General features: G+C 59.2%; 92 protein-coding genes (1 of these 92 running past the window's edge). 47 read left to right on the top strand and 45 right to left on the bottom strand.

Going from position 1 to position 115,343, the window contains the following annotated elements; all coding sequences use genetic code 11:
• A protein-coding gene (locus MUY35_RS14965; protein ID WP_248370004.1) for a NosR/NirI family protein crosses the window boundary here: on the bottom strand, window positions 1-1,996 show its 5' portion. 167 nt of this gene lie to the left of the window's left edge; 1,996 of the gene's 2,163 nt are visible here — the first part of the coding sequence; its start codon is at window positions 1,994-1,996; its stop codon lies beyond the left edge, outside the window.
• Window positions 1,997-2,010: 14 nt separating this feature from the next.
• Entirely contained in the window at window positions 2,011-2,463 is a 453-nt protein-coding gene (locus MUY35_RS14960; RefSeq protein WP_248369979.1) for a DUF2946 family protein, read from the bottom strand.
• Between the two features lie 329 nt (window positions 2,464-2,792).
• On the opposite strand from MUY35_RS14960, the gene MUY35_RS14955 reads away from it, so the two are divergent.
• Window positions 2,793-3,437, top strand: coding sequence for a rhomboid family intramembrane serine protease (locus MUY35_RS14955; RefSeq protein ID WP_248369978.1), 645 nt, complete (start codon window positions 2,793-2,795; stop codon window positions 3,435-3,437).
• Here MUY35_RS14955 and MUY35_RS14950 read toward each other — a convergent pair.
• The 4 genes from MUY35_RS14950 to MUY35_RS14935 form a co-directional block, all read right to left on the bottom strand.
• Entirely contained in the window at window positions 3,434-4,318 is an 885-nt protein-coding gene (locus MUY35_RS14950) for a glycosyltransferase (protein WP_248369977.1), read from the bottom strand. The two genes, MUY35_RS14955 and MUY35_RS14950, sit on opposite strands and share 4 nt — an antisense overlap.
• Complete coding sequence (locus MUY35_RS14945) at window positions 4,305-5,123, bottom strand: CpsD/CapB family tyrosine-protein kinase (protein WP_248369976.1); 819 nt, start codon at window positions 5,121-5,123, stop codon at window positions 4,305-4,307. The genes MUY35_RS14950 and MUY35_RS14945 overlap by 14 nt, the downstream gene beginning before the upstream one ends.
• Window positions 5,124-5,163: 40 nt before the next feature.
• Window positions 5,164-6,705, bottom strand: a complete 1,542-nt coding sequence (locus tag MUY35_RS14940) for a lipopolysaccharide biosynthesis (protein ID WP_248369975.1) — start codon at window positions 6,703-6,705, stop codon at window positions 5,164-5,166.
• Window positions 6,706-6,801: 96 nt separating this feature from the next.
• Window positions 6,802-7,737: an AAA family ATPase gene (locus MUY35_RS14935; protein ID WP_248369974.1), complete on the bottom strand. Its 936-nt coding sequence runs from the start codon at window positions 7,735-7,737 to the stop codon at window positions 6,802-6,804.
• A gap of 521 nt (window positions 7,738-8,258) precedes the next feature.
• Here MUY35_RS14935 and MUY35_RS14930 point away from each other — a divergent pair.
• The 3 genes from MUY35_RS14930 (at window position 8,259) to MUY35_RS14920 (ending at window position 11,276) form a co-directional block, all read left to right on the top strand.
• The gene (locus MUY35_RS14930; RefSeq protein WP_248369973.1) at window positions 8,259-8,948 is read left to right on the top strand and encodes a sugar transferase; all 690 of its coding nucleotides are present in this window, start codon (window positions 8,259-8,261) and stop codon (window positions 8,946-8,948) included.
• A gap of 309 nt (window positions 8,949-9,257) precedes the next feature.
• On the top strand, window positions 9,258-9,839 hold the full coding sequence (locus MUY35_RS14925) for a polysaccharide biosynthesis/export family protein (protein WP_248369972.1): 582 nt from the start codon (window positions 9,258-9,260) through the stop codon (window positions 9,837-9,839).
• A gap of 147 nt (window positions 9,840-9,986) precedes the next feature.
• Window positions 9,987-11,276 carry a hypothetical protein gene (locus tag MUY35_RS14920; RefSeq protein WP_248369971.1) on the top strand — a complete coding sequence of 430 codons (1,290 nt, stop codon included), beginning with the start codon at window positions 9,987-9,989 and terminating at the stop codon, window positions 11,274-11,276.
• A 123-nt stretch (window positions 11,277-11,399) separates the two neighbouring features.
• Here the strand turns inward: MUY35_RS14920 and MUY35_RS14915 are convergent, their stop codons facing one another.
• The 4 genes from MUY35_RS14915 to MUY35_RS14900 all read right to left on the bottom strand — a co-directional run bounded on the left by MUY35_RS14915 (window position 11,400) and on the right by MUY35_RS14900 (window position 16,488).
• Window positions 11,400-12,788 carry a TolC family protein gene (locus MUY35_RS14915; protein WP_248369970.1) on the bottom strand — a complete coding sequence of 463 codons (1,389 nt, stop codon included), beginning with the start codon at window positions 12,786-12,788 and terminating at the stop codon, window positions 11,400-11,402.
• A 213-nt stretch (window positions 12,789-13,001) separates the two neighbouring features.
• Window positions 13,002-14,318, bottom strand: coding sequence for an HlyD family type I secretion periplasmic adaptor subunit (locus tag MUY35_RS14910; protein ID WP_248369969.1), 1,317 nt, complete (start codon window positions 14,316-14,318; stop codon window positions 13,002-13,004).
• Window positions 14,319-14,321: 3 nt separating this feature from the next.
• Window positions 14,322-16,046, bottom strand: a complete 1,725-nt coding sequence (locus MUY35_RS14905; RefSeq protein ID WP_248369968.1) for a type I secretion system permease/ATPase — start codon at window positions 16,044-16,046, stop codon at window positions 14,322-14,324.
• Window positions 16,047-16,290: 244 nt separating this feature from the next.
• Complete coding sequence (locus MUY35_RS14900) at window positions 16,291-16,488, bottom strand: hypothetical protein (RefSeq protein ID WP_248369967.1); 198 nt, start codon at window positions 16,486-16,488, stop codon at window positions 16,291-16,293.
• A gap of 837 nt (window positions 16,489-17,325) precedes the next feature.
• Here MUY35_RS14900 and MUY35_RS14895 point away from each other — a divergent pair.
• The 4 genes from MUY35_RS14895 (at window position 17,326) to MUY35_RS14880 (ending at window position 22,253) form a co-directional block, all read left to right on the top strand.
• Entirely contained in the window at window positions 17,326-19,119 is a 1,794-nt protein-coding gene (locus MUY35_RS14895; protein WP_248369966.1) for an SARP family transcriptional regulator, read from the top strand.
• A gap of 35 nt (window positions 19,120-19,154) precedes the next feature.
• On the top strand, window positions 19,155-20,114 hold the full coding sequence (locus MUY35_RS14890) for a phosphatase PAP2 family protein (protein WP_248369965.1): 960 nt from the start codon (window positions 19,155-19,157) through the stop codon (window positions 20,112-20,114).
• Between the two features lie 14 nt (window positions 20,115-20,128).
• Window positions 20,129-21,685, top strand: coding sequence for a S8 family serine peptidase (locus MUY35_RS14885; RefSeq protein ID WP_248369964.1), 1,557 nt, complete (start codon window positions 20,129-20,131; stop codon window positions 21,683-21,685).
• 310 nt (window positions 21,686-21,995) lie between these two features.
• On the top strand, window positions 21,996-22,253 hold the full coding sequence (locus tag MUY35_RS14880; protein ID WP_248369963.1) for a hypothetical protein: 258 nt from the start codon (window positions 21,996-21,998) through the stop codon (window positions 22,251-22,253).
• A gap of 118 nt (window positions 22,254-22,371) precedes the next feature.
• Here MUY35_RS14880 and MUY35_RS14875 read toward each other — a convergent pair whose 3' ends face one another.
• Together MUY35_RS14875 and MUY35_RS14870 are read right to left on the bottom strand one after the other, a co-directional pair.
• On the bottom strand, window positions 22,372-23,136 hold the full coding sequence (locus MUY35_RS14875; protein ID WP_248369962.1) for an NAD(P)-binding domain-containing protein: 765 nt from the start codon (window positions 23,134-23,136) through the stop codon (window positions 22,372-22,374).
• Complete coding sequence (locus MUY35_RS14870) at window positions 23,133-24,149, bottom strand: glyceraldehyde 3-phosphate dehydrogenase NAD-binding domain-containing protein (RefSeq protein ID WP_248369961.1); 1,017 nt, start codon at window positions 24,147-24,149, stop codon at window positions 23,133-23,135. The genes MUY35_RS14875 and MUY35_RS14870 overlap by 4 nt, the downstream gene beginning before the upstream one ends.
• Window positions 24,150-24,170: 21 nt before the next feature.
• Here MUY35_RS14870 and MUY35_RS14865 point away from each other — a divergent pair, with 21 nt between their 5' ends.
• From MUY35_RS14865 to MUY35_RS14850, 4 genes are read left to right on the top strand one after another with little or no spacing between them, the layout of a single operon-like run.
• A complete protein-coding gene (locus MUY35_RS14865; RefSeq protein WP_348984516.1) occupies window positions 24,171-24,977 on the top strand; it encodes a CDP-alcohol phosphatidyltransferase family protein in 807 nt (268 codons plus the stop codon).
• Complete coding sequence (locus tag MUY35_RS14860) at window positions 24,974-26,179, top strand: ABC transporter substrate-binding protein (protein ID WP_248369960.1); 1,206 nt, start codon at window positions 24,974-24,976, stop codon at window positions 26,177-26,179. Before MUY35_RS14865 ends, MUY35_RS14860 begins: the two co-directional genes overlap by 4 nt.
• 8 nt (window positions 26,180-26,187) lie before the next feature.
• Window positions 26,188-27,891 carry an ABC transporter permease subunit gene (locus tag MUY35_RS14855; RefSeq protein ID WP_248369959.1) on the top strand — a complete coding sequence of 568 codons (1,704 nt, stop codon included), beginning with the start codon at window positions 26,188-26,190 and terminating at the stop codon, window positions 27,889-27,891.
• Window positions 27,884-28,516 (top strand): ATP-binding cassette domain-containing protein, encoded by a 633-nt coding sequence (locus MUY35_RS14850; protein WP_248369958.1) that lies wholly within the window; start codon window positions 27,884-27,886, stop codon window positions 28,514-28,516. Before MUY35_RS14855 ends, MUY35_RS14850 begins: the two co-directional genes overlap by 8 nt.
• On the opposite strand, the gene MUY35_RS14845 is transcribed toward MUY35_RS14850, so the two are convergent.
• From MUY35_RS14845 to MUY35_RS14835, 3 genes are read right to left on the bottom strand one after another with little or no spacing between them, the layout of a single operon-like run.
• Window positions 28,513-29,301: an aspartate dehydrogenase gene (locus MUY35_RS14845; RefSeq protein WP_248370002.1), complete on the bottom strand. Its 789-nt coding sequence runs from the start codon at window positions 29,299-29,301 to the stop codon at window positions 28,513-28,515. The genes MUY35_RS14850 and MUY35_RS14845 overlap by 4 nt on opposite strands.
• 32 nt (window positions 29,302-29,333) lie before the next feature.
• On the bottom strand, window positions 29,334-32,744 hold the full coding sequence (locus MUY35_RS14840) for a DUF481 domain-containing protein (protein WP_248369957.1): 3,411 nt from the start codon (window positions 32,742-32,744) through the stop codon (window positions 29,334-29,336).
• A gap of 29 nt (window positions 32,745-32,773) precedes the next feature.
• Window positions 32,774-44,329: a hypothetical protein gene (locus tag MUY35_RS14835; protein WP_248369956.1), complete on the bottom strand. Its 11,556-nt coding sequence runs from the start codon at window positions 44,327-44,329 to the stop codon at window positions 32,774-32,776.
• Between the two features lie 415 nt (window positions 44,330-44,744).
• On the opposite strand from MUY35_RS14835, the gene MUY35_RS14830 reads away from it, so the two are divergent.
• A complete protein-coding gene (locus tag MUY35_RS14830) occupies window positions 44,745-45,632 on the top strand; it encodes a cation diffusion facilitator family transporter (protein ID WP_248369955.1) in 888 nt (295 codons plus the stop codon).
• Window positions 45,633-45,706: 74 nt separating this feature from the next.
• Window positions 45,707-46,876 carry an MFS transporter gene (locus tag MUY35_RS14825; RefSeq protein ID WP_248369954.1) on the top strand — a complete coding sequence of 390 codons (1,170 nt, stop codon included), beginning with the start codon at window positions 45,707-45,709 and terminating at the stop codon, window positions 46,874-46,876.
• A gap of 115 nt (window positions 46,877-46,991) precedes the next feature.
• On the opposite strand, the gene MUY35_RS14820 is transcribed toward MUY35_RS14825, so the two are convergent.
• Window positions 46,992-48,062 carry a ParB N-terminal domain-containing protein gene (locus MUY35_RS14820; protein ID WP_248369953.1) on the bottom strand — a complete coding sequence of 357 codons (1,071 nt, stop codon included), beginning with the start codon at window positions 48,060-48,062 and terminating at the stop codon, window positions 46,992-46,994.
• Entirely contained in the window at window positions 48,059-49,363 is a 1,305-nt protein-coding gene (locus MUY35_RS14815) for an AAA family ATPase (protein WP_248369952.1), read from the bottom strand. Before MUY35_RS14815 ends, MUY35_RS14820 begins: the two co-directional genes overlap by 4 nt.
• A gap of 485 nt (window positions 49,364-49,848) precedes the next feature.
• Between MUY35_RS14815 and MUY35_RS14810 the strand changes: the two genes are divergently transcribed.
• Complete coding sequence (locus tag MUY35_RS14810; protein ID WP_248369951.1) at window positions 49,849-50,556, top strand: DnaA N-terminal domain-containing protein; 708 nt, start codon at window positions 49,849-49,851, stop codon at window positions 50,554-50,556.
• 30 nt (window positions 50,557-50,586) lie between these two features.
• Here MUY35_RS14810 and MUY35_RS14805 read toward each other — a convergent pair whose 3' ends face one another.
• Together MUY35_RS14805 and MUY35_RS14800 are read right to left on the bottom strand one after the other, a co-directional pair.
• On the bottom strand, window positions 50,587-51,171 hold the full coding sequence (locus MUY35_RS14805; protein ID WP_248369950.1) for an HD domain-containing protein: 585 nt from the start codon (window positions 51,169-51,171) through the stop codon (window positions 50,587-50,589).
• Complete coding sequence (locus MUY35_RS14800) at window positions 51,168-52,313, bottom strand: TauD/TfdA family dioxygenase (RefSeq protein WP_248369949.1); 1,146 nt, start codon at window positions 52,311-52,313, stop codon at window positions 51,168-51,170. The genes MUY35_RS14805 and MUY35_RS14800 overlap by 4 nt, the downstream gene beginning before the upstream one ends.
• Before the next feature lie 97 nt (window positions 52,314-52,410).
• Between MUY35_RS14800 and MUY35_RS14795 the strand changes: the two genes are divergently transcribed.
• The 5 genes from MUY35_RS14795 to MUY35_RS14775 all read left to right on the top strand — a co-directional run bounded on the left by MUY35_RS14795 (window position 52,411) and on the right by MUY35_RS14775 (window position 55,832).
• On the top strand, window positions 52,411-53,274 hold the full coding sequence (locus MUY35_RS14795; RefSeq protein ID WP_248369948.1) for a LysR family transcriptional regulator: 864 nt from the start codon (window positions 52,411-52,413) through the stop codon (window positions 53,272-53,274).
• Between the two features lie 100 nt (window positions 53,275-53,374).
• Window positions 53,375-54,100 (top strand): ABC transporter ATP-binding protein, encoded by a 726-nt coding sequence (locus tag MUY35_RS14790; RefSeq protein WP_248369947.1) that lies wholly within the window; start codon window positions 53,375-53,377, stop codon window positions 54,098-54,100.
• Entirely contained in the window at window positions 54,075-54,686 is a 612-nt protein-coding gene (locus MUY35_RS14785; RefSeq protein WP_248369946.1) for an energy-coupling factor transporter transmembrane component T, read from the top strand. The genes MUY35_RS14790 and MUY35_RS14785 overlap by 26 nt, the downstream gene beginning before the upstream one ends.
• Before the next feature lie 3 nt (window positions 54,687-54,689).
• Window positions 54,690-55,235 carry a biotin transporter BioY gene (locus MUY35_RS14780; RefSeq protein ID WP_248369945.1) on the top strand — a complete coding sequence of 182 codons (546 nt, stop codon included), beginning with the start codon at window positions 54,690-54,692 and terminating at the stop codon, window positions 55,233-55,235.
• A 75-nt stretch (window positions 55,236-55,310) separates the two neighbouring features.
• Window positions 55,311-55,832, top strand: coding sequence for a DUF2478 domain-containing protein (locus MUY35_RS14775; RefSeq protein WP_248369944.1), 522 nt, complete (start codon window positions 55,311-55,313; stop codon window positions 55,830-55,832).
• On the opposite strand, the gene MUY35_RS14770 is transcribed toward MUY35_RS14775, so the two are convergent.
• From MUY35_RS14770 to MUY35_RS14760, 3 genes are all read right to left on the bottom strand, one after another.
• Window positions 55,829-56,578 carry an Asp/Glu racemase gene (locus tag MUY35_RS14770; protein ID WP_248369943.1) on the bottom strand — a complete coding sequence of 250 codons (750 nt, stop codon included), beginning with the start codon at window positions 56,576-56,578 and terminating at the stop codon, window positions 55,829-55,831. The genes MUY35_RS14775 and MUY35_RS14770 overlap by 4 nt on opposite strands.
• 37 nt (window positions 56,579-56,615) lie before the next feature.
• Window positions 56,616-57,809 (bottom strand): diaminopropionate ammonia-lyase, encoded by a 1,194-nt coding sequence (locus MUY35_RS14765; RefSeq protein WP_248369942.1) that lies wholly within the window; start codon window positions 57,807-57,809, stop codon window positions 56,616-56,618.
• Window positions 57,810-57,891: 82 nt separating this feature from the next.
• Entirely contained in the window at window positions 57,892-59,574 is a 1,683-nt protein-coding gene (locus MUY35_RS14760; RefSeq protein WP_248369941.1) for a 6-pyruvoyl-tetrahydropterin synthase-related protein, read from the bottom strand.
• Window positions 59,575-59,817: 243 nt separating this feature from the next.
• Between MUY35_RS14760 and MUY35_RS14755 the strand changes: the two genes are divergently transcribed.
• From MUY35_RS14755 to hemA, 10 genes are all read left to right on the top strand, one after another.
• Window positions 59,818-60,270: a cytochrome c gene (locus MUY35_RS14755; protein WP_248369940.1), complete on the top strand. Its 453-nt coding sequence runs from the start codon at window positions 59,818-59,820 to the stop codon at window positions 60,268-60,270.
• 22 nt (window positions 60,271-60,292) lie between these two features.
• A complete protein-coding gene (locus MUY35_RS14750) occupies window positions 60,293-61,666 on the top strand; it encodes a cbb3-type cytochrome c oxidase subunit I (protein ID WP_248369939.1) in 1,374 nt (457 codons plus the stop codon).
• A 1-nt stretch (window position 61,667) separates the two neighbouring features.
• Window positions 61,668-62,474 (top strand): CbbQ/NirQ/NorQ/GpvN family protein, encoded by an 807-nt coding sequence (locus tag MUY35_RS14745; RefSeq protein ID WP_248369938.1) that lies wholly within the window; start codon window positions 61,668-61,670, stop codon window positions 62,472-62,474.
• Window positions 62,475-62,554: 80 nt separating this feature from the next.
• Window positions 62,555-64,501, top strand: coding sequence for a nitric oxide reductase D protein (locus tag MUY35_RS14740; protein WP_248369937.1), 1,947 nt, complete (start codon window positions 62,555-62,557; stop codon window positions 64,499-64,501).
• A complete protein-coding gene (locus tag MUY35_RS14735) occupies window positions 64,498-65,046 on the top strand; it encodes a cytochrome c oxidase subunit 3 (RefSeq protein WP_248369936.1) in 549 nt (182 codons plus the stop codon). The genes MUY35_RS14740 and MUY35_RS14735 overlap by 4 nt, the downstream gene beginning before the upstream one ends.
• Window positions 65,046-65,309 (top strand): hypothetical protein, encoded by a 264-nt coding sequence (locus MUY35_RS14730; protein WP_248369935.1) that lies wholly within the window; start codon window positions 65,046-65,048, stop codon window positions 65,307-65,309. Before MUY35_RS14735 ends, MUY35_RS14730 begins: the two co-directional genes overlap by 1 nt.
• 76 nt (window positions 65,310-65,385) lie before the next feature.
• Entirely contained in the window at window positions 65,386-65,589 is a 204-nt protein-coding gene (locus MUY35_RS14725; RefSeq protein ID WP_248369934.1) for a hypothetical protein, read from the top strand.
• Window positions 65,586-65,834, top strand: coding sequence for a hypothetical protein (locus MUY35_RS14720; RefSeq protein ID WP_248369933.1), 249 nt, complete (start codon window positions 65,586-65,588; stop codon window positions 65,832-65,834). The genes MUY35_RS14725 and MUY35_RS14720 overlap by 4 nt, the downstream gene beginning before the upstream one ends.
• A gap of 116 nt (window positions 65,835-65,950) precedes the next feature.
• Complete coding sequence (locus MUY35_RS14715; RefSeq protein ID WP_248369932.1) at window positions 65,951-67,171, top strand: NnrS family protein; 1,221 nt, start codon at window positions 65,951-65,953, stop codon at window positions 67,169-67,171.
• A 388-nt stretch (window positions 67,172-67,559) separates the two neighbouring features.
• Window positions 67,560-68,783 (top strand): 5-aminolevulinate synthase, encoded by a 1,224-nt coding sequence (hemA, locus tag MUY35_RS14710; protein WP_248369931.1) that lies wholly within the window; start codon window positions 67,560-67,562, stop codon window positions 68,781-68,783.
• 4 nt (window positions 68,784-68,787) lie between these two features.
• Here the strand turns inward: hemA and MUY35_RS14705 are convergent, their stop codons facing one another.
• Window positions 68,788-69,348: a UbiX family flavin prenyltransferase gene (locus MUY35_RS14705; RefSeq protein WP_248369930.1), complete on the bottom strand. Its 561-nt coding sequence runs from the start codon at window positions 69,346-69,348 to the stop codon at window positions 68,788-68,790.
• Complete coding sequence (locus MUY35_RS14700) at window positions 69,345-70,847, bottom strand: UbiD family decarboxylase (RefSeq protein WP_248370001.1); 1,503 nt, start codon at window positions 70,845-70,847, stop codon at window positions 69,345-69,347. Before MUY35_RS14700 ends, MUY35_RS14705 begins: the two co-directional genes overlap by 4 nt.
• 140 nt (window positions 70,848-70,987) lie before the next feature.
• On the opposite strand from MUY35_RS14700, the gene MUY35_RS14695 reads away from it, so the two are divergent.
• Genes MUY35_RS14695 through MUY35_RS14680 form a run of 4 tightly spaced genes read left to right on the top strand, consistent with a single transcriptional unit; the run spans window position 70,988 to window position 73,915 of the window.
• Window positions 70,988-71,530, top strand: a complete 543-nt coding sequence (locus tag MUY35_RS14695; protein ID WP_248369929.1) for an SCP2 sterol-binding domain-containing protein — start codon at window positions 70,988-70,990, stop codon at window positions 71,528-71,530.
• Window positions 71,530-72,507 (top strand): peptidase U32 family protein, encoded by a 978-nt coding sequence (locus MUY35_RS14690; protein ID WP_248369928.1) that lies wholly within the window; start codon window positions 71,530-71,532, stop codon window positions 72,505-72,507. Before MUY35_RS14695 ends, MUY35_RS14690 begins: the two co-directional genes overlap by 1 nt.
• A 2-nt stretch (window positions 72,508-72,509) precedes the next feature.
• Window positions 72,510-73,421 carry a U32 family peptidase gene (locus MUY35_RS14685; protein WP_248369927.1) on the top strand — a complete coding sequence of 304 codons (912 nt, stop codon included), beginning with the start codon at window positions 72,510-72,512 and terminating at the stop codon, window positions 73,419-73,421.
• Window positions 73,418-73,915 (top strand): DUF2478 domain-containing protein, encoded by a 498-nt coding sequence (locus tag MUY35_RS14680; protein WP_248369926.1) that lies wholly within the window; start codon window positions 73,418-73,420, stop codon window positions 73,913-73,915. Before MUY35_RS14685 ends, MUY35_RS14680 begins: the two co-directional genes overlap by 4 nt.
• A 4-nt stretch (window positions 73,916-73,919) precedes the next feature.
• On the opposite strand, the gene MUY35_RS14675 is transcribed toward MUY35_RS14680, so the two are convergent.
• From MUY35_RS14675 to MUY35_RS14620, 12 genes are all read right to left on the bottom strand, one after another.
• Window positions 73,920-74,630: a CbiX/SirB N-terminal domain-containing protein gene (locus MUY35_RS14675; protein WP_248369925.1), complete on the bottom strand. Its 711-nt coding sequence runs from the start codon at window positions 74,628-74,630 to the stop codon at window positions 73,920-73,922.
• A gap of 23 nt (window positions 74,631-74,653) precedes the next feature.
• A complete protein-coding gene (locus MUY35_RS14670; protein ID WP_248369924.1) occupies window positions 74,654-76,216 on the bottom strand; it encodes a nitrite reductase in 1,563 nt (520 codons plus the stop codon).
• Window positions 76,191-77,405, bottom strand: coding sequence for a heme d1 biosynthesis radical SAM protein NirJ (gene nirJ, locus MUY35_RS14665; protein WP_248369922.1), 1,215 nt, complete (start codon window positions 77,403-77,405; stop codon window positions 76,191-76,193). Before nirJ ends, MUY35_RS14670 begins: the two co-directional genes overlap by 26 nt.
• Window position 77,406: 1 nt before the next feature.
• A complete protein-coding gene (locus tag MUY35_RS14660; RefSeq protein WP_248369921.1) occupies window positions 77,407-77,895 on the bottom strand; it encodes an AsnC family transcriptional regulator in 489 nt (162 codons plus the stop codon).
• Window positions 77,892-78,344, bottom strand: a complete 453-nt coding sequence (locus MUY35_RS14655) for an AsnC family transcriptional regulator (RefSeq protein WP_248369919.1) — start codon at window positions 78,342-78,344, stop codon at window positions 77,892-77,894. The genes MUY35_RS14660 and MUY35_RS14655 overlap by 4 nt, the downstream gene beginning before the upstream one ends.
• Window positions 78,341-79,339, bottom strand: a complete 999-nt coding sequence (locus tag MUY35_RS14650; protein WP_248369917.1) for an Lrp/AsnC family transcriptional regulator — start codon at window positions 79,337-79,339, stop codon at window positions 78,341-78,343. The genes MUY35_RS14655 and MUY35_RS14650 overlap by 4 nt, the downstream gene beginning before the upstream one ends.
• A 3-nt stretch (window positions 79,340-79,342) precedes the next feature.
• Window positions 79,343-80,494, bottom strand: coding sequence for a cytochrome D1 domain-containing protein (locus MUY35_RS14645; protein ID WP_248369915.1), 1,152 nt, complete (start codon window positions 80,492-80,494; stop codon window positions 79,343-79,345).
• The gene (locus tag MUY35_RS14640; RefSeq protein WP_248369913.1) at window positions 80,491-80,796 is read right to left on the bottom strand and encodes a cytochrome c; all 306 of its coding nucleotides are present in this window, start codon (window positions 80,794-80,796) and stop codon (window positions 80,491-80,493) included. Before MUY35_RS14640 ends, MUY35_RS14645 begins: the two co-directional genes overlap by 4 nt.
• Window positions 80,789-81,553 carry a uroporphyrinogen-III C-methyltransferase gene (gene cobA / locus MUY35_RS14635; protein WP_248369911.1) on the bottom strand — a complete coding sequence of 255 codons (765 nt, stop codon included), beginning with the start codon at window positions 81,551-81,553 and terminating at the stop codon, window positions 80,789-80,791. Before cobA ends, MUY35_RS14640 begins: the two co-directional genes overlap by 8 nt.
• Before the next feature lie 225 nt (window positions 81,554-81,778).
• Window positions 81,779-82,198: a plastocyanin/azurin family copper-binding protein gene (locus MUY35_RS14630; protein ID WP_248369909.1), complete on the bottom strand. Its 420-nt coding sequence runs from the start codon at window positions 82,196-82,198 to the stop codon at window positions 81,779-81,781.
• Between the two features lie 67 nt (window positions 82,199-82,265).
• Window positions 82,266-84,095 carry a NapC/NirT family cytochrome c gene (locus tag MUY35_RS14625; RefSeq protein ID WP_248369907.1) on the bottom strand — a complete coding sequence of 610 codons (1,830 nt, stop codon included), beginning with the start codon at window positions 84,093-84,095 and terminating at the stop codon, window positions 82,266-82,268.
• Window positions 84,096-84,199: 104 nt separating this feature from the next.
• Window positions 84,200-85,876 (bottom strand): cytochrome D1 domain-containing protein, encoded by a 1,677-nt coding sequence (locus MUY35_RS14620; RefSeq protein WP_248369906.1) that lies wholly within the window; start codon window positions 85,874-85,876, stop codon window positions 84,200-84,202.
• Window positions 85,877-86,345: 469 nt separating this feature from the next.
• Between MUY35_RS14620 and rfbF the strand changes: the two genes are divergently transcribed.
• Together rfbF and MUY35_RS14610 are read left to right on the top strand one after the other, a co-directional pair.
• The gene (rfbF, locus tag MUY35_RS14615) at window positions 86,346-87,257 is read left to right on the top strand and encodes a glucose-1-phosphate cytidylyltransferase (protein ID WP_248369904.1); all 912 of its coding nucleotides are present in this window, start codon (window positions 86,346-86,348) and stop codon (window positions 87,255-87,257) included.
• Window positions 87,157-88,182, top strand: a complete 1,026-nt coding sequence (locus MUY35_RS14610) for an SDR family oxidoreductase (RefSeq protein ID WP_248370000.1) — start codon at window positions 87,157-87,159, stop codon at window positions 88,180-88,182. The genes rfbF and MUY35_RS14610 overlap by 101 nt, the downstream gene beginning before the upstream one ends.
• Before the next feature lie 48 nt (window positions 88,183-88,230).
• Here the strand turns inward: MUY35_RS14610 and MUY35_RS17200 are convergent, their stop codons facing one another.
• Both MUY35_RS17200 and MUY35_RS14600 read right to left on the bottom strand, forming a co-directional pair.
• Entirely contained in the window at window positions 88,231-89,295 is a 1,065-nt protein-coding gene (locus tag MUY35_RS17200) for a glycosyltransferase (protein ID WP_248369903.1), read from the bottom strand.
• Window positions 89,296-89,592: 297 nt separating this feature from the next.
• Window positions 89,593-90,723: an NAD(P)/FAD-dependent oxidoreductase gene (locus MUY35_RS14600; protein WP_248369901.1), complete on the bottom strand. Its 1,131-nt coding sequence runs from the start codon at window positions 90,721-90,723 to the stop codon at window positions 89,593-89,595.
• Window positions 90,724-90,908: 185 nt separating this feature from the next.
• On the opposite strand from MUY35_RS14600, the gene MUY35_RS14595 reads away from it, so the two are divergent.
• The 6 genes from MUY35_RS14595 (at window position 90,909) to MUY35_RS14570 (ending at window position 99,504) form a co-directional block, all read left to right on the top strand.
• The gene (locus tag MUY35_RS14595; RefSeq protein WP_248369899.1) at window positions 90,909-91,505 is read left to right on the top strand and encodes a hypothetical protein; all 597 of its coding nucleotides are present in this window, start codon (window positions 90,909-90,911) and stop codon (window positions 91,503-91,505) included.
• A gap of 15 nt (window positions 91,506-91,520) precedes the next feature.
• Window positions 91,521-93,173: a hypothetical protein gene (locus MUY35_RS14590; protein WP_248369897.1), complete on the top strand. Its 1,653-nt coding sequence runs from the start codon at window positions 91,521-91,523 to the stop codon at window positions 93,171-93,173.
• A 217-nt stretch (window positions 93,174-93,390) separates the two neighbouring features.
• On the top strand, window positions 93,391-93,960 hold the full coding sequence (locus MUY35_RS14585; protein ID WP_248369895.1) for a VPLPA-CTERM sorting domain-containing protein: 570 nt from the start codon (window positions 93,391-93,393) through the stop codon (window positions 93,958-93,960).
• Window positions 93,961-94,184: 224 nt separating this feature from the next.
• Entirely contained in the window at window positions 94,185-96,632 is a 2,448-nt protein-coding gene (locus MUY35_RS14580; RefSeq protein ID WP_248369893.1) for a tetratricopeptide repeat protein, read from the top strand.
• 235 nt (window positions 96,633-96,867) lie between these two features.
• Complete coding sequence (xrtD, locus tag MUY35_RS14575; RefSeq protein WP_248369891.1) at window positions 96,868-98,469, top strand: VPLPA-CTERM-specific exosortase XrtD; 1,602 nt, start codon at window positions 96,868-96,870, stop codon at window positions 98,467-98,469.
• Between the two features lie 105 nt (window positions 98,470-98,574).
• Window positions 98,575-99,504 (top strand): glycosyltransferase family 2 protein, encoded by a 930-nt coding sequence (locus tag MUY35_RS14570; RefSeq protein ID WP_248369889.1) that lies wholly within the window; start codon window positions 98,575-98,577, stop codon window positions 99,502-99,504.
• Between the two features lie 35 nt (window positions 99,505-99,539).
• On the opposite strand, the gene MUY35_RS14565 is transcribed toward MUY35_RS14570, so the two are convergent.
• The 6 genes from MUY35_RS14565 to MUY35_RS14540 form a co-directional block, all read right to left on the bottom strand.
• Window positions 99,540-100,970, bottom strand: a complete 1,431-nt coding sequence (locus MUY35_RS14565) for a GMC family oxidoreductase (protein ID WP_248369887.1) — start codon at window positions 100,968-100,970, stop codon at window positions 99,540-99,542.
• 179 nt (window positions 100,971-101,149) lie between these two features.
• On the bottom strand, window positions 101,150-102,463 hold the full coding sequence (locus tag MUY35_RS14560) for an FAD-dependent oxidoreductase (RefSeq protein WP_248369885.1): 1,314 nt from the start codon (window positions 102,461-102,463) through the stop codon (window positions 101,150-101,152).
• Entirely contained in the window at window positions 102,460-103,392 is a 933-nt protein-coding gene (locus tag MUY35_RS14555) for an NAD(P)-dependent oxidoreductase (protein WP_248369883.1), read from the bottom strand. The genes MUY35_RS14560 and MUY35_RS14555 overlap by 4 nt, the downstream gene beginning before the upstream one ends.
• Before the next feature lie 50 nt (window positions 103,393-103,442).
• Window positions 103,443-103,973 (bottom strand): dTDP-4-dehydrorhamnose 3,5-epimerase, encoded by a 531-nt coding sequence (gene rfbC, locus MUY35_RS14550; protein ID WP_248369881.1) that lies wholly within the window; start codon window positions 103,971-103,973, stop codon window positions 103,443-103,445.
• A 37-nt stretch (window positions 103,974-104,010) separates the two neighbouring features.
• On the bottom strand, window positions 104,011-104,997 hold the full coding sequence (locus tag MUY35_RS14545) for an acyltransferase (protein WP_248369879.1): 987 nt from the start codon (window positions 104,995-104,997) through the stop codon (window positions 104,011-104,013).
• 37 nt (window positions 104,998-105,034) lie between these two features.
• Window positions 105,035-106,402, bottom strand: coding sequence for a GMC oxidoreductase (locus MUY35_RS14540; protein ID WP_348984517.1), 1,368 nt, complete (start codon window positions 106,400-106,402; stop codon window positions 105,035-105,037).
• A gap of 910 nt (window positions 106,403-107,312) precedes the next feature.
• On the opposite strand from MUY35_RS14540, the gene MUY35_RS14535 reads away from it, so the two are divergent.
• Complete coding sequence (locus MUY35_RS14535; RefSeq protein WP_248369876.1) at window positions 107,313-109,286, top strand: right-handed parallel beta-helix repeat-containing protein; 1,974 nt, start codon at window positions 107,313-107,315, stop codon at window positions 109,284-109,286.
• A gap of 60 nt (window positions 109,287-109,346) precedes the next feature.
• Here the strand turns inward: MUY35_RS14535 and MUY35_RS14530 are convergent, their stop codons facing one another.
• Window positions 109,347-110,837: an O-antigen ligase domain-containing protein gene (locus tag MUY35_RS14530; protein ID WP_248369874.1), complete on the bottom strand. Its 1,491-nt coding sequence runs from the start codon at window positions 110,835-110,837 to the stop codon at window positions 109,347-109,349.
• A gap of 173 nt (window positions 110,838-111,010) precedes the next feature.
• Between MUY35_RS14530 and MUY35_RS14525 the strand changes: the two genes are divergently transcribed.
• The 4 genes from MUY35_RS14525 to MUY35_RS14510 form a co-directional block, all read left to right on the top strand.
• Complete coding sequence (locus MUY35_RS14525; protein ID WP_248369872.1) at window positions 111,011-112,420, top strand: oligosaccharide flippase family protein; 1,410 nt, start codon at window positions 111,011-111,013, stop codon at window positions 112,418-112,420.
• A 153-nt stretch (window positions 112,421-112,573) separates the two neighbouring features.
• Window positions 112,574-113,623, top strand: a complete 1,050-nt coding sequence (locus tag MUY35_RS14520; RefSeq protein ID WP_248369870.1) for a sulfotransferase — start codon at window positions 112,574-112,576, stop codon at window positions 113,621-113,623.
• A gap of 73 nt (window positions 113,624-113,696) precedes the next feature.
• Window positions 113,697-114,875 carry a polysaccharide pyruvyl transferase family protein gene (locus tag MUY35_RS14515; RefSeq protein WP_248369868.1) on the top strand — a complete coding sequence of 393 codons (1,179 nt, stop codon included), beginning with the start codon at window positions 113,697-113,699 and terminating at the stop codon, window positions 114,873-114,875.
• Between the two features lie 112 nt (window positions 114,876-114,987).
• Window positions 114,988-115,343 (top strand): helix-turn-helix domain-containing protein (locus MUY35_RS14510; RefSeq protein WP_248369866.1); only part of this gene is annotated, 356 nt, incomplete at its 3' end.

Genomic DNA, 115,343 nt, shown 5'->3' with positions numbered 1-115,343 from the left:
GATTGATCTCGCCTGTCGGGTGAATAGCCTGAACGGGGCATTCATGTGCACAGGTCTGACAGGGATTGCCGCATTCCTTATAGCGTCGCAGCCAATCGAACATGCGGATACGGGCCGGGATCGCCAGTGCACCGCCCAGCGGGCAGACATAGCGGCAATAGAACCGTTCTACGAACAGGTTCGCGACGATAATCGCGACCGCAAAGACCACAAATGGCCAGTCGCGGACGAATTTCAGGATGATCGCGGTCTTGAACGGCTCGATTTCGGCATAGGTTTCGGCCATCGAAAGCGACACCATACTGACGCCGAACAGGCCAAAGAAGATCATGTATTTCAGCGGCCACAGGCGTTCGTGCAGACCCCAGGGCAGCGTCCATTGCGGCACCTTGAAGGCGCGCGCGATGCGGTTCGTCAGCTCTTGCAGCGCGCCGAACGGACACAGCCAGCCGCAGTAAGCCCCACGGCCCCAGAAGACCAGCGCGGCGGCGACCGCGAACCACTGGATGAACACCAAGGGGTCCATCAAGAAGGCGTCCCACGTGAAACCACTGCGCAAGCTATTTGTCAGGGCCATCAGGTTCACCACCGACAGCTGCGCATTGGCATACCAGCCAAGGAAGAACAGCGTGAAGGTCAGATACCCCATGCGGAACCAGAAAAAGACCCGCGCGTTTGCCGTCGCTTGAAACTGGAAGAAGAACACGCCGGTCAGCACCAGAAGCATGGCGCCCAGAATGCCAATCTCGACCGTCTTGTCTTTCCAGATACGTTTCCACAGCATCGACTTGGCGGCGGCTTCGTCATCTGCGTCGTTCAGGACGGGGGCCGGTGCGGCTGCGGGAAGCAGGTATTTCTCGGGCAGTTTATAGCCCAGATCAAAGGTGATGAACGTCTTGTCAATCGCTCCGACCGAGCGCTGTGCAAGCAGTTGCAGGCGGAACGACTCGGCTGGGTTGAAGTCAATTTCGGCGGGGATCTTGAACAGATCCATCTCGGCAAAGCTGGGGCTGTCGGGGGATGCCAACTTGCCGACACGCTTGTGTTGCTTGTCAAAGAACCGCGCCGAGGTGTCGCCCTGAATCAGCTGGATTCGGTCGAAGATACCACCGCGCACATAGCCCGAACCTTTGAAACTGTATGTCCCGCGACCCATCACAAGGATCGCGTGTTCACCTTCCTCCAGCCAAGCCTGCATATTGCGGTATTCAGCGTCCCCCAGAAGCGATTTGCCAATGGAAGGCACCGATACCAGAGCCATGTGCATGTCGATGAATGTGTCGTCAGGCTGGCCTTTTTCCGGGCGTTTGATGGCCCGGGCATCGCCGGTTGCCTCGAACGCCGCGTTGATCTGACCGACATCAAGGGTCAGCCGGCGCACCGACCCGTCACCTGACAAGGTGGCCCAATCCGCCAACTCTTCTTTCGTCATGTCCACGTCACGCTTCGGCCCTGCGGCCAGCGCTGGCGACAGATCACCCAGCCCCAGACCGCGCGCGACCTTGATCCCGGCCCGCACAAGGCTGTCGTCGATCACCATGATCGTCACGGTCGCACCTGAAATGATGTCCAGATCATGCGCGGTGCCGCCGGCGGCGACCTCGGCTTTCAGATCAAGACCGGTATAACCTTCTGTCACCTTGACCATCTTGGATTCCGGAATGCCGATCAGCACGATCGGTTCCGAATGTTTGACCAGCTTCACGCCCGTCAAGATCGCATCCGCGTCAATCGCGGCGACAACATGGATAGGTTTGCCGGAATATCCCGTCGTGCCCACGAAATCCGAGGTCAGGAAGGCATAGGCAACCGTCTCGCCGCCCTTCAGGACGGGGGCAACCGGCACATCCTCGCGGATCGGACCGAACGCGTCAGCGCCTTCGGCCAGTTCAGACGGCGTAATGTCGGGAAGGAAATTTGCGAGGCTTTCGGCTTTTGCCTCGCCCGCCATGACCCCGGCAAGGATCACGACAATGGCTCTGAGCCAGTGGTTCATCGCGCGCTTAACGTTCACAGCGCACCTCCATTTTCTTGGATTGACGCTTGGAACGCGCGAAGGGCGCGGTCGGCTTTATTCTTGTTCGCGGCTGGAGGGCCACGGGTTTCAGGCCAAGCGCGTCTGAACACCGGACCAACCGTTTGGGTTTGCAATTGCGTGGCTTCAAGCACCGTGGAGCCAAACGCAAAGTGCGCCGGACTTGCAGGTGGCAGTCCGGTCAACGACACCGCGCATAACGCGCAATTCGCACAGTCAGGGCAGCCGTTTTGATCGCTTGTCGGGTCATCGCTCAGGTCAACCTGCACATATTCCGTTCCGAAATCCGAACAAATCTCGATCCACATGCCGTTTGATGCATAGCCCATGGATGACGTGAAAAGTTGCAGCGCCAGCGCCAACATCGCACAGACCAAAACACCACTGTTGGCGGCCCGACGAACGGACCCCACAATGATCTTTGACATCTGCCCCACGCAGCGCATCGCCGAATCCCTTTTCGCGTTTCACGTCCCGTTGTGCGGGATAGGACGCGCTACTTCCTTGATCTAAGTCATGCCATTTGACACCGAAGCTGGTTCAACCAATACGCCAAATGGTTGAACCAGCAGGGTGAATGAAGCATCTTAGACTATTGTTTTCAAGTGCAAAATCAGGACAAACGCCCGACAGACAAAGCGCGCCTTTATTGATGTTTTCAGCAATAAAGGCGCAACTGATCCATAGATAATATCGCCCATGCCATCGCCTCAATTGATCCTTGTGCATCAGTCGCCAAGCAGGCAAATCATGCAACATGATCGCGCATCCGCATCTTAACCTGTCCGCTCAAAGGGTGCTTTTTGGCCTCATCGCCTTGAATCTGGTGATTGAAGGCGTCTTGTTCGCCGCCGATCTGGGCTTTGTCGGCACCAAACAGTGGCGTTCGCTGACCTATCAAAACGGCGCATTCTGGGCGGGGCTTTTACACAACTGGCGGCCAAATTATCCGGCGCAGCCTTGGACGATGTTCGTCACCTATGCGTTCTTGCATGGCGGGTTGGCGCATTTGCTGGGCAACATGCTGACCCTGTGGCTGATTGGGCGAATGGTGATTGCGCGCTCGGGGTTGGCGGGGTTTGTGCTGATCTATCTGCTATCCGCCATCGGGGGCGGTGTGGGGTTCGGGGCGCTGACCTTGTCGCCGCAGCCCATGGTGGGCGCGTCCGGCGCGCTGTTCGGGCTGGTGGGTGCTGTGATCTATTGGCGATGGGCAGACCGGAGGCGACTGGGGCTGGACCAGTGGCCAGTGCTGAAAACAGTCCTGTCCCTGATGATGCTGAACCTGGTTTTGTGGGTTGTTCTAGACGGTCTTCTGGCTTGGGAAACCCATCTGGGCGGCTTTATCGCAGGCTGGACCGCCACCGCCGGGCTTGGCTGGGCGCAACGCCGCCAGCGCTAGATCGACTGCCCCATCGCCTGCCGCAGCATCCAGATCATCCGTTGAAAGCGCAGCCGGAACAACGTGCCCGCGGCCCGCAGTTTTTCGCCCCACCCGTCCAGCTTGTCGCTGCCCAGAACCTTGGGCAAATGCACCACAGCGCTGATCGGCATCGCCAGCGCACGCAAAGCCCATTTGGCACGGTCGCGCGGGGTGTTTCCGTTAACGCCAAACAGTTCTTGCGTCAGACGCAGCCACTTGTGGCGCAGTGCTGCCCAGTCAGATCGCGACGGGTGGCTGACCACCAGATCATCGCGGTATATCAGACGATAGCCCTTGGAAACGGCCCGCGTGCTCCAGTCCAGATCTTCGGACACGCCACCCCGAAAGCCGCCGACATCCTCAAACACTTTGCGCGTCGTGACCAGATTGCCGGACCCCGTAAAGCCTTGAACTTCAATATAATTCTGGAAATTAAAGGCAAAGACGGCCTCGAACGCCTCGGCCCCGCTGCGCGGCGGCGGGGTTTCGTCAAACACATCAACCCGACCCCCGATCAGGTCAGCCGTCGGCGCGACCTCATGCGCTTTGGTCACCCAGTCATCGGCGGCCACACAATCGGCATCAATGAAGAACAGAAGCGGCGCAATTGTCTCGGCCACGCCACGATTTCGGGCCGCAGCGGCACCTTTTTCGGTTTCGACAACAAAGCGGGTATCGGCGAAGCGAGCCTGAACGTCGGTCGGCGGTTGGGGCGAGTTGTTGTCCACCACCAAGACCTCGACCCCGGTCAGATCATTGCGCGACAGGGCTTCAAGACACCGGGTCAGTCGGTCCGGGTCATTATAATGCGGGATGATGATGGCCGCCTTAGGCTGAGGTTTAGGTTTAGGCGTAGCCATAACCGTATCCATAAGCCCCATCCGAAAAATGACTTTTGTTCAGAACGACACCCATCACAGTTGTTAATTCGGACAATTGGCGTTCGGCGATATCGACCTGTTCGACGGTGGTGCGTTCAGCCTCGGCCAATAAAATGGCGCAATCAACGTTTTGCAGGAACCCGAAATTGTCGTCCGTTCCAATCAGAGGCGGCATATCCAACAACATGATGTCTGGCGCATATTGCGCTTGGATGTCATCCAACGTCTGCTTGGTTTTGGTGCTTTGCAGGATCTCCGAGGCATTTTCGATTGTGCCGCTGTTCAGCCCGACCGCGACGTTATCGCCCCACCGACGCCCATGCTCGGCAAAGGATGTGGTGCCTTGCAGCACATCGCCCATATGGCCTTCGCGGTTCAGGCCCAGAACCTTTGCCAACCCCTGCCGGCGCAGGTCCAGATCCAGCACCATCGTGCGCAAATCTGCCTGTCGGCCAAAGCTAAAAATCAGATTGGCGGCGGTCGTGGTCTTTCCGCAGGCGCTGTGAGGTGACACCAGCGCGATGCGCTTCCAATCGTTGTTGGACGCCTGCTGCAATATCCGGGTGCGCAGCATGTCAAACGGCCCGGCCTCGATCCCGCCATCAAGCGACACCAACCGGTTCTGTTGCGCGTGCCGCGCCGACACCTCGAACGGTGCCAGCGCCGCCCATTCCTCGGACATCGCCACGGGCGATCCGGACCGACGGCCTGACATCTGGCGCGGTGACCCCTGCCCCGCGCGCTGCTTGCGCGCCTTTTCGATGGCGGCCTGAAGCTTTTCCATTGCGATCAGATCCTTTCTGAAAAGTTCTGTTTGCCCGCGATCACCAGCGCACGCCAATCTTATCCATGATCCGTTCGGCCAATAAATCAAGTGGCTGATAGAACATGTGCACGGCATAGACCGCAAGCGGCACACCCAGCAAAATGATCACCATACCCAGTATCCGAAACTTTTGCCGATGCGAGTTTTCGCCCGCCGTCGCGATAAAGGGTATCGTCGCCAGCGGCGTTATGCCCAGCTTGGCCACCAAATCCTCGGGCCGCCGGATCGAGCGGTTCATGAACTCCAGCAGCACGATCAGACCGATCCCCGCCATGATCCCGAACACGCTGCCACCCCCAGCGATCAGTGCCCGGTTGGGCTTGCTGGGTTGGTTCGGCACCGCTGGTGGTTCAATGACCGATATCCGCTGACCGCGCGACATTACCTCGATCCGTTCACCGGTGCTGGCGCGCGACAGGCGTTCAACGGCGGTATTATACTGCAACTGAACGTTTGCGTATTCCAACTGCAACTCGTCCAGCCGGATCGAGTTGGACGGTGTTCTTTCAATCGTATCGGCCAGCTTTTCCAACTGTTTCTGTGTACTTCTCTTCTGCTCGTTCAGCGAATTCTCACGCGCCGTGATTTCGGCCAGTTGGACATCCAGAAGCGAGTTTCCGGTCAACGGCTGATCGTTTTCTTCCGGCGGCATCGACTGAAGTGTTTTTTCAAGCGCCTCGATACGCGCGCGCAGTATCTTCACACGCGGGTTTGTTTCCGAATAAACAGCCAGCGCATTGTTCAACGCGGCGCGCATTTCTTCCAGCTGTTGCTGTTCTGGGGACAGGGCGGGGCCTGCCAGCCCGCCCACCTGGCCAGTGGTTTCAAAGATACGCACCAGCCGTCTGCGTTGTTCCTGCAAGCTGATGGATTCCCGTTCCAGCTGCGCCAAGCGTTCTTGCAGCAGAGATTGCTGGCCCAGCCGGTAATCCAAACTTTCCGGCAGCGCGTCACCATGTTCGGTCTTATAAGCCAGAATGCGCGCACTGCGTTCGGCCAATTCCTGGTTCAAACGCGACACTTCCTGTTCGAAAAACTCAAGCGTCTGGGTGGCGCGTCCGGTGCGTGACTGCACGTCCTCTTTCTGGATCAAGGTTAGGTATTCGTTCAGCACGCCCGCCGACTTCTGGCCACTCGGCGCCTCAAAGCTGATCGTCATCAACGCCGCCTGATCGCGCCCTGCGGTGCTTCGGATAACCGTGCGCGCCCGCATCGACTTCGCAATCTGGTCTGGCGTCATCTCGTTTTGCTTTTCCAGAACCTGAAGCTTGTTGGCAATTTCCAGCAGATTGGCGCGCGTCATCAGCCGTTGTTCGACGACCTGCAACTGTTCCTGTGCGGGCGTGCGCGCGGTCGAGGCCGCCAGCTCATCGGGGATCTGCGGGCTTTCCACAATCAACGTCATGCGCGACACAAAGGACGGCGGCAAAGTCATCGCCATGATGATCGATGCCGCCCCGATAACTGTCGCGACAAGCAGAAAATAGGGCAGCCGCCGCATGAAAATAGATCGGTAATATCTTAGGTTCGTTGAAGCCATTGGCGCTGTGTTCCTTTCCCCAAGACCGGCAAGTCCGCGATATACGCATCGATCATCTGGCCGGGGATCGTATCATAATGTCATATCAAGCCGTAGCTATCCGGTTTTCTTGTCGGGAATGTCAACCCGACGGCCTTGACGTAAAAATAGTGGTTTCGAAATATCTTTTTCAGGTTTGTCATCCGCCTCAACATCCGTTGGCAGGTTGCTCGCGAAAAAGACACCGTCGTCCAATACATCGCGAACGGCCTTGACAGAGACGCACGCATTGTTGCTGCTCCAGGCATAAAGAAGGCATAATTCACATAGTTGATTGACCAGCCGCGGGATGCCTTTGGTGGCTTTGAAAATCTCGCCACAGGCCGTTGGTGTGATTTCGCTGCCGGTTCCACCCGCCACCTTCATGCGATGCTTGATATAGGCACGGACCGTGGGCTCGTCCATAGCTTCCAAATGAAAGCTGGCAGCAACCCGTTGCGCCAACTGACGCATACCGGGGCTAAGCACGATGGTTTTGAGTTCAGGCTGCCCGACAAGGATCAACTGTATCAACTCGTCTTTGTTGGCGTTGATATTGGTCAGCATCCGCATCTCTTCCAACCCTTCGGTGGAAAGATTTTGTGCCTCGTCAATTATCAGAACGACGCGGCGCCCTTCGGCGTATTCGCTGATAATGCTTTCCTGAAAGCGCTGGAACAACGTGACATAGCTTTCCCCGGGATCGAAGGGAATGGACAGCGCGTTCATCACCCATTGCAACAGCTCGCCACGGTCGCCCTGCACATTTGACAGAAGCCCGACACGCACTGTTTCGTCCATCTGGCTAAGGAGTTTTTGCACCAGCGTCGTCTTGCCCGACCCGATCTCGCCTGTGATCAGGGTGATGGGGGCACGCGACAACACACCAAACTCCAATACCGCATAGGCACGCTTGTGCTGCGTAGACCAAAACAGAAAGCTCGGGTCCGGCACCAGTGTAAAGGGCCGTTCGTTCAATCCGAAATGCCCAGTATAAAGTTCGCTGGAATCCATGTTCCTATCTAACGCCCCGGTTCAATGCTCTTAAAGATAAAACGAAGTTATGGCTAAAAAATGTCAATACCAGCCCGCTTGTCGCATAATAAACGCCGCTCTACAAATTGGATGTCGAGCGCCAAGGTTGGCTCAGGTCGGACCGTCTTACCCCTCAATGCGAATCAAATCCCAAACGGGTCGATGCGGATTTAGCAAATGTCATAAATTAAAAATCAATAAAATTGAAAAGTGCCCATAATTAGGCGGCCAATCGAAACAGTTAGTGTGGTATTAATTTTGCATAAATACTTGTAAATTGCGCATTTTCATATACTTAGCAATCGAAACCGCATGATGGGCGGAAATGTGCTACAAATAGGGTAAAATTGTGTTAAAGTCTTAATCGGGGTAAGGAGAGTCGAAGGTTAATTTGAACTGAACGACTGGTTTGCAAGCTGCTGCACCTGCACGACATAGAGATCATTTCATCTCGTGGGATTCCCATGTCAGGCTGCCGCATTATTTGAGGGTATAAGGAAATGACGACGCATTTTAAGAACTTTTCTGATGTCGGCGCCGAGCTGGTCAAACGACAGAATTTCTCTGCTGCCAACACATCAAAACGTCCCTATCGTGATCGCTTCAAGCGTATGTTTGACATTGCCTTTGTCATCGCCGCCGCGCCGATCGCTATTCCGATGATCGGAATCATGCTGCTGCTGACAGCGTTGGATGGCGGCTTGCCGTTCTATCGTCAGCGCCGCATCGGCAAGGACGGCCGGCTTTATAATATGATGAAAATGCGGACGATGGTGGTTGATGCCGATCAGCGTCTGGAAGCGCATCTGGAAGCAAATCCCGAGGCCCGCGCCGAATGGGACAGCACACAGAAGCTGAAGGACGATCCGCGGATCACCAAGATCGGGAAATTCCTGCGTAAATCATCGATGGATGAACTTCCGCAGCTGTGGAACGTGCTGATGGGCGATATGTCGATTGTTGGACCGCGTCCGATGATGGAAGATCAGAAGTCGCTGTATCCAGGCACTGCATATTATGCCATGCGCCCCGGTATCACTGGACCTTGGCAGGTGTCGGACCGCAACGAATCGACCTTCGCCCAGCGTGCGACTTTCGACAACAAGTATTACCACGACCTGTCGTTGAAGACGGATTTGGGTATTCTTGGCAAGACCTTCGGTGTCGTCCTGCGCTGCACGGGGCACTAAAAACCTGACAAGCCTCCGGCTGATACGTCGGGGGCGGTTTGCAAACCCAAAACCTCAATCTAGCCCGCCACTGCGCGGGCTTTTTTGATTCTTTTTGGGCAACTTTCAGGGAATCACCCGGCGGCGATAAGACCGCGCGAATCGCACGAATCCTGCTTTTTTGACTCAAATCAGCAGAAATTCATGGGCGAAATCTGCATTAAACCGCGACAAATCTGCTGCAACGCAGATTTCAGCATTTTTTTTCGTGTAATAATAAGTCGCGCCAAGCTATCCTAAGGTAAGCTATTAGCAGCTAGGGGATTCTCCATGTTCAAACATTTTTTTACGCTTCTCACCGCAGTATTCGCTTTCGGTGTTCTTTCGACAACCGATGCAATGGCGCAAAATGGGTACAAGATCCGCACTGGCGACTCGCTGAATGTCGAAGTGGTTGAGGACGCGAACCTGAACCGCACTGTTCTGGTGCTTCCCGATGGCTCGATCAGCTTTCCCTTTGCTGATGGTGTGCGCGCCGCAGGCCGCACGACCAGCCAAGTCGCAGCAGCACTTGCCAGCAGCATGGCATCGAACTTTGCAACGACGCCTAATGTATATGTATCTGTGGGTCAGGTCGCGGAGCGTCCAGTCGGAGTCGCCACAGTCTCCACGTATGACATCTTCGTCACTGGCGAAGTCAACAATCCTGGCAAGCTGGATGGCCGCCGTAACATGACGGTTTTGCAGGCCATCGCCCAGGGCGGCGGATTGTCCCGTTTTGCTGCGCCCAAGCGTATTCAGGTACGCCGTGGCAGCCAGATCTTTAGCTATAACTACAACACCAATGCCGGCAACATCCGCCTTCAAAGGGGTGATGTCGTCATTGTGCCGCAACGAAAGCTTTTTGAATAAGCACAACGGCTAACGAGCAGAGGAAAACAGGTGGGACAGAAAAACAAAATTGCCGCCCTCCTGGCCGGAACCGCCCTATTTACGACTGGGTTGGTTCCCGCCACCGGACAAGATGCAGATATTGCCGAACCGGCTGGGGGTCTTTCCATGACCCTAGGCCTTTCGTCGACTTTGCGGGCGAATGACAATCTAAGCTTCAGCGATCCCTCGCCGGGGACCACAACCCTGTGGGACAACACCGTGACCTTCGGGCTTCTCAGCGATACCGGGGTCGCGCAGTTCAGCCTTGATCTGGGCGGCACCGTGCGAACAGCATCGGTGCCCGGACGATCGACCAAAACGTCGTTTGACGATCCGTCAGTGACATTGGGCTATCAACTGGAAAGCGCAGACACACTATTGGATGCGGAAGCCAGCTATCAACAGATCTCGCTTGATTTCGAAGATCCGCTGGCTGGCATTGACGATCTGATCGAAGATGGGTTGGAGCCAAGTGACCTTGACCCGACCGACGGCACACGCGGGCGCTATGGCGCAATGCTAAGCTTCGAGACCGGGCGCACCCGCCCCTTCGGCTTCGGCACCGTTTTGGAATACGACAAGGCCGAGTATTGGGACACCACAGACCCCGCCAATTTCGACGAAGAAACCAAGGCGGCCGAGGTATTTGCGCGCTTGCAGTTTTCGCCCGTCATGGAAGGCCGTGTGGCGCTGGATTGGGAACAATACGACGCCGAAGACGCCGTGCAAACCTCGCGCGAGACGTGGGGCGCAACCGCCAGCCTAACCTATGAGATCGACGCGATCACCCGGATGACCGCCAGCGTGGGCTATACCGAGATTGAGGAAACGAACCTGATCGGATCGTCCCTGCGCGATGGTGTGACCGGCGGCCTTTCCGTCACCCGCGACATGCCCACGGGCAGTCTGACGGCCGAATTAACAACTGACATCAGCACCACGGGTCGGCGCGATACCTTTGAAGTCCGGGGCGAGTTTGAGACGCCGAACGGGGCCATCAACGCCGGTCTTGGCGCCACGCGATCAAATGCAGGCGACGTGAATGTGATTGGCAGCCTTGGCTATACGCACGAGTTGACGATGGGCACCACCATCACCGCCACGCTGGATCGCAGCTTTGACACCTCGGATGCAGGGCTGGAAAACCGCGCAACCCGCGCGTCGCTTGGGCTGGACACGGATCTGACCGCAAGTTCGTCAATCGGGTTTGAACTGGACTATGCCGAAGTGACCGATGTCGCCACAGACACCAGCACAGCGGTCTCGGGCTTTCGCGCAACCTATACGCACGAGCTGACGCCTGATTGGGACGTGATGGCGGGTTATGAATACCGCAAACGCGAGGCGACCGGCAATACCGACCGCGAATCCAACGAGCTGTTCGTGACGCTGTCGCGGGAGTTCAGCATCCGCTGATCCCCCTGCCCTAATCTGACGGCGCACGATTGCACCAAAAGGAAAACCCACCCGGACATCTGTCAGGGTGGGTTTTTATTTGGCCTCTTGGATCGACCAGAGATCAGCGTATCAGCCAGATGTCTAGTTTGACACCGAGCTGGCTGATTTCACTTCGACTACAGCTTCTTTTTCCGGCTCGCCGACCTTGCTGCCAGCGCCAAGGGCGATGTTCAGCCGCACATAATTGCGGGCCAGTTGGCGCAAGTTGTCGGCAAGGGCGGAATCTGCATCTGCGATCCGTTCTTCTGCGTTGATCAGATCGCGGATGGTCGCGCCTTCCCGTGTCAAAAGCTCTTGGGTCAGTTCGCGCGCTTCTCGGTTCAGGCGCACGCGGCGTTGCGATTCAACAACGGCGCTGCGGCTGCCCTGATAGGCGGCCAGCGCGGCTTCGACTTCGTTGATCGACGTCAAAACCGTCGATTTCCAGCTTCCATAAGCCTGACGGGCGCGGGAATGGCGGGCGGCCACACGCGACTTGCTGCTTTTCAACGGCAAGGACGGCAGGTTCAGGGTTGGCCCGATGAAATACTCCAGACCATCGGCCCCGCTGGTCGCGCCATAACCAACCATGCCGCTAAGCGACAATGACGGATAAAGCTCGGCCCGCGCGATGCCGACATTGGTGACGGCCTCGTAATAGCTGCGTTCGGCGATCTGCATGTCGGGGCGATTGCGCAGAATATCTGCAGGCACACCAGTCTTAAGCGTCTTGGCCGGGCGCGGCTGTTTGGCGTTGCGGTCCAGATCAATGCCAAGGCGGCCGGGGCCGACACCTGACAGCACGGCGATTTCGTTCTTGCCCGCCCGAACGGCAGCGATCAAGGCCGGGATCTGCGTTTGGGTCTCGGCGACCAATGCTTCGGTCTGAACGACGTCCAGCTTGGTGGCGGCGCGCTGGTCAAACAGCTGCTTGGTCTGGGTGACCGCATCGCGGCGCGAAGCCAATTGCTGACGACGCAAGTTCAACAGCCGCTGGTTATAGCGCAGGTCCACATAGGCGTTGGACAGGTTCAACAAAACTGTCAGACGCGCAGCGTCTTCTTGTGCATCGGCGATATCAACGCGCGCGCTTGCCGCCTGTATTTGCTGACGACGCAGACCATAAGGGTCCAGCATCCAGTCCAGGTTAAGCCGGGCATTGCTGGTATGCGTAGCAGTGCCACCAAAATTTTGACCATATCGGTGAGACGCGGATGGCGTCACATTCAGCAAACCGGGCACCGCGTCGCGGTTGGCGTTTGCCTCGATCACCTTTTCGCGGGCGATCTCAAGGTCGATATTGCCTGCCAGCGAACGTGACACCAGTTTGTTGAATACTGGGTCCTTGAACCCCATCCACCATGTGTCATTCGCCAACGGCACAGGAACCGCTTGCGACGACACGCTGGAATAAGAGTTCGCGAATTTGAAGAATGGAAGGTTATAAGGTTCGTCCGTGGCACAACCGGAAAGCCCGATTGTGGCCGTCAAAACGAATCCTAAAACCGGCGCAGTGCGCCTGTGCGTATTTTTCATAGTGCTACCCGTCTGCCTCGCCAGCCGTCTATGCGACTGTTATTTTTCACGGTTATTATGGCGCAGACTGGCACAGAACCCGGTTTTCACCAAGAATTACTGCATATGCCCCAAAACTGCGACGTCAGGCTGACCAAAAAACCACAACCGAAACGCAAGGCCGTCGCGCTATCCTTCGCGGAACGCGCGTTTGAGCTGCTGCAACATGGGCTCGGTCAGATATGTCAGAACCGAGCGTTCGCCGGTTTGCAAGAACGCCTCCACCGGCATACCGGGGATCAGTTCCACATCGCCTAGCCTGGAAATTTCCTCGACCGGAAGGGTCAGGTCGATCCGGAAATAGCTTTCCCCAGTCTGCGCATCTTCAACAGAGGTGGGCGAAATTCCCGCCACCGTTCCGAATAATTCCGGCGTGGTGCGCTGGTTGAACGCTGGAAATATGACCTTCGCAACCTGCCCGACAAACACCTGGTCGATTGAACGTGGGTCCACCTGCAACTTGAACTCGACCCCATCCGACAGGGGCACGATCTGGGTGATGGTGGCTTCAGGCGCGACCACGCCGCCTTCGGTGGTGGCCTGCAATTCGTGCACGATGCCGTCGGTCGGGGAAAGGATATCAATCCGTTCCAACTGCTTTTCGACGGTGACGATCTGCAAAATCAGCTCTTCGCGTTCGGCGGTGGTGGTGCGCAGCTCTGTCACGACTTGTTCTTTAAACTCGCGATCAGCTTGCAGGATCTCAAGTTCGGTGTCGCGGATCGAGTTATGGATCCGCGCCAGTTCGGATTGATGTTCGGCGATCTGACCCAGAAGCGAAGATTCCCGCCCTTGCAGCTCTAACAACTCGCTTTCGCGCACCAGCCCTTTTTCGCTGAGCCCTTGCAGGTTTTCGCGTTCCTGACTGACATAAGCCAGCTGATCCTGTTTCGAGGTGATCAGCGCCTCGACCCCCGAAATCTGGTTGCCGAATTGCAAGATGCGTTCGGCCAACTGTTCCTTGCGCCCGCTCAACACTTCGCGGCGCGCGATGAAAATCTCGCGCTGGCCTTTAAAGTGTTGGGTCAGGTCAATCCCGCCCAGATAGGTGCCGTCGATGTCAAATTCGGGTTCTTCAAGCTTCTGATATTCGGCCTCCAGCCGCGCTTCGCGGGTGATAACTTCGGACAGGCGGTTGCGATAAATCTCGTGGTTGATCTGCAAAAGGCTGGGATCAAGACGCAGCAGCACGTCACCCTTTTGGACAACGTCGCCGTCTTTGACCAAAATTTCCGCGACCACACCGCCATCAAGGCTTTGCACCTGCTTGGGCAGGCCGCGCACAACGACCTTGCCCGGCGCAATCACTGCGCTGGTGATCAGCGTGCTGGACATCCAGATGAAGCCCGCAAGCAACAGCGCCAAACTGGCCAGCGCGCCCAGATAGACGGGGGCGGCCAAGCCGGTCTTGATCGTGCTGGCTTTGGGAAGGGTGTTATTTGCCATCGCCTATACCTCGAATACGGAACTGGGGGCGGCGGTGGCTTTCCCGGGCGAGGCATGCTGCAACACATCCTCTTTCATGCCAAACCGGCCCAACTTGCCTTCGTGCAGGATCAAAATCTTGTTCACGGCCTGAATGACGCTGGGGCGATGCGCCATCACCAAAACGGTGCAGCCCTTCTTGCGCATCCCGATAACCGCATTCGCCAACGCCTCGTCGCCCTTTGCATCAAGGTTTGAATTCGGCTCGTCCAACACCAGAAGTCGCGGGCTTCCATACAGCGCGCGCGCAAGGCCAAGCCGCTGCGTTTGACCACCGGACAAAGGCTGTTCCGTAATGCCCACATAGGTCGTATAGCCCTGAGGCATTTTCAGGATCATGTCATGCACACCGGCGATCTGCGCTGCTTCGATGACATCGTCGTCCCGTGCGTTCGGGTCAAAGCGCGCGATGTTTTCGGCGATGGTGCCCGGCAGCATCTCGACCCGCTGGGGCAGGTATCCGATATGGCCGCCCAAATCCTCGTTATGCCACTGGTTCAGGGTCGCACCGTCCAACCGGACCTCGCCCTGATCGGGTTGCCACAGGCCGACAAGCAGCCGGGCCAGACTGGATTTGCCCGCCGCGCTGCTGCCTACAACACCCAGACCATCGCCGGGCTGAAGTTCGAAACTGATACGTTCCAGAATACGGGGGCGGTCGCTGACCAGAGAGTTCTTGGGCGTCAGTTTGGTGACATTCTTCACCACCAAATGCCCTTTGGGTTCGGGTAGATCAAAACCACTTTGCGGGTCAGGAAGAAAATCCATCGCCTCTTTCAAGCGGCGATGCGCGTCCCCTGCCCGCCCGATAGTGCGCCAGTGGCCGATCACCTGATCAACAGGCGCCAACGCGCGCCCCGCCACGATCGAGGTCGCAATAATCATCCCCGGCGAGATTTCCTGGCGTAGCGCAAGAAACGCACCGACCGTCAGCAAGGTCGATTGCAACAGCAACCGGAAAGATTTGGAAAACGCCGTCACAAGCTCGGATCGATCGCCGCCGGATTGGTAGTGACCAAGGCTGTTTTGGTGCAAGCCGGTCCAACGCGCTGTGACCTTGTCCAACATCCCCAGCGCCAGAACGGCTTCGGCGTTGCGCCGCGCGCGTTCAACGAAAGATCGTTCGACCCCTTCGCTGATGCCTGCGTTCTTGATCGGATCACGCGACGCGAAACGGTTGATGATCGCGGCAATGATCACAATCACCGCGCCGCCCACGGTCAGCCAGCCAAGCCACGGATGGATAAAGAAGACGACCGCCAGAAAAATCGGAATCCACGGCAGATCAAACAGCCCCAGAATGGCGGGGCTGGCAAGAAACGACCGGACCACGGCCAAATCCTGTACCGGGTTGTAATGCTCTTTATTGTCGACAAAGCCAGATCGCAGCCAAAACCCGAACGCATCCGCGCCGATCGCCTGATCCACGCGGTAACTGGCGCGCGACAAAAGGCGGGCGCGCAGAAATTCGTAAATGCCGAGGAAGACATAAAGGATCACCACGATCACAAAAAGCCCTTGCAACGTGGCCACGGACCCACTGGACAGCACCCGGTCATAGACCTGCAGCATGTAAAGCGGGCCAGTCAGCATCAACAGGTTGATCGCCGCGCTGAACAGCCCAACCGTCAAGAACGCCCGGCGAAGGTGGGTAAGCTCTTTCTTATATGGGTTTTTCTTCGGCTTCACAGAAAACTGTTCTGGCAAATCATGATCCCCGTGCGCCTGTTTACGTCTATTATGCGCATAGTTTGTTCACATGCGCGCATTGATGCAAGAACTGAACAGGATCACTGTGAATAAGTCGTTATATCAGTTGCAAAATTAGCCCGCACAGAAAACCCAAACCGCAAAGACAAAAAAGCGCGCCTCGGGTTATCCGGGCACGCGCGTTTTTTTGGGTCTGTTAAGGTAGGCGCGGGGCGACGCAGGATCAGCCTTGCTGTTCGTCCGAGCCATTCAGGATATAGTCACGGATCAGCCACAACATGGCGATACTGACAAGCGCCGAAAACGTGCCGACCGAGCTATAAAACCAAAGCGCCATCAAAATCGAATAGCCATTCAAAAGCGCGACTACAGCAGTGGCAAGCCCAACAAACATCCCGAGTACAAGAACACCGATTACCATTTCAACTCCTGTCCGATCAGGCGACCACCCGCATGGCGATCGCGCGACTTTTCCTACTTGGTTGCGCGCACATTATTAAACGTGCGGCAGGTTCGTGGCACAATTAAGGCGCGAGCGCCTAACCTTCAGGGTTGATAAGACAATCCGTGCAAAACGCCGAGGGGTCGACGTGCATCCGATGCCAATGGCCTGAGTGGTGAGCGCACTATACAGAAAATCAACCAGTGCGGGAGTCCCCCAAACCAAAAACTTCCATATAAGCAAGACTGCGCCGAGAAATGGGGTGCAACGGCCTTTTCCTCCCTGGGTAGAGCGGGCGAAAACCTGCTCTAAGGTATTAGTGATTTCACGCCTTATGGTTGTTTCTACATGTTTTTTTGAATTGACCGTTTTTGTTGGCCCGGACGGCTCACAACCGGCCCCTTCCCGCCGCTTTTGGTGCCCAGCGGCCACATGCCGTAAGGTCACCTTAGGCCTTGTCGCGTTCAAACAGATGGCGCGTACTTTACCCCAAACCGAATCACCCCGCCTGATTTGTCGCTGTCCTGTCGCCTCGCCGACCACCACGTCCGACCGTCAAACACTTCTCTTGACCCAGCGTCAGGCGCTCATGCTCGCGTAATACCGACCGACCAAAGGCCCAATTCAATCATACCCCGCTGTATTCACGCCAGTTTCACGCAGCGATTACGCAGCCCCCCTAGTTTGCCATTGGGTTCATCATCTCAAGGGAACACGGAATTGGTTGCAGTTCAATTTTTGCAAGAAATGCCGTTTTTGGGTAGTATTTCGAAACAATCTTTTGCGCTTGGCGCAAAGGTTTCCGAAGGAATGCCAATGGACCTTGAACGCTCGACCGACCACGACCTGGATATCTTCCTGTTCGGCCCCCTTACCGTGCAAGATGGCGAGGGCAACCTTTTTACGCCGAAAAACCAGAAATCCAAGGCCGTTCTTGCCATGCTGGCGCTTGCGCCGCGCGGGTCCAGATCGCGGGTCTGGCTGCGGGATAAGTTATGGAGCGACCGGGGCGAAGATCAGGCCTCGGCCAGCCTGCGCCAAGCGCTTTTGGACATTCGCAAATGTTTTGGCGCGGATATGAAGGACATTCTCAGCGCCGACAAATACTCGGTCTCGCTGGATCTGTCGCGCATCCATGTCGACGCGATCGCGCTGATTGATCAGGTTGAACGGGGTGAAGTGACACCAACCATCGGCGTTGACGCGGTGTCGGAACACTTTTTGGAAGGGTTTGACATCTGCGACCCGGAATTCGAAAGCTGGCTGACGTTGGAACGCCAGATTTGGGAACAAAGGCTGGTGGATCACGACACTGACGACACAGCCGACGCGCGCGCCGATATCTCGCCCGATGTTCTGGGCCTGTCGCGCGGTCCCAATGGCAGGGCGGTGCCGGATCCGAAAATCAGCACCCAACTGAACGTCACCGACCATATTCAACCTGCGCAAACCGCCAATTGGGCCATCGGCGTTCAAAGTGGCCAGGCGGGCGACGCCCATGCCGGTCTCTTGACCGACAAACTGACCCGAAACCTGCGCGAAATGGGCCGGGTACCCAGCGTGCGCACCTTTGAAAACCAACCGCTGTCGCAAATGCGCAGTGAATTTGGCCGGGTCGAGATCCCGCTGGTCCTGCGGGTGTCCGAGATGCAGCAAGGCCCCTCGGTCCGCCTGTCGGTCGAGCTTTTGACCGGCAAGGATGGCGTGACCGTCTGGTCCTCCAGCCAAGCCTTCACGCCGGAAGATTTCGCCCAACCCGCCTGCCCTGCCCTGAACGGCCTTGTGTCCCATGCGGTGATCCAGATCGGGCGGCATTTGCAGATGCAGGCGACCAGCCCACAGATGGCGGGCGCGGGCCAGTTGATCGAATGCATCTATCAGATGTTCGGTCTGTCGGTGAACGAGCTGTCCAGCGCCGAGGACAAGCTGGCGCGCCTTTTGAAACTGCAACCCAACGCGCAGACCTATGCGTGGATGGCGTTCGCCAAATCCTTTCAGGTAGGCCAGCGGTTCACCCCCGACGCCGCCGCGCAGATTTCCGAGGCGCAATATTACGCCACCCGCGCGCTGGAAGAAGACGAATTCGACCCGCTGGTCCTCTCCCTCGCCGCACATATCCATTCTTACCTATTCAGCGAATTTGACATGGCCGCGTCCCTGTTTGAACGCGCATTGAAGATCGACCCTGAACAGGCCATCGGTTGGGATCTTTATGCCACGATGAACGCCTATGCGGGCGACACGCAGAAATCGCTGGCGATGGCGTCCTGGGCGCAGCATTTAGGGTCTAACACACCGATCAGCTATTATTTCGACACCACCAAATGCATCGCCGCCGCTTTGGCCGGCGACCACCACGCCGCGATCAAGGCCGGGGAAAAGGCATTGGTGCAACGACCCAAATTCAACTCGATCCTGCGCTATCTGATTTCCAGCCACGCCCATCTTGGCAATGTCCAGATGGTCGAAAGCCTGCGCCAGAAACTGGTCGAGATCGAGCCTGATTTTTCAACCGAGGTGCTGCGCGGCTCGGGCTATCCGGGGCTGGCCACCGAAGGCGGGCGGCAGTTTCTGCTGGGGCTCAGCAAGGCCGGGTTTGACCAAGATTGATTTCGACAAATGATATTCCAACGGGGGATGACACCATGAAAGACCGGGCCGACACGACCCATGAATGTGGCTCTATTGCAGAGTTTCTGAGCCTCAGCCAGATCACTGTGGGCCCGAACGGCCTGCAGTTTGACGATGCCACCGACAAGATCGCCGAGGTGTCCGTGCAACAACGCATCGGCGCGCAAGGGGCGGGCGGCGTCAGCGCTGTGCGGATGGTGTTGAACAAATCTGCCTTCAACAAATCGGCGCTGAACAAAAATAAGAATAAAAACAAGAACAAGAATAAAAACAAAAATAAGAACAAGCTTCAGGCCCCCAGCGCCCAAGGCGGCAGCGGCACCTTGATGCCAACCGACGCCCTGTTGCGCCTGCACCGTGCCGGGGCTGCTGACCAAGGCACGCGCCTGCCTGATGAATGGACCAACGTGATCCTGCCGCCCCCGCCCGGCCCCGATCACAGCCGCATGGAAACCCAGCTTTTGCTGGCGATGCAGCGCAATATCGACGAACGCAAACTGCGCATCCCCGATATTATACAGGAAGCCACGCTTGACCTGACCGCCTTCACCCGCCCGCTTGGCATTGACGGGCTGGCCGGGTTCGAAAACACCGAGGCGCTGTTTTTGGAACTGCTGACCGTCACCGAATATGTCGGGTTGTATTATAAGGGTCTATTCGGGCGGCTCAGGCCCAATCAGGTTGAACCGCGCCTGCGCCCCGTTTTGGCGAACCCCGCGCACGAGGCGTATCCCAGCAACCATTCCTTCCAATGTCACACGCTCGCCTTCGCGTTCAACACGATCCTGCCCGAACATCCTGCGACGCAGGTTTTGTCCGAGGCCGCGCTGAACGTGGCGCAGAACCGCGAATGGGCCGGGCTGCATTATCCCAGTGACACCGCCGCCGGCCAGCTTCTGGCCAAACGGTTTGCGCCCTTGTTCGCAGACGCCTTTGCGGACCGCTTTCAGGCGGTTCAGCAGGAATGGATCTGAGGGGGGATGAGGTCATGAACAAGACAGTTTCAAAATGTATCGAAGCCGAGCATGTGGAAGAGAACAACTACTACTATCTATGGCACCTTGTATCGTTGGGGGTGATCACGCCGGACGCTGCCAGAACCGGCTTTGCCGATACGTTGTGGGACATGCTGGGCACGAAGGCCGAAGCTGATCCCTCCACCGTGGTTCTGATCGACGTCGGGTGCAGCTTTTCGCACCCCAATCTGAAAGACCGGGTAGACCGCGCCCGCTCGCTCGATTTCACCTGCTCACCTTATGGCTCGCGGCTGGCGACAGGCACGGACGGCGATCAAAAGAACTTCGCCGGGCTGAATGTCGACGATCTGCACCTTGATGGCCTTTTGGCGGACGAGGTCGTCATCTTCGACGAAGTGGTCCAGCATCTGGCCGACAGCACCGGCGAATTGCGCCCCCATGGCGACTCCGAGGCCAAGTTTGCCTCGCACGGGACCGCCGTCAGCGGGCTGATCGTGGGCGGGCCGGAACATTGCTGCGACCCGGACGATAAACCCTCAACCGGGGTAATCCCTTATTTCGGGGTCGATCCGTTTTCCAACTTGATTTCGCTGCGCACGGGGTTTGACAACGACCCGCTGCAATTCATCGCAGCCCTGCTTTATGCGTGGACCCAGAAGCCTGACGTGATCGTCATGCCGCGCGGATTGCCGGACCCCGAAGCCTCGGTGATTTCGCCAAAAGACGACTTCAAGGCGGAACTGCAAAGCTGGGCCAATCACGAGGCCGCCGACCTTCTGCACCGGATCGCTGTATTGCAGGCGAACGCATCGCCCCATGACCCCACCGCGCCGCAATTGTCACAAACCGGACGCCACCTGTGGCGCGTGGTGCGGGCGCTGTTCATCGCGATCAGCAAACATGTTCCCATTGTCTGCGCCTCCGGTAACGAAGGCGAAAGCCAACTTCTGTTCCCCGCCAGCCTGGCCAACCGCGAAAACGGCATCATCGCCGTGGGCGCAGTGTCGGGTCAGGGATATCGGTCGGGTTATGCCAATTACGGCGACGGGCTAACGCTGGTCGCCCCGTCTGATGATATGGAGGTCTTCAACCGCCACCAACTACGCGAAACGCCCAAGCGGCTGGACAAGATCAACTATCTGAAACCAGAAACTGCGATGGCGGTACCTCACAGCAAGAAGGCGTTGCTTAGCACCGATATTGCCGGAAGTTACGGCTACGACGGGGCGGATGCGGGCGACATGGATCTTCCGGGCGAGGCCGCGAAAAGCGGGTTTTACACCCAGTTTGGCGGCACCTCGGGCGCGTCAGCCCTTGTTGGTGGCGTGGTCGCGCTGGTGCGCCGGGCCGAACGGCTGTCGAAATCACGGACGGGTCTGCGCGACGGATGTGACGTGAAAGCGTTGCTGATCGAAACCGCGCGCCGCGATATGCCGATGATGGGGGCGGTGCTGCCGTTGAAATCTGACAGCATGAATGCCAGCAATGAAGACGCAGACGCGTTTGGCACCTTCTTTGGCGCAGGCCTGATTGATGCCAAGGCAGCGGTGACGGCCGCCTTAAGCTGACCCTCTGCCCAGACCAAATCGCCGCCGGGTCCCGCGCCCCGGCGGCTTTTTCTTGCGCCCAACACGCTGAATTCACGCAAACCCACCCTTTAGACACGCTTTATAACGCAACATTCACGCCGCCTTTTCGCCGCGTTTATGCCGCTACGGCATAGTACAAGGGCGTACTGAGTTGCCAGTCTGGCGAATACCATTTTCATCACCAGATCCTTTGCAAACCCAGGCTGGCTTCTCAGTTCGCACCAGAACACAGACCCGAAACCCAGAGATGACAAACCAAAAACCAAGCTGATTGCCGAAGGGGATGACGATGCAAAAACTGGACCCGAAGCTGAAAGACCGGATGGAGAGCTTTTCGCGAAATTCTCATCCCGTGCTGATTTCCTGCACCGAAGACAGCACGCCTTTGATGGACCATCTGAACAAGAACGGCGTCATGGTCGATGACAACCTGATCGAGATTCAGTTGCTTGTCGCCGACCTGACCTCGCACCAGATCGAGGATCTTCTTCGCCACGACACGGTCACAAAAATTGCATTGGACGACGACGCAAGCGTTGTCCTGTGATCTGCACTGCGGGGGTGTAGCTGGCTATGCCGGTGCCGGTGGGCCGCACGACGCAGATCAAAAAACGGGTCGGTTCCTCCCACCGACCCGTTTTTAATTTTTTAGGGCTTATGCAAGTCTAGTCCGCCAACCCGAGACGCGGTTTCAATGCGTCCAGCCCGGTGGTCAGATCTTGAATGGTCCCGGCGTCGCGCATATGGGCACGCAGCGTGGCATTTAGCCCGCCTTCAGTTGCCAAACTGTCCAACAAATCGCTGAACGAGGTTTCGGGGTTTTCCGCCATACTGCGCAGGAAGCCTGCGAAAACGGTGGCAACATACTGTTCGGCCGCTTTCGGGTCGCCAGTCAGCGCGGCCAACCACCCTGCCCCCGCCCGCATTTGATCAAGGACCGGCGAGGCAAGCGCTGACGCTCCAAAATGCGCGTTCAGCGCAGCCTCGTCCCGGCAGGGGATAATCATGTCCGTGTCGCCAAACAACGCGCGCAGCGCCGCACTGTCAGGATAGACCGGCAAGGCCGACCCGCCCACGGCGATTGAGGCCAAGGGGATCGTGACCGCAATATCGCGCGCCGGAGCACACAGCGCCGACAAATCGCCCAGTGAGGCATCAACCATCACCGAAATCACGCTGTGATCCGCACGAAACGGCAAACCCGGCAGAACGTCGCGCGCAACATCGGCCAGAAGGCACAAAAAGACCACATCGCTGTCGGCGACCACCTGTTCGTTGGGCGCAATGGTGACATCAGTGGATTGCGCCGCCAGCGCCGCAGCCATGCCAGAGTTGCGTTCCGACACCGTGATCTGATGCCCCTGCCCGATCAGGCCGGTGACCATGGCCGCCGCGATCTCTCCTGTGCCGACAAATCCGATGCGCGTCATTCTTGCGTCCCATCTTTGTTGGCAATCATCCGCGCCACATCCAGCATCCGGTGCGAAAAGCCCCATTCGTTGTCATACCAACCGAAAACGCGCAAAAGCCCGCCTCCAGAAACCGAGGTCTCAGGCCCCGACAACACAAGGCTTTCGGGCCGCATCCGCAGGTCACTGGACACCAGCGGCTCGTCGGTCCAGCCCAGCACATGGCCAGTTGCGGCGGCTTTCAGGATATCGCCCGCCGCGTCCACTGACACTTCGCGCCGGGTGCGCACGGTCAGATCAATTGCTGAAACACTGGCGGTCGGCACCCGGATCGCCCGCGCTTCGATACGGCCCGCCAGATGGGGCAACACCTCGCCGACCAGTTCATGCGCGCTGGTGGTGGTTGGCACCATCGACAAGGCCGCCGCCCGCGACCGCGCAGGATCGGCACGCGGCTTGTCCACCGTCGGCTGACTGCCGGTGTAACAATGCACCGTGGTCATATGCCCGCCGATCACGCCCAGCTCGTCATCCAACAGCTTCAGCAAAGGTGCCAGCGCGTTGGTGGTGCAGGATGCGTTCGACACGATCTTCTGCCCGGTCAGCTTATCCTCGTTCGCACCCAGAACGATTGTCACGTCCGCCTCGTTCGACGGGCCGGAAATCAACACATTGCGCGCGCCGGCCTGAAGCCCGCGTTCCGCCACCGCCCGCTTGCCCGCCATGCCGGTGCATTCCAGCACCACGTCCACATCCGACAGGTCCATCGTGCTGATGTCGGATAGGCCATGAAACGGGATCACCGTGCCATTGATCGACAACCCGCCCTCGACCGGCTCAACCTGACCCGCAAAGGGGCCGAACACGCTGTCGTATTTGAACAGATAGGCGCAGGTGTCCAAGGATTCGATGTCATTGATGAACGCGACCTCGAAATCCGACGGCGTCACGGACAGGATGCGCAGGATCGAGCGGCCAATGCGGCCAAAGCCGTTCAAACCGATACGGATTTTTCTGCTGGAAGCGGGGGACATCAGAACCTCGTCGATTGGGTGATGGGTTTACAGAACGCGAAAGCGGGGTCAGGTGCAAGGGTCGAAAAGGCGCGCGCGCGCAATGACATCCTCTCACGATTTCGTAAGCCGGATGGACGGATGGGGGCGTTCCGGTCCACATATCCAAACAAGCAATTCCCGCGCGACTGCGGGGAGGGGAAAGGGCCGCAGATGCTGGACGCCTATGCACGCAAACTGATCGACCCGCCGCTGAACGTGGCCGGGCGCGGACTGGCACGTCTGGGCATCGGCGCAAATTCAGTGACGCTGGCTGGCTTGGGTTTCGGGTTGGCAGCGGCTGTGGCGATCGCATCGGGTGCTTTTGCGGTGGGTTTGTGCCTGATCCTGCTGTCCCGACTGGCCGATGGGCTGGACGGCGCAGTGGCGCGCGCAACGCACAAAACCGAGTTCGGCGGCTACCTTGATATCGCGTCGGATTTCTTTTTCTACGGTGCGGTGCCCTTCGGGTTCGTGCTGTTTGATCCGGCGGCCAACGGGGTCGCGGGGGCGTTCCTGCTGTTGTCCTTCTATGTGAACGGAGCCAGCTTTCTGGGCTATGCAATCCTCGCCGAGAAAAAGGGCATGGCTACCCGCGCGCAAGGCATCAAGTCGCTGTATTACTCCAACGGGCTGCTGGAGGGCACCGAGACGATCGCCTTCTTCGTCCTTCTCTGCCTTCTGCCAACATATTTCGCGCCGCTCGCCTACCTGTTTGGCATGCTGTGTTTTGCCACCGCCACCTTACGCGTCTGGGGCGCGTATCAGGCATTCGCCATCCCCCCGTCCGACCAGAAAGAGACCTCATGAAACACCTTGCCCTTGCCGCCGGCCTCACCTTGGGCGCGCTGACGCACCCGGCCCTATCAGACCCTAATCCAGCCGATTGGGCGGGGGTCGAGGCCGAAGCCCACGGCCAAACCGTCTATTGGAACGCTTGGGGCGGGTCCCCCACGACGAATGCGTTCATCGACTGGGTGGGCGATCAGGTCAGCGGGCGGTTTGGCGTGACGCTGGAGCATGTGAAACTCACCGACACCGCCGACGCCGTCACCCGCGTGTTGTCGGAAAAGCAGGCAGGCAAGGATGATGACGGCGCGATTGATCTGATCTGGATCAACGGGGCCAATTTCGCGTCGATGAAGGAAAACGGGCTGCTGTTCGGCCCCTTCGCGGAAGACCTGCCCAACTGGCAATATGTCGATGTCGAAGGCAAAACCGTGCGCACTGACTTCACCGTTCCTGTCGAGGGTTATGAGGCCCCATGGGCCATGGCGCAGGTCGTGTTCATGTATGACACGGCGGATATTTCGACCCCCCTGCCCTCGGCCGCTGAAATTCTTGACTGGTCCAAGGCCAACCCCGGCCGCTTCACCTATCCTCAGCCGCCCGATTTCCTTGGCACTACCTTTCTGAAACAAATGCTGGTTGAACTGGTGGATGATCCCGCCGCGCTGGCCGCCCCCGTGTCCGACAACACCTACGCCACCGTCACCGCGCCGCTGTGGGACTTCCTCGAAGACCTCACCCCGACCCTATGGCGCCAAGGCCGCGCCTATTCCGCCAACGGGCCGCGCCAGATCCAGCTGATGAATGATGGCGAGATCGACCTGGCGATCAGCTTTTCACCGTCCGAAGCCTCGACCGCCATAGCCAACTACGAACTGCCCGCCACCGTGCGCACATTCGTCCTGAAAAAAGGCACCATTGGCAACGCGTCCTTCGTGGCGATCCCCTATAATTCAGGCTCTAAAGCGGGTGCGATGGTCGTCGCCAATTTCCTGATGTCGCCCATGGCACAAGCCCATGCGCAAGACCCCGAGGTGTTGGGCTATGGCACCGTCCTGCATGTCGGTGCCCTGCCGCCCGAGGATCGCGCGCAATTCGACGCGCTGGACCTTGGCATCGCCACCTTGACACCCCAGCAACTGGGCGATGTGCAGGACGAACCGCACCCCAGCTGGATGACCCGCATTTCTGATGACTGGCAGACCCGATACGGCGTGCAATAGACCCTGATATGGCCCAATCCCGCAGATTTCCCCGCCTGCCTCTGTTTCCGGCGCTGACCGTTCTGGTGCTGTTGGGGCCTGTTGCGGCAGGGCTGTGGGGCACCTTGCTGCCAGCCTTTGGCCACCTGCCTGCCGCGGGGCTGTCCGGCCCATCGCTGGACGCCTTCCGCGCGCTCATCGACTGGCCCGGCTTTGGTCCAGCGGTGCGGCTGTCTGTGACAACGGGGCTGGCCGCTGCGATCCTGTCGCTGGCGATCACCGCGCTGATCCTCGCAGGCTGGGCAGGCACACGCGGCTTTCGCGTCCTTGAGCGCTTGCTGTCGCCCTTCCTGTCCGTCCCCCACGCCGCCGCGGCCTTTGGGCTGGCCTTCCTGATCGCCCCGTCAGGCTGGATCGCGCGCCTGTTTTCCCCGTGGCTCACCGGCTGGGACCGCCCACCCGACGTACTGATCCTGAACGACCCTTTGGGCATCGCCCTGACCCTTGGCATGGTGATGAAAGAGGTGCCGTTCTTGCTGCTCATGTCCATCGCCGCCCTTGGGCAAATCGACGGACGCCGCCGCATGGCGCTCAGCCAAAGCATGGGCTACGGCCGCATGTCCGCATGGATGTTCGCCATCTACCCGGCGGTCTATGCCCGCATCCGCCTGCCCGTGCTGGTGGTGCTGACATGGTCCATGTCGGTGGTGGATGTGGCGGTGATCCTTGGCCCATCGACGCCCCCGACCCTATCGGTGCAGATCGTGCGCTGGATGTCGGACCCGGACCTTGCCTTCCGCCTTCAAGCTGCCGCTGCTGCACTGGTGCAACTGGCGCTGGTCATCGGTGCCGTCGGGTTGTGGTTCGCAGGTGAAAAACTGGTCGCCCACCTTGCCTGCAGGCGCATTGAGATGGGCCACCGCGGCCATTACGACCGCCCCCTGCGGCTCACAGGTTTTGCCCTTGGCACCGCGATCTCGGTCGCGCTTCTGTTGGGGCTTCTTAGCCTCGCCATCTGGTCCTTCGCCGGGTTCTGGACTTTCCCCGATCTGCTCCCCGACCAATTCACTGCCCGCAACTGGATTCGTCACAAATCCGGCGGTTTAGACGCTCTTTTTGAAACCATTCTGATTGCCGGGGTCGCCGGCGCCATCGGCATGATGCTGACCATCGGCTGTCTTGAAACCGAAAACCGCCGCAACCTGCGCCTGACTCAGCGCGGTATGTGGCTGATCTATCTGCCCCTGATCGTGCCACAAACCGCGTTTCTGCCGGGGCTGCAAACGCTGTTTCTAGGCTTTGGGCTGGATATGGGCCGCGCACCGGTGGTGCTGGCGCATCTGGTGTTCGTCCTGCCCTATCTGCGCCTGTCGCTTGAAGGGCCATGGCAGGCATGGGACCCGCGCCAGGCCACCGTCGCCGCCGCCCTTGGTGCCAGCCCCAATCGGGTGTTGTGGCGCATCCGTCTGCCGATGCTGCTGGCACCTCTTCTGACCGCCATCGCAGTCGGCGTGGCGGTGTCGGTCGGGCAATACCTGCCCACGCTTTTGGTCGGTGGCGGGCGCATTGAAACCCTGACGACCGAAGCCGTCGCGCTGGCCTCAGGCGGTGATCGTCGTGCAATCGGGGTGTTTGGCCTGATGCAAACCGCCGCCGCTTTGGTGCCATTCGCGCTGGCTTTGGCCCTGCCCGCCCTGATATGGCGCAACCGAAAGGGGCTTTTGCATGGCTAAGGGATTGCACCTGAACAAGGTTAAGATCACCCATTCGGGCCAGCCCCTGATGTCGATCAACACCCATGTCGCCCCCGGCGAGGTTGTAACCATCATGGGGCCGTCTGGCGTGGGCAAATCTACCCTGCTTTCCGCCATAATAGGCACTCTTTCACCCGATTTCGCGCTGTCCGGGCAGATCCATCTGAACGGGCGCGACCTGACCACACTGCCGCCGGATGAGCGCTGTGTCGGCATCCTGTTTCAAGACGCGTTGCTGTTTCCGCACCTGAATGTAGGCGCGAACCTTGCCTTCGGGCTGGCGCAGGGCGGCACAAAAGCCGACCGTCGCGCGCGGATAAACGCGGCCCTGGCCGAGGTCGGGCTGGGCGGCTTCGCCAACCGCGACCCAGCCACCCTGTCTGGCGGGCAGCGCGCGCGTGTGGCCTTGATGCGGATGTTACTGTCGGAACCGCACGCGTTGTTGCTGGATGAACCATTTTCAGGTCTGGACGCAGAGCTACGCGGCCAAGTACGTCAACTGGTTTTCGACCACGCCAAGGCGCGCGCCCTTCCGGTGCTTTTGGTCACCCATGACGCCGAAGATGCCGAGGCGACAGGCGGGCCCATTATTCGGCTGGATTAGAGCCTGATCGGCCGGTTACGGTCGGCGATCATCTTGACCACGCTCATCGCCGCCAAAGCCGACGTGCGTGTGTTGTCGGGTAGCGTTTTGCCCAGAATGGTAAAGGTCAACTCTCCGAAATCGCCGCGCGCGGTGATTTCGTGGATATTCGCGTCTACATTCGGGTCCGCGATCAATTGAACACCCGTGTCATCAAATCCCAGACCGGCCAGCGCGACGGCGGCGGCGACATTGGCATTCTTGGGGTATTTCAACGCCGCCTCGCGCGCGGTGCCTTCAAAATGCACGGTCGCCTCAGACCCCGGATTGTCCAGATCCATCACGTCCTCAGCGGGCGACCCCTTCCACCCTTTGGGCGGCTTGCGACCCTTGTATGTCACCTCCTCCAGCTTGCCCACTTGCGCCGAGGCGATGGCATCCAGCCCACCAATCGCGCCGGTGGACAGATGCAACTGCGTGCCCCCTGCAACGGCTGCGTCCGTTAGTTCGCGGCGCAACGCATCATCGGCAAGCGCACCGATGGACACGGTCACAAGCGGAATACCGGCGCGCAAAATCTCGGCACCGTGCTCGCGCAAACCTGCGTGCCCTGCGCAATCAACCACCACATCTGCGCGCGCGTCTGAAAGTGAGGTCAGCGTCTCTATCCCTGCGCCCATCGCTTGTTTTGCGGCATCTTCGCGTCCCGGCCGCACGATGACGAATGCAATCTCGCCATCGATTTCCGGCAATTTTTGCGCCACATATTGCGCAATCGCGCCAAATCCAATGAAACCGACTTTGATCACGACCGAGGGTTCCCTATTGTCTTCTGCGTTCAGAACTTGGCGATCACATTGATGAACACGCCTTCGTCGTCGAAGGTCAGGTCGGTCAGATCGTCACTGAAACTGCCGAAATTATACCCGACACCAATCTTGGCGTTGTCCCCGATTTGACGATAGACGGCCCCAAGGAATGCGGTTTCCGACAGGCCCGCTTGCTTGGCTTCCAGATGGCGGGCTTCGAACAACAGGTCCCATTTGTGCACAAGGTGATAGCGGGCGTTCACGACCGCCAGACCTGCATCGTTTTGCTGAAAGGCGACGCCTGCACTGGGTGATGACACCGACTTGCGCAGCCCCAACTTGCCGCCGATCGTCCAGAACCGGTTCAGGTCATATTCCACATCTAGCGACAGAATATGGCTTTCCTGACGCTGACCGCGTTCACCGGTCTGGTCAACGATCTGCCCAAGCGAATCGTGGAAATAGCGATACTGGAACAGCATGTTCAGCCGGTCATGATCCACCGGTCTGAACGCATAGCCGAGCACCGCATCGGTATAGACGCCATTGTCCAGCGTGGGGCTGACGCTGTCCACATTGGTATGGTCGGCTGAGAAGACCAGACGGTGGCTTTCGTTAAACTTGTATTGCCCCGACGCCGCAACGCGCCACGCGTCCGCATCGCGGATCGTGCCCGCGCTGACGCCCCGGTCGCGACGGAATTCCGCCTTGGCCGCAAAGCTCAGCGCGTTGCCGTCGTCATACAGCACGCCCACGGAATAGGCATTGCGGTCATAGTCGCCTTCGGTCCTGTCATTTATGCGACCCGTCTCGAACCCCGCCGAAAAGCTGAGCGCTTCGTCATAGGCGTATTCGACGCCATACGCGCTGACCAGTGACCGGTGACGGCCAAAGATGTCATAGGTATTTTCTCCGTAAAGCTTGACTGAATCGCTGACCTGACGCTTGCCGCCAAGCACGAACCGCCCGCTGTCGGAGCCGTTCAGATCAATGCCTGTCAACTCTCGCCCGGGGTCAAGCTCATAGCCGAAATAGGCGCTGTCATAGCCATCGCTTTGGTAGGTCAGCAACAGTTTGCCGCCGATGCCAAGGGTGCCGTCGGACACTTCGCCTTCGACCGTCCAGTTTTCCGCAAAGCGCAGGCTGGCCCCGGCGCCGTACCGGTCATTGCGCAAAAGCCCGCCCGCGCGGTTTAACGTATGCTGGCCAAATATATGCCAGCTGAAGTCATCACTGACCTTATAGGTCAGACGCACCGCCGCATCGGTGCGCGTTCCGGTTTCATCCGCATCGCCACCGGGGGTGACTTGATCCAAATGCTCGACCCCGAAATCCAGCGTTATCCGCTCGGTTGCCTTGAAGGTCAGCTCTGCCCCGACCTCGGTCAATGTCTTGCCGGTGCTGTCCTTGTAGTCATCAGCGTAAAGGCGGAAGGCCAGCCGTTCGGTCGGTTCAACCTCCAGCGTGACGCCCCAAAGCTCTTCGTCATTGACGATCTGGTAGTCCAGCGTCGAAAAGCCCGCGCTGCGTTTTTCATAATAGCCGGTTGCGCGGCCGGGCATATCCACACCCAGATCGGCAAACTCGGCCTGTCCGCGCAGGCGCCATGCCTCGCCGGTGCCGCCCACGGTGCCAGCGGTGGTCGAGGTCGTCACGATCAACCCACCGTCCGAGCTGATCGACGAGCCAAAACCCGGTCCCTTGGTTTCGGCGTATTCGACCTCGACAAAGCTGTCTTCGCCGAATTGCAGACGCACATCGCCACCAATCGCGGTTTGGTCGGCAATATCGGTCTGTTCGACCATGCCGGTCAGGCCTACGCGCACGTTGTCGCTGACCCAGTTTTCCACCCGGCCACCATAAGAAACGCCGTCGATCTCAGTTGCGCTGGGGGTGTATTCATATTGCACAGCAAGGCGCAGAACCTGATCGCCGCCCGGTTCCGTGATCAGATTTCTTGACGTTCCAAAACCGCTCAGGGGCGCAGAAAGGGTGACGACGCCCTGGCTATAATCAATCTCGTAATCCACGCCATAGACAAGCTGCGTCGTGGCGATCACCCGCCCCGTGCGTTTGTCGCGCAGTTCGACCGAGACGGTTTCGGACCCAAGCGTCAGATCATCGCGCGTCAGAAAATAGATCGACCCACCGGTGCCGTCGAAATACTCGCGTCCCGGCAGACGATCAGGGCTGGCGGCATAGATTTCGGCGGCCAGACGGCTTTCGCCGTTGCGGGTTTGCGCCTGCGACCGATACAGCGCCTGCGCGCCATACAGCGTGCGTTCATTGCGCAGATAGGTGCTGTTTTCGATCTGGCTTTTGTAATTGCCCCACAGGATGTGGCTGCCATCCTTGGCCAGTTTCAGGTAAATCTTGCCATCCGACGGCGCACCGTCGATCAGCGTGCTGTCATCGCCATAGGTCGGATAGCCGTCTTCGATCAGCATCCGGCGTAAACGCGATTGCGGGTCTTTCTTGTCCAGCCCGCTGAACAGGTTCTTGAACTCGTCTTCGCCGGTGTCGATCCGCGCCGTCACATCCCAACCGGTCGCGGTCTTGCCGGTGACATAGCCCGCGATCCGCCCATAGCCATAGTCGCGATCAAACGAGCCACCTGCGGCCCCTACCCCACCCTGAAGCTTGCGCCCGAAGGTCAGGTCAATCAGCCCCGTCCCAAACCATTCGGTGTTGGGGATCGAGATTTCGCGTTCGATATACGCCGGTGCAGCCCCTGCAACACGCACGCCGACCGGGTGGTCACCGGGGGGCAGGATACGCTGAATGACGAAGCTGCCCGAACGGTCGGCTTTGACTTGTTCGCCAAGGGTTTGGACCGTGGCACCGGGGGCAACGCTGCTGCCGCTGACGGTCACGGCACCGCCACGCACGGGTATGCGGCGGCGCGCGGCATTGTCCACGCCCGCCTCGGCTTCGGTGGTTTCCGCGCTGCCGTCGGACAGCGGCGCAATGTTGATCGGATTGGTTTCATCGAAGCGTCCGAACTGGTCATAAACGCGGTGCACGACCAGAAGATCGCGTCCGTCCGGCATGGTGAAGCGCGCATCCCCATTGGGGGCGATCGGCGCCACCAGAACCGTGCGTGCGCCACCCAAGGCGCGCGGGTCAATCACCCGCAGCTCGGCACGGGTCACAAAAGCCGGATAGTTCAGCTCGCTGCGCACCGCGACGGTTTCACCAGCTTTGGGCGGTGTTTCGTTCAGCACCAGAAGCGTCAGGCGCGGCACCACACCAAGCCCGTCGAACTTGACCTGCACATCGGCGGCGGCAAGCGACTGGTCAATCTTTCGGGTCGCAGATTGCACCGCCGGATCGCCTGCGAATTGTTCGTCGTTGATGGTGATGCTGAACCCGTCCTGCGCGCGTGCAGTTCCAATCAGCGCCAGCACAAAAGCGCCGCAAGCCAAGGTGAATTTGGTCAATCGATACATCATCTTATACCTCACCGCGCTCATTGTTTGCGCACCACATTGGTGCCCACATCAAGGCGATATTTTCCGTGCCACTGGCGTTCAAGCACCTGCTTGACGGCCCTCAGACGTGCGCGTCCCGTGGCCGCATCTTCGCCCGCGCCAAGCACATAAGTCAGCTCGATCGCTGTCTCTTTGTCACTGATCTGGTTGACCAGTGCGCTCAGAGCTTGCCCAAGCCCCGCGCTTGGCTGCGTCGTTCCGTTGGCGAAGGCTGCACGGGTCAGATCGATATCGACCACATTGCCAATCGCGGCACCGAAATTCAGCTTGGCAATCTTGCCCGGTGTCAGGCGGATCACCCGCGGGTTTTCCGTGGTAACGCGATAGCCCGTGGGCAAGCTGCGCTTGTCGAGCTTCAGCATGAAGTTCGACCCGATCGTGCGGGGAAGTGCTGCACAGGGGACCGAGAAGCGGCCATAATCATCGGTCGTGATGATCGTGCCATTGGGCGACACCAGACGCACGTCGGGCAAGCCCGGCTCGGTCGTGTTGGGGCGTTCAATTGTCGGGGCAAGCTTGCCTTTGCTGCCGTCATAGATGTTGTCGTCAAGGATCGCCTCGGGCAACGTGCCGGGCCCATCCTGATAACCATTGCGGTTCTTGTCGTCGAACACCTTGCCGATCACATCCGAGCAATCGAACACATGTTCAGGCCGGATTTCGATATCGGCCATTGCGACATTCGACAGCACGTTTCCGTTCGCATCCTGCGCCCATGTGCGGTTGGTCAGCGTGCCGAAGTTGCCGCGCGATGCAATGCGGGCGGCAAAGGTGATCGTCACCTTCTCTGACGCGCTGAGTGTTTCGATCCAGCGCAACTGGCGGCCAGTCACGTTCGGCTCCACCGCCGCGTCGTTCACCCGTGCGGTGCCGGGGGTATACAGCAAGCCCGGCGGTAATTCGTCCACCAGACGCGTGTCGCGGAAGGTTGCGCCAGACATGTTCTCAAACGTCAGGGTGAAATTCACACTCTCGCCGAACACCGCAGTGTCGCGGTCTGCCGACTTGGTGGCGACGATCGGCACGCTGGGGCGGCAATCCATCAACGGGATGTTGTTGTTCAGAACCTCTGGGTCGCCCGCTTCGATGTCGAAGGTGAAATAGAACGGGTTTCCGCCCGCCGTATAGTCCGTCAGCGTCGATCCATCCGGGGTCGTCCCCGACCCGATCAGCGCCGGGTTGGCTGGCAACAGCGTGGTCATATCCAGCGTTCCGCCGGGCGTGCGCGTCGTTGACGGCGTGCCAATCGGCGGATAGGTCACCGCCAGCGTGTATGTCCCCGGCGCGGTGACAAAGAACTGATAGAACCCGTCCGTTCCGTCATCGGTGACGACAATCGGCCCGTTGGTCCCCACACCTGTTTGTGTGAATCCGCCACCCGAGATACTAACCTGACCGCCTGTCAGAACAGACCCATCCTGTTCGCAATAGAAATAGCCGGTCGGGTCGAAATCCTGATAATCCGGGGTGCCATCGCCATCATTGTCATTCGGCGTCAGCGGTCCCTGCCCGATGCTGGGCGTGGTCAACTGGGTCGAGGTCGCACTGGCCGTGTTCGGCGCAGTCGGGAAGCCGTTTGCGGTGGAATAGACCATGGTGATGGTGATCGTGCCGGTTTCGCCCGGCTCCAGCGTCGGATCGCCGGACAGAAGGGCTGTGTCGCCGACCCCATCAAAGGTTGCGCTGGCGGTGCCGTTGGTGAAATCCGCCGCTGTGGTCGTGACCGGATAGTCGGCAGACAACAGCGTTGCAGGCGCAAGGAACGTCACCAGATCGTCCACCACCTGAATGCCCGTCTGGGTGATGTTGCCGGTGTTCGTGACGGTGATGGTGAAGGTCGATTGCTCAACCGTGTGGAACAGGCGCGAGGGCGCTCCGGCGGTTTTCGTCACATCCAGCGCGGGTGCGGCGGCGATCGGTGTGACGGTCGGGTCATCCGTCCCTACCCCGTCATCATCGGACACATCCGAGGTCGATCCGCCAAGTGGCGTTGCGGCGCTTGCGGTGATCACGTTGATCACCCCGCCCTTGTTCACGTCATCCTGCGACAGAACATGGGACACGTCATAGGTCGCGGTCTCGCCCGGCAGCAATGTGCCAGCCGGTGACGGCGGCGTGCCATCCGCGCCGGTGAAGACCGGCGTCAGGGCGCGCGGGTCGGTCCCATCAATGGCGGTCAGTTGGTCCGCCAGCGCGATACCCGTCAGCGTCACGTTACCGGTGTTTTCAACCGTCACCTCGTAAACAACGGACTCACCTGCCGCTGTTCCGGCGGAGACTTCACGCTTGATGACCTCCATCCCCGGTGCGGGTGCGATCAGCATTTCGGTCGGGTCGTCGGTGTTATTGCCGTCAAGCGGATCATCGTCGGCTGACAGGTCGCTGACCGGAGAGTTGTCGGGCGACAGGCCGCTGACCACCGCGCTGTTGCGCAACCCGCCTGCGTCCACATCCGCTTGGGTCAGCGTGTGGGTCACGCGCCAAACCGCGTCCTCGGTTGGCGATAGCGTCGCGGGCACAGACAGTGGCGTGGCGGTGGCCGGGATCGGCGTGCCATCGGCGCGCAGAAGCGTGTCGCTCACGCTCAGGTCGGTCAGGTCCTGGTTGCCGGTGTTGGTCGCCGTAATCTCGAACACCACCTGATCGCCCGCGCGTGTGCCGGGGGTCAAAACGGCTTTCACAACAGTCAGTTGCGGGTCCACGACCACATCGAAGATGGTTGGATCATCGACCGTGTTGCCGTCGCTGTCATCGCCATCATCAGACACATCCGTCGCCTGCCCGCTGCCTGCGGGACCATCGGCGGTGACGGTGACCTGGTTAGACAGGCCTGCATGGTTCAGATCAATCTGGCGCAGCGTGACCGAGGCGGTGTAGGTCCAGACCTCGCCCACATCCAATTCACCGTCGCTGTCCAGATCGCTGGCCGGGTCCAGCGCAAAGGGCGCATCCAACGCAGTGACCGCACCCAGAAGCGACTGCATCTGGTCCACGACATTCACATTGCGCAGCGTGACGTTGCCGGTGTTCGCCACCGACAGGCTGTAATCCACCAGCCCGCCAACCACCGACTGCCCGCCCAGAACGACCTTCGTCGCCTCAAGCGCGGGGCCGCGGGCCGGGCCGGGGGTCGTCAACTCGACCATGTCAGTTACCGGGGTGTTGAACGGATCGGTCGCAGTGGTCGAAGCGTTGTTCACAACCTCGCCCGCATCGACCATGTCTTGGGTGACGGTCACATCAAAGCTGCACCCGCCCGTCGTCGCGCCCGGCGCAATCGAGGCGATCGTGCAAATCTGGCCACCGCCCATCGGGTCGGTCACTTCGACATTGGACAGGGTCACATTGCCGGTGTTGGTGACTGACAGTTGATAGGTCAGCGTGCTGCCAGCCGCACCAAAGGGCGAGGGCGAGGCGACCTTGGTCAGCTCTATCGCCGGGGCGGCGGCGGGCATCGGAATATCCAGCGTCGCAAAGGTGGTCACTGGCGCGCCTTGCGGGTTCTGCGCCGTGACATCAGCGCGGTTTGACAGGGTGCCGCTGTCGATATCCGCCTGCGTGACCGTATAGGGGAAGGTGCATTGCAGCGTTGTTCCACGCGCCAGTGTTGCTGTCGTGCAGGGAAGGCCGGGCACGAACGGATCGGAGATCGATACATTCGTCAGGGTTTGGTTGCCAGTGTTCTCGGCGATCAGCGTATAGGTCAGCGACTGCCCAACCGCCGTCACCGGCAAGGTTGCCGCCGTTTTGGTCAGCGTCAGATCGGGCACCAGGTCGCCATCCACCGTCACACTGTCCGGCGGGCTGACCACCGGTGTGTCACCAGGGCCATAGGTCGTTTCGGCGTAAGCCTCGTTAAAGACGAAACCACGATCCAGATCGGGCTGCGTCACGACGTAGTCACCGGTGCAGATCGCCTCTTCCCCAACTTGGAAATCGGGGTCGGTGGGCGGGTTTGGCGTCCAGCAGGTGATGTCGCCCAGAATGCTGTCGCGCACAATGATCGGTTCGATCAGGGTCCGGGTGCCGCTGTTGGTCACCACGAACTGATAGCCGATCACATCACCAACCTCTGAGAAGTCGGAACCTGCGACCAGTTGCTTGTCGATCGACAAGGCCGCGACGCCCTGGTCGGGAATGCTTTCAGACGTCAGGGGCGAGGTCGTGGTCGACGAACTGCCCGTCGCAAGGTTGGTCACCACACCCAGGAATACATCGGTCGAGGTGATGATATAGGTCGCGGTGCAGACCAGGTCATCCCCCGGCGCAAGCTCGTTCCCCGCAGGGACAGGACAGGTGATGTTGGCGGGGGCAATCAGGTTGTCGCTGATGCTGAACGGCCCAACCTGCGTCGTGTTGCCCGTGTTGGTCAGGGTATAGGTATAGCTCGCCGTGGCGCCGACAAAGAAGGCAGGACCAGCGATCGGATCAGCCACTTTCAGAAGGGTCAGCGCATCAGTCTGGCCGGCAGGCACCGTCACGCTGTCAGGTGCCGATATCGTCGCCCCGCTGGAGGCCGTTGCCGTATTGGTCACCGACCCGTTGTCGATATCGTCCTGCGTCACCGTGTAAGACCCGGCACAATTGAGCGTCGCAGTCGGGATCAACCCACCGGCTGGCAGCGGATCACAGGTGACACTGCCCCCCGCCCCGTCGATCAAATCATCCGCGATGGTGATCGGGTCGGTCAGGGTGACATTGCCATCATTGGTGACCACGAAGTCATAGTTGATCAGCTGGCCGACCGTGTCATAGGGGTTGGACGATCCCGCCCCAACCATCTTGACCATCGACAGCGCCGGGGTTTGCGTGATCAAAACCTCGGTCGGGTCATTGGTGGTGTTGCCGTCACCGTCGTCACCGTCATCGGACACATCAGTGATCGGCACGCCACTGGACGGGGTGCCGGTGACGGTCGCGCTGTTGCGCACGCCGCCGCCGTCAATATCCTCTTGGATCAGCGTATAGCGAACCTCGTAGCTGGCAACCTCGCCGGGCAACAGAGTGCCTGCGCCGGACCCTTGCGTTGACCCGACAAACGTCGGGGCCGAGGGCGTCAGCGGTGTGCCGTCCACCCGCGTCAGCGTGTCGGACTGAATGCCGGTGCTGGTCAGCGTCACGTTGCCGGTGTTCGTCACTTCGATCAGGAAGACGAGCTGACTGCCGACCACGCCAGTGCCGGAAGACAGGGTTTTCTGCCCCTCGATCCCCGGTGTCACGGCGATTGGCAAGACGGTCGGGTTGTCATCTCCATTGGCCGGGTTGCCGTCGTCGGACGCATCCGACACCAGCGCATTGCTGGGCGACTGGCCGCGCGCGGTGGCTTGGTTGCTAACGCCACCTGCGTCGATATCCGCCTGCGTCAGAACGTGTTGGAAGGAATAGGTCCATGCCTCGCCCACATCCAACACATTGGCCGTGCCAACATCGCCACTGACATATTGCGGCGGGGCGGCGGGGGTGATGGTCGATCCGTCAAGCCGTTGGAACACGTCGATCAGGCTGATATTGCTCAGATCCTGATTGCCCGAGTTGGTGACGGTGATGGTGAAGTCCAGTGTCTCGCCCGCCACGGGGGGCGAAGACAACCCACCGGTCGCCAGCGTCTTCAGCGCGGTGATCCCCGGCGTCGGGGCGGTGACCGGGATCGACAGCCCGTCGGTTTCGTCAACAGGGGGAAGCCCTGCAGGCGGTGTGGCCGCCAAGCTCGCCGTGTTGTCCAGCGATCCCTGCTGGTTCACGTCATCCTGCGTGACCGTATAGCTGGCCGTAAAGGTGATGCTGTCGCCCGGCGCAAGGGTATCCCAGCTGCCATTGGGGGCGGCATCCGTGCTGTCTCCAGCGGGTGCGACATCCGTATCAATCGCGTCTCCACCGACGCTCAGCGCCACGGTGCCAGCCGCGCTGGTGTGCTGGTCGCTGACCGCCACATCGGTCAGCGTCACATTGCCGGTGTTGGTCGCGCTATAGGTATAGGTGATCACATCGCCAACAGCCGCGCCTGACGTGATCGAGGCCGTTTTTGCGAAATCCACCGACGCAGTGCGGTTGGCGGGCAAGGTCACGGTGTCCGTCTCTGGCCCCGGCGAGGCAGGCAGCGGCACCTCGGGCGAGGAGACGCGCGCAATATTGGTCAGGCTGCCTGCGTTCAGGTCGGCCTGCGTCACTGTATAACTGCCGGTGCAGGTCAGATCGTCACCTGGTGCAAGTTCGCCTCCCGGCAGCGCGGGACACGTCACGCTGGCGATCTTGTCGTCCGCCACGACCGGCAAGGCGGTCAGCGTGATATTGCCCGTGTTGGTCACCAGATAGCTGTAATTAACCACCTGCCCAACGGATGCGATCTGCGCCGCATCTGCCGATTTGGCAAGCGAGAAGCTGGGCGCTTGATCCGGGCCGCGCACGAACACGTCGTCTTGCGCAGTGATCGGCGTGGCATCGGGTGTCACGTCATTGGCCGTGGCGCGCGCGATGTTGGTGAACCCGCCATAGGCCGGGGCCGCTCCGTTCACGGCATCCACGTCATCTTGCGTCACGGTATAGGTGAAGGTGCAAACGGTCAGCGCCTGCCCGACGGCTAGATCGCCCACCGTGCAGCTTGTGGGCGTCACGGGAAGGTCATCGGTGATCACCACATTTTCCAGCGACACGTTGCCCGTGTTGCGCGCCAGAACCGAGAAGGTGACGGTATCGCCTGCCTGCGTGAACACCGGCGTGCCGGGGGCCACTGCGGGCGTGACGGTTTTTTCCAACTCAAGCGCTGCGGTATTGTCCACCAGTGCAACAGTCACCTGCCCGTCGACCGACACCGTCGCCCCGGTGGGATCGGTGCCAGACACGTTTGCGATGTTGATCTTGCTTTGCGCATCAATGTCGCCTTGCGTCACGGTATAGTCACCAACGCATGTGATCGTCTCGGTCGGCAACAGGGTCACAGGCCCGGTGACGGTCGACCCAAGATGGGTGCAGGTCAGCGCGGCCACATCCGGGTCGCTCACTGCCGCGTTTGCGATGGTCTGGTTGCCGTCATTGGTCGCGGTGATGGTGAATTCGATCACATCACCCGCGGCGGCAGGTTGCGGGCCGTTCGAGATGGTCTTGGCAATCGACAGCGACGGATCGGTATCTGCCGGGACGGTCTTGGTCGCCTGCCCCGACAACACCAGCGTTTCATCCGGCGTGCCCGGCGCGAAAGTGGTCGACCCGACGGCGATGTTCGTCACCTCGCCCGCGTCCACGTCAGCTTGGGTGACGGTATACTGCGCGGTACAGGTCGCGGTTTCATTCACCCCAAACACACCACTGACCGACGCATCGTAACACACGAAAGGCGCGCCGATCTTGTCATCATCAATCGAGATGTCTTCCGACAGGGCGACGGTCGGACCGTTGGTGATTTCATAAGAATAGGTAATCACGTCGCCCGCTGCCGCAAAGGTCACATCGGTCGGGTCACTGTCCTTGGTCAACGAGATGGCAGGCGTCGCGCTGACCGGATAAATCGCATCATCAGACGGCGAGGTGACGGGGGTGCCGTTATAATCACCCGTCGCGGTGGCGACGTTGGTGACGGACCCAAAGCCCACATCGCCCGCAACCATCGTATAGGAACCGGTGCAGATGACGTTTTCGGTGGGCAGCAATTCTCCATTCGTCAACGGCGCACAGGTGATGCCCGTAGCCTTGTTGTCGGTGATGGTGATTGGCCCGTCGATGGTGACGTTGCCGGTGTTCGTCACCTCGAACTGATAGCTCAGCACGGTGCCTTCATCGAACACGTCCGGCGTGGCGGATAGCAGCGTTTTGTCAACCGTTAGCGCGGGGCTGGTCGAGGCATTGACCGTCAGCGTGTCGGTTGGCGACTGAACCGGGCTGCCACCCTGCGTTGTCGCAGCGGACGCGATATTGGTCACTGATCCCGCGTCCAGATCCTCCTGCGCGGCGGTCCAGACATGGGTGCAGGTCACGTTTGCGCCGGGCAAAAGCGGGCCGGTGCCGCAGGCCAGACCATTGCCGATCTGGTCGTCATCCACGGTGAACGGCCCATCCAAAGTGATGTTGCCGTCATTGGTGACGGTGAATTCATATGTCAGTTGATCGCCAACCGCCGCATAGGTCAGGGCTGATGAGGATGCCAACGCCTTGCCAAAGCTGATGGATGGCGTCGTGTCGGCCGGAACTGTCACACCGGACGGCCCATCGGTCGCGGTCACTGATGTTGGCCCGCCGGGGGTTACCGGCACAACCGGCTGGGTGACACTTGCGGTGGCCGCGTTCACGACCTGCCCTGCGTTCAGATCGTCTTGTGTGACCTGATAGCTGCCGGTGCAGGTGATGCTGGCGGTCGGCAAGATCGGTCCGGTTGGGCAACTGACAGGTCCCGTGCCCTGCCCTGCGATCAGGGGGTCGTCAATTGCGACCGGCGCGGTGATCGACACATTGCCGGTGTTGGTGACAAGAAATTCATAGGCCAGCACCTGCCCGACCGTATCAAACGGGTTGGGGCTGCCAGCGGCAAGGCTTTTCGCCAGGGTGATCGTTGGCGTTGCCGCAATATACACTTCGGTCGGGTCGTCGGTGGTGTTGCCGTCCCCATCATCGCCATCGTCCGAGACATCCGACACGGTCCCGCCACCCGGCACATCCGCCGTGCCGGTCACGGTGTTTTCAACCCCTCCCGCGTTGATGTCATCCTGCACCAGCGTATAAGTCGCCTGATATTCCCACGTCTCGCCGATATCGAGCGTGCCAGGCACACCCCCATCGCCGGAGCTGGGCGTACCGGGAACCGACAAGGTCAGCGTCGCGCCATCGCGCCGGGTTAGACTGTCATTCAGCGACACATTGGTCAGCGCGGTGTTGCCCGTATTGGCGACCTGAATGGTAAAGACGATCTGATCGCCCGCTGTGACCGGCGTGCTGAACCCAGAGGTATTCGCGGTCTTCTCGACATTGATGCCGGGCGCTGCGGTATAACCCGTGGTCGCCGTGCCGGGCGTAACGGGAGGCAAGCTGCCACTGACCGGCGTGCCGGTTGCGGTTGCGCTGTTGGCAATCGCCGTCGCCGTATCCGCCGCCGTGGTCAGCGCCACCACATCCGCCGCGACCAGAGTATAGGTCGCGGTGAAGGTCGCGGTGCCTGCGGGGGCCAGCGTCGCGCTGTCGCTGGTCGTCCAAACCAGATCAGCGCCCGCATGGGCGGCACCGTCAAAGGTCGGCCCCGTATCCACAGGGGCCACGCCCGAGATATCCACATTGCCGCTGTTCGTCACAACGACCTGATAGTCGACCGTGTCGCCAATCGCAGGCGGGTTGGACAGGTTGGTGGCAGGCACGGACTTCGCAACGCTCAACTCCGGCGCGGCGGTGTAGCCGGTCGTCGCGGTGCTGGGCGTCACCGGAGGCAAGGTGCCAGAGGTCGGCGTGCCGGTGCCCGTTGCGCTGTTGGCAATCGCATTGGTCGGGTCTGCTGCGCTGGTCAACGCAGCGACATCGGCGGCCACAAGCGTATAGGTCGCGAAGTAGGTCTTGGCCTGGCCCGGCACCAGCGTCGTGCTGCCAACCGTAAACCAGAACAGATCCGTCCCGGCATGAGCATTGCCGTCAAAGGTCGGCCCGGTATCGACCGGCGTTGCCCCGTCGATGTTTACGTTGCCGGTGTTGGTGACGACCACCTCATATTCAATCGTGTCGCCCGCAACGGGTGGGGTGGACAGGTTGTTGGCAGCGACACTTTTTGCCACGCTCATACCGGGGGCTGCGGTGTAACCTGTCGTCGCTGTGCTTGGCGTTACCGGCGGCAAACTGCCAGAGGTCGGCGTGCCGGTCGCACTTGCGCTGTTGGCAATCGCGCTGGTCGGATCCGCTGAGGCGGTCAGCGCGGTCACATCTGCCGCCACCAAAGTATAGGTCGCCGTGAACGTGGCCGAGGCGCCGGGTGCCAGCGTCGTGCTGTCACTGGTTGTCCAGATCAGGTCGGCACCCGCATGGGCGCTGCCGTCAATGGTCGGGCCGGTATCAATCGGGGCCACGCCAGACACATCCACGTTGCCGCTGTTGGTGATCACCACCTGATAGTCAATCGTGTCGCCCGCCGTTGGCGGTGTCGACAGGTTGGTGGCTGGCACGGACTTGGCAACACTCAAACCCGGCGCGGCGCTGTATCCGGTCGTGGCCGTGCTGGGCGTCACGGGGGGGAGCGTTCCGTTCGCAGGCGTGCCGGTTGCGGTCGCGCTGTTGGCTATTGCGTTCGTCGGATCGGCCGCGCTGGTCAGCGCCGCCACATCTGCCGCCACCAAGGTATAGGTCGCCGTGTACGTGGTCGTATCGCCCGGTGCCAGCGTCGTGCTGCCGCCCGCCACCCAGATCAGGTCGGCACCTGCATGGGCGCTTCCGTTAAAGGTCGGGCCGGTATCGACGGGCGCCACACCCGAGATGTCCACGTTGCCGGTATTCTCAACCACAACCTGATAGGCAATCGTGTCACCCACCGATGGTGGGTTTGACAGATTGGTCGCCGGGACGGTCTTGGTCACCTCCAGCGCGGGGGCGGGAACAAAGGTGTTGGTCAGAACGCAGGTCACATCCTCAGCATCCCCCAAAGCCAGACCATCCAGCGGATTGCTGTCCGCCCCGCCCGAACAGGTGGCCGTTAAGGCATAGTTCGGGTCATCGGTTTCTGAAATCGTGTATGTGCCAACCGGCACCGTGACATCGGTGACAGCGGCAGACCCGGTGACACCGCTGCCGGATGCTGTGCTGCCGTTTGTGTAAGACAAGGTGAAGTCACCCGGCACAGCGGACCCGCCAAGCGAGTTATCAACAACCTTCTCAAGTGTAAGCTCAGGTGAAATATCGACGGTGATGGACGCGAGCGAAAATTGAACACGCGCATTTCGTGCACCCTGAACATCATCCATGATGATCGAGAAAGATGTGGCCGGCGTATCCAACGTGAAAGTCGCAGACTCATTTGTCGGGTTATTACCGCTGGCGTTTGCCAAGAAGCTTCCGACGGCGCCCGAGGCGATCAATCGGCCGCGCTGATCTTCGGCGGCTGACAGCCAAGGGGGGCGCGGTCCGACCAGCGGGTAAATCTCGATGGTAGGTGAAGTCCATGTTCCCGGCACGTTTGCTGCAAAGGAATCCCGTGGCGCGGTGCCGTCCATATCGTCGATGTCTTCGAAGACAGCCCGATCCAGCAGAAACCCATTCGTCGTATAGGTCATAATCGCGGAACGGTTACAGGCGGAGCGGTTCTGACTGGGAAACAGCGTGATGCGGCCAGCACCGCTAATGCTGGCGCAAGACGTGTTTTGCGGTGAAACAGTGACTGTGATCGAGTTGCCGTTGCCGTCTTCAAGAATAGCGGTGAAATTGTTCGGAACAGATGTCAGCGTGAAGTCGGACGCATTCGCTTCGGCCGCAAAAGACGCGACCATGAAGATCGCCAGCACAGCGGTTTTGACTGCGGCTGCGGCGCGTATAATTGGTGTGATCAGTTTTTTTGCTCGACTGTTGCGATACTCGATCATCTGGTTACAACCTCAATACGACGCGCTCGGCATGTTGGAATTCTTGCGATCCCTGCTCAATTAAGAAATTGTTAATCAATAATGAATCACCAGACAACAGTCGGATTTCCGATTGTTTACATCCGGGGCACAATAACTGGCAGATGTGGGTAATTGCCCACAGGTCAACTTTGGCGCGAGGAACGCGCCCGCCCAGATCACCCCGGCCGGCACGAGGACACCCACCAAACCCGCACGACCCCCTCAACCCTTTGAAATTTTTTATTTTTTCTAAGCCCTAAAACACAGCAGGCGATGGTTAGAGCATCACGCCGGGCGTCGTATTGATCTTGGCCAGCAAAGGCCGCAGGATGCACGGAACACAACGGGCCAAGGCACCAACGCTGGTCACCATCAACGATGCTAAAGGACGCCCATGACCCACTCCGACCATGATCACATCCCGAAAAACGAACGCAAGATCGCGATCGCCGCCGCCCTGACCGGAGGTTTCATGATCGCCGAACTGGTGGGCGGGCTTCTGTCAGGCTCGCTGGCGTTGATTGCCGACGCGGGCCATATGCTGACCGATTTTGCGTCGCTCATGCTGGCATGGTTTGCATTTCGGCTGGCGCGACGGCCTGCCGATTGGCAACGCACCTATGGGTTTGATCGGTTTTCGGTGCTGGCGGCGTTCGTCAACGGTCTGTCGCTGTTTGTCATCGCCGCGTGGATCACGTGGGAGGCCATCCACCGCCTGAACAACCCTGTCGAAGTGCTGGGCGGCACGATGCTGATCATCGCCGTTCTGGGGCTGTTGGTGAATATCGTCGCCTTTCTTGTCCTGACGCGGAGTGCTTCGGATAACCTGAACGTGCGCGCGGCGGCGTTGCATGTTGCGGGCGACCTGCTTGGCTCGGTCGCGGCGATTGTGGCGGCGCTGGTGATTCTTGCGACCGGGTGGACGCCGATTGACCCGATCCTGTCGGTGCTTGTTGCGCTGATTATCCTTCGGGCTGCGTGGCACGTCGTGCGCGAAAGCGGGCATATTCTGCTTGAAGCCGCGCCAGAAGGGTTTGACCGGCGCAAGGTTGCGGCCGATCTGGAAGCGCTGAACGGGGTCGCGGGCGTTTCACACATCCATGCCTGGTCCGTCACGCAGGAACGCCCGATGGTCACGATGGAGGTCACGCCCACCCTTCACGCTGACCCGCAAGAGGTCAAAACCACCGTCAAGACCCACCTGCGCGAGGCATTCAACATCGAACACGCCACCGTCGAAATCACCAACCCCGCCACGCCAACCCTAAAGTCGAAAGTGTAAACGGTCATTTAGGCTGGAATAGTGTCTAATTCGAGGCATTAAAACCCTGACCCCTGACCGATCCGAGGTTTCCCATGTCCACTCCCCCTGCCCCGGCCATCCACGCCGCGCGCAACGCTGTGATCGTCATGTTCGTTCTGAACGGCGCGCTGTTTGGCGTTTGGGCGTCGCGCATTCCGACCGTGTCCGCCAAGCTGTCACTGGATCCCGGCGCACTTGGGATGTTGTTGCTTTTGATGGGCGGTGGGGCGATTGCTGCGTTTCCCTTGGCGGGTCGCTGGGTGGATCGCCACGGTGCTGCGCGCACAACTGTCTGGATCGCGGCCATACACGCGCTGTCGATCCTTGGGATCGGGCTTGCGCCAAGCGTTGCGACGCTGGCGGGGGCGTTGTTCTTCTTTGGGGCCACACATGGTGCGATGGATGTGGCGATGAATTCTTGGGCGGGCGCAGTCGAACGCCACCTGCCCCGCCCGATGATGTCGCGCTTCCATGCCTCGTGGTCGGTGGGTGCCGGGATCGGCGCGGCGTCGGGATATGGCGCGATCAAACTGGGCTTGCCGCTGTTGGCCCACGCAGCGATTGTGATCGGCGTTGTGGCGGCTGTCAGCTTGTGGCTGGCAGCTCCGCCCTCCAAATCCCCACTATGGGCGCCTAAGCCGCCTTCCAGCGCCGCTCACGCACCTTTGTTCAGCCTTCCAAAGGGATCAATGCTGTTGGTCGGGCTGATCGCCATGTGCGCGTCGCTGGGCGAAGGGGCGATGGCGGATTGGGGCGCGATCTTTCTGATGACCACCACAGGCGTCACCGAGGCATCGGCGGCCATCGGATACGCCGTCTTTTCCGTCGCGATGGTGATCATGCGTCTGGGCGGCGACCGTGTCACCCACCGGATCGGCCCTGTGCGCACCGCGCGGATGGCGGGCATTATCGCCACCATCGGGGTCGGGATGGCGGTGGGGGTCGCCAGCTATCCGGTGACCTTGATCGGGTTCGCCCTGATGGGTGTCGGCTATGCGGTGATCATGCCGCTGGCGTTCAGCCGCGCCACCAGCGACCCGGTGCTGTCACCCGGCAAGGCGGTCGCGAGCCTTGCCACGCTGGGCTATGGCGGGTTGCTGCTTGGGCCGCCCGTGATTGGGTTCATCGCCGATGCCACCTCAATCCGGGTCAGTTTCGCGATGCTGATGGGACTCGCAGCTCTGATGGCGGCCTTGGCCCCGGCCTTGGCGCGGCCGCACTGAACTGGGCAGCAAGTCTGCACAAGTGTTTGATTATTAATCAATAATGCGCCTTAGCCAGATCAACACTGCACACCTGTCCCCGCGGGGACACCCCCTGCCCTGCGACCTGCCCCGATCAGCCGTCAAGCTCGCGGAAAAACGCCTTCACGGCGTCTTCCAGCCGGTGACGATCAACGTTGGAAAAGTCGCGTGCGATGCGCATTTCGATCCGCCCTTCGGACGCAGCGCAGCGCACCGTTCCACCCTTCACGTCCTGCCGGAACGTCGTCTTTGCCGCTCCCGTGGGCTTGCTGGGCTGAGCTTTCTTGGGGATGGAAAGCGGCGCGGCTTGCTCGCGCAGAACCTCAAGTTCGGCATCCGGCGTGGAAACCAACGCAGCCGCCAAGGCTGATTTGACCTTTGCGCGGGCACCGGGTTCAGACGCCAGCCGTTTTTCCAACTGCAACCCCAACGCGCGCGGGATGGCTTCGGGGAATTTCAGGTGCGATCCAATGGCATCCAGCAGCGTCATGAAATGCTTGATGTAGCTTCGTTTCTGACGCGACACAGACCCGAACAGAGCTGTCAGCGCCTGATCAGCATCCTGCGCCGCCGTCTCGGGATCAGCCACATAGCCGCGCGCCAGATCGGCCATTTCCGCAAACGAGATATCGCGCCGCACAAGGTTTTCATCGACCATCCGACGATAGAGCATTTCCAGCTCTTCCCCATGCGCCATCAACCCCGCGGGGATGCGCGCGTAAGCCTCGTCACCCGTCTCGTCATAAAGCTCTTGGAACGCCGTCAGGCGGCGGAAGCCCTGCACCAGCTCAAAGACACCCTCGCCCACCTGCTCAACCCGGATCGGGTTGGATAGACCCACATCGCGGATCGAGGCTTTCAACTCGTCCAGTTCCGTATCACGCCCCGGCTTGCGATCACGGGTCAGCTTGTCGGCGCGAATGGCATTCAGCGGGATCATGTCAGTGATCAACCCGGCTTTTTTCAGGCGCACATGCTCATGCGCCAGCCGGTCGTTTTCGGCCCGAATTTGCGCCTCGACCGCTTGGCGTTCTTCCAAAGCAGCCGAGTTTTCCGAAATCGCCGAGGCCATCGGACCGCGTCGGGATTCCGTCACGGGCGCGGGATCGGCTGCGGGTGGGTCGGCTTCCGGGAAGTCGATGTCAAAGACGCGACGTTTGCTCATGCTCTATCCTCCAGCTTGTCCCAGGCGGTCAGCAGGTTGTCCCTGAATTCTTCATACGCGGTGTCGAACGACCCTCGCGCACGCCGCCAGGTTTCCCGCGTCATATCGCGGTAATCTATTTCGTAAATCGAGCTGAGGAAGCGCCCGGATTGCTCCACAGCGCGCGTCATCTCGATCGGGTGATCCGCCAATCGTTCCCCAAAAACCTTACCAAAAGCCGTCCGCATCGCACGGTGCAAATCGTTGGAGGATTCATAGCGCGTGAGCAGGAAGCGCACATCGGCAAATTCCTTGGGCAGCGACATTGTCCCCGCGGGGACAGAATTGGTGAAGCGCGCCAGATCCTCCAGCGCCTCGGACAGCTGACCGATGAAAGATGTGGTGCTGTCATATTCCCAATAGCCGGGACCCGACGGAATATAGAGCACATCGGCCGCAAACACCGCGTTCATCGACTGATAACCGATTGCAGGGGGGCAGTCGAAGATGATCATGTCATAGGCGTCATCCGCCAGCCCATCCAGAAACCGCGACACGGCGGCGAAGAACGACCATTCCGGGTTCACGTGGCGATATTGGGCAGACGCAAATTCAACGAATGCCGCGTTGGCGCAGCTTGGGATGATGTCGATGGTCGGCCAACATGTCGGCTTGATGAAATCCGAGTTGCGCAGATCGGACAGCCCCATATCGGTGATCGCGGCAGGCAGCTTTCGCTGGGGCAGGGCGGTTCCGCTTTCGGCGCCCGCGACCGCGCTGTTCATCCGCTGGGTCTCATGAATAAGGTCACGCGCCATGACACCCCAGACGGTGTATTCCTCGGCCACGTCGCTCAGCCCCATCGAGTGGCTGAGCGTCGCCTGCGGGTCGAAATCCACGCACAGCACGCGGTAGCCATCCAACGCGGCGGCGTGCGCAAAGTGCAGCGCGACGGTCGATTTGCCCGCGCCGCCCTTGAAGTTGGCAATCGCCGCGCGAATCGCCCGCTTGCCTTCGGGGCGCTTGGGCATCATGGATTTGCGGTTGATCCGGATGCGTCGGCGCAGCTCGTTGATCTCGTCCAGCGTATACCAGCGCTGCCGCCCGTCGCCTTCGACCAGCCCTTGGGGCAGGGAAGGGTCGGCGGCCAGTCGTCCACGCAATGTGGATTGGTTGACCTTGAAGATCAGCTCGGCGACCTCCCAGGATGAGAACCGGCGCAGCGTCTTCTCCATCTCGGGCGAATAGGTCTGCTGCCTGATCCAGCCCTGCATCTTCAGTGATTGTGCCTGTAACTGCGCCAAATCTTCGTGGGTAAACATCCTGACTCCTGCTCTTATAGGACGCTAATTATATGTGCTTTCTGATTTACGCGGAATTGGCGGAAAAAGCAAAAGGGAATTCAACAATGAGCGGCAGAACCCCGCCCCAGGGGGACAGCATTGTTTTTAAACGATTTTCCCATAAAAGCGCCTATCCTCGTCGAAATCAGGGGACACAATATGTGGGATGTAACCACAATAGGGGACATTTATGCTGCATTAGGGGACAGACAGGGTGTCCCCCTATACCAATAAACCCTTTTTCTTTTTTGATTTGAAAAGGTTTAGGGGCACAAAACGAGAGGGGGCTTGACAGAATCGCACCCAAGGACGCAAATCGTAACAGAGTTGGCAAAAGCGTTGAGTTTGACGTAATATGCCTTCCAAAGACCGAACGTCAGATTCGGCAATTGATAACACTTCCGGGCAAAGATCCGGATCGAGGCAACCGCGAAAGCGGACGGAACAGGCAAGCCGGGGGCGGTATGCAGCAGCTCAGGGCAACGGGTCGCCATGCGGCGTCGTTGAAATATGATCTTCTCACGGCAATGGGCGCTTATGCCTTGGCCGAAGGGAAGGGACCACAGCGGTTGGTGTTGCGACTGATGACCTTGGTCACGGCGCGGTACAACTGGGTCCGCAATGAATTGACCGTCGGCCAGCGCGAGATTGCGCGGCTGTGGTCGGTCGACGAGCGCACCGTGAAGCGCGAGATGGCGAAGCTGCGCGCGATGGGCTGGCTGGTCGTCAAACGGCAGGGTTCGCGGGGACGGGTGACGGAATATCGCCTCGATATCGAAAAAATTCTGCGCACCACTCAGGGCAGTTGGGCAGCAATAGGGCCTGATTACGAACAACGCATGACGCGGGACGAGGTGAAGGATGACAATGTCGTGCCGCTGCCGGTCGGGGCGTCTCGCGGCGGCGCAGGGGGGGCCGAGACGCCTCCGCCTGATATGTCGGACGGGACGGAATGGTCGACGGTTCAGACCTTGCTGCATTCAGAGGATCAAGCCTTGTTCAACGCGTGGTTCCGGTGCCTGTCCCGGCAGGGGCGAGAGGGCGCAAAACTGATCCTGAAAGCGCCCAGCCGGTTTCACGCGGATTACGTCGACACCCATTTTCGCGCGCGCATCCTGTATGCCTGCCAATCCATCGACAAAAGCGTGGGAGAGATCGCAATCAGACACTAATCCAGCGTAAAAGAGTGATAGGGCAGGAGGTCAACCGGAGTTGCAGTGCCGATCGACCATCCGTTGCACCATCGGGGCGAAGTGCCAAAAATCCGGCGTTTGCATGTCGTCGCGTTTGCCTGCATCGTCCAGATAGCGCACCGCGATGATGTGCTTCAGGTTTGGATTCTTTTCAAACGCGGCGACCTCATCATCGCTCATCGGCCCGCCTTGCAGCATCAGCGAATGCACCGAGGCTTCGCTGAGCCGGTCGAAATAGGTCGGTTTGGTGGCGCAGAGATAGCGCTTCGCGGCCACGTGATACCGCACGCAATCGGTGATGACGCTGGGAAAAAACCGCTCCAGCACCTCGGCGCCCGCGTCTTCGTGGTGACGGTCTTCGGTGTCGTCGGGGTGATAGGTCCCGAATTCGGACGTGAAATGGCCAATGTCATGCAGCAGCGCGCCGACAATGATTTCCTCGGGCTGGCCATTTTGTTCGGCGATGGTTGCGCCTTGCAGCATGTGTTCGGCCATGGTGACGGGTTCGCCCAGATATTCCTCGCCGCCACGACGGTCGAAGATGCTGCCGATGAAGTCGACGATAGTGTCAGGGGTCAGGGTGTCGGGTTTCATTCAGCGGCTTCCTTCATATCTGCGCGGCGCATCGCGGCATAGGTCGAGCGTAAGCCGTCCTTGTCGGAATAGCAGCCCTGAAGCCAGCGCGTGCCGGTGCCGGAATAGGCTTTGCGGGCGTGCAAAACGCGGGTGTTGTCGACGACGAACGCCTCGCCGGGTTCCAGCCGGAAAGTGACCTCCATCGCCGGGTCGTCGATGATTTCGCCAAACCGGCGATAGGCGGCGTAATAGGTCTGCATTTGGTCAAACGGCAGGTCCGTCACGGCCGCGAGCGAGCGGTTGTTGAAGCGCACGGCGATGATTTCACCATCAGGCGCCAGTTCGATCATCGGGCGGCGCGATTGCAGGCAGACGCCATCTTCACCCGCATATTCAAACCGGGCGCAAAAGGACGATAATACGGTGAAATAGTCAGGGTTTTCGTCGCGCAGACGCAGGGCGGCTGCAAACCCGTCGACCACCATGTTTTCACCACCCGCCGCCGAGCTTTCAAGGCAATACAGCACCTGAACCGAGGGCACCGGGTCGCGGTATGGGTTGTCGGTATGCGCTTGTAACCCCAGCCCGGTGAAGGCGAGGTTGGTGGGATTTACTTCGGTGCGCACCTCGAATTTCGGGCCGTAGTTTGTTTCACGCACATAGCCAAACAGATCGACCACTTTGAACAGCGCGCCGTCCTCGATCGGGCCGTTCACCAGCTTGCCGAAGCCATAGCGGTTGACCAGCGCGAGCCAATCGCGCAGGGCATCCGCGTTTTGGGACATTGCGGCGAAGTCACCAACCGGAACGGATCCCATCAGGCGGGCGTCCCAAGGCTCTAATTCGGCCGAAAGCCAGCCATTTTGCGTCGGGGTAGGGCGGTCATAGGCGTTTTGCGCCAACCAATTTGCGTCATAGGTGATGGTTTTGCCCTCGGGCACGAATGTCACATCGACCGCGCCGCCATTCACGACAACCCCGGACATTTTCGTATCCGCCGGAATGTCACGCAGCGCGACAAGCCGCTGCCCATTGCCGGGCGCGCGGGTGGCGTCGTCCCAGGCGTTGTCGCGCAGCCACATGGCGTGAAAGCGCAAAGGGCCGTCTGGGGTGGTCAGGGTCAGGATCTGTCCTGTCGGGTCAAGGTTGGCATCAAGCATGGTGTGTCCGTTCGCTGCATGAATTTCGGTGACACTGTCGCGCGATTGATAGATAAGCACAATTTAGAGGAAACACCCCTGAGACATGGATTGGCTTATGGTAAACACACCCCTTTCAAACCTGCCGCTGGATTGGGTCCGCGCGTTCGAGGCGGCGGGGCGCACCGGCAGTTTCACCGCAGCGGCGGCGGAAACGGGGCTGACGCAGGCCGCAATCAGCCAGCGGATCGGCAATCTAGAGGCCCGGTTGGGCGCGACCCTGTTCATCCGTCAGCCGCGCGGCGTGATCCTGTCGGTCGAGGGCGAGGCTTGGTTGCCTTATGTGACCCATGCGCTTGGCACGCTGCGCCAAAGCTCGGAAGAACTGTTTGGCATCCAGAGGCGACGGGTGACGGTTTGGGCCAGCGCGTCCGTGCTGCAATTGTGGATCGCGCCGCGCTTGGCGGGGCTATCGCTGGGCGATCAGGTTGAGCTGTCGTTTAAGACCATGGTGTTGGCCTCCGAGGATGGGCCGGGCGTATCGGGTGTGCGCATCCGTTACGGCAATGGGGATTGGGATATCGCGCACCGCGCGCGGCTGTATGACGAGGCGCTGACGCCGGTGGCCGCGCCCATCTTGATCAAGCGGGCAGGGCAGGGGGGCTGGCAAGATCTGCCGCGCCTTGGTCTGTCAGGGCCGCGCGCCGGTTGGCATGACTGGGCGAAAGTGACGGGGGACGCACCAACGCCGGTGCCGCAACTCCGGTTTGATACGTTCACTGCTGCGTTGTCAGCCGCCGAGTCCGGGGCAGGGGTGTTGTTGGCGTCGCTGCCTTTGGTGCGGGCGCATCTGGAGGGTCAGCGGCTCACGCGCCTGTCGCAAAGCGTGTTGCCGTCCGAGAACTCCTATTGGATCGTCGCGTCTGACCGCGATGTGACTCGCCGCCAGTGGGAGGCTTTGACCGGGCAGTTCTGTGCCTGAGCGGTTGCGTAGAAACACGCGGGATGCATTTTCTTGCGGCAATCCTTGGCGCAGCCCGTTAAAAGGCGCGTGAACCGGTCACAAAAGGGTCCACGCACAGGTGAAAGACACGAGCGTTACGCCACAGATCAGCTTTGCCGCTGTTGATCAGAAGATCGACGGGCGTTTGATTCTGTCTGGCGTATCGGTCGATCTGTCGGCGCGGCGCATTGGGGTGATTGGGCGCAACGGGTCGGGCAAGACCACGTTTGCGCGGCTGCTGGCGGGGTTGGTTGCGCCGAGTGCGGGCACGGTCACGATTGACGGGATCAACCCGGCGAAAGACCGACGCGCGGCGCTGTCGCTGGTTGGCATCCTGTTTCAGAACCCGGATCACCAGATCATCTTTCCGACGGTGATCGAGGAGATCTCGTTCGGCCTGCGCCAGCAAGGTGTCGATGATCCCGATACCCGTGCGAGCGCGGTGCTGGAACAATTCGGCAAGGCGCATTGGCACGACGCACATGTGCATAGTCTCTCGCAAGGCCAAAAGCAGCTGGTCTGCCTGATGTCGATCCTTGCGATGACGCCGCGTATTTTGATTCTGGACGAACCGTTCGCCGGGCTGGACATCCCGACGCGGATGCAGCTTGCCCGCTATCTGAACCGTTATGACGGCACGCTGGTCCATGTCTCGCACGATCCGCGTGATCTGACGGGCTATGATCAGGTTCTATGGCTGGACCGTGGGGTGTTGCAAGGGCAGGGGGCCGATGTGCTGGACGCCTTCACCGATGAAATGACACGACAAGGAGAGGGCGATGATATCTCTGACCTCTCCCGTTAGGACGCGCGCCCATGATTGGCCCGCCGGGCTGAAACTGGCGGCTTTGTGCGTGGCGACGGTGCTGTTGTTCAAGGCGCAAAATCTGTGGGTTCATGCGGGTGCGTTTGCCGGGATGCTGGCGCTGTATCACCTGCCCGGCCCGGTGTTTTTTCGCGCCGGTCTGCGGGCGCTGAAAGTGCTGTGGCCCTTCGTTGTGATGCTGGCGATCTATCATCTTGTGACGTGGACGCCCTATGCGGGTGGGGTCATCTTGCTGCGGATGGTCACGGCGGTCGGTTTGGCCACGCTGGTGACGATGACCACGCAACTGTCGGATCTGATCGCGGTGGTGCGCTGGCTGGCGACGCCGCTGCGCGCCGTGGGTCTGAAAACCACCTATCTGGAAACCGCGATTGCGCTGGTTATCCGCTTCACGCCGGTTCTGCTGGCCAAAGGCACCAAGCTGATCGACGCGTGGCGCGCCCGATCGCCGCGCCGCCCCGGTTGGCGAATTATCTTACCGTTTACGGTCCTTGCGCTTGATGACGCGGACCATATCGCCGAGGCGCTGCGCGCGCGCGGTGGTTTTGATGCTATGGAGACCTAATACATGGAAAAGAACGTCACCCTGATCGCCCTGTTTGCCGCGTTGGTCGCGGCGCTGGGTCTGATCCCGCAAATCGCGCTGCCCTTCGGCGTGCCAATCACCGCCCAGAGCCTTGGCATCATGCTGTGCGGCACCGTGCTGGGGGCCAAGCGCGGCGCGTTGTCGGTGCTGTTGTTTCTGCTGCTGGTGGCGCTTGGTCTGCCTCTGCTGGCAGGTGGTCGCGGTGGCTTGGGCGTGTTCACCAGCCCGACCGCTGGCTTTCTTGTGGGCTTCCCAATCGCGGCGTTTGTCACGGGTCTGATCACCGAAACATGGCGCAAGGGGTCGCTGGCGGTCAGCGCGGGTGTTGCCTCGGTCATCGGTGGGATCGTGGTGCTTTACCTCTTCGGGATCTCGGGCTTTGCGCTGGTCACGGGCAAAACCATGGGTGAAGCAACCGTGGTCATGGCGGCCTTCATCCCCGGTGACATCCTGAAAGCCGCAATTGCGGGGATGCTGACGGCGGCTCTGGCCAAGGCGCGTCCGGCAAGTGTGCTGTCGCGCGCTTAATTGACTCAGGTCAATGGCGTGCCCGGACGCGTGGTATATCGCGTGTCTGGAAATGCGACCTGAAAGGCAGACGGGATGAAACTTGGCTATACGATTGCGCCGGGGCGCGGTGAAACGAACCTTTTGCTGGCCGAGATTGCGGAGCGGTTTGAGGCGCGCGGTGTGCGCATCGTTGGCACCTTGCAAATCGACACGAACCGCAGTGATGGGCACAAATGCGACATGGATGTGAAGGTGCTGCCCGCGGGCAAGATCATCCGTATTTCGCAAGATCTGGGGAAAGCGTCGCGCGGGTGTCGGCTGGACATGGACGCGCTTGAAACTGCGGTCGCCGATACCGAGGCTGCGCTGGTGAACGGTGCCGACCTGCTGCTGATCAACAAGTTTGGCAAGCACGAGGCCGAGGGGCGCGGGTTTCGCAATGTGATCGCCGAGGCTCTGGCGCGCGACATTCCGGTTTTGGCGGGTGTGAACAACCTGAACCACGACGCGTTTTTGGAATTCTGCGGCGATGTGGCCGAAGAACTGCCAGCCGATCCTGCCGCGATTGAAAAATGGCTGACCGAAACACTGCCTGTTGAAGCGGACGCGGGCTAAGCCACCACGTCAAACAGCCGCCCGATCCCCTCGCGCGCGCCATTGATGCCTGCGAGCCTCAGCATATGCCACGCCAGCGCCGGATTGCTGGCAAGGACGGGCTTGCCGGTTTGCGCTTCGATCTTAGGAATAATATCCAGACATCTGAGCGCGGTGCAGGAAATCACGATGGCATCGCAAGGGGCGGCGTCGGCGATCTGCTGGGCGGCGGTCAGGATAGAGTCAGGCGTGATCCGCCCGACGATCTGATCATTGCTTTCTTCAAACGATCCGAAACTGGTGATCTGAAACCCGGCCTCGCTCAGACGGTCGCGCATGGTTTGTGACACGGCGGCGACATAGGGCGACAGGAAGCCCAGACGCGTGACTCCAAGGTGCCGCCCGGCGGCAATGATCGCGGTCAGCGGGTCGGTGACGCGCGCGCTGGGACAGACGGTTTGGATGGCGGCCGCGACATTCTCTGGCCCGATCACCGACGTGGCCGAGGTGCAGCCATATCCGATCACATCAAAGTTCAGTGCGGGCGGCAACAGGCGCGTGGCAGCGGGCAGGTCATCCAGCATTTGGGGCAGGGTGTCGGGGCGGATCTCCGGCCCCATCGGGATGCGCGAGTGATACAGCGCGACGCCGTCGATATCCAATATCCGACGAAACTCGTTTTCCAGCGTTTCGTCGTTTTCCAATACGATCACGCCCAGATTGGCGCGGGTTCCGATGCCTTGGTCCGTTTCGAAGTCGAGTTTCATCTAAATCTCCGGCAGGTCTTGCAGGGCGCGGGTGGGATCAGACATGATCCGCCCCGGCCATGATTGCCTTGAAGATCGCGGGGTCGGTGACGCCTTCGGACCCGATCAGCAACACGCGCGATTGCGCATCCAGCCCCAGCGCTTTTGCCAAGTCCGGCTGGCGCATCGCGGCGATCAGGGTTGCCAGTCCCGCCACTGCGCTTTCGCCTGCCTCGACCTTTGCATCGCCACTTTCCGCGTTTGCCAAAAGGCGCACGGTCGGGGCGACGATGCTGTCGGGCATGGTGACGAAATCGGAGGCCTCTTCTCGCAGGATGTCCCACGCCATTTCCGACGGCTCGCCGCAGGACAGGCCCGCCATGATGGTTTCTGCGTCAATCTGAACCGATGTGGGGGTGCCTTTGCGCGCGCTTTCATAAAGGCAGGCGGCCAGTTCGGGTTCGACGATCACGACGCGCAGGGCGGCGTCGCCCCAATGCTGGCGCAGATACGCGGCGACCGAGGCCGCCAGGCCGCCAACGCCCCCTTGCAGGAATACATGTGTTGGCGCTTGGTCCAGCGCCTCGCAGGCTTCGCGGGTCATCACGCCGTATCCAGCCATCACGTCGCGGGGTGGCTCGGTATAGCCATCCCACGAGGTGTCGGACACGACGAACCAGCCGTTTTCTTCGGCCTCGGTTTTCGCAAGATTGACCGAGTCGTCGTAATCCCCGTCGATCCGCACAACGTCCGCGCCCAGATCGCGCATCGCTTGGGCGCGGCCTTCGCTGACCTCGGCGTGGATATAGATGCGGCAGGGAGCGCCGACGCGTTGGCAGCCCCACGCCAACGAGCGGCCATGGTTGCCGTCGGTGGCAGAGCTGAGGGTGATCGCACCACACGCTTGCGTATGGTTGCCCTCACGGATGTCCTCAAGCGTCACCGCATGACCCAATCGTTTGCCCAGCTCGCGCTGCAACACGCGCATCGCCGCATAGGCTCCGCCAAGCGCCTTGAAACTGCCCAGCCCAAAGCGCGGGCCTTCGTGCTTATAGTCAATGCGGGCAACGCCGATCTGACGCGCCAAACCTGACAGGGGCACGAGCGGGGTGGGGGCATAGCCGTCCCACTGCGTGATCTCGTCCCAAGCTTGCGCGAAGTCGGTGGGCGACAGAACGCGCGTGGCGGCATCGCCTTTGGCGGGCGTGACCACGATATGGCGCAGGGCGGCTGTGGCAAATGGATCGGCCATGATCAGTCCTTTCAGGCGGTTTTCGCCAGACTAGCCGCAATCGGGGTTGGGGGTGGTATCAATTTCACCTCCTGCGGCGAAATTAGTCCTTAGGGGTCGCGTCAATTCTGCGTAAGACTGTGCGCCGCTGCCTGCCAAACAAGGTCGCGCCAAGCAACAACACCGCGAGAAACGAGATCGTAAACCCCGCCTTTTCACTGCTGTGCCAAGGCAGGGTCAGCGTGATTGTGCGGCCCCGAAACCCCTCCGGCGGGGCGATGATGTCCAGCGTGCCAAACCGCGGATAGGCAGCGGTTTGCAACGGGTGACCATCGTCCAACTCCGCGCGCCACAAGACCCAGTATTGCAACGGCACCGACAGGCGCGCCACATCCTGCGCGGGCGTGACGGTGGCGTGACGGGATGTGCGTTCGAATTGAGCGGTCGGAGGGGTCGCGCTTTCCCACTCAGCCCAAATATCGCGCACGACCGCCGAGACATCGCGCTGTTTCAGGGCGCGCCCATCCATCAGCGTCACCCGGTCATTGACGACGCGCAGCATTTCCGGGCTGAGGTATTCAATGGCTCCGGCCTGATCATACGTGGTGTCATAGGATTTTAGCGCCTGTGGAAGTGATGAAATCACGACCTGTATGATGGGATATACTGTCAGAACAGCCAGAACGCTTAACGTCCTGATTTTTGCAGCCCCCGGCAGTTTCGCGGCCACAAAGGCGACGGCGATAGCCGCCGAGAAATCAACAAAGATCATCAAACGCCACGGAAACTGCACCCGGTTGATCATCCAGTGTTGCCAGATGAACTCTGACACTTCGAGGTTCAGAAACAGCGACAATGCAACCGGCACAATTATCCAAAGACGCAGGGCGCCACGCGCATACACCGCCGCCACGACGATGAAGGGTAGGACGGCCAAGAAGCCAAACAGGATGGCCTTGGCAATGATCAGATTTGGTGGGTCGAACGGCAACCTGAACAACCAGCGCTCGGCGACGAAATGGCTCGTGTAAAGGGCGTCGGGCGACACGGTGTCCAGCAGCATGATCGCCGGAAGCCAGTAAAAGCACGACAGCAGGCCACCCAGCGTCGTCCACCCGATCAAGGGCAGCAAAAAACGTGTCAGGTTCTGTTTGTGGCGCAGCAGATGCACCAATATGACAAGCGTCAAGGCGGCAAAAACATGGGCGGCCAGAAGGGCGGTCGGCAGATGACACAAGGTGACGCCCGCCACCCCGACCGCCAGAATCCACCCCCGCCGCTGCTGAAGCCGGATCGCATCAAACCCCAGTGCGACCAGCGGCAGGAACGCATAGGCCGCGAACTCGCCAACCGCCTGACGCATGAACCAGTCAATCCACAGGTGATAGGGCAGAAGCAGATAGGCTATCGCGCCGATGATAGCGGGCCGCGGGTCGAAAAAGCGGCGCAGGAATACGCCGACGGTGACCCCGCCAAGCAGCCAGAACAGGCCAGCAGTTAAAACAAATGTCGTCTCGGGCGTGCAACCCGTGCAAACGGGGGCTGTGATCGCGGCCATGAACCAGAATGGCAGCGGGGCGTAAAAGAAGAAGTCATACCCGCCAAGCCCCGCCCAAAGACCGGGCAAATGCCGGGGCAGAAAGGCACCGCCGTCAAAAGCATTTATGTATTGGACCGTCCAAGGGTAGTTATACAGCGCGCTGTCACCATTGGAAAACCCCGCAAGCACAAATAGAAACAGCCCGATTGCAGCCAACGCGGCCACGAAACTATTTTGCCAAAACATATTTTGCTGCCCCATTTGGCGCTCTTATTCACTGCTGCGACCTTTGTTGGCTTTTTGAAGCGCGCAACGCAAGGTTTTCCGGGTCAGCACGTGCCCACCATCCCGACACCCGGCCACAAACGCCCCAAACCGCTTTTCTTTTCAATTTGCCGACACTAAACCTACGCTCGCTTAACAATAGTCAAGCTCCTTGTTTCTGGACTCCTTTATCCAGAAAATCGGATAACTGAACTGGAGGCCAATATGCGAGAAGTCATGACCAAGACCATGGCGCGTAACGTGTTCTATGGCGGCTCGTTGTTTTTCATTGTGGTCTTTTTGATCCTGTCGGCGCATTCGGTGCGGTACGTTGTTACCCAATCGACTGCAAATGCCGAACTGACAGACAGCGTAGTGCGCGGAAAACATGTGTGGGAAAGAAACGCCTGCATCAACTGCCATACTTTGATGGGCGAGGGTGCATACTTTGCCCCCGAACTTCAAAACGTGATGGCCCGGTGGGGTGTCGCAGATGATCCCGAAACAGCATTCGAAGTGCTGAAAGGCTGGATGGAAGCGCAACCTACGGGCATCGAGGGGCGGCGCCAAATGCCGCAATTCAACCTGAGCGACGAACAGATTCGTGAACTTGCAGACTTCTTCCTGTGGGTGAACACCATCGACGCACAGGGCTGGCCGCCCAACGAGGCGGGCTAAGGCCGGGAAGAGGAGACGTGAAATGAAATATCAAACACAACGAATTGCCTATTGGTACTTCCTGGCCGCAATGGCGGTTTTCGCCGTTCAGGTGATCGGGGGTCTGTGGGCCGGCTGGATCTATGTCAGCCCGAACTTCCTGTCCGAGCTGATGCCGTTCAACATTGTGCGCATGTTGCACACGAATGCGTTGGTCGTCTGGCTTCTGCTGGGCTTCTTTGGCGCGGCATACTTCCTGATCCCGGAAGAATCCGAGCGCGAGATGTATTCGACCAAACTGGCCTATATCCAGCTGATCCTGATGCTGGTTGGCACGGCAGGTGCGGTTGTGACCTATACGTTCGACCTGTTCCACGGCCACTGGCTGTTGGGCATGGAAGGGCGCGAGTTCATCGAACAACCCGTCTGGGTCAAGCTGGGCATTCTGGTCGCGGCGCTGATCTTCCTGTTCAACATCTCGATGACGGTGTTGAAGGGACGTAAGACCGCGATCACCAATGTGCTGTTGATTGGCCTGTGGGCGCTGTCGCTTCTGTGGCTGTTTGCCTTCTATAACCCGGGTAACCTGTCGCTGGACAAAATGTTCTGGTGGTACATCGTTCACCTGTGGGTGGAGGGCACCTGGGAACTGGTCATGGCCTCGATCCTTGCCTTCCTGCTTCTGAAGCTGACCGGTGTTGACCGTGAGATCATTGAAAAATGGCTCTATATCATTGTCGCCACCGCGCTGTTCTCGGGTATTCTGGGAACCGGGCACCACTACTACTGGATTGGTCTGCCGGGCTATTGGCAGTGGATCGGGTCGATCTTCTCGACGCTTGAAGTGGTTCCCTTCTTCGCAATGATGAGCTTTGCGTTCGTCATGGTGTGGAAAGGCAAACGCGACCACCCGAACAAAGCTGCCCTTCTGTGGGCGCTGGGTGCCGCAACTGTCGCCTTCTTCGGCGCGGGTGTCTGGGGCTTCCTGCACACGCTGCACGGTGTGAACTATTACACCCACGGCACGCAGATCACCGCGGCCCACGGCCACTTGGCGTTCTATGGTGCCTATGTGTCGGTGAACCTTGCGATCATCACCTATGCCATGCCGATCCTGCGCGGACGTGATCCGTATAACCAGGTTCTGAACATGGTGAGCTTCTGGCTGATGACCGCTGGCATGTCCTTCATGACCTTCACGCTGACCTTTGCCGGCACGGTTCAAACCCACATGCAACGTGTGCTGGGCGAGAACTTCATGGAGATCCAGGAAGGCGTGCATCTGTTCTTCGTCATGCGCTGGATCTCGGGTCTTGCGGTGGTGATCGGTGCGCTTCTGTTCATCTACTCGATCATGGTGCCACGTCGCCACGAGATCATCGAGCCGACGGACCACTATGAAAGTGAAGGTGCCTGAGATGGCTGCCGTTGACAAAAAAACGGAGGGGGCTTCGGCCCCCTTCTACTCACCCGTATCTGACGAATGCGATATCTTCGAAGCTGCTGAACGCCATGGGCTGCCGCTGCTTCTGAAAGGTCCGACCGGTTGCGGCAAGACCCGCTTCGTCGCCCATATGGCCGCCCGTCTGGGTCGCCCGCTTTATACTGTCGCCTGCCATGACGACCTGTCCGCGTCTGACCTTGTGGGACGCTACCTGCTGAAAGGTGGGGAAACGGTCTGGGTCGATGGCCCGCTGACCCGCGCCGTTCGTGAAGGCGCAATCTGTTACCTTGATGAAGTGGTCGAGGCGCGCAAAGACGTCACCGTCGTTTTGCACCCGCTGACCGATGACCGCCGCATTCTGCCGCTGGATAAAACCGGCGAAGAGATCGAGGCCGCACCGGGCTTCATGCTCGTTGCAAGTTACAATCCGGGCTATCAGAACATCCTGAAAACCCTGAAACCGTCCACCCGCCAGCGTTTCCTTTCCATCGACTTCGATTTTCCCTCCCACGACCGCGAAATCGATATTGTGACACGTGAAAGTGGGCTGGATGTCAGCCGGGCGACGTCCCTTGTCCGGCTGGCAAACAAATTGCGCGGCCTGAAAGGGCAGGATCTGGAAGAGGGTGTTTCGACCCGTCTGGTGATCTATTGCGCCACGCTGATCGAAGACGGCATGTCCGTCGAACGCGCGATCCGCGCGGCGATGATTGAACCTCTGTCCGATGACGAAGATGTCAAACAAGGGCTGATGGATCTGGTCACCGCGATCTATGGCTAGTGCCACATCCGCGACCGGCTGACTGGTCGGTCGCGGGTCTTTCTACACTGGACGGTCCGCCTAATCACCCGAGGTTCCCCATGTCCGAACGCATCTTTGATCCCTTCGAGCCCGAAGAAACCGTCGGCAAGATCTGGCACAAATACGCCAGCCGACTGGATGCACCGGGCATCCATGAAGAAAACGCCGTCAATCTGGCCGATGTCGAAGGTCGTCTGGGCGTGTTTTTCCGTGGCCTTGGCGGATCACATTCAACCGAGATAAAACAGGCGACCGTCGCGGCCTCGCATCACCGGCTGTCGTTTCGCCGGTCGCTTGGCACGTGGCGCGAAACGCAGGCGCGCCCCAGCTTTGATGGCGAGGCACTGCGCCTGCCTGAAACCATCGCTGAATTCCCCGCCCGCGAGGCGAACGCGGCGCTGTATTTCTGGCTGGTCGCGTCCGTCGCGCACGCGCCTGACCCGGTCGGTGACGACGACCCGCTGCGCTCCGATCTGCGCGCGCTGCAGGCGTCGATCGCGATGACGCAGGCGACGTTGAAAGACTGCCCCGGGCTGCGCGGCTTTTACGAAACGCTGGTGGGGGCGTGCCGCGCGATGCGCCCTGACGCGAAACTTCCCAGTGCCGAGGCTGCGATGGAAGCAGCCATTGATCACCTGCTGGGCGGGCCAGAGCCGACGGGCAAATTGGCGCTGGAATATGTCGCACTGATCCGGTCGCCGGATGCCGATCTGTCCCATCTGATAGCGCCGCGCGGCTATCGCCCGTTCCGCCCCGTGCCGATGTGGCCCGACCTGCGCCCCATGGCCGCGCGCGCGCCTGTGGACCGGGACGGTGACGGCGATGAAGAACAAGGCAGCGGGCCGGGGGACGAGGCCGAAGGCACCAAGGCCGCGCGCCGCTCTGAAAGCGATCAGGCCGAACGGCGCGACAGCCTGATCCTGCATCGGTTCGAAGCGATCTTTTCCTGGGTCGAAAGCCTGAATATGAACCGGCGTGTCGAAGATGACGACGAAGACAACGCGCGCCGTGCCGCCGACGATCAGGACGAGTTGGCGCTGGGGCAGGTGTCGAAGAAAACCGCCACACGGCTGAAATTTCACCTTGATTTGTCACCCGAAGATGCCGACCGCGAACGCCTGTCCGGCAAGCACATGTACCCCGAATGGGACCACCGTACGAACAGCTATATCCCCGATCACGCCCGCGTTCTGTCCAGTGTCGCGGACGAGGAGGAGGCGATTGACCACGACCCCGCCACCAACCGCCGCATTCGCGCCGTGAAACGCCAGTTCGAGGCATTGCGCCCCAAACGCGTGATCCTGCCGCGCCAATTGGACGGCGACGAGCTGGACCTTGAAGCCGCGATTGCCGCGCAGGTCGAACTGCGCGCCACGGGCCGGTCCAGCGACCGGGTCTATCGCGCGGCGCGGGTGATGGAGCGCGATCTGGCGATCTCGGTCCTGATGGATGTATCACGCTCGACCGAAAGCGCCATTGGCGACCGTCAGGTGATTGATGTCGAAAAAGAAGCGCTGACTGCGCTGGCGTGGGGGCTTGAAGCCTGCGGCGATGATTTCGCGATCAACACGTTTTCATCCCTGAAACGCGACCGCGTCTATGTGCAGGAATGCAAAGGGTTCGACGAAAAAATGGGCCCGCGGGTTGAGGCACGGATCGGCGGGCTGTCCCCTGCGTTTTACACACGCCTTGGCGCGGCGATCCGCCATACCACCGCCGGGCTGGACGACCGACCCAACACCCGCCGCCTGATGCTGGTCATCACCGATGGCAAACCCAACGATCTGGACCATTACGAAGGTCGCCACGGGATCGAAGATAGCCGCATGGCGGTGCGCGAAGCCCGCATGAAGGGTCACGCGGTGCATGGCGTCGTCGTTGATCACAAAGGGCAGGGCTGGGTGCATCGTATATTTGGCGCTGGCGGATTTTCGATTGTGCCGGACCCCACGCGGCTGACTGCCGCATTGCCTGAAATCTACCGCCAGATTACCGGTGGGGCATGACCGACCAAACCTCTATCATCGACGAGTTGCCCGGAGATCTGATGATCTGGGTGTTGATCGTGTCCGAACTTCTGGTGTTCGGCGCGGGGCTGTTGGCCTTTCTTGGTATGCGCGCGATGGACCCGGTGGCGTTTGCCGCCGACCAACAACAGCTGAACCGCGTCGCGGGCGCTGCCAACACAATTGTTCTTGTCACCAGCGGCTATTGCGCGGCGCGCGCGGTGAATGCCGCGGCCCATTCGGTGCGCAACATGCGCCTTTGGCTGGCCGCTGCGATGGCATTTGGTGTCGTGTTCCTTGTGGTCAAAGGGTTCGAATACGCCGAAAAAGCGCGCCACGGGATCGACATCGAAACCAGCGACTTTTTCACCTTCTACTATCTGCTGACCGGGTTTCACGCGCTGCATGTTGTGGCGGGGCTGATCGTTTTCGCGCTGCTCATGCGCTGGGGCACACCGCGCAACCTTGAGGCCGGCGCCGGGTTTTGGCACATGGTCGATCTGGTCTGGGTTCTGCTGTTTCCCATCATCTATCTGGTGCACTGATGAGCAACGCAATCCTGACCCGCGCGTTTTTCCTGCTGATTGGCCTGAGCGTCGCCACAACCTTTCTGGCAGGCGCATTGCCCGAAGCGGGCCCGATCTTTGTGCTATCCGTGCTGGTCCTGTCGGGCCTGAAATCCTTTGTGATCCTGTCGGACTATCTGGGCCTGCGCATGGCGCGCGCGGTCAGGGGCGGGTTCACTGTCTTTTTGATCGGGTTTCTGGGACTGGCTGCCCTTATCTATGCCTTGCCGTTGGCGATGTAGCGCCGCTTGATGATGATCAAGCCTTGCGTCGTACCGTTACAATATGATGAACAAAGAACATGACAGGAGTCCTGCTATGAAAGCTCTTCCACTGGCCATATTGGCTGGCATCGTGGCCTCACCCGCCTTTGCCCACCACGACAAGACCCCGCTGCGTGAAGCGGTGATCGACGGACATTCGCACGCTGTTGGCGGCGCGACCCTGTGGCTGTTGGGGGCTGCGATTGCGCTGATCCTTGCGCTGGTTGCCGTGCAGAAATCCGTGTTTCGCAAAAAATGACCGATCACGGCGACAGTTCAGGCCGCTGGCCCGTCTGGGCGGTGGCGCTTGTGATCTATCCGTTTGCGGCGGGGGCTGCGGCGGTGAACCTGTTTTTCCTGTTCCTGATGCTGCAAGCCATCGGCCTGCGTGCGCTTACCCCGTTCGAGGCGATCGCGGGTGGCGTGATCCTTGGCGTGCCGTTTGCGTGGGTCTTGGGCAAATGGGCCCACGGCATGATCACGCAGGCCGAAGACGACGCTTGACACGCCCGCCGACCCGCCACCTTTTTTCGTTTCACATGCGCAGGACTTGACTTTGGTCATTGGTCGCGCGCGTCAGACCCATAGGCTGCGTGACGTCAGCCAATAGGGGGCCAGTCATGGCAAATGTGGTGAAACGCGTCCTCAGCGAAGGGTTTCGCGCTTTTTTTCTGGGCGCTGCAATCTGGGCCATTCTTTCCGGCTTGATATGGGAGGTCTGGCTGGGCGGGCAAGCCACGGGCACCGCGTCTGATCTGTCGGGCCTGTCGATGGCCCCGCACCTGTGGCACGCCCATGAAATGGTTTTTGGCTATGCGGGCGCGGCGGTTGCCGGGTTCTTTCTGACGGCTGTCGCCAGCGGGCGCGGTTTGGTCATCGGGGTGCTGGCCGCCTTGTGGCTGGCGGGCCGTGTTGCGCTTTGGCAATCCGCAGCGCTTCCGCCTGTGCTGGTGGCCGCAGTCGATCTGTCATTCCTGGCGGTGCTGACAGGGCGCATTGGGGTGCAGCTCGTCAAACGCCCAAAGGCGCAACACGCGATCTTTCTGATTTTCCTTGCCACGTTACTGGCTGCAAACCTGGCGGTGCATCTGGATTGGCTGGACCTGTGGCCGGACGGCGCGCGCGTAGGTCTTCGCATCGGGCTTTTGGCCTTGTGTGGGTTGATCGTCGTTCTGGGCGGGCGCGTGACACCCGGCTTTATCCGCAACGCGATGAACCGTGCGGGCCATCCGCCCGAGGCTTTGCCGCCTGTCACGCCCCGGCTGGATCGCGCCGCGGTTCTGACTTCCATCGCGCTACCGTGGAGCGTGCTTTTGCCCCCATTCACCCCCATCATTGCGCTGGTTCTGGCGATTGTGCACGGGTTGCGGATCAGCCTTTGGCGCCCGCATTGGTCGTTGCGCGATCCGCTTTTGTGGTCGCTGTTTGCCGCCCAAGGGCTGTTGGTCGTCGGGCTGGCGCTGTTCACTTTGGCTGGTTGGGGCATTGGGGACGAGGTCGGCGCGCTGCATGTTCTGGGTCTGGGCGGCGTTGGCGGCATGACTTTGGCGGTGATGAGCCGCGCCACGCTTGGCCACACGGGCCGCGCGCCGATTGTGCCGCGCCCGGTTGCGGTCGGCTATGGGCTGATGATCCTGTCGGCGCTGACCCGTTGGCTGGCCTCGGATCTGCTCTATGGCTGGTATGACGCGCTGGTGCTGATCGCCGGGGCCGCGTGGATCGGGGCGTTTGCGCTGTTCCTTGTCGGGATGATCCCCGCGCTGACCCAAGCGCGCACCGCACGCCCTGCACCGCCGCCGCCACCCCCGTTGCCGCCGCATATGAAAACCGCACCGTCTTGACGTTGGTTAAGTGCAGCCGATCCGCGATGTGCCACATTTCGCCTAAGGCCCACCCGCCGAGGTTGCGCACGCATCCTTGTTTTGTAATTCGAATACGGCCTCTGTGATCAATGTCGCCTCTGTTCTTGGGTGAGGCCGGCGGCGAAACCGATCACGTTCGGGTTTTCGAACCCATAGGCCAACCGCCCAGACGCATTTCATGCGTTCCGAGGCCGGGTGTCCCCAATCTGGGGGCGGGCGGTTGGTCTTACTCTCCTATTTTTGGCGCGCAGTCCCTAAGGGCCGTCGTGTTGGCCCGGTTTTTCCCGTCCACTTGACAAACATCATGTCCGGCCCGCCGCCGATCCGGTTCAATACCACAACCGATAAGGCACCGGAGGGACGTCCCATGAATTATCAAGACTATTTCAAAACCCGCCTTGATGCGCTGAAGGATGATGGCAACTACCGTGTGTTTGCTGACCTGCAACGCAAGCGCGGTTCCTTTCCGCAAGCGCGTCATACCGGCGAAGGTGGCACCGGCGATGTGACGATCTGGTGCTCGAACGACTATCTGGGCATGGGGCAACATCCTGATGTGCTGGACGCCATGCACCACGCGATTGATACGGTGGGCGCGGGCGCTGGCGGCACGCGCAATATCTCCGGCACCACCCATGACCACGTGTTGCTTGAAGCTGAATTGGCCGATCTGCACGGTAAAGAAGGCGCGCTTCTGTTCACGTCCGGTTACGTCTCGAACTGGGCGGCGCTTGGCACACTGGCGTCACAAATTCCCGGCTGCATTGTGTTTTCCGATGCGCTGAACCACGCCTCGATGATCGAAGGCATCCGCCATTCGAAAGCCGCGCGGGTGATCTGGAAGCACAATGATCTGGAAGATCTTGAGGCCAAATTGGCCGCCGCCGACCCCGATGCGCCGAAGCTGATCGCCTTTGAAAGCGTCTATTCGATGGATGGCGACATCGCGCCGATCAAGGAAATCTGCGATTTGGCTGACAAATACAACGCCATGACCTATCTGGACGAGGTGCACGCGGTTGGCCTATACGGCCCGCGCGGCGCAGGTATCGCCGAACGCGAAGGTCTGATGGATCGCCTGACGGTGATCGAAGGCACGTTGGGCAAAGCCTTTGGCGTGATGGGCGGCTATATTGCCGCGTCTGCCGAGCTTTGCGATTTCGTGCGCAGCTTTTCCAGCGGGTTCATCTTCACCACCGCGCTGCCGCCTGCTGTGGCGGCAGGAGCGCGCGCCTCGGTGCAGCATCTGAAACGGTCGAACGTGGAGCGTGACTGTCAAAAAGAGCGTGTCGCCCGCGTGCGCGAAGGCTTGGATGCGATGGGCATTCCGCATATCGACAACCCCTCCCACATCATTCCGGTGATGGTGGGCGATCCGGTGAAGTGCAAGTTCATCTCGGATACCCTGATGCGCGATTTTGGCGTCTATATCCAGCCGATCAACTATCCCACTGTCCCCAAGGGGACCGAGCGGTTGCGCATCACGCCGTCGCCTGTTCATTCAGACGCCGACATCGCGCACCTGCTGGGCGCGTTGGAAGAATTGTGGAGCCAGTGCGAGATTGCGCGCGTGCCGATGGCGGCGCAGTAAACACTTAGCCTTTCCAGTCCAACGCAATCGGTGGCGCAATCCGCAATAGGTCCACCGCCCGCGCGGCAATCTGGTCGACCACCTGATCCACGCTTTCGGGCAGCAGGTAAAACGCGGGCACCGGCGGCAGGATGATCGCGCCCATTTCGGTGGCCTGTGTCATGTTGCGCAGATGGGCCAGCGTCAGAGGCGCCTCGCGGGTCATCAGAACCAGCGGGCGGCGTTCTTTCAGTTGCACACTGGCGGCGCGGGTCAGAAGGTTGTCGTCCATCCCGGTTGCAATCGCCGCCAAGCTGCGCATGGAACAGGGCGCGACGATCATGCCATCGACGGGGGCGGAGCCTGATGCGATGGATGCGCCGATATTGCCGCGCTCGTGAAACCGGGTGGCCGTGGCGGTGATCTGGTCGAATGCGTCTACGCCGCATTCCTCAAGCAAAGTGCGTTCAGCGGCGGCGCTGATGACAAGGTCGATTTCGGCACCGATGGCGACCAGATGCCGCGCGGTGGCAAGGCCAAGGGCAGCCCCTGATGCGCCTGCAATGCCAAGGACGACGCGGGTCATTGGGGCAACTCCGGCAAATGGCGCGCCAGAAGGTCGGCGGCGAAGGCTGCGTCTTTCGGGTTGGTGTGCATGACCTCGCCCCATTCACGACTGGTTTCCGCGCCGATCTTGTTGGTGGCGTCGATGCCGATTTTCCCGGCCAAACCAGGTTCGGGTGACGCGAAATCAAGGTAATCCATCGGCGTCTTCTCCAATATCATCACGTCGCGCGACGGGTCCATCCGCGTGGCGAGCACCCATGCGATGTCATCCCAATTGCGCGGGTCGATGTCATCATCCACCACGACGATCATCTTGGTATAGCTGAACTGCGGCAACATCCCCCACAGCGCCATCATCACGCGGCGCGCCTGCCCCGGATAGCGTTTGCCGATGCTGATCACCGCCATGCGATAGGACGCGGCGGCGGGGGGCAACCACATGTCGCGGATCTCGGGGATCTGCGCGCGGATCAGGGGCAGGGCGAGGCGGTTGAAAACCTCGCCAATGATCGCGGGTTCATCTGGCGGGCGACCGGTATAGGTGGACAGGTAAATCGGGTCTTTGCGGTGGGTCAGGGCGCTGACCTGCATCACGGGGAAGGGATCGACCTGATTGTAGTATCCGGTGTGATCGCCAAACGGGCCTTCGGGCGCGGTCTCGGACGAGTGTACCCAGCCCTCGATCACCATCTCGGCATCCGCTGGCACCATCAGGGGGACAGTCTTGGCGGGCACAAGGCGGGGACGCGCGCCGGAAAAGACGCCCGCGAAGCCCAGTTCCGAAACTGTTTCAGGCAGGGGGAGGGCGGCGGACAAAAGCGTGGCCGGGTCGGCCCCCAAGGCGATTGCCACGGGCATCGGTTCACCTTGCGCGGCCCACGTCCGATGATGCGCCGCGCCGCCACGATGGGCCAGCCAACGCATGATGATGCGGTTGCGGTCAATCACCTGTGCGCGGTAAACGCCTGCGTTGTAACGATTCACGTCGCCTGCGTCGCTGCCATGCGGGCGGGTCAGCACCACGGGCCATGTGATCAGCGGCCCCGCGTCGCCCGGCCAATGGGTCTGGATCGGCAGCGTTGACAGGTCCGGGTCCGTGTGAACCTCGGCCTGCACGGGCGCGCGGCGCATGATCTTGGGTCGCGTGGCAAGGGCGGCTTTCAGCATGGGCCAGCGCGACAGCGCATCGCGCATTCCGTCGGGCGGCGTGGGCGCGCGCAAAGCGGCCAGAAATGCGCCAAGCTCATCCAGCTTGTCGGGTGCGACGCCCAGCCCGGCGGCGACGCGTTCGGGCGTTCCAAACAGGTTCACCACGACCGGAATGTCGGACACGCGGCCCGCGTCCAGCACGGGTTTGTCAAAACGCAGAACCGGCCCGCCACGTTCCAACACCGCGCGGTGCACGGCGGTCATCTGATGGCGCACCGACACGGGGTCAGGCACGGCGGTCAGATCGCCGCGCGAAGCTGCCCAGTCGAGATAAGCGCGCAGCGTGGGGAAGGGGGGCAGGGTGCGGATGGTCGGCTCCATTTTGCAGATCGTTCACCGCTATCACCGGGCTGTGATGCGGCAATTGACCAAGGTCAAGTTACCGCGCGCCCAGATTGATATGAAAGTCCGGTGTAGACACCCGTTTGCCCGCATTGAAGAGGTGCGCCATGCAGGACCATGCCGTCCAACTGCCTGTTTTTCCACGCCTTCCCGCCTTTGCCCTGCGCGGACTGCCCCTGACCCCGATCTCGTTGGCGCTCGGCGCGTTTGCGAGGAGGATGGCGACGCGGCATCCGTCAATGTTCAAGCGGTTGGGCGACTATAGCAATACGCGCTTCGTGCTGGACCCGACCGACCTGCCGGTGACACTGCTTCTGGAGCCGCGCGCGGGTCATCCCCGCCTGCGGCTGTCGCGCAAACCCATGCAGGGGGATGCGCGGATCGCCGGGCCTCTGTCCGGGCTTCTGGGCATGGTGCACGGGGCTTACGATGGCGATGCGCTGTTTTTCTCGCGCGATCTGGTGATCGAAGGCGACACCGCCGCCGTTCTGGCTCTGCGCAACGCGATTGACGACGCCGAACTTGACCTCGCCGCCGAGGCCGGGGCGATGTCCGGTCCCTTCGCCCCTCAGGTCAAGCGCCTGATTGGGCTTGCTGAAACCAAAACCGGCGTGGCCCTGTCGCGCCACGAGGAGGACCCCCTGTGGTAATGGAAATCGTTTGCCCCGCCGGCACGCCCGCATCCCTGCGCGCGGCTGTGAAAGCGGGGGCGCACACCGTCTATTGCGGGTTTGCCGATGAAACCAACGCGCGCAACTTTCCCGGGCTGAACTTCGACCGGGACGAAATGCGCGAGGGCGTGAAATTTGCCCATGACCACGGCGCGCAAGTGCTGGTGGCGATCAACACATACCCCCGCGCGGGGGCCGAGGCGATCTGGCACCGCGCTGTGGCGGACGCGGAAAAATGCGGCGTCGATGCGGTGATTTTGGCGGATGTCGGCCTGCTGGCCTACGCCGCGAAACACCATCCCGGCCTGCGTCGGCACCTGTCGGTGCAAGCCGCCGCCGCCAATGCGGATATGCTGAACTTCTATGCCAGCGAATTTGGCGTGAAGCGCGTGGTGCTGCCACGCGTTCTGTCAGTGCCGGAAATCGCCGCGATCAACGCCGAAACCGCGGTCGAGACCGAGGTGTTTGTGTTCGGCGGTCTGTGCGTGATGGCGGAAGGGCGCTGTTCGCTGTCATCCTATGCCACCGGGTTGTCGCCCAACATGAACGGCGTGTGCTCGCCCGCAAGCCATGTGGAATACCACGACGATCACGGCGCGCTGTCGGCCAAGCTGGGCGGGTTCACCATCCACAAGGTCGGCGCGGATGAACCCGCACCTTACCCCACGCTGTGCAAGGGGTGCTTTAGCGCAGGCGACGCGTCCGGGCATCTGTTCGAAGATCCGGTCAGTTTGAATGCTGAGAAACTGATCCCGCAACTGGCCAAGGCGGGTGTGACGGCGCTGAAGATTGAGGGGCGGCAACGCTCGCGGTCCTATGTCGCGCAGGTGGTGCGCAACTTCCGTGCCGCCGTTGAAGCCCAAGCCGCCGGGCGTCCGATGCCCGAGGGGATGTTGGCGCAACTGACCGAAGGGCAGGCCGCAACTGCCGGTGCCTATAAGAAGATCTGGAGATAGCCATGCAGCTGACCGTCGGACCCAACCAATTCTTCTGGAAAGCAGACGCGTGGAGCGATTTTTACGACCAGATGGCCACCGCCCCGGTTGAGCGTGTCGTGCTGGGCGAGCTTGTGTGCTCGAAACGCCTGCCGTTTTATCAAGACCGTATTCCGGGCGCGATTGAAACGCTGCTGGAGGCGGGGAAAGAGGTCGCCGTGACGTCGCTCGCCCTTGTGACGTTGAAACGCGAACGCAAACTGACTGCCGAGCTGGCCGATGCGGGTGTCGAGGTCGAGGTGAACGACCTGACCACGCTGGCCTATCTGCCCAAGGACGTGCCGTTTTCGGTGGGGCCTTTGGTCAACGTCTATAACGAAGGCACGCTGGGGTGGCTCGCCGATCGTGGGGCGACGCGCATTTGTCTGCCGCCGGAATTGCCGTTGGAGTCCGTCACGGCACTGGCCGCTGAGGGTGCGGCGCGCGGTGTGGCGATTGAGGTCTGGGGGCACGGGCGTTTGCCGCTCGCGATCTCGGGCCGGTGTTATCACGCGCGGCTGCACAAGCGGACCAAGGACAATTGCCAGTTTGCCTGCGAAGATGACCCCGATGGGCTGTCTGTGCGCACGTTGGAAGATCAGCCGTTTTTGGCAATGAACGGCGTTCAAACCCTGTCGGACAGTTGCGCCAGCATGGCCAACCAGTTGGAAGCGCTGGAAAAAGCGGGCGTGACCGCCCTGCGTCTATCACCCCAAACCGGCGATTTTGCGCGCGTTTGTCAGGCGTGGCGCGACCGGATTGACGGAACGCTGGACGCCGCTGCATTGTCGGCTGAATTGGAAACCCTGTCGGGCGGCATGCGTCTGTCGGATGGATTTTTGACCGGCGCGCGTGGTGCGGACTGGTCGCGTGCCAAAGAAGGAGAGCCTGCATGAGGATCGCTTGCATCACCGCAGATGGGCGGGGCGAAACCGACCGCCTGATTTCCGAAGCCGCCGCCACTCTTGAAGCCGAAGGCTTCGTGCTGAACGGCATCGTCAAGGTTTTGCAGGACATGCCCGAAAGCTCGCACCATTGCGATATGGACGTGCGTGTTCTGGCGGACAATCGCACCATCCGCATCACCCAATCGCTGGGCGAAGGGTCAGATGGTTGCCGCCTGAACCCCGAAGCGATTGCCCAAGCCGTGGCTGCCGTGGATCAGGCCAGCAGCCTGGCCGCGGATGCCTTCATCTTGAACAAGTTTGGCCCGGAAGAGGCGGAAGGACGCGGCTTTCGCGCCGCCATCGCCGCCGCCCTTGAAAAGGAAATCCCCGTTCTAGTGGGGTTAAGCGCGGGCAGCCGCAAGGAGTTTGCGGAATTTGTCGGCGGTATGGCCGAAACCCTGCCCGCCGACGCCGATGCCATATTGAGTTGGGTACGGGGCTGACAGCCTAGGCCGACGCCGTTTGGCGCGCGTCGGCCAGTTCTGCCGCAATGGCATTTGCAACCATGCCGTCCACACCGGGCAGTTGGCTCATCACCGGCAAGACGCGACCGGTAAAGGCGCATTTTTCCAGTTCCTCGTGAACGTCCTGACGGACGTGGTCGCCCTCCATCGCGAAAAACGGCAGGCAGAGGATATCGCGCGGCAGGTCTTGCGCGACTTCGGGGATGGTCGGGGATTGTTCCAGAAAGCTGATCGCGATCTGGGCGTTTCCAAGGGCGGTTGTCAGGGCGGCGGCAAAATCCTCGGCCGCGCGTTGGGGGGCGGGGCGTCCGCTGCCGGACCCATGAGCCACCAAGAGCAGCGGCGCGTCTTTGGTCAGGCCTTCGGCGCGCAGGCCCTTTGCGGCCAGTTCGGGCAAGGCCGGGTCCATGCCGAAGGGCTGCATCACCTTGTAAGGCGCATCGCCCAGCCGTTTGGTCAGGAAACTGCGCACGAACCAGCCATCGGACATGAACAGCGGATAGACCACGGCATCCGGTGCCATGTGTTCCAACTGCGCCTCAAGGCTGCCGGTTTTGGCAAGCGTGGCCGATCCCAGCCACAGGTTCGGCACATGAGCCTGCACCTTGGCGACATAATCGGCCAGCGCGGCTTCGGCTGGGTCGGGCGACGAGGGTTGACCGTGCGAAACGATCAGGGCGTCGATTTTGGTCATCGGCTGGCTCCTTGCAGCGGGCTTTAGTGGCTGGTGCCTTCTTCGAAGGTGATCTTGTTCCAGACGTTATACTTGCCCGACGGTTTGCGCATCGGCAACCGCTTCACGATTTCGAGGGTCTTGGCGTCATAGACCAACACCTCGCCCTCGTCTTCCCAGACCGACACCAGCGCGTGGCTGCCGTCCTTGGTAAACTCGACATGGGCGACGGTCGCGCCCGGCACGGGTTGCAGGGTCTTCACGATCTCAAGCGTTTCTTTGTCGATGATGTGCATCTTGTCCTTGTTCGGGCCAAAGAACACATCGGCCCAGACATAGGGCGATGTCTTGTGGCTGCGCATGAAGAATCCCGGCCCTTCGGTGGTGATCCGCTTGACGGTTTTCCAGCTTTTCATGTCGATCACCGACACGGTGCCGTCTTTCAAATGCGGGGTCGCCATGACGGTGGTGTCGTTCCAGTCCCACGTGATGCCCGACCCGAGGTGAGGCATACCTGGCAGGTCCAGATCAGCCACTTTCTGACCAATCACAAGGTCGATGACCAACCCATCCTCGCCTTTGCGCGACGCGCCCATGATGTGCTCGTATTTCTGATCGAAGAAGAAATCGTCCAGATAGTCGGGCGTGGTGATCTTGCGGATCGGGAAGGGCGTATCTTGCTTGGTCGGGCCTTCGATGCGCCAATCATGGGTGAACCCGGCGGCATAAATGCCCATGTCGGGGTTCTTGCTGTAAGAGACCTCCCAGATTTCCGGCACGTCCTTCAGCGCGAGAACGAAGCTGTCGCGCGGGGGGGCCTGATAGACGGCAGAGACCCGGCTGGGTGTGCCGTCTTTCCCCTCGACCTGATGCACTTCTGCGACTGACAGGTCATCAGTGGACAGGATGGTCAGCGTGTTCGGCAGGTAGTTCGCGACCGCCAGCCACTTGCCGTCGCCCGACATGGCAATGTTGCGGCTGTTCAGACCGGCGCGCACGCGGCCCACCTGTTTCAGCGCGTAGATGTCGTATTTCTGCACCCAGCCGTCACGCGACATGATGAAGACGAACTTGCCATCGGGGGTGAACTTGGGTCCGCCATGCACGGCGAAGGGGGTTTCGAACCGATCCAGCACCTCGAACGTATCACCATCCAGAACCGAGATATGGTGATCGCCGGTTTCCACCGCCAGCGTGATGTTCATCGGGTCGGACGGCCAGACGGGCGCGTCAACGGGCGCATAGTCTTCGTCCATCACGCGGCTGGCCATGATCTCAGGCTCATTCCATGGGGGAATGACATCCAGTGGGGTTTTCAGATAGTCGGCCAGCGCGGCAATCTGCTCTTCCGACAGCTCTTCGGAATAGGCGGGCATCTGCGTCGTGACGCGGCCATCGCGGATGACCTCGGCGATTTTCGGGCCGCGCATCCGGGCCAGCGTTTCAGGAATCAAGGCCGGGCCTTGCGCGCCAAGACGGTTCTCGGCGTGGCATTCGGCGCAGTGTTCCTGATAGTCCGCCTCTGGGTCGGCACTTGCCGCAAAGGGCACGGCGGTCAAGGTTGCGGCCAGCGCGAGGGCTTTAGAAAAACTGGTGTTTCGGGTCATTGCTTTTGCCTCGGAAGGGGGTGACTTCAAGCCGGTCGGCATCGGTCACGCCAATTTCGTCATTCGTCAGATAGCAGGCCGGATCTTCGGCCCACGGATCGCCCGTCACCTGCAGCGCGCGGATGCGGGTGTTGCCACCGCAGACATCCTTGATCGCGCAGGCGCCGCAGCGGCCTTTCAAGGGGCGCGGGCGGGTGCGCAGGGTGGCGAGCATTTGGTCATCACTGGTCCACAGTTCGGAAAACGGCGTGTCTTTCACATTGCCGACGGTGTAGTCGGACCAATAGGTGTCGGGGTGGACCTTGCCCAAGAAGTCGATATTGGCGACACCCATACCGGATGAGTTGCCGCCCCAAGCTACAAGATGTTCGCGCAGATGGGCGACTTTCTCGGCGTCGAAATTCTCGGCCGCCCATTGCAGGAAATAGCCCGCATCGGCGTCATTGTTGCCGGTGACAATGTCCAACTGCCGCCCGCCCGAGGCGCTTTCCCACGCCCGGTCGATCAGCAGATCCATGCCCTTGCGGGTCATCAAATGGTGGGCATCCTCGCCCCGGTTTTTATCGCCGCGACCGGCATAGACAAGGTGGGAGAGGTAGAACTTGTCGACCCCTTCATCGTCGCACAGCTTCAGAAGGTCGGGCAAATGGTGTTGCGTGCCTTCGGTCAGGCAGAAACGCAGGCCCACGCGCACATCGCGCTTTTTCAGCTCGCGAACTCCGCGCACGGCGTCGTCAAAGGCGCCATCGACACCGCGGAACCAGTCGTTTGTTTCACCAATCCCGTCGATCGAGATGCCGACATAGTTGAACCCAATGTCAGCCACCTGATCGGCAACCTCACCATGGATTTTGGTGCCGTTGGTGGACAGGGCCAGAACGCGGGTCAGTTTGCGGGCGCGTTTCGCCAGCGGGAACAGGTAAGGACTGTCCAGCGGCTCGCCGCCCGACAGGATGATCGCGGGGACTTTGAATTGGCCGAGGTCCTCCAACGTCTCCATCGCTTGTGCTTCCGAGAGTTCGCCGGGGAAGTTCACGTCTGCCGACACCGTGTAGCAGTGGCGGCATTTCAGGTTGCAGCGGCGCGTCAGGTTCCAGATCACCACGGGTTTCACCATTCCGTCGCCCCGGCGTTGGCGCACGGGGGTGGGTTTGGCGAGTTGGTGCATGTATTCGGTCAGGCGGAACATATCAGTCCCCTTTCTTGCGAAGCCGAAGCCCCGTCTTTTTCAGAATGCGAGTGGAGTAGAGCGTGTCCGAGCCGCGCAGCGCATCGCCCAGAAGCTCGACGATCTGTTGGCGCTTTTCCTCGACCTCTTCACGCGATGATCCGTGGACCATGGCAAACAGGTTATAGGGCCAGTCGGGCAGGGCGCGCGGGCGTTCATAGCTGTGGGTGACGAAAGGCAGTGCGCCGATTTTCGGGCCAACTTCGTTCAACACCGCGTCGTCCACATCCCAAACGGTCATGCCATTGGCGGTCATGCCCAGTTTGTAGTGGTTGGGCGCGGCGGCGATCCGGCGGATGACGCCACTTTCCTTCATCGCGGCCAGGCGCGTGGTCAGGTCGGCCTCGTCCAGCCCCAGTTTCTCGGCCACTTCGGCGTAAGGGGCTGGGACCAGCGGCAGGCCGGATTGCAGCGCTTCGATGATGGCGCGGTCTGTTGCGTCAATGCTCATGCCGCCACCCTGAAGCCGATATAAAATTCCTGAAGTTTTGGGAATTGCAGGACTTTAAGGCCAGTTTCATCTTCGATCCGGGCGGCAATTTCGGCGATACCTTCCGGTGTTTCGCATGCCAGCACGAACCACATGTTCAGCTTGTGCGAGCGTTCGTAGTTATGGGCGACTTCGGGGTGGGCGTTGACGGTGTCGTTGACCTCGTCAAACCGATCCGCCGGCACGTTCATGGCGCACAGGCAGAACGCCCCGCCCATGGCGGCGGCGTCAAAGAACGGGCCGAAGCGGGTCAGAACGCCGGATGCGCGTAAGGCGCGGACACGGTCCAGAAGTGCCTCTTCCGTCAGGCCAAGTTTTTCGGCCAGAGGGGCGAAGGGGCGGTGGTCCAGCGGCAAGTCGTCTTGCAACGCGTTGACCAAAGCGCGGTCGATATCGTCAAGGGGGGTCATTCGGCGGCCTCCTTTTCTTTCGCGATCATCGCGCCGGTTTGGCGGAAGCAGCGGGTGGAGAATAGGACTTTGTGGTCGATACCTTCCAGCGCGGGCAGGGCGCGGGCCTTGTCCAGAACTGCCATCGCGACCTCGCGCGATTGGGCGTGGATCATGCAATACAGGCGATAGGGCCAGACATCGGCGACCGGGCGGCGTTCATAGCAGAGCGTCACGCCGGGCAGGGCAGCCAGTTGGGTGCCAGCCTCGTAAATGCGGCCTTCCGGCACCTTCCAGACAACCATTGCGTTCGATTTCCAGCCCAACTTGCGGTGGCGCACGATGACGCCAAGGCGCGACAAAAGACCAGCCTCGATCAAGGCAGTGACGCGGGCCAGAACCTCGGCTTCCGAGCGGCCAAGTTGGTCGCCAATCGCGGCATAAGGTGCTGCGACCAACGGCATTCCTTTGGTCAGCACATTCATCAGGTCTTTGTCGCCTTCGCGAATGGCGGACATATCCAAGGCGCGCGGGGCGCTGTGCATCACAGGCGTATCGCCGCTGCCCATCTTGAACCCGAGGTCGATGTTGAAGGGCTGCATCAGGCGCAGGTCGATCACCCGCAGGCCGGTGCGATCCGATATCCGTTCAAGCGAGGCATTCACCGCGTCGCGGTCCGACCCTGTGGCGACGAACCAGATATTCCACTGGTCCTCGCGCTCGTATGAATGGTTGACGCCGGGGTCTTCGTTGATGATCGCCGCGACCTCTTCGATGCGACCCTCGGGGGCGGCGACGGCGGCCAGCGTCGACGCCGACAGAGTGTTCGGCGCACAGGTCGCGCCAACCCGCGTGATCGTGCCGTTTTCCTGCATATCGGACAGGCGCATCAGCACGTCATCCTCGGTCGTGCGAGCCGATTTTGCCAGCTCGGCGAAGGGGCGGGGCACCACGGGAAAGTCGCGCTGCCAGTCGTCCAGCAGGGCACGGTCGATGGGGTTGGCGATATCCTTCATCGCTTACAGCCCCAACCGGTGTGCGCGGGCGGTGAAGAAAATACCTGACGGGCTGTCGGCGTCTATTTCGCGCAGCAGTTCGAAGCTGTGCGTGTCATAGATTTTCACCTTGTTCTCATCACGCACGCTGACCCAGATTTCGTGGCCGCGCGGGGTGAACTCCATATGCAGCACGGCGGGGCCGGGTTTGAACTGGTGGATCACCTCTTTCGTCACCGTGTCGATCACCTGAATGGTGTCGTTCATCGGGTGGGCGAAGTTGACCCAGACCTGACGCCCATCGGGGCGCGCCATGGCGAAAACGGGTTGGGAATAGGTCTTGGTGCGGCCGGTTTCTTCCAGCGTTTGGGCATCGACCCACAGCACTTCGTGGTGGCCGACGGCGGGCAGCACGAATTCCGATCCGGTCAGCGCCCAGCCTTCGAGGTGGGGCATCTTGTAAACCGGCATTTCTTCCTGTCCGCGACCATAGTTTGGCATGACGCGGATGGGTTTGGGGTCATCTTCCCACAGGTCCAGCGCGGTCAGCCCGTCTTCGCCAAACAGGCCGGTGATGTATGTGCGCCCGTTGCCGGTGACCAGCGCGTCATAGGGATTTTTGCCCATGTCGGTGATCTTGGTGATCTCGGGCTCGGGGCCGTTTGACATATCGGCAATCCACGTCTCGCCGGTGTCCCACATGGTGAACACGAAGCGGCGACCGGGGACGTCCACCAGCCCAATGGTCTTCGATTCGGTAGGAATGTCGGCAACCAGTTCCAGCGTCTCGGCGTCAAAAATGCGCACGCCACCGGGTTCATAGTTTGATACGGCGACCAGCTTGCCATCGTCAGAAATCGCCCCGCCGATGGAGTTGCCGCCCTGCACCACGCGGTTTGCGATCTTGCGTTCAACAATATCGACCTTGGTCAGCCCGCCGTCGCGGCCAAACACATAGGCGTAGCGTTCGTCAGATGAATACACGATCGAGGCATGGGACAGATCGCCCAAGCCTTCGATCCGGGCAATGGAGGCGCGGTCGGATTGGTCGACCAAGAGGACCGAGCCTTTGGCCCGTTCAATCACCAGACCCAGATCGCCAGTTGCAATCGTGTCGGCAAGCGCGGCCGTGCCAAGGGTGGCGGCAAGGGCAAGCGCGGAAATGAGGGATTTCATTGGGTGTCGCCTTTCAGCAGATAGTCAGCGATCCAGGCCGCTTCGGCCTCGGAAATCAGCGGGCGCCAAGGGGGCATGGCGGTATCGGGGATACCGTCAAGGATGACAGATTGCAGCACATCGGCGTCGTAATGTTCGATGGTTTCGGCCCGGATATCGGGTCCAAGACCACCTTTCAGGGTCAAGCCATGGCATGAGCCGCAATCCTGATGCACCAGACGCTGAAGCGCGACCGGGTCCACAGGTGCCTCGCCCGCATGGGCGGCACCTGTCAGAAGCAACAAGGCCAGAAGGCTAGGCATGGGCGGCAACCTCTTGGGCGGGGTCAAGCAGGTCTGCGTTATACAGCGACACAACTCTGCCGATGATGAACAGGGTCGGGGGTTTCAGCCCGGCGTTGCGCGCGTCTTGTGCAACGTGATCAAGGGTGGACACCATTCGGCTTTCATCCGGCGTCGAGGCGCGCGAAACCGCCAAAACGGGGGTTGTTCCGGGCAAGCCTTCGGTCATCAGGCCCATGGCGATCTGACCGATGTTGGCGACACCCATATAGACAACCAGCGTCGTGTCGGGATTGGCCAGACGTTTCCAATCGAGGTCCAGCACATTGTCAGCCTGACGGTGGCCGGTGACATATTGAACGCCGGTGGCCAGACCGCGGTGGGTCAGCGGCACGCCGGTTACGCTGGACGCACCTTGGGCGGCGGTAATGCCGGGGGCATATTCGACTTCGACCCCTTGCGATACGACATAGCCAGCTTCTTCCGAGCCGCGCCCAAAGATCAGGGGATCGCCACCTTTCAGTCGGGCCACGTTGTGCCCGGCGCGCGCCTTTTCGACCAGTATTTCGTTGATCCGGCTTTGCGATACCGTGTGGCAGTTCGAGGCTTTGCCGACGAATATCATCTCGGCCCCGGGTTTTGCCATGGCAACGATGTCGTCGGACACCAGCCGGTCATACACCACCACGTCTGCGTCTTTCAGCATACGGATGGCTTTCATGGTCATCAGCTCCGGGTCTCCGGGGCCTGCGCCGATCAGATAAATTTTGCCGGTCATGGTATATCTCGCTCGTCCTATGGATGGCTGGAAGCCAGATACCCGAGGAGAGTGACAGCATCAAACATGCGTCAGAAGATAGACATCGCCAGCGGGTGAGGCTTGGGCCGGATTGTGAGGATAAGATGGCCCGCCCTGTGATGTCCTTCCTTGATATAAAGCAAGGCGCGCCGTTTTCGAAGCACCTTAACACGTGAATAAATTCAAGTGCTTTTATTCAAAGGATTATTTTGAGGTGACCGTGACCATGCCGATCATCTTTTGCGTTTCCCAATGGGGTCCACAAAGGTATTCCTGGTCGCCTTCGGTCAGAAAGGTGTATTCGATGGTTTCTTCCGGGAAAGCGCGGTCGCTCTCGGGCTCGTTGGGAACAATCACGCTGTGGCTTGTGCGTTTGTCCACATTGACCCAACGCACAGTGGTGCCGACGGGCACGACCAGTTCGCCGGGGCAGAAATTGTATTTATACATTTTGACGATTGTGACGCCGTCGGCTTCGTCTGAGGGCGCGCCGAACAGTTCAACATAGCGTTCTTCGGCCTCGGCGCAAATGGCGGCTTTTTTGTCGTCCTCTGCCAAAACGGGAAAAACCGTGCAAAACACGGCGGTTGAGGACAGGGCAAGTGCGGCAAGTGAGCGTTTCATCAGCTTTCCTTTCTGAACCTCGGATCAATGACGCTGCGGCCGGTTGGGGCGGCCGCAGCGCAGTTTGTTATTGCTTGACCACGTTAATCGCGGCGTCTGGATTGTCCAGCGCAAGGCTGGTGTCCAGCGTTACATGGTGGAAACGTGCCGCTGTGAAGTCATCGTGGATCGCGAAGCCGACCGTGTAGGTCTTGCCTGCTTCCAGCGCGACATCGCCTTCGCCACCGACCAACGGCCGCGAGAAGGTGACCGTCCAGGTGCCATCGGCAGCCAAGTTGGCCTCGCCCGCCATTTCACCGTCATTCACCACCCGGTTTTGCAGAAGATAGCCGTTTTCGGCTGTGCCATCTGCATAGACGCGCATCAGATCAAGGAAGGTGCCATCGGCCAGAAGCTGGTCGATTTCAGCAGGATCTTTCACCTTGTCCCAGCCACCCAGCGCCTTGTCACCGCGACCTCGGATCTCGATGTCAGTGCGGCTTTCGGACAGGTACTTGGTGATGGTGGTGTCGGCCTGAAGTTGGGCGGCCACATCACCGCTGGCGGCGATCGCGTCCGCTTCCGGTGCGAAAGGCATATAGGTGTTGTCGGCGTGGCAAGATGCCCAGCAGCCCACTTGATCACCCATTTCGATGCCAGTTCCCGCGATCATCATGCCAACCTTGACTTGGTTGTCCGGGTCCATCTTGCCGCCGTCAACAAACGGGGCAGGGGTGTGACCTGCATCCATCCATTGCAGGCGGAAATAGACGTTTTCATCGTCATATGTGGCCTTCAGGGATGCTGCGATCGTGCCGCGCTTGCCGGGGATCGGGGTCGGCTCCAGCCCACCTTCGTCTTTGCCAGCGACGATCTTGTTGCCGATGGTTTCAAGCTCTTTGGCGTGACAGGTCGAACATTTGTCGCCACCTTTGGTCAAAGGCCGTGCGCCACCATGGGTTTTGCCGTTCTGCACCCATTCAAACGAGGCTTGACCCGGATAGAACAGCGTCATGTCGGTTGCTGCAACAGCATCCCAATCGACATTGGCACCGACCGTGCCACCGGCGCTTGCGCCACCAGAGTCACCGGTGTCACCACTGGCGGGCGCATCCGCTTCGGAGCCTGCCATTTCGGCTTCGACCTTGGCGCGTTCATCGGCGCGTGCGGCCTCAACCGCGGCCATGACACGCGCCTGAGCGGCGTCAGATTCGGCTTTGCGTGCAGCTTCTTCTTCGGCTTCCTTGGCCTCGACCCGGGCAAGGCTGTCCAGATAGGCTTGCGGAATCTCGCGAATGAACTTCGGGTTCGGCGCTTCCAGCGCTTCCAGATAATCTTCGTCCGCACGGCTACGCGCGTCCGAGTGCGCAATACCTTTGTGGCAGTCGATACAAGTCTGTCCGGTTTCCATCGCGTTCAGGTGCTGCTGTCGCGCACGGGGGGCTTGAAATTCGGGCATCATCGAATCGAAGTGGTGACAGTTGCGGCATTCGCGGCTGTCAGTGGCCTTCATCCGTTCCCATTCGTTCATCGCCAGATGAAGACGCTTGGCTTCAAATTTCTCTTCTGTGTTGATGGTCCCGACCATTTTGCCCCAAAGTTCCCTTGAAGCTTTGATCTTGCGGATCATCTTGTGGGTCCAGTCCTTCGGGACGTGGCAGTCTGAGCAGACCGCGCCAACGCCCGAGCGGTTCACGTCGTGAATGGTGCCCTGGTATTCTGCATAGACGAAATCTTCCATCTCGTGACACGAGATACAGAAATCTTTGGTGTTCGTTGCTTCCATGGCGGTGTTGAAACCACCCCAGAAGATAATGCCGGCGACAAAGACGCCCGCGATACCGGCAAGCGGCATTCCCCACAGGAAATACCGGCGCCAGATTGGCTTTTTCGGGTCGCTACCGTTGGTCTGGGACATGTCCAGGCTCCGTTCTGGCTTCGTGTTTGGTCCGTGCTCAGACCAGTCATTAGAAAAGGGGCGGGCGCTGTGCCCGCCCCCTTGGGTTCTTTTTCAACTCACCCTTAGGTGACGTGGTTCGACCGGTTGAAGACGTTGAACTTGCCGGTCGGGGCAAACAGACCCTTCACGCGGGCTTTTTCTTCCAGCGTCTCGGCGTCGTAGATCACGATCTCACCGTTCGGCTCAAGCGAGTCTGCCAGGTTCCAGTTCGACACCCAAACTTCGGTGCCGTCTGCGTTGAACTCGAAGTGCACAGCGGCGTGGCCTTCTTGTTCTGTCAGCTGGATCGTTTTCACGATTTCACCTGTCTCTTTCGAGATGACCTGAACAGATTGCTGAATTTCAGGCTCGGGGTGTTTTGTCTGATCCGCCCAAACATACTTGGAGTTCGGGTGGGTCCGGACAAACAGGCCAGCGCCGTCAGTTTCAACTTCGTAGCAGGTTTTCCAAGCTTCGTCCGGGCGACCTTCGGGGTCGTTGCCCCAGACCGTCACAGTGCCAACACCCAGGTGGGTGGTGCCTGCAACCGGGCCACAGTTCGGGTCGATCCAGTTGGCGCCGGGACCGGGGTGCGGCAGCGCGGCAACGTCGATCATGGCTTCCAGCTTGCGTTCCTTGGTGTCGACAACAACCATCTTGTTCGAGGCGTTCGCCGCGATCTGGAAGTAACGACCTGTCGGATCAAAGAACCCATCGTGCAGGAACTTGGCCGAGTCGATCTTGTCGATCCGCAGGTTTTCCAGGTCGGAGTAGTCAACCTGCCACATCTGCCCCAGCTCTTTCACTGCAACCAGCCAGCTGGTTTCATTGGGCGTGGTGTAGATGGCTGCCACACGGGCTTCTTCCACATAGTCGCCGTCCACGTTCACGCCGCGGGTCGATACGACCTTCAGCGGTTCCATGGTCACAGCATCCGCGATCACGAAGTGCGGAGGCCAGTAGCCGCCACCGATGACGTATTTACCATCGCCGGATACGGCAACGTCACGTGCGTCATAGGCAACTTTGACTTCGGAAACCAACATCTTGTCCGGTGTTTGCCACAGGTCGATCTTGGTCATCTTGCCGTCGCGGCCCATCGTGTACCAGAAGCGGCCGGGCTGTTCGGGTTCGGTGATCTTGTGGTGCTCTGACGCTTTGATCACGTGCACGGCATAGCCGGTCGGGATGTGTGTCAGCACCTCTTTGGTGTCACCGTCAACGATGGCAACTTTACCAGCGTCACGTTCGATGACGACGAAGAAGTTTTCCCAGTTGCGGCCATGCAGCGGCTCGGTCGGGTAGTCGGCTTCTTCGACATAGACCTTGCGGGTCTCTTTCATCTGAGCCAGCGACATTTCTGGCGGCTTGGGCGGATCCATTTGGATATAGGTCGCCATGTCTTTGATCTGCTCCTCGGTCATAATGTCCGAGAAGTTGTTCATGCCGCCTTCGGTGCCCCAGGTAATAATCTTTTCAAGACGTTCCTGGCCGAGTTTAAGCGTGCCGCTTTCTGTTACCGTGCCATCGTCGGCAGTGGTTTTCACAACCGGTTCAAGGCTTTTGCCTGTCGCGCCCTTACGGAGCACGCCGTGACAACCGGCACATTGTTCAAAATAAAGTTGCTTCGAAGCATCAAATGCTTCTTCGCTGAGGGTCGGACCTTCAGCCATTGCTGGCAGAGCGACGCTGCCGAGCATCATGGCTAAGCCAATCCCTAGCGAGCTGCGGATATTCTTTTGGGTGGTTCCAAGTGACATGATCACTCTCCATTTGCTTGGTGAGGCAATGTGAAGATGGCGGGAACGGGCGGCGCGCGTCTTGATATATGTCAACGAAACTCACGAAAAAGAGAGGTTGGCAGCTAAATCATTGTTTTTGCAATGCTTGTATCCGTGCGGCACTTTATTTTCCCACGATGCGTTACGGTCCGCGCGGACAACAGGGCGTCTTGGTGGGCGCAGGGTGGGCGGCCGTTGAAGGAATCGAGTTCGACCGCTCTGCCGATCACGGGTCATCAAGCACCGGGATGCTTCGGGGCGGGAGTCTTCGGCCTGCCAAGCTTGTGTTTTCTCTAATGTTATTGTCCGCTCATGTGATGCTCGGTATAAGGGAGCAAGATCATTTTTTGTCGCCAATGGCTGCGTTCGCGCAAAAAGTTGGGAGATTTTTTATTTAGGTGTTAGTTGTATTTTTTAGTAAGGCGCAGGTTTTTTTGAGGAGGAAATATTGAAAACGGTAATTTTTGCGGGCGGTAAGGGATCGCGGTTGATTGAAGAAACCCACGTTCGCCCGAAACCGCTGGTCGAAGTCGCAAACCGGCCAATTTTATGGCACATTATGCAGCATTATTCGACCTATGGGCACCACGACTTTGTGCTGGCGCTTGGATATATGGGCGATCAGATCAAGAAATATGTATCAGACCTGTGCCAATATAGCGGTAATTTGCGGGTGGATTTTGAAAATCGCGAATTGTTCGGTGAACCCGAAGGCAACGAACATGATCAAGCCCCTGTCCCGCCGTGGACGATTGATCTGATTGATACGGGCATTGACACCATGACCGGCGGGCGTCTGGCGCGGCTGGAACCCTATCTGGGTGGCGAAACCTTCATGCTGACTTACGGCGATGGCGTCTCGAATGTCGATGTTGACGCATTGCTCGCGTTTCACAAGTCGCACGGCAAACTGGCCACGATGACGATGGTGCGCCCGCTGACCACCTTTGGCCATCTGTCAGTCGAAGAGGACGGGCAGGTCAATGGGTTCGAAGAAAAGCCTGAAACGGCCGTGGACTGGATCAACGGTGGTTTTTTTGTGTTGGAGCCTGAAGTCTTCGACGCTGTCGCCGATGTGAATGGCGACGAGATTATGTGGGAAGAAGGCCCGCTGCCCAAGCTCATGGAAATGGGCGAGCTGATGGCATATCGTCATCCGGGCTTTTGGTATTGTATGGATCACCTGGCGGACAAACGCCGGCTTGAGGAGATGTGGAAAAATGGTAACAGACCCTGGGCAACATGGGAAAACGAGACGAGTGCTTCTAACGGGGCATCTCGGTTACGTGGGGACGGTCACCGCCCCGGTATTGGCCGCGGCGGGAATCCAGGTGACTGGGTGCGATATAAATCTCTTTGACCAAGCAGATTTTTCGCCCGGTGGCGATGTTCCGGACATTCCCAATCTGGGCAAGGATATTCGCGATCTGACGGTTGATGACCTGCGGGGTTTTGATGCGGTCGTTCACTTGGCGGCGCTGTCCAATGACCCGCTGGGCAAGTTGCGCCCCGGATTGACGCAAGAGATCAACCACGAAGGCACTGTCCATGTGGCACGCTGCGCGAAAGAGGCGGGGGTTTCACGCTTCGTCTTTGCCTCGTCTTGCTCGAACTATGGCAAGGCGGGCGAGGGGTTGGTGGACGAAGGCGGCAAGCTGAACCCGCAGACCGATTATGGCGTGTCCAAGGTGTTGGCGGAACGCGATCTGAAGCCGCTGGCGGATGATAATTTCTGTCCGGTCTTCCTGCGGTTTGCGACAGCTTATGGCGTCAGCCCCCGGATGCGGTTCGACATCGTGTTGAACAACCTGATCGCGCACGCTTACACCACTGGCAAAATCCTGATGATGTCGGACGGCACGCCGTGGCGCCCCATTATCCATGTTGAGGATATGGCGCGTGCTTTCTTGGCCGCGCTTGATGCGGACGCCGATGCGATCCGGGGCGAAGCGTTCAACGTGTGCCGAACGGAAAATAACTATCAGATCAAAGAGCTGGCCGAGATTGTGGCAAATACTGTTGACGGGTCCAAGATCGACTATGCGTCTGACGCGGGGCCCGACAACCGATCCTATCGCGTGAGCTCGGCCAAGATCGAACGTTTGATACCGGGGTTCGAACCGGTCTGGGACGCCAAGCGCGGTGCGCAGCAATTGTATGACGCGGTCAAATCATACGGCCTTGTGTCCGAGGATTTTGAGGGCCGCAAATACAAACGTCTGGCCCAGTTGGAAGCCTTGGTCGCCGAAGGGCGGCTGGACGACGAATTCCGCATGGTCCGCTGATCCGGGCCATTCATACCCAATCCGGGGCGGCGTTCGCGTCGCCCCGACCTATTTGTCGGGCGCCTTTTCGACCATCTTGACGCGTTCGGCCAGCGCCGCACGGCGGTCCTCCAGCTTCGGGTGGGGGGTCAATCCGGCCAGTTCCAACACTTTTTCCCAGCGGTGAAGATGGTCGTGACGGGTCAGACACTCGGTCATATTACGCGCACGGATGGCCGCACAGCGCGCCGGATCTTCGTTTAGCTTGGTGATGATGTCGCCGATCTGCGGGCAGTCATAAGGCGCGTCGATCACCGCGTCTTGCCAGCCGATATGTTCGCGGAAGGCGTCGCTGTCGATCAGGTTGCCCAACACGATGGCCCCCGCCGCCAACCCTTCCAGATAGCGCAGCCCAAATTCGACCTGCTGGCCGCGTTCCTGCGTGCGTTCGACCTTGGCAATATACGAGCAGAAGTATTTGGCGCGCTTTAACTGTCCGATGTAATTGTCTCTGTGCGCACGATAATCCTGCATGATGGCGCGACCGGAAATTGTTTCATAGGAATAGAAGAACCCGCCTTGGTCTGCGAACTCGATCAGTGCCTTGTGGGTGTTCGGGTGCGCCACGCCGATGCTGAGCATATCAATCGCGCGTTGTGGTGGGTTGGGATAGGGACAGAACCGCATCATATCCACGCCCCAAGGTAGGTACAGAACAGGGACGGATAGTTTTTCGCGCAAGGCTTGCGCCGTTTCGACGAACGAGCAGATCACATGGTCAAACGCGTTCAGTTGATCGACAAGGGAGGGGATTTGATCCAGCCGTTGCAGCCACAGCTCTTGTATCCAACAAATCGCTTTGGTTGATCTGTCGCGCCATCCCTTCAGGGACGACAGGAAATGCAGATCTTCCAGATGCGCGACGCTGTAAAAAAACAGGTCATAATCCTGTTTGAATTCTACCGACCGCAACCCGCACGGCAATCGGCTGGCGTGTTGTGTCAGGGCGGACAGTGATTTTTTCGATTTTAACAAGGCTCGTGCATAAGGAAGCGTCGTCGGCTGGAAGACCTCGGCGGCGTCAAGCGCTTCGCTGATTGTGTCTTCAAATTCATAGCCATGTGATCGGGACACATGATTTTCGAAATTTCTCAATGACAATAACGCGACACGAGGTGCGTCCGGCTCAATCTGCGATGCGGTCAAAATAACCCCCTGCATATATTCAAGCGTGTCTTGGAATGGCCAGCATTCAACTGGCGATCACAATAATAATATTCGTTTTCACGTAAACCATGCAGAAAAAAGACTGCGATATCAACAAAATCGACCGAGCCCCTGCTAAAACGGATATGGCGCAGGGGTTCGTATGTTTTTAAGCGCCCGATTGCGTTGGGGCAAGCCTGTTGTTTTTTCGCGCGAAGCCGCGGGTCAGCGTTGATGCGCCAGCAAACCGGCCACATGGTCCGCAATCGACAAGCATGAGGTCAGGCCCGGAGACTCGATCCCGTGCAGGAAGACATGCGGTCCAAGCCCGTGATCATCCGGCCCATCAATCTGAAAGTCCGGGTAATCGGCCCCCGCCACTTTGGGACGAACGCCGGCATAGCCGGGCACAAGATCGGCGTCCGTGATCGCGGGCCAGTATTGCCGGATAGCGTCGGCAAACGCAGCGCGCGCGTCCCCGCTGACGCCGTAGTCGATGTCGGCCGGATTGCTTGTGTCCAGCCATTCGGTATCGGGGCCAAATTTCGCCTGACCGCCCAGGTCAAGCGTCAGGTGAACGCCCAGCCCGCCATCTGCCGGCACTGGATAGATCAGTCGGGAAAACGGGGCTTTGCGACTGAGCAGGAAATAGTTCCCTTTCACAAGGGCCAGATCGGGCGGGGACGGCAGGCCGTCGATGGATTGCATCAGTTTGGACGTCCAAAGCCCTGTGGCGTTGATGAAAGATCGCGCGCGCAGGCGCACGGGGTCTTCGCCATGGACATCAAGCGTCACGCGGCCGTCTGTTTCCAGCTTGCCGCCGGTTATTTGGGCGCGAAGCGCGGTTGTAGCCCCGTGGGCCTCGGCGTCGCCAAGCAAGGACAGCATCAAAGCGTGGCTGTCCACTATACCGGTGGATGGCGACCACAAGGCGGCTTGCACGCGCAGGTCCGGTTCCATCTGCAAGGCCGTCTTGGCGTCCAGCAACTCAAGGTCGTCAACGCCGTTTTGGCGCGCGCGGTCTGCGATGCCTGACAGCCGCGACACCTCGCCTTCGCGAGATGCCACGATCAGCTTGCCGCACCGTCGATGCGCCACACCCCTGTCTGCGCAATAGTCGTAAAGAAGGGTCTTGCCCCGCACACAATGGCGCGCCTTCAGCGACCCGTGATCGTAATAGATGCCGGCGTGAATAACCTCGGAATTGCGGGCGCTGGTTTCCTCGCCAATATGGGCGTTTTTTTCCAAAAGCCAGACCTCGCGCCCCGCCATAGCCAGCGCGCGGGCAATCGCGATGCCAATGACTCCGCCACCTGCAACCACCGTGTCGACGTCGTAAATATCTAAAGGTTTCATGATCTTGGCGTATCCTTGATGCGGTCGGGGGCAGGGCGCGCCGACCGTGACGATCAAATTAGGCAACCCCAGGGCATTGGTCAAATCGCGCCTTTATGCGGTCAATCCACGAGGCAACGGGCGAGGATTGTAGTAATATGAGCGGATTACCGTGTGATTCTATTTTATTTGAGAAGCCGGACCTGATGCCAGCAACCCCGAATGTCTATTGGACGTGCGCAAAATCGACGTGGAACCCTGTTATCGGCGACCCGACCGCCTTGGGGTGGCTGACCACGGGCCTGTTATGTGTCGCGGCCTATCTGTCGCTACGTTGTGCACGTTCGCCGGTTTTCACGGGAACCGAGCGACGTTTTGAGCGGTGGTTCTGGCTGTCCACGGCCGTGTTTTTGGTGCTGCTTACGCTGAACAAGCAGCTTGATTTGCAGACCTATCTACTGGCCGCGGGTCGGTGCATCGCGCGGGCGCAAGGCTGGTATGGCGCGCGCCGTGGCGTGCAGCTTGTTGCCTCCGTCATCGTGACCGGGATGGTCGGGGTCTGGGTGGTGTGGATCGTAATCGGCCTGCGCCGGTCGCTGGCACATATGTGGTTGGAGCTGTCGGGCGTCGTCGCGTTGGGGCTGTTCTTTGGGCTGCGTCTGTTCACAGTGTTCCATGTGGTGGATGACGTGTCATTGGACGCCGCGTCGCGCCTTTTGGAAATGGCTGGCCCGATCCTTTTGATCGTTGCGGTCTGGCAGGTTTGGCGGCTGCATGGCCAGTTGCCATCATTGCACCGGTGATGTTTGGGGGAGATTATGAAAACGCCTCGCACAATACGCAGCGTGCTGCCGGTCGCGGCGCTTGTTTTGGGCCTATTTTCATGCGTCAGCCTGCCCGGGCAGGCGCAAGACCAGGTGCAAGACGCGGAGGAAACCAGCCCTCAGCCGGTGGTCGTCAATGGCGGGGTCGCCTATGTCGCGCCGGTGCATTTGCCGCCCCCACCGCTGGCCACGCGCCCCACTGTGCAGGTCACGTTTCCCAACCTCAAAAACGCGCCGGTGCTTGGCCGCCACAAAGAACTGCCCGGCCATAAACTGCTGGCCCAGTTGGTCGCGCGCGGGGCGGCGGCGGGCAATCGCGGCGATTTGTATGAGAACCGTGATCGCGGGCATTCGCGACTAAAATTGGCAGGCCATCCGCAGTTGACCGAATTGCTGTATCACCCTTTGCTGCGCGACCAGAACATCGACTATGGCCCCGCTGTGGGCTTGTTGTTTGACGCGCCGGTCATCGGCAATTCATCCACCGCCCTGACCCGAGGGCCCTTTACACGATCCCTGCCGCGTCTGGTTTTGACCGGCATGGCGGGTGGCGGTTTGGGCGATGGCGCGGAGGCGCTGTATCAGAACTATGTGACCGGTCAGATCCATGTCTATCCGTCATACAGGGATCACGAACCGGGCGGCACCGATATGTTTCCGGCCAATACACCTTATTATATCATTTCGCAGGGCTCCTCAGGCTCGGATCAGCCGCATCTTGAGGCATTGGCAATGATCCTTGCCGCCTTCCGCCCCACGACCAAGGCGCGGCTGATGGAAGCGGGGTTGCTTGCGCCAACCGTGCAGATGGTGTTTCGCCGCAGCCGCGATCAGGTCAGCAGTCGCGGTGATTATCGCGCCGCCATCGCCCACCCCACCGTCTTTCCGTCGCGTGGCCTGAACCTAGGGCGGATGGTGGCGCTGGCCAACACGATCAAGCCGGAAGACATCCCCCCCATGGTCCGTTTGTCGGTGCTAAGCGAACCTGTCGCGCAGCCGGGCGTTGAGATGTTCGGCGACGGCCTTAGCGAACGGCTGTTTGACACGCCATCCGCCATCGCGCGCATCTGGCGCAGCCACCGCTTTGAGCGCGAGATGGTGCTGAGCGTCGAAGACACCAAAGACCCGAATGATCGCCCGCTGACCTTTGACTGGGTGCTGTTGCGCGGCGACGGGCGGCAGGTTGATATTGACGTGCTGGACGAGGCTGGAACCTCGGCCCGGATCACGCTGGGCTGGCAGGGCGCCAATGTCGTGGCGGGATCGCCTGATATGTCATCAACGCGGGTGGATATCGCGGTGATTGCCAATAATGGCGTCCACGACAGCGCGCCCGCGTTTCTGTCTGTTCAACTGCCGGGTCACGAAACGCGCCATTACGCTCCGGGGCCGGACGCCCGCATGCGGATTACCCGCCTTGTGCGCACCCCCCGCGATGGCGCAGTCTATGACCCCTTGCTGTTTCCGCGGACAGAATGGGCCGACGATTTCACTTATGACGGCGCGGATATGACCGGCTGGCGGCGGCGCTCGGAATATGGGGATCAGACGTTTGACACGACGGGTCGCGTCGAGGGCCAAACCCCCAAATATCCTGTGATTGAGGGGCGACGCGGCCTGCCAACGGTCTTTCAGCAGACGCGCTGACAGTCACCCATTGTTTCGCCTTATTACACAATGTTAGCTTATCGCCCGGACAGGTCACACCTAAGGGTTTGAAAAATCGCATTCTTGCCATTTTCCTGTCGAATTTGCCTAAATTTCTGGTGACACTCGCTCGGCCGCATGGTAATTTTTCCGTGGTGGTGTATTTTGCACGAGTGATATTTAGTATCAAAAATTTATTACGAAGAAGGGGAAAAAAATGAAGAAACTTCTAGCAACTGTAGCAGTCGTAGGTTTCACCGCGACGGCCGCAAGCGCTTCAACCGTTGTCGATCTGAGAAGCGGTGGTGACGTAACCTCGCTGGGTCAAATGGGTTCGTTCAAATCAGGCTATGTTTCGGGTTCAATCGACCCGTGGCGCCGTGGTCCGTTCAATGACTATCTGACACAAACCGGGGGTGGCCTTGGTGTGTCGGGTTGGGGTGACAACACCGCACAACTGGACGGTTTCCTTGACGAGGCGATCACGTTTACGTTCGACAAAGCGGTCCGTCTTGTGTCGGTCACGTTCTCGTACTTCCGCGGCAGTGATGACGCTGACATTTATGTCAACGGCAGCAAAGTTGCCAACGAATCTTCGAGCAACCCGTATTACTTCGGTAATGTCGAAGCGTCGTCGTTCACGATCGCCGCTGATGGTTACTACGACCGGTTCCGCATCAAAAGCTTCACCGTCGCACCGGTTCCGCTGCCTGCAGCTGGTTTCCTGCTGCTGGGTGGTCTGGCCGGGCTTGGTGCCCTGTCGCGCAAGCGTAAAAAAGCCGTTTGATCCTCTGGATCTAACGACAGGAAAAAGGGCCGTTTTCACGGCCCTTTTTTCATGCCGCCTCTCATCTGGGCATTGTCAGGTGCGGGCGGTCGGGGTTGAATTTTCGCGCCCAGCCACGCCACGAACCTGTTTGCGCAAAATGACTTGTATAGATATGTGTTATAGACACATTTGATACGCTGCACGCGGCCCGCGTGCCCAATAATATTAGAGCTTTGTAACCCATGACCCATCGCATCCTTCCCGGCATTTTTCTGGCCTGCGCCCTGACTGTTCTGTCAAGCTGCCAATCGGCAGAAGAACGCGCCGAAGACCATTTCAAAGCCGCGCTTGCGCATATGGAAAACGGCGATACAGCGCGCGCTGTTGTCGAGTTTCGGAACGTCTTTGACCTGAACGGACAGCACCGTGAAGCGCGGCTTACATATGCGAAGATGCAGCGCGATAGCGGCGAGGTCGCCGAGGCCTACGGCCAATATCTGCGGCTGGTCGAGCAATACCCGGATGATCTGGAAGGCCGCAAGGCGCTGACGGACATGGCGTTGGAAAATGGCAACTGGGACGAGCTGCGCCGCCACGGCGAATACGCCGCCAAACTTGCGCCCGATGACCCGAACGTGCGGGTGGCTCTGGTGGCGTTGGCCTATCGCGATGCCGTTCTTGCCGGAGATGAAGCGGCGCGCGTCAAGGCTCAGTCCGACACGCTTGACTTGCTGGCGCGCGATCCCGCTCATCCGGGGTTGCACCGTCTTGTGATTGACGACTATGCCCGGCTGAAAGACTGGTCCAACGCGTTGAAGGCGGTGGATGCGGCGCTGGAACATGAACCCGATGCGCTTGATTTGCTGCAAAAGAGGCTTGGCATTCTATATGCAACCAACGACGCCCTTGCTGTGAAAGAGCAATTGACCGAGATGGTCAAAACCTTCCCTGAGGACGAACAAATTCTGGCAGCGCTTGTGCAATGGCACATCTCGCGCGGCAACATCGACCAGGCCGAAGCCCTGTTGCGCGACCGCGTCGATCCGCAGGACGAAAGCCCCGAAGCCGGGGCGACTTTGATCCGATTTTTGTCCGAATTCCGCGGTAAGGATGCGGCCAAAGCCGAACTGGACAAGATGATTGCCGCAGGCGGCCCGCATGAGGCGTTGCATCGGTCGCTGCGTGCCTCGATCAACTTCGACACGGGTGCGCGCGATGATGCAATTGCCGAAATGCAGACCATTTTGGACGGCGCGGAGCCTTCCGAAAACACCGATAATGTTAAGGTCGGCCTTGCGCGGATGCTCGACATTACCGGCAACCCGGTCGGTGCCCGCGCCCTGATAGAAGAGGTGTTGGAACGCGATTCCACCCATTCCGAAGCTTTGAAACGTCGCGCTGAATGGCTGATCGAAGATGATCAGACGGGCGACGCGATCATGACCTTGCGCGCAGCCTTGGCCGACAGCCCGAATGATCCCGAGATCATGACCCTGATGGCGCTTGCGCATGAACGTGACGGCAACCAGGATCTGATGTCGGAAATGCTGGCCCTTGCGGTCGAAAATTCGGGCAACGGCGCTGCGGAAAGCATGCGCTATGCCCGCCACCTGATATCGCAGGGCAAATTGCGCCCCGCTGAAGATGCGCTGTTGGGTGCGCTGCGCGTGCAACCCGATAACGTGCAGATTCTGACGGATCTGGGGCGTCTTTATATCGACATGCAGGATTGGGGGCGCAGCGAGCACGTTGCCAAAACCCTGCGAGGGTTTGATCGCGAAGACACAACCGAGATTGCCAACAGCCTGACCGCGCGCAAGCTGGCCGCACAGAACCGCGATTCCGAACTGACGGCCTTTCTGGAATCGGTCGCGTCAACCAGCGACGCCGCCGATAATGCCGATATTGCCATCATCCGACGCCTGCTGGAACGCGGCGACACGAAAGAGGCGTTGGCCCATGTCGACAAGCTGCTTCAGGCCACGCCGGATGCACCGATGCTGCGTTTTGTGCGTGCCTCGATCCTGGCGCAAAGCAATCGCGTGGCAGAATCGCAAGCCATTTTCAGCGCCCTTCTGGAGGAAGACGACCAGCGGCCCGAGACTTGGGTCGCCCTGTATCGCCTGCAACGCAGCAGTGGCGACCAAGACGCTGCCATGACGACGCTGGCCGCCGCCCGCGCCAAACTGCCTGACAACGCCGAGCTGATGTGGATCGAAGCCGGAGAGCTTGAGCAGGCTGGCGATATCGACGGCGCGATCACGGTCTATGAAACCCTTTATGCCGCCGACAGCAGCAACCTGATTGTGGCCAACAACCTTGCCAGCCTTCTGGCCGATCACCGCGCTGACACCGAAAGCCTTGAACGCGCCTATGTGGTTGCACGGCGGTTGCGTGGCACTGATGTGGCACCGTTTCAGGACACCTATGGCTGGATCGCCTATCGCCTGCAAAACTATGACGAGGCGGTCGCCCATCTGGAACCCGCCGCCGCTGCGCTGGACACAAACGCGACGGTGCAGTTTCATCTGGCGATGGCATATGCCGCGGCGGGTCGCACAGACGACGCATTGGCACAGTTCGACAAAACCAAAGCGATGCTGGATCCCGCCAACCTGCCTGACTTCGCCGCCACCATCGACGCCGAAGTGGACCGCCTGAAGAACCCGCCGCCGGAGGATGCGAACTGACCTGAAACCGATTTTGGCGCGGGCGGTGATGCATGTCGGAATTGGTCGCCCTGCCGCCCCAAATCGTTTCTAGATTGCGAACAACCGCCTCACTTTCCGGTGAGAAACGGCAAATTTTTTAGGAAATGGTGGATTTTCCATGGGTCATGCCCGAAAAATGTCTGATAATTATCGTCTTATTTCACGAATGCCGTTTGTCCGAATTCATGCCAGTTTTCATTAAGGGACAGGATCAATGTCCATAACCAGCGAAAAACAACAAAAGCCGAACTATGCGCTGCCTGACCTGAACGTCATGGGCGTGTTCTGGTTTGCGGTTCTGATGGTCAGCGCCGTACCGGTTTTCTGGATTGGCTTTGTTTCGCTCGCCAAGGCATGGTCAACGCCTGAATACAGCCACGGCCCGCTGATCCCCATCATCTCACTTTATCTGTTCCTGCGCGAGCTGCGCAAAGCCCCGCTGCCGGACCTGACGGTGCGCGACCGGTGGCCGGGTATTGCGGTGATCGTCGTGGCGCTGATCATCGCCACCCTTGGCAACCTGACGCGCATTCCTGACATCGTCACCTATGCGATGATCATCTGGCTGGGTGGTGTGGTGTTGGTGGTGTTCGGCTGGAAACGCGGGCGCACGCACCAACTGCCCGTCGTGCATCTGGTGTTCATGCTGCCCTTGCCGCAGTTCCTTTACTGGAAGCTGACCATCCTACTGCAATACATGTCTTCGGAACTTGGCGTCTGGTTTGTCAGCCTTGCGGGAGTGTCGGTCTTTCTGGAAGGCAACATCATCGACCTTGGCGTCTATAAGCTGCAGGTCGCCGAGGCCTGTTCGGGCCTGCGTTACCTGTTCCCGATCCTCAGCTTTTCTTATCTTTTTGCGATCCTGTATCGCGGCCCGATCTGGCACAAAGCGGTGCTACTGTTGTCGGCCGCGCCGCTGACCGTGTTCATGAATTCGGTTCGGATCGGCATTATCGGCATTGTGGTCGATCGCTATGGGATCGAACAGGCCGAGGGGTTTTTGCACTTCTTCGAAGGCTGGGTGATTTTCGTCATCTGCATCCTGATCCTGTTTATCATGGCGATCATCTTGCAACGCCTGACCCGTGACCCGAAACCGTTAAGCGAGGCGATTGATCTGGACACCCAAGGGCTTGCGCCCGTCGCCGGACGCTTTCTTGGCATCCAGCCTTCAAAGGCCATGGTGACGGCTGCGTTCATTACCATGGCCGTGTCCGTTGGTTGGATGACCCTGCAAGGTGGTGAAACCGTCAAGGTGGACCGTGAACCCTTCACCCTGTTCCCCCGCCAGTTCGGCGATTGGTCCGGCACGTCATCGCGCCTTGACCCTGATATTGAGCGGGTTCTGGGCGCGACTGATTACCTAAGCACAACCTATTCCGCCGCAGGTTCGCCCGATTATATCAACATGTTCGTCGCCTTCTATGACAAGCAAACCGAAGGCAGCGGCATCCATTCGCCCGAAGTCTGCCTGCCTGTTGGCGGGTGGGAGGTGTTCAGCCTTGAACCGGTCGAGGTCAACCCGAATGTCCCGTCTTATGGCAGCTTCCACGTCAACCGCTCGGTCATTCAGAAGGGGCTGAACAAGCAGTTGGTTTATTACTGGTTCGAACAGCGCGGCAAACGCCAGACCAACGATTTCACCGCGAAGATCGGCGTCGTTTATGACAGCCTGACCATGGGCCGCACCGACGGGGCGCTGGTGCGCTATGTCACACCCATCCGACCCGATGAATCTGAGGCGGACGCCGATGCGCGGCTGATTGACTTCATGACCCAGAGCCTGCCAAGACTGCCAAGGTTCGTGCCACTATAGTCGAATGATAAGCCTCTTTCGGGTGGCGCGCGGCTTGCCATCCACCAATACCGCATGCCGTTCTTACACAAATAATCCGTTCCCTGCGCAGGAAAGTCAGACCGAATGCCGAAGCTTTCAATAATTGTCGTCAGCTACAATACATGCGCAGAGACGCTGGCCTGTCTTCGGTCCGTGGCGAAAGAGACGACGATTTCGCATGAGGTTATCGTGGTCGACAACGCCTCGTCCGACGGGTCTGCAAAGGCCATCGCGGCTGAATTTCCGGACCACGTGTTGATGGCCGAAACGGAAAACCACGGCTTCGCCAAAGCCAACAATCTGGCGGCCAAACACGCGACGGGCGAATATCTTCTGCTGCTGAATCCCGATACGGTGGTCTTGGATGGGGCAATAGACAAATTGATTGGTTTCGCCGAACGCCAGCCCGACGCCAAAATTTGGGGTGGACGCACGTATTACGGCGATATGTCGTTAAACCCGTCATCTTGTTGGCGGCAGTTTACATTCTGGAGCGTGTTTTGCCGCACGACCGGTCTAACCGGTATTTTCCCCCGCAGCGCCCTTTTCAACGCCGAAGCCTATGGCGGCTGGGATCGTGGAACCCAACGACAAGTCGACATCGTTAGCGGCTGTTTTTTCATGATGAAAGCAGATGACTGGCGCGCACTTGATGGGTTTGATCTGACCTTCTTCATGTATGGCGAAGAGGCTGATCTTTGCCTGCGCGCGCGCCGAGATTTGGGGGCGGCCCCCATGGTCACGCCGGACGCCACGATCATCCACTATGGCGGCGTGTCTGAAACAGTGCGCGCGGATCGTCAGGTGAAGGTGTTGCGCGCCAAGGGCGAGTTGATGAAGCGCTATTTCCCCAAATGGCAGCAACCGTTTGCCCGTGCGTTATTCGCGGCCTATCCACTGTCGCGCTATCTTGCAGGCGCGGTTGGGGCGCGGCGTGGGGCTGGCGAAACCCATCAGGTTTGGAAAGAGGTTTGGCAGCGTCGGCAAGAATGGCTGAATGGGTTCGCACAATAGCCAGGACGGCCCCTTGGCGGCGACACCATCAGGGGCTAAACACCCATTTGCCCTTTCAGGTGATCGGCCAGTCGAAGAGACAGTTGGACAATGGTCAGTGTCGGATTGGCCATGCCGCCGGACGGAAACACCGATGATCCGGCGACATACAGATTGCTCTGATCGTGGACTTTCAGGTTTGCATTGACCACCCCGGTTTGGGCGTCCTCGCTCATTCGCGTGCCGCCCATGTGGTGCCAACTTGCGATGACCCCGTCTGCGGGCAGGGGTAGGGTGTCATCCTGCACCCAGTCAAACAGGCGCACCCGCCCGATATCCAGATCAGCAAATTGCTGGGCCAGCGCATGGACCGAGCGGGCGATGGTCTTGCGGTCGATCCCTGTCCTTTGCCAATGCAGCTCCACCTTGGGAATGCCAAGCGCGTCTTTTTCATTGCCAAGCGCCACGCGGTTGTCGGGCGACGGCGCTTGCTCCCAATGGCCGATGACGCGTGAGCCGCAGACCAGCCCCTTGTCCCCCATCAGTCGTTCGCCCAGTTTCGGCGCGATGCACAGCAAATCGGCAATCAGCGCCTTGGTACCACTATAGGCCGAGGGGTTCACCTCGAACGAGGCATTCAGAACGCCGTTTTCCTTCTGAAAATCATGACTGAGTGAGAAATGAGCCTGATCATTTTCGTCGGTCCCCAATGCCTCGGCGTCAGCGATGACCTCGGCGACGGTCATGGTGAAATGCTCGATCCAATAGCGCCCGACGATGTCGTGATTTTTGATGATCTTCTGGTCGTTTTGATCATTGATCCAAAGAAGCAGCCGCGAATTTTCGATGCCGCCCGCGCACAGCACGAAATAATCGGCCTCAATCGTCCATTCGCCTGCTTGCGCGGTCTGCACGGTTGCACTGCGAATGCGGTCCGCGTCGGATGTCAGGTTGGTCAAGGCGGTGTTCAGGACAACGCGCAGGTTTTCGTGGCCCTCAACGTAAGGCAGGTATTTTTCGCCGAACCGGACGGGCGGGCTGTATTCGAAATCGGTGCGCCGCAGCGTGTCGTTCAGGGCTTGGTCGTCAAATTTCGCGGGAATTTCAAGGATATCCGCCGCGACGTTAAGATAAGGGGCCAGGGCATCCGCCGCAATCGGCCACCCGGTGCCCGGTGCGCCGGGGTTTTCATCGAAATCAAACGGGTCCAACGGCCGACAGATACCGCCCCAATGCCCGGACGTGCCACCGAAACAGCGCAGGCGGGCATATTCGAGGTCGAAATACTCGTCGCCAACAACAGTGCCTTGATAGAGCGCTTGGGAGGTGTCCTCGACCTCCTCTCCGCCCGCTTCGACAAGCAGGACATCGACGCCAGCCTCTGCAAGATCATACGCCAACGTCATCCCCGCTGGGCCAGAGCCGAACACGCATACGCGCGCCGTCTCAATATGGCCTTGCGGAAAATCCGTGGCGTTTATGAACATCTGAAATCCTCCCTCGGGCGGAATGCGCGTTCGTCAATGACACAGGCGCGATAGTCGTAATATCTTTTAAAACAATCGGTTGCGTTGAAAACTAAATACGCTGATCAGGCGCACCACCGGGGCACGCTTGATCAGCTTAACACATTTGGGCCGCGATCAGAAACGCCAGCGGCCCCGCTTTACATCTTTTCAATCACCTGACGTGCGCCGCGTTCGCCGGATTTGAACGCCTCGTCCGTCCACTGATAGCCCCATTCGCCAAACCGACCGACATAGTTGATATCGACGCTTGCCAACCATTCATGGACGATCGGCAGCGCGGTTTCGCGGTCAAGGTCGAAGATGATGTTGGCGTGCGGGATCAGGCGGGCGTCGGTGTGCAGGATTTCCTCGTCCTCGCGGATCAGGCCGATTTTGACCAGATCGTCGATCACCGGCTGGATCAGGTCATCAGGGCTGACATCAAGGGGGCGATATTTGTCGGAATAATAGCATTCCGCCTGAATGGAACCACAGCCGGGGGGGCAGGTCTTATGCGACATCTTGTGTGGGAAGCTGAGGCGGGTGAAGCAAATATCTTCGTCATAGATATAGGTCCATGTGGCCGGGGTGAAGTCATCGCGCGCAAGGCCGACATTGACCGTGATGCAAGTGGTGCAGGCCAGTTTCGCCGCCGCCTCGCGCACGTGATCGGGCGCGCCTTTCACCATTGGGAGCAGGGCGGGCAGGGGGATTGACGACACAAGGTGGTCATAGGTTTCCACCACGCCATTGGCAAATTCGACCGTCCGCGCGTCGGGATCAATCGCGATGACCTCGTGTTCCAGCCGCATGTCGGTCTTTTCCATGAACGGCTTGAGGTAAGAGATAAAGCCGCCCTCGGTCGGGTAACGGAAATCCGAGATATAGTGCACATCCGGCGTTTCGGCGAAAACCGCGCCGCGGATGACTTCCTCCATCGACGGGCGGTAAAGGCGGGGGCCCATCCAGACGGTGCTCATCTGATCGGCGTCGACGGTGTGGTATTTCTTGCCGTAAACAGCGGGGAAATTGGTGGCGAAGGTTTCGCCAAAGACCGAGATCAGCCATTCAAGGTAATTGGCGGGCTTTTCCACCACGTCCTTCTTCGAGGCTTCGATGAAGTCCAGTATGCACTGGGTTTTCAGCTCGTCCGGCAAATTGTGCAGGTTGGCCTGCGCGGGGTGTTTGACCCATGCGCCGTGATAATAATTGTTCACATAGGCGTTCAGTTTCTCGAACTTGCCGTCCACGTTGTCGGAAAACAGTTCTTGAAACCGTCCGTCCTTGGAAAACGAGATATGCGGCCCGTCGTCGAAAATGAACCCGCTGTCATGCACAAAGGTCGCCGTGTGCCCGCCGGGATAGTCGTTCTTGTCATACATGCGCGTTGAAATACCCGCGCCGTGGAAATGATGGGCGGCGCCAAGACCGGCCATGCCGGAACCAAGGATGATAATGTTCTGATCACTCATATTGCTTTTTCTTTCTCTAATTCGCGGCGCCACCAGTCGATGGTATCGGCCACTCCTGTTTCCAAATTAAATTTCGGGGTCCAGCCCAACTCGTCGCGCAGACGGGTGATGTCGGCTTCGACCAGGGGCGGGTCGCCCGGGCGAGCCTCGCGCGCGCCAAGGCGGATCAGGTCGCCACCACCGGTTTGACGGCCAATCTCGTTGATCAGGGTTGCCAGCGGGATGGCCGCGCCACTGCCGATATTGACCGGCCCGGTCAGATCGCTTTGCAACAGGCGCACCATGGCGTCGGCCACATCGTCCACATGCAGAAAATCGCGGGCCTGCTGGCCGTGGGTGCAAAGGGCCTCGCGCCCTTCAAGCAGCGATACGACCACATCAGCGGCCAACCGGCGCGGGTTTTCGCCCGGCCCATATAAAAAGAAGGGTCTGGCCCATGATCCCGAGATGCCCAGCGTGTCACACATTGAACCGAACGCCGTGAACAGCGCCGCTTTCGCCGCGCCATAAGGCGTGTCGGGGCGCAGGGGGGTGGTGAGTTCGTTCAGCGCGACGGGTTCGCTCCAGTCATATTCCATGCACGAGCCGCAGAAGGTGACGCGCGTGCCGCCGGCGTCCGCGAAGGCGGTCAGCAGATCGACCGAGCGGCTGAGCCAGCGGAAGTTTTCCGGCGATTGCTGGTTGCCCGGCCCCATATACCACGCCAGCGCCAGAAGGTGGCTGGGCTTGTGCTGTGTCATCACCGCGTCAATATCCGCGGCGTCCGACAGGTCGGCCCGGACCCATGTCACCCCGTCCAACGGGGCAGGGGGCGTGTCACCGCGATAGGTGCCGACGGCTGCAAACCCGGCATCGGTCAGTTTGTGCAAGGCTGCACCCCCGATAAACCCGGTCGCACCCGTCACCAGCACTGTTTGCGCATTTGCCATCATAGAATCCATAAAATCATATTTTCTTGCACAATAGGGTAATTTGAGGGCTAGTCAGAGATCAGCGGCCACTGCGCGTCTTTTTCACTGACGATTGTGACCGGGATAGGCCAGTCGATGGCTAACGCGGGGTCGTCATAGCGTAAACCGCCTTCGACCCCCGGCGTGTAGAACTCGCTTGCTGAATAATAGGCCTGCGCGCCGTCCGTCAGCGCAAGATAGCCATGGGCGAACATCTCGGGGACATAGATCGCAGTGCGGTTTTCGGCGGACAGCTCGATCCCGAAATGCTGGCGATAGGTGGGGCTGTCGGGGCGCAGATCAACGATCACATCATAGATCGCGCCGGAAATGCAGCGCAGGAACTTGGCCTCGGCCGCGGGTGCCTCTTGATAATGCAGCCCGCGAATCGTGCCTTTCTTTTCATTGAAGGACAGATTGATCTGCGCGATGGAGGGTTTCAGGCCGTGGGCTTCGAACTCCTCTGCACAAAAGGCGCGGGCGAAATGACCGCGATCATCGGCAATCTCTTCCAGATCGATGACGAACGCGCCTTTTAACGGGGTTTCTTTGAACTTCATACAACTGTCCTGTCTTTAATGACTTGTCCTGCCAGCCCTAAGGCGACGCTTTGCTAAATTGCTTTTTCATCACCCGGCGGCGGAACGCTTCGCTGGGGCGATCAATGATAATGTAGAAGAAAACAGAAACCACGGCGACGGCCAACGCATAAATTGATTTTTCGCCGATCGTCATGTCGCGCCCAAGGATGTTGGTGGTGACTGAGATCACCGGATAGTGCAGCAGATAAAGGGTATAGGACAGATTGCCGAAATGTGCGTCAAGCCAGCCCGATTTCTGCCGCACGTTCCAGGCCACGAAGGGCAACAGCAACAACATCAGCGCCATGGTCATCCATTCTTCGTTGAACGGGCTTGGCTGGGTCTTGATAAAGAAGGCCCTCAACGTGTCGTTCGCGAAGAACACCGCGATGATCGCGACAAAGCCCAGCGTCGAGGCGGTGACGAGGCGCGGGCTGAAGGTGATATCGCGGACCGCGACCAACACGCCGACCGCGAACGTCGGCAGGTAACACAGCACGGTTTTCAGACCGAAGGTCAGAAACAGCCACCACCCCAAAACGGCAGCCACTAGTGATGCAAAAAACAGCCATCCAAGCGACCAGCCTCCGATCACCGCCAGCGCAAAGGGCAAAAGCAGGTAGAACTGCAACTCAAGATCCAGCGCCCAGGACACGTTCAGCGCATCCAACCCGTGCGAGGCAACACCGAACAGCGCAAGGCCTGCGAACAGTTGATAGGGCGTGCTGCCCGTCACAAGGCTTGTGGCCAGAATGCTCAGCACGACCGCCACCGCATAGGGGGGCCACACCCGCAGACCACGCGACAGATAGAAGGTGCGGACGGGATGCGGGTGGTGGGCGTATTTGTGTAAATACATCAACGACACCCAATAGCCGCTGAGCATGAAGAACACGAAGACAGCGGGTTCGCCCACATTCAGGGATGAGATGTGACTGACCACCACAAAGCACGCCAACACAAGGCGAAAGAGACCGGGGCCGAAGGCGTCAGCAAAAATCATCGTAAGGGTCCATTTCCCAAAACCTTGATCAAATCTCTCAGGCGCGGGTCAGCCTTGCCGCCAGACGAAGCGAAAGTTGCACGATCATAAGGGTCGGATTTGCGTAACCCCCGGTTGGATACACCGACGATCCACCAAGATAGAGGTTTTCAAGCCCATGCACCCGCAGGTCTTTGTCGGTGATGCCGTTTGTCGGGTCGTCGCTCATCCTTGTGCCGCCCATGTGATGCCATACGGCCATCATCTCGGTTTCGGGGATCGGCAAATCATCAGTGATCCAGTCGGCCAGACGCACGCGCCCCTTGCCGGTTTCCGCCAGTTCATTGGCAAAGATACGCACCGTTTCAACAATTGTGTTTCGATCCGCGTCGCTGCGCTGCCAAAACAGCTCGGACCGCGGAATGCCGAACGCATCGCGGCTGTCAGCGCTCAGGGTTACGCGGTTTTCATCAACCGGGGCCTGTTCCCACTGGCCATGCAGTCGGGCACCACAGATCAGCTTTTTCCCCATCGCTTCAAACAAGCGTGACCCAAGGGCAGGGGCGACGCAGGCGATATCGGCCACCAGTTTCTTGGTCCGGCTATAAGAATACGCTTCGACCTGAAGGGCCGCATTGAAGATGCCGGCTTGATCCTGCCGGGCGCGCGTCAGGGAAAATGTCGCCTCGTCGTTATGGAAAAAATCGTCGGGCACATCGTCAAACAGCACTTCGCCAAGCTGGGTATGAGGATGTTCGGTCCAGTGACGCCCGATCAGATTGTGGTTCGGGATAAGCGCGTCATTGTTTTGCGCATTGATCCATAAAAGCAGGCGCGAGTTCTCAATCCCGCCGGTGCAGATTACGAATGTCTGCGCCTGAATGTCGAAGTCACCACCGCTGTGCCGTCTGAAATTGGCAGTGGTGATGCGCTGCCCCTCTCGCTCCAACCCGACCAGTGCGCTGCCAAGGTAGGCCGTCAGATTGGCCGATTGCGAAATCTCGGCGTGATACTTTTCACCGAACAGAACTGGCGGGCTCCACTGAAACCGGGTTTTGCGGATCGTATCGGTATAGGCCGCTTCTTCAAACTCATTGGGAATTTCAAGAATGTCACAGGCTTCGGCAAGAAACGGGTCGACGTCGTCGATACTGATTGGCCAACCGGTGTTTGGATTGCCGGATCGCGGCAGGAAATCCTCGCGCTCAAGCGGAATGCAGTGGCCTGCCCAATGGTTTGACGACCCGCCAAACATCCGCAGGCGCGCGCCGTCCAGATCGTGGTAACTATCGCCGATCACGCGGCCCTTGTAATGATCTTGCGACCAGTCTTCGTATTCAAGTACGCCAGCTTCGACCAATGCGACGCGCTGGCCGGATTGCGCAAGCTTAAGCGCCAAGGTCATCCCAGCTGGCCCAGAACCCACAACGCAAAAATCAACCGCGCCTGCATTGTCCGGAACGGGCGACGTTTCGGAGACGAACACTAGATGTCGTCCTTTCTGAGAACCCAACCATTTCGGGTTGTCAGCGCGGCCCCACCAACCAACAGACAAAGTGGAAGAAAGGTCAGGAACCGAAGCAACGACCGGCGTTCAATTTTGGAGTCTTCGCGTTCTTTTGTCATGATTTGTAAAAATATAAACTCAATTATTGAAACAAGTGTATTTGCCTGCCCTCTATAAAGCAAGGTTACAGGGGGGTCGCTACACCCCCGAGGTTGACCGATGAACAAAGATTTTAGGGCGCAATAGGGTGAGCGTGACTTATTGGGCGAAAGATCAAGAAAACTGCGTATTGGGTCTCAACAAACAGGACGGCATCAATCATACGTTAACCCTAAATCGCAAATGGCAGGAATGGCCGGATGCGCGTCAAATAGTATCCAAACTCTAACCAGCACCATTGAACGAGCCTGTGACCGTGCTGTCCACACCCGCGTTTCCCAAAAAATATGAATCAAATTGTAGCGTTGGCCCGTCGATTCGCTGCGGTTTAGCGAAATCGCAGCGGGCTGGTTTGGTGTTGGGCGTGGTCGAATTGGGGCGGATGTGACACTTTGTGGCACTTTTTGTGGCCACAGTAAGGCCGAAAAGATGAGCAATTTCCAGATGCTTAGCCGCATGGCCGCCAATAAATAAAGGGCAAAATAGCTGTCAAGAGGCTGATCAGAAAAAAAATGAAAGCAATGCGCTTCTTTCGGCGAGAATCCACTGACTGGACACATAATAGGCCCGTTTTCGCCCCAAGTTAACGAATTACTGGCGGTTCGATGGACATGTTCGCCCGGCAGCTTAGTGAAGCCGCAACGGAAAGACACCACTCTAGGAGAATGAGATGACGATTTACAATGTGAGTTCCCGGACAGAACTCTATGACGCGTTGAAGAACGCATCAGGCGGAGACGTGATTAAGCTCGCAAGCGGCGACTATGGCCATCTTCAACTTGACGCAAAAAGCGGTTTCAACATCAAGTACAACAGCGAGGTCACGATAACTTCGGCCAATGCCAACGCACCGGCATCATTCTCGTCGATGGAATTGGAGAACGCCAAGAACATCACCTTCGACAAGATTGATTTCGACTATGATTTCAAAGGCGAACCTGATCACTATCGCGCGTTCAAAATTGACGAATCCAGCAACATCACGCTGCGTAACGGCAATGTTGACGGCGACAATGGGGCCAACGGTTACCCGACCGGCTATGGTTTGGCGATCACCGATTCCTCGGGCGTCACAATCGACAACATGGAAATCTCAAACTGGCATCGGGGCATCGTCACGTCGCGGATTCAGGATGTTGAGATCACGAACAACGACATTCACACCATTGGCGGTGACGGCATGGACTTCGTAGAAGTTCAGGATGTGCTTATTGCCAATAACCACATTCATGATTTCACGTCGCACCCCAGCAACAGCACCCACCGTGACATGATTCAGTTCTGGACACGCGGTTCGGATAATCCGAGCGAAAACGTCCGGATCGTCAACAACAAGCTGGACATCGGCGATGGCGCCTGGACCCAAACAATCTTCATCCGCAACGAAGAAGTTGATCAGGGCAGAGCCGGGCAAGAGATGTATTACCGCGACTTTTTGATCGAGAACAACACGATCATCAATGCGCACACGCACGGTATTACCGTTGGTGAAACGGATGGCTTGGTTATCAAGAACAACACCGTCCTGACGGTCGAAGGCAACCAGAGCGTCTCGCAAAACCAAAATCGCCCGCACAGCACAACGACGCAGATTTATGCCAACGAAGATTCGAAGAATGTTTCGATCATCGATAACATCACGGCGGGCATTCGTGGCGATCAGCCGAACTCATGGGATGTGTCGGGCAACGTAACACCCGGAAACGCTAATGGTTCGGCCGGTGCGGATACGGATTACACAACTGGTGGCGGTTCGAATACCGGCGACAACAGTGGCTCGGACGATACCAACACTGGTGGTTCGGACGATACCAACACTGGTGGTTCGGACGACACCAACACTGGTGGTTCGGACGACACCAACACTGGTGGTTCGGACGACACCAACACTGGTGGTTCGGACGACACCAACACTGGCGGTTCGGACGACACCAACACTGGCGGTTCGGACGATACCAACACTGGCGGCTCGGACAATTCTGATGACGGTGGTTCGGACAACTCTGACAACAGCGGATCCGATAACGTAAATCTGTCCGACTTCCTGGCAGGCTTTGACGACCACGTGCTGGACTTCGCCAACCTCGAGGACAATGCCTCGGTCGAAATGAACGGAGACGCATTTGTCAAAGACGCGTCTTCGATCGTCTTCGATGGCAATCGCGACTACGTGGATCTTGGCCGGTTTGAAGATCTGGAAGACTCAGAGCAGATCGCGTTCACAGTTGAGTATGCGCGTGACGAAGCAGACGGAAGCAAACAGCGCCTGATCTGGAACCACAAGAAGGTCGGGTTGACCATCGATGATGACGGTCTGATCGTCCACGTCGCCAACAACGACGCCAAGTTCCACAAAGGCTTCGAAGTTGAAGATCTGGGCTTGAACGACACTGACCTGCACCGTGTTTCGGTCATCGTTGATCAGGATTCGGATCGCTTGCAAGTGATCGTCGACGACACCGTCGTGTTGGATGAAACTGACACGGACTTCGATTTCGTCGGCGCCGGTGGTGGCGAATGGGGTTGGTCAATCGGGACGAAATGGAGCCGTTTCTTCGATGGCGAAGTCACCGACTTCCGTGTTGATGACGACGTGGACTTTGTTGAACCCGTCGTTCAGGATGACGCCTTAACTTTGGGCTAATCCCTCATCAAGTGACGTTGTTTTGATGTGCTGGCCTTTTCTAACGAAGGGGCCAGCACATTATTTTTTGCCCTTCCGCGATGTCTTCGGAAACCTTGTGTATTTTGGACCGTCGTCGGCGCGCGCGGCCTGCTTATTCAGATTTTGATCCACCGCTGTATCTGCCGGACGGGTCAGTGGCGCATCACGGCCACCTTGGCTGCGGGTCCGCTCGATCGTCGTATTGCCTCTGCTGTATTGAAGCGTTCTATCCTGTTCCGCTTCCACGAGCTTTTCGCCGTCGTTGTCGGACAGGTCGCAAACGGCGAAAAAGATGCCTGAGCCGAAAAGAAAGAAGGCAAACGAATAGATGTTGGCCCAGATATGCACCGTGCTAAGCGTGAAGGACAGGCCAACAAAAGTGATCATCCATGCCGTTCGAAACCGTTTTAGAACGACGTCGTTCCCCAGATTCCGCAACCCGATTTTCAAAATGGCGATCAGGTAACCAAGAGCCAGGAAGGAAAAGCCCGGAATCCCATAGCGCACCGCGTTGACCAGCCAGAAATTATCCATGCTTGCCGTGTGCATCCAACGGGGTCGCACCCAGTCATTCAAGCCAATGCCATATATCGGATTGGCCCAAACATTTTTCATGCCCCATTCAAAAATAAACGAGCGATAATAAGCATTGTGGGTCGAGAAGGTGGCATAGGTCATGAACACCTTCATCGGCGATCGGTTCGAAAGCAAATCGATCAGCACGTAAATGAAGGCAAAGAGCAAAAACAGCCAAAGCCATTTACCTTTCACCGATCTCAGCATCCATGCCCAGGCGATTAAAAAGAACTGCAGGACAACGGACAACAACGCGCCGCTGGACAGTGACAGAAACACGCCCAACGTAATAAGCGCGCTGAGCGTATAGCGTTTCACATTGGAAAAAATGCCTTTGAAACCCATAAAACACAGCGAGAACGAGACCGACGCGAACAGTCCGTAAAGAATGGGATGGGGAAAGACGACTTGCGCACGATCAAGGCCCATCCGCGGCATGTTCTGAACGATCGTGACGCTTCTTATGCCCGGTATGCTGCGGATTTTTTCGATCAGGATTGGATGACTGGTCAAGGCTTCATAGATGGCGAAAGGTAACGTGGCGCAGACCAGGATGATCAAGACCCGTATCATGGCGGCAAAGGTCGCGACATCACGAATATAGGCCCGCGCCAGAACATAGGCGCCAATGAACTCGATGGACGCCGAGCCGATGAATTCGACGACCTCGTCGGGGTTGTTGACTACCAGCGCGACCGCGGCCCAGATGATGTGAAAAACAAATAGAAAATCGGTCCAGAACAATCGCCCATATTTGCCAAGCAACAGCCTGAACGAAAGCGGCAAGACCATTATCAGCAGCAGCAGTCGCAACCCGTTCATCGAGATCGGGCCAAGGCTGAATTGAACAGGGGTGACGACGGCCAGCAGATATAAAAATACAGGCACTGGCAGTTTGACCTTTTCCAGCCATAGGCTGGCGGGTTTTTGCGGCGCAAAGCTTGTAACTGACACTGCGGTCCTCTGACTCGGCGATTTGGAAATCAGTGCTGACGGACGAATAAAAAAATCAGGTTGCACAGACTATATAACGGCTAGGCGATCAATGATAGAATATTGCATTTGGTAAAGCCTTAATGCAACAGTGCAAAACGCACGCAGCCCGGAACGACTGGAAACCCGCACCTATGGTAAAAACCGCCTTTCTGGTTCTGTCTGGAAACGCTTTTAGTTCGTTCGTTCTGTTGCTTCGAAATCTGTTGGTCGCGCGGCTTATGGACGTCGAAGATTATGGCATCGCAGCGACCTTCGCGCTGAGCATGGCTGTGGTCGAGATGATGTCCACCTTCGGGCTTCATCAGCTGATCGTCCAAAATGAAAAAGGCGATGACCCAGACCTTCAGGCAGGCCTGCAAGGCTTTCATCTGTTGCGGGGCGTGCTGTCGGCGCTGGCGCTGATTGCGCTGGCCCATCCGATCGCACGGTTTTTGGGGATTGATGAGCTGGCATGGGCCTATCAGGTGTTGGCGGTGATCCCCGTTTTGCGCGGGTTCATCCACTTCGATGTCTATCGCCTAAGCCGCGCAATGAATTTTGGCCCCTTGATCGCCAGCACTTTGTTGCCGGCCTTGGTATCGACCTTGTTGGTTTGGCCTACGTTCCTTTTGCTTGGCGATTTCAGGGTGATGCTGGTTGCCTATGTCGTGCAATGGGGCGGCATGACCGTCGCGTCGCATTTGATATCGCAGCGTAAATACAGGCTGGTGCTGGATCGCGGCACGATGGGGCTGGCGTTGCGGTTCGGTTGGCCGCTCTTGATCAACAACGCATTCTTGCTGCTTGTTTATCAAGGCGAAAAACTGGTCGTAGGGCGCGAACTTGGAATGGTCTCACTTGCGATATTGGCAATGGGGTTCACCCTTACGCTGACCCCCACCTTGGTTATCGCGCGCAGTTTACAGAGCTTTTTTCTGCCGCAACTATCCGCCGCAGTCGAGGATCGAGAGCGTTTTCGCCATCTGTCCATTACCGCGTTACAGTTTGGAATGTTGGGTGGTTTGATGTTGGTCGTTGCGGTCGATCTTGCCGGCAAACCAGTTGTGACCTTTCTTTTGGGCACAAAATACGCGGCGCTGTTGCCGCTTCTGTCCTTCTTGGCGGTTCTTCAAAGTGTACGACTATTCAAAGTTGGGTGCACAACGGTCGCACTGGCGCTTGGCCACACCGCCAACGCGATGATTGGGAACCTCTTTCGCGTGCTGTCCATACCGATTTCGTGGTATGTCGCGGCGACCGGGGGTGAATTGCTCACCATATTATGGATTGCGCTGCTGTCTGAGGTGATCGGCTATTTTGTGACGCTTGCGCTGGCTTTGTACCGCGCGTCGATCAGCCCGCGTCCGATGATCCTCCCGGTGATATTAACGGTGGTCATGATGGTTATTGTCGTGTTCAGAGACAGCCTGTTACCCGGCCACGTCGTTCATCCGGGATGGGTTGGTCTTGGAATTGTAATGTTGGCTGGCCTTATCTTTGCCACGATGGGCGACTTAATTGCGTATTATCGCAACGGCACCGTTTCTCGTTGGTCGACATGATCTTGACCTGCGCGGCACCAAAGACTGCTAGGCAAAAGGACCGCGGCGGCTTTGGATAATAGATGCGCTTTGGCTTTTAGATGGATATGGTCCATGATATTCTGATAATTTGAACACTTTTTGACTTTTTACGATTTGAGCAAGGATAACTTTATGGGTTTGAACGCAGACTGGAAGCCGCCGGTATTTATTGTCGGTGCGTCGCGGTCCGGAACAGCAATGCTTCGGTCGATTGTCATGCGGGATGAAAGCGTCAGCCTGGTTGGCGAGACGCATTATTTCGATGACCTTCGGACTCGTTTCAAAGACCGCACGATCAGTTCGATGAGCGAGGAAGAACGCAACATCTGCGCCGACTACTTTCGAGCGATCGCCAGTCGGCCATATGGCAAACAAGGGAACCCGGATGACAGTTGGTTTACCCGCGATGAGTTGCTGACCTATGCCGCCGAATTGGGTGACAGCGTCGACTGTATCTTCGAAGCCTTTTGCAAGTTGCGCGCATCCCGGGATGACGCGCAGATATGGGGTGAAAAAACCCCGCGCCATGTTTTTCGGATCGACGATATCCTTGCGCTTTATCCCGCAGCACAGGTGGTGTGTATGGTGCGCGACCCACGCGCGGTTGTTGCGTCCTATCGAGATTGGCACAGCGGTGACGAGACGGTCGATGCCGGGCAAAAGTTGGACCAACAGCGTGCCCGTAAGTCTTATCACATCGTTCTTGCCAGTCTGATGTGGCGGGCGGCCACCAACGCAGCCCTGCAAGCCCGGCAAAAGCACGGGCCTGATCGCGTCAAGATCGTGCTTTATGAAGACATCGTCAACGAGCCCGAAGAGGCTGTGCGCGATGTGGCCGAATGGTTGGGGCTTAAGTTCTCATCCAACCTGCTGGCCGTGCCGCTTCATAACAGTTCTGTCATGAAGGTAGATCACGGGGCAGGGATCAGCAGCACCCCCAAAAACCGCTGGCGGCAGGTTCTGTCAGATCGCGAAATCGGCGTCATTCAGCATGTTGTTGGTAAGTGTTTGACGGATGTTGGGTTTGACTCGGAAGATGTGAAGGTCAGCCGGTTGAATGTCGCGATGTCCTACGCGACGTTGCCATACTCGGTCATTCAGGCTGCGCAGGCGAATAAAGATAGGTATTCTTCGCTGCCCAAATATGCTCTACGTCGGTTGCGGGCCGTGTTGAAGGTCTGACATGCCGGATGCTGTTCAAAAAAGAAAATTTGCCGATGTTCACACAAAAAATTGAAATGGAATTCGGGCCGAAATGATCCACGTTGTTCTTATTTTCCATGGTGCCCGAAATGACAATCTGGGTGTTGGCGCCCTGACGGCATCCGAAGTCGAAATACTGCGCACAATATCCCAGCAGAACGATCTGGATATCGCGATCACCATCGTCGATGGCCGCGGGGCACGCCCGGTCTATATCACCGGTTCGGATGTCACCGTCGAAGACATTCGGGTGCTGCGCCATCCGATGCAATTCTACAAATTGGTCCGAAAAGCCGACTGCGTGATCGACATTGGAGCAGGCGACAGCTTCACAGACATTTATGGCCGAAAACGGCTTATCCGACTGTTCTTGATGAAATATCTGACCCACATCGCGCGGCGGCCTTTGGTTCTTGCCCCGCAAACCGTCGGACCGTTCACATCGTGGTTGTCAAAGCTGTTGGCGGGGCAGTCGATCCGGCGCTGTGCGGTGATTTCCACCCGTGATGCGATGTCGACCGAATGTGCCCGCGACCTAGGTGTTAACGGCACCATAATCGAGGCATCAGACGTGGCGCTGCGGCTTCCCTATACGCCTGCGCCCAAGCGCGACAAGACAGGGCCGGTCAAGGTTGGCATCAATGTGTCGGGGCTTTTGATGAGCGGCGGGTATTCCGGGAAAAACATGTTTGGGCTTGGCGTCGATTACCGATCGCTAATTCATGAACTCATCCAACAATTCCTGGATCACCCGGATGACATAGAGCTGCATTTCGTGCCGCATGTGATTTCTTGGGAAACGGGATCCGTCGAAGATGATCTACATGCCTGCCGTGTGCTTGCAGAAGAATATCCATCGTCCAAAATGGCGCCCACGTTCACGACGCCCTCTGAGGCGAAAAGTTATATTGCCGGATTGGACTTTTTCATGGGCGCGCGTATGCATAGTTGCATCGCAGCATTTTCAAGCGGTGTCCCGGTTGTGCCGATGGCCTATAGCCGGAAATTTGAAGGTCTTTTCGGGTCGCTTGGATATCACTATACGGTTGATTGCAAACAGGATTCTCACGACACGATTCTGCAGCGTACGCTAGCGGCATATGATAGCCGCGACGAGGTGGCTAAGATCATGAACGAGGCTTTTGAACGTGGCTTAAAGACCTTGGACCAATACCAGCAGGCATTGGAGCAGCTGCTTCTTAGCCTCGATAAAGGCAAGAGCCGCAGCTGATCCGAATATTACATAACATCGGTTATGCGAAACCGTGGTGTAGAAGTGCGCGCTACTTTGAAGTGCGACTCCTATTAGAAAACAACGCGTTATCTAATAGGAGGAATATCGCATGGGAACGGTTTACACGCAACTGAGCTTACAAGAACGCCGCAGAATTGAAGACTGGTGGCTCGCAAAGGTCCCTGTCGTCGAGATGGCGCGTGTTCTGAAGCGCCACAAATCGACGATCTTCCGCGAGATCAAACGCAATTTCTGGGCCGATGATGCGTTCCCCAAAAATTACGCTGGATACTTTGGAATGGCCGCGCACCAGCGCACGCAGCAACGCCGTTCGACGCAACGCAAGCTGATCCGACATCCGGAGCTGTGCCAGAGCATCGTGGCCCGGCTGAAGAGCGGCTGGACTCCCGAGCAGATCGGTAACCGCATGATCCATGAAGGTGCAAAACTGCGGGCCTGCCAAGA

Source organism: Aliiroseovarius sp. S1339, assembly GCF_023195695.1.
Classification (GTDB): Bacteria; Pseudomonadota; Alphaproteobacteria; order Rhodobacterales; family Rhodobacteraceae; genus Aliiroseovarius.
Note: the sequence above shows the minus strand (reverse complement) of the source record. Positions and strands in the feature narration are given on the sequence as shown.

What these genes read in the sequence shown, in the direction of transcription:
- MUY35_RS14960 (WP_248369979.1), bottom strand. Translation starts at nt 2,463, where the DNA reads ATGTCAAAGATCATTGTGGGGTCCGTTCGTCGGGCCGCCAACAGTGGT.
- MUY35_RS14955 (WP_248369978.1), top strand. Translation starts at nt 2,793, where the DNA reads ATGATCGCGCATCCGCATCTTAACCTGTCCGCTCAAAGGGTGCTTTTT.
- MUY35_RS14950 (WP_248369977.1), bottom strand. Translation starts at nt 4,318, where the DNA reads ATGGCTACGCCTAAACCTAAACCTCAGCCTAAGGCGGCCATCATCATC.
- MUY35_RS14945 (WP_248369976.1), bottom strand. Translation starts at nt 5,123, where the DNA reads ATGGAAAAGCTTCAGGCCGCCATCGAAAAGGCGCGCAAGCAGCGCGCG.
- MUY35_RS14940 (WP_248369975.1), bottom strand. Translation starts at nt 6,705, where the DNA reads ATGGCTTCAACGAACCTAAGATATTACCGATCTATTTTCATGCGGCGG.
- MUY35_RS14935 (WP_248369974.1), bottom strand. Translation starts at nt 7,737, where the DNA reads ATGGATTCCAGCGAACTTTATACTGGGCATTTCGGATTGAACGAACGG.
- MUY35_RS14930 (WP_248369973.1), top strand. Translation starts at nt 8,259, where the DNA reads ATGACGACGCATTTTAAGAACTTTTCTGATGTCGGCGCCGAGCTGGTC.
- MUY35_RS14925 (WP_248369972.1), top strand. Translation starts at nt 9,258, where the DNA reads ATGTTCAAACATTTTTTTACGCTTCTCACCGCAGTATTCGCTTTCGGT.
- MUY35_RS14920 (WP_248369971.1), top strand. Translation starts at nt 9,987, where the DNA reads ATGACCCTAGGCCTTTCGTCGACTTTGCGGGCGAATGACAATCTAAGC.
- MUY35_RS14910 (WP_248369969.1), bottom strand. Translation starts at nt 14,318, where the DNA reads ATGGCAAATAACACCCTTCCCAAAGCCAGCACGATCAAGACCGGCTTG.
- MUY35_RS14900 (WP_248369967.1), bottom strand. Translation starts at nt 16,488, where the DNA reads ATGGTAATCGGTGTTCTTGTACTCGGGATGTTTGTTGGGCTTGCCACT.
- MUY35_RS14895 (WP_248369966.1), top strand. Translation starts at nt 17,326, where the DNA reads ATGGACCTTGAACGCTCGACCGACCACGACCTGGATATCTTCCTGTTC.
- MUY35_RS14890 (WP_248369965.1), top strand. Translation starts at nt 19,155, where the DNA reads ATGAAAGACCGGGCCGACACGACCCATGAATGTGGCTCTATTGCAGAG.
- MUY35_RS14885 (WP_248369964.1), top strand. Translation starts at nt 20,129, where the DNA reads ATGAACAAGACAGTTTCAAAATGTATCGAAGCCGAGCATGTGGAAGAG.
- MUY35_RS14880 (WP_248369963.1), top strand. Translation starts at nt 21,996, where the DNA reads ATGCAAAAACTGGACCCGAAGCTGAAAGACCGGATGGAGAGCTTTTCG.
- MUY35_RS14875 (WP_248369962.1), bottom strand. Translation starts at nt 23,136, where the DNA reads ATGACGCGCATCGGATTTGTCGGCACAGGAGAGATCGCGGCGGCCATG.
- MUY35_RS14870 (WP_248369961.1), bottom strand. Translation starts at nt 24,149, where the DNA reads ATGTCCCCCGCTTCCAGCAGAAAAATCCGTATCGGTTTGAACGGCTTT.
- MUY35_RS14865 (WP_348984516.1), top strand. Translation starts at nt 24,171, where the DNA reads ATGGGTTTACAGAACGCGAAAGCGGGGTCAGGTGCAAGGGTCGAAAAG.
- MUY35_RS14860 (WP_248369960.1), top strand. Translation starts at nt 24,974, where the DNA reads ATGAAACACCTTGCCCTTGCCGCCGGCCTCACCTTGGGCGCGCTGACG.
- MUY35_RS14855 (WP_248369959.1), top strand. Translation starts at nt 26,188, where the DNA reads ATGGCCCAATCCCGCAGATTTCCCCGCCTGCCTCTGTTTCCGGCGCTG.
- MUY35_RS14850 (WP_248369958.1), top strand. Translation starts at nt 27,884, where the DNA reads ATGGCTAAGGGATTGCACCTGAACAAGGTTAAGATCACCCATTCGGGC.
- MUY35_RS14835 (WP_248369956.1), bottom strand. Translation starts at nt 44,329, where the DNA reads ATGATCGAGTATCGCAACAGTCGAGCAAAAAAACTGATCACACCAATT.
- MUY35_RS14830 (WP_248369955.1), top strand. Translation starts at nt 44,745, where the DNA reads ATGACCCACTCCGACCATGATCACATCCCGAAAAACGAACGCAAGATC.
- MUY35_RS14825 (WP_248369954.1), top strand. Translation starts at nt 45,707, where the DNA reads ATGTCCACTCCCCCTGCCCCGGCCATCCACGCCGCGCGCAACGCTGTG.
- MUY35_RS14820 (WP_248369953.1), bottom strand. Translation starts at nt 48,062, where the DNA reads ATGAGCAAACGTCGCGTCTTTGACATCGACTTCCCGGAAGCCGACCCA.
- MUY35_RS14815 (WP_248369952.1), bottom strand. Translation starts at nt 49,363, where the DNA reads ATGTTTACCCACGAAGATTTGGCGCAGTTACAGGCACAATCACTGAAG.
- MUY35_RS14810 (WP_248369951.1), top strand. Translation starts at nt 49,849, where the DNA reads ATGCAGCAGCTCAGGGCAACGGGTCGCCATGCGGCGTCGTTGAAATAT.
- MUY35_RS14805 (WP_248369950.1), bottom strand. Translation starts at nt 51,171, where the DNA reads ATGAAACCCGACACCCTGACCCCTGACACTATCGTCGACTTCATCGGC.
- MUY35_RS14800 (WP_248369949.1), bottom strand. Translation starts at nt 52,313, where the DNA reads ATGCTTGATGCCAACCTTGACCCGACAGGACAGATCCTGACCCTGACC.
- MUY35_RS14795 (WP_248369948.1), top strand. Translation starts at nt 52,411, where the DNA reads ATGGTAAACACACCCCTTTCAAACCTGCCGCTGGATTGGGTCCGCGCG.
- MUY35_RS14785 (WP_248369946.1), top strand. Translation starts at nt 54,075, where the DNA reads ATGATATCTCTGACCTCTCCCGTTAGGACGCGCGCCCATGATTGGCCC.
- MUY35_RS14780 (WP_248369945.1), top strand. Translation starts at nt 54,690, where the DNA reads ATGGAAAAGAACGTCACCCTGATCGCCCTGTTTGCCGCGTTGGTCGCG.
- MUY35_RS14775 (WP_248369944.1), top strand. Translation starts at nt 55,311, where the DNA reads ATGAAACTTGGCTATACGATTGCGCCGGGGCGCGGTGAAACGAACCTT.
- MUY35_RS14770 (WP_248369943.1), bottom strand. Translation starts at nt 56,578, where the DNA reads ATGAAACTCGACTTCGAAACGGACCAAGGCATCGGAACCCGCGCCAAT.
- MUY35_RS14765 (WP_248369942.1), bottom strand. Translation starts at nt 57,809, where the DNA reads ATGGCCGATCCATTTGCCACAGCCGCCCTGCGCCATATCGTGGTCACG.
- MUY35_RS14760 (WP_248369941.1), bottom strand. Translation starts at nt 59,574, where the DNA reads ATGTTTTGGCAAAATAGTTTCGTGGCCGCGTTGGCTGCAATCGGGCTG.
- MUY35_RS14755 (WP_248369940.1), top strand. Translation starts at nt 59,818, where the DNA reads ATGCGAGAAGTCATGACCAAGACCATGGCGCGTAACGTGTTCTATGGC.
- MUY35_RS14750 (WP_248369939.1), top strand. Translation starts at nt 60,293, where the DNA reads ATGAAATATCAAACACAACGAATTGCCTATTGGTACTTCCTGGCCGCA.
- MUY35_RS14745 (WP_248369938.1), top strand. Translation starts at nt 61,668, where the DNA reads ATGGCTGCCGTTGACAAAAAAACGGAGGGGGCTTCGGCCCCCTTCTAC.
- MUY35_RS14740 (WP_248369937.1), top strand. Translation starts at nt 62,555, where the DNA reads ATGTCCGAACGCATCTTTGATCCCTTCGAGCCCGAAGAAACCGTCGGC.
- MUY35_RS14735 (WP_248369936.1), top strand. Translation starts at nt 64,498, where the DNA reads ATGACCGACCAAACCTCTATCATCGACGAGTTGCCCGGAGATCTGATG.
- MUY35_RS14730 (WP_248369935.1), top strand. Translation starts at nt 65,046, where the DNA reads ATGAGCAACGCAATCCTGACCCGCGCGTTTTTCCTGCTGATTGGCCTG.
- MUY35_RS14725 (WP_248369934.1), top strand. Translation starts at nt 65,386, where the DNA reads ATGAAAGCTCTTCCACTGGCCATATTGGCTGGCATCGTGGCCTCACCC.
- MUY35_RS14720 (WP_248369933.1), top strand. Translation starts at nt 65,586, where the DNA reads ATGACCGATCACGGCGACAGTTCAGGCCGCTGGCCCGTCTGGGCGGTG.
- MUY35_RS14715 (WP_248369932.1), top strand. Translation starts at nt 65,951, where the DNA reads ATGGCAAATGTGGTGAAACGCGTCCTCAGCGAAGGGTTTCGCGCTTTT.
- hemA (WP_248369931.1), top strand. Translation starts at nt 67,560, where the DNA reads ATGAATTATCAAGACTATTTCAAAACCCGCCTTGATGCGCTGAAGGAT.
- MUY35_RS14705 (WP_248369930.1), bottom strand. Translation starts at nt 69,348, where the DNA reads ATGACCCGCGTCGTCCTTGGCATTGCAGGCGCATCAGGGGCTGCCCTT.
- MUY35_RS14695 (WP_248369929.1), top strand. Translation starts at nt 70,988, where the DNA reads ATGCAGGACCATGCCGTCCAACTGCCTGTTTTTCCACGCCTTCCCGCC.
- MUY35_RS14690 (WP_248369928.1), top strand. Translation starts at nt 71,530, where the DNA reads ATGGAAATCGTTTGCCCCGCCGGCACGCCCGCATCCCTGCGCGCGGCT.
- MUY35_RS14685 (WP_248369927.1), top strand. Translation starts at nt 72,510, where the DNA reads ATGCAGCTGACCGTCGGACCCAACCAATTCTTCTGGAAAGCAGACGCG.
- MUY35_RS14680 (WP_248369926.1), top strand. Translation starts at nt 73,418, where the DNA reads ATGAGGATCGCTTGCATCACCGCAGATGGGCGGGGCGAAACCGACCGC.
- MUY35_RS14675 (WP_248369925.1), bottom strand. Translation starts at nt 74,630, where the DNA reads ATGACCAAAATCGACGCCCTGATCGTTTCGCACGGTCAACCCTCGTCG.
- MUY35_RS14670 (WP_248369924.1), bottom strand. Translation starts at nt 76,216, where the DNA reads ATGACCCGAAACACCAGTTTTTCTAAAGCCCTCGCGCTGGCCGCAACC.
- nirJ (WP_248369922.1), bottom strand. Translation starts at nt 77,405, where the DNA reads ATGTTCCGCCTGACCGAATACATGCACCAACTCGCCAAACCCACCCCC.
- MUY35_RS14660 (WP_248369921.1), bottom strand. Translation starts at nt 77,895, where the DNA reads ATGAGCATTGACGCAACAGACCGCGCCATCATCGAAGCGCTGCAATCC.
- MUY35_RS14655 (WP_248369919.1), bottom strand. Translation starts at nt 78,344, where the DNA reads ATGACCCCCCTTGACGATATCGACCGCGCTTTGGTCAACGCGTTGCAA.
- MUY35_RS14650 (WP_248369917.1), bottom strand. Translation starts at nt 79,339, where the DNA reads ATGAAGGATATCGCCAACCCCATCGACCGTGCCCTGCTGGACGACTGG.
- MUY35_RS14645 (WP_248369915.1), bottom strand. Translation starts at nt 80,494, where the DNA reads ATGAAATCCCTCATTTCCGCGCTTGCCCTTGCCGCCACCCTTGGCACG.
- MUY35_RS14640 (WP_248369913.1), bottom strand. Translation starts at nt 80,796, where the DNA reads ATGCCTAGCCTTCTGGCCTTGTTGCTTCTGACAGGTGCCGCCCATGCG.
- cobA (WP_248369911.1), bottom strand. Translation starts at nt 81,553, where the DNA reads ATGACCGGCAAAATTTATCTGATCGGCGCAGGCCCCGGAGACCCGGAG.
- MUY35_RS14630 (WP_248369909.1), bottom strand. Translation starts at nt 82,198, where the DNA reads ATGAAACGCTCACTTGCCGCACTTGCCCTGTCCTCAACCGCCGTGTTT.
- MUY35_RS14625 (WP_248369907.1), bottom strand. Translation starts at nt 84,095, where the DNA reads ATGTCCCAGACCAACGGTAGCGACCCGAAAAAGCCAATCTGGCGCCGG.
- MUY35_RS14620 (WP_248369906.1), bottom strand. Translation starts at nt 85,876, where the DNA reads ATGTCACTTGGAACCACCCAAAAGAATATCCGCAGCTCGCTAGGGATT.
- MUY35_RS14600 (WP_248369901.1), bottom strand. Translation starts at nt 90,723, where the DNA reads ATGAAACCTTTAGATATTTACGACGTCGACACGGTGGTTGCAGGTGGC.
- MUY35_RS14595 (WP_248369899.1), top strand. Translation starts at nt 90,909, where the DNA reads ATGCCAGCAACCCCGAATGTCTATTGGACGTGCGCAAAATCGACGTGG.
- MUY35_RS14590 (WP_248369897.1), top strand. Translation starts at nt 91,521, where the DNA reads ATGAAAACGCCTCGCACAATACGCAGCGTGCTGCCGGTCGCGGCGCTT.
- MUY35_RS14585 (WP_248369895.1), top strand. Translation starts at nt 93,391, where the DNA reads ATGAAGAAACTTCTAGCAACTGTAGCAGTCGTAGGTTTCACCGCGACG.
- MUY35_RS14580 (WP_248369893.1), top strand. Translation starts at nt 94,185, where the DNA reads ATGACCCATCGCATCCTTCCCGGCATTTTTCTGGCCTGCGCCCTGACT.
- xrtD (WP_248369891.1), top strand. Translation starts at nt 96,868, where the DNA reads ATGTCCATAACCAGCGAAAAACAACAAAAGCCGAACTATGCGCTGCCT.
- MUY35_RS14570 (WP_248369889.1), top strand. Translation starts at nt 98,575, where the DNA reads ATGCCGAAGCTTTCAATAATTGTCGTCAGCTACAATACATGCGCAGAG.
- MUY35_RS14565 (WP_248369887.1), bottom strand. Translation starts at nt 100,970, where the DNA reads ATGTTCATAAACGCCACGGATTTTCCGCAAGGCCATATTGAGACGGCG.
- MUY35_RS14560 (WP_248369885.1), bottom strand. Translation starts at nt 102,463, where the DNA reads ATGAGTGATCAGAACATTATCATCCTTGGTTCCGGCATGGCCGGTCTT.
- MUY35_RS14555 (WP_248369883.1), bottom strand. Translation starts at nt 103,392, where the DNA reads ATGGCAAATGCGCAAACAGTGCTGGTGACGGGTGCGACCGGGTTTATC.
- rfbC (WP_248369881.1), bottom strand. Translation starts at nt 103,973, where the DNA reads ATGAAGTTCAAAGAAACCCCGTTAAAAGGCGCGTTCGTCATCGATCTG.
- MUY35_RS14545 (WP_248369879.1), bottom strand. Translation starts at nt 104,997, where the DNA reads ATGATTTTTGCTGACGCCTTCGGCCCCGGTCTCTTTCGCCTTGTGTTG.
- MUY35_RS14535 (WP_248369876.1), top strand. Translation starts at nt 107,313, where the DNA reads ATGACGATTTACAATGTGAGTTCCCGGACAGAACTCTATGACGCGTTG.
- MUY35_RS14525 (WP_248369872.1), top strand. Translation starts at nt 111,011, where the DNA reads ATGGTAAAAACCGCCTTTCTGGTTCTGTCTGGAAACGCTTTTAGTTCG.
- MUY35_RS14520 (WP_248369870.1), top strand. Translation starts at nt 112,574, where the DNA reads ATGGGTTTGAACGCAGACTGGAAGCCGCCGGTATTTATTGTCGGTGCG.
- MUY35_RS14515 (WP_248369868.1), top strand. Translation starts at nt 113,697, where the DNA reads ATGATCCACGTTGTTCTTATTTTCCATGGTGCCCGAAATGACAATCTG.